Source organism: Alcanivorax jadensis T9 (genome assembly GCF_000756655.1).
Classification (GTDB): Bacteria; Pseudomonadota; Gammaproteobacteria; order Pseudomonadales; family Alcanivoracaceae; genus Alcanivorax; species Alcanivorax jadensis.
Window position 1 is genome coordinate 1 of the sequence record NZ_ARXU01000005.1, and the last position, 115343, is coordinate 115343.

Genomic DNA, 115343 nt, shown 5'->3' on the forward strand with positions numbered 1-115343 from the left:
GCGAATTCACGCCCGGGGCGGGTAACGGGGCCCTTCGCCTTGCGAGCAAGGCTCCAACGATCCGGCCCTCCCCATGCCGAGCGAATCACGAATCCGCCGTTGGAGCTTTGCTTGCAAAGCGAATTCACGCCCGGGGTGGGCAGCGGAGCCTTTCGCCTTGCGAGCAAGGCTCCAACGGTTTCGCGGTGGGGTGGCGCATCGTTTCCGATTAAGTCATGGCATCCTCCTTGCACCTCTGCTATCAAGAACATTCCAAGCCATAGCGCCAGGACGAGGTCACGGATGAAACAGACGCATTACCACACCTGCAATCTCTGCGAAGCCATGTGCGGTATCGAGATCGAGCACCGCGGTGACGAGATTCTGGCCATCCGTGGCGACAAGGACGACCCGTTCAGCAAAGGCCATATCTGCCCCAAGGCCGTGGCCCTGCAGGACCTGCACCACGACCCGGACCGCCTGCGCCACCCGGTGAAGCGTACCGCTGACGGCTGGGTGCCGATCAGCTGGGACGAAGCCTTGGACGAGACCGCCCGGCGCCTGCATAACATTCAGGAAGTCCACGGCAAAGACTCGGTCGCCCTCTATTTCGGCAACCCTACTGCCCACAACCACGGGGCGCTCTTTACCCTGTTGCCCTTCGTCAAAGCCCTGCGCAGCCGTCAGCGCTACAGCGCCACGTCTGCAGATCAGCTTCCCCATATGCTGGCTGCCTGGCAGCTGTTCGGCCACCAGGCCCTGTTTCCCATCCCGGATGTGGACCGCACCGACTACTTCCTGATCATCGGCGGCAATCCGCTCGCGTCCAACGGCTCCATCATGACCGTGCCGGATGTGAAAGGGCGCCTGAAAGCCATCCAGAAACGCGGCGGCAAGGTGGTGGTCATCGACCCGCGCCGTACCGAAACCGCCAAGATGGCCGACGAGCATCACTTCGTGCGCCCCGGCACTGACGTTTACCTGTTGCTGGCCATCGCCCAGGTATTGTTCGAAGAGCTACTGGTGGCGCCGGGCCGGCTGGACGACATCCTCGATGGCAAGAAGGACATGGCCCGCCTGGTCGCCAACTGGAAACCGGAGAAAGTGGCCGAGACCGTGGGCCTGCCCGCCGATGCCATCCGCAAGCTGGCCCGCGACATCGCCGCAGCACCCCGCGCTGCCATCTACTCCCGCGTGGGTGTCACCACCAGCGCGCACAGCACCCTCAGCGCCTGGCTGGTGTATGTGATCAACATCCTCACCGGTAACCTGGACCGGGAAGGCGGCGTCATGTTCACCAAGCCCGCCTTCGATATCGTGGCCCTCGGCGCCCTCAGCGGCGACACCGGCAGCTTCGACCGCTACCGCAGCCGGGTGCACGGCTACCCGGAATTCGGCGGCGAATTCCCGGTGACGACCCTGGCCGACGAAATGCTCACCCCGGGCAAGGGCCAGGTGAAAGCCTTTGTCTCCCATGCCGGCAACCCGGTGTTGTCCTGCCCGGATGGCCAGAAACTGGATCAGGCCCTGAACAACCTGGATTTCATGGTCAGCATCGACTTCTACATCAACGAAACCACCCGCCACGCGGACATCATCCTGCCGCCGACCGGGCAACTGGAGCACGCCCAGTTCGATCCCATCTTCCAGGCGGTGGCCGTGCGCAACGTGGTGAAATTCACCCCGGCCCTGGTCGCCAAGCCTGAAGGCGCGTTACACGATTGGGAGATTCTCAACGGCCTGACCACCCGGCTGAATCGCCTGCGCGCCCGGGACCGCAAAACCCGCCTGCAAATTGCCGCCACCGACCGTTTTGTCCGCAGACTGGGTGACCGCGGGCTAGTGGATCTGGGTCTGCGTCTGGGGCCCTACGGCACCGGCGGCAAGGTGCTGGACGACCTGCGCCGCAACGGATTGCACTCGCTGCCCAAAGTGGCCTGGAAGGTCCTCAGAGGGGAACGTAAGGGGCTGACCCTGAAAAAGCTGTTGGCAGAACCCCATGGCATAGACCTGGGCCCGCTGGAACCCATGCTCCCCGAGCGCCTGTTCACCCGGGATCAGCGCATCAACCTGGTGCCGGCCCTCTATTTCCGCGCCCTGCAAGGGCTGCCGGCGCCCAAACCGGTGGCGCCAGAGCAGATGCTGATGATTGGCCGTCGCCACATCCGCAGCAACAACTCCTGGATGCACAACAGCCAGCGGCTGGTAAAAGGGAAGGGCCGCTGTAACGCCATGATTCACCCGGACGATGCCAAACGGCTGGCCGTGGCAGAGGGTGATGATGTGGTCGTCAGCACCCCGTCCGGCACCATCACCCTGCCAGCCTGGCTTTGCGACGACATCATGCCCGGCGTCATCAGCGTCCCCCACGGCTGGGGCCATGATCGCGAAGGCGTGCAACTGGGTGTCGCCCGCAAGGTGGCAGGGCAGAGCGTCAACGACATCATCGGCAGCAGCCGGGTGGAAGCTGTCACCGCCATGGCCCAGCTCAACGGCATTCCGGTAACCGTGGAACCCGCAAAAGGTGCCAAAAGCCGGAAGAAGGCGGGGTAGTTAAAACGTTTCGCCATGGAAGCATAGTTCCCCCTGGCCGTTGGAGCTTTGCTTGCAAAGCGAAGGGGTTTGGTTTTGGCATGGTGCCAGCTTCTTGCCCTTCGCCTTGCGAGCAAAGCTCCAGCGGCCAGGGTCCGCTAGACCGGTCATCGGTTGGAACAAGCGAAGCGCAGTAACGCCTGAAAGGCGGCCCGAAGGGTGAGCGTAGCGAATAGCGTTGCTCGCAAAGCGAATGACCCCAGCCCCCGGCTCACCCCGTTAAGCAGCCCCCTCAAAAACGCATTCACCTCGCCTTGTCCCACCTTGCGGCAATCTACGCGTAAAGGAGAATCCCAATGCGCCGCATCCTCATCATTGTGAGTCTGATCATGCTGCAAGCCTGCCAAACCCACCCGCAAGACCCCATCCAGATCGCAGACAATCTGAACCTGGATCGTTTCATGGGCGATTGGTATGTGATCGCCAACATCCCCACCTTGCCTGAAAAGGGCGCCTACAATGCGATGGAGAACTACAAACGCATCGGGCCCAACAAGATCGCCACCACTTTCACCTTCCGTAAAGGTGGTTTCGACGGGGAGTTCAAGCGCATGACCCCCACCGGTTTTGTCAGCGATGTGGACCCGGCCATCTGGGGCATGCGTTTTATCTGGCCCTTCAAGGCAGACTTCCGCGTGCTGTATGTGGACGAGGACTACCAGACCACCATTATCGGCCGGGAAAAACGCGACTATCTCTGGATCATGGCCCGCCAGCCGCATCTCAGCGAAGCCACCTACAGCAAACTCAAGAACATCGCCCGCGATCGGGGCTACAAACTGGACGACCTGCAGGAAGTGCCCCAGCAGTGGGATGAATAACCTGCCGAGGTGATTTGCCCACTTCGCCTTTCAGGCCAGGCTCCAACGCCAGTACTGACCCCTCCCTCACCCGTTGGAGCTTTGCTCGCAAAGCGAATTGGCGGGTAACGGAGCCCAACGCTTGCCCTTCGGGCTGGCTTTCAGGCTTTACTGGGAACCGCTTGTTCCAACTGCTCCGTTATCCTCTCCCCCTTGAAATCCATCCCCAACCCTCCATCACTGAACTACCAGACAAGACAAGGAAGGAGCCCCCATGAAAGTCCTGATCGCCGGCGCCAATGGCAAAATCGGTCGCCGCCTGATTCCCCACCTGGTAGCTGACAATATTCAGGTGCGCGCCATGGTCCGTGACCTGAGCCAGAAGGCCGACCTGGAGATGCTGGGCGCCCATGAAGTGGTGAAAGCAGACCTGGAAGGGGATTGCAGCCAGGCCCTGGAAGGCCAGGATGCGGTCATCTTCACCGCCGGTTCGGGCCCCCACACTGGCCCTGAAAAAACCATCGACGTGGACCAGAACGGCGCCATCAGCCTGATCGACCAGGCCAAAGCGCAAGGAGTAGGGCGCTTTATCATGGTCAGCTCCATGCGTGCCGACGACCCGGAGTCCGGCCCGGAAAAAATGCGCCATTACTTCGCGGCCAAGGGCAAGGCTGACGACCACCTGCGCGCCAGTGGGCTCGATTACACTATCGTCCGCCCCGGCCGTCTTACCGAGGAGCCGCCCCTGGAAAAAGTGAAGGTTGCTGAGAAGTTGAAAGATTTTGGCGACATATCCCGGGAAGATGTCGCTAAAGTTCTTTCGGAAACGGTCCGCCGTGCGTTGCGCAAGAAGGAATTTGACGTCATTTCCGGTCCAACCCCAACCCGCGACGCCCTTGATGGGCTCTAAGCTAAAATTCCATCGGCCCCAATCGTAGGAGCTATGCTCGCATGGCGAACTGTTTCTAACCCTTTCGCCATGCGAGCATAGCTCCTACGGTTCCATATCCCGCCCCTGCCTAACGACCAAGCCCCCGTTGGAGCAAGCAAAGCGCAGTAACGCCTGAAAGGCGGGGCGGAGGTTGAGAGCAGCGAATAACGTTGCTCACAAAGCGAACGTCCTGCGGTACGGGGGCATAGCACTTCGCCTTTGCCAGCAAAGCTCCAACGGTTTGGTAAACCTGCCGGGTCGCTTAGCCTGAACCTCCTGCTTTGTCAGACAATGCTCCTGCCCCGGATCAGACACTAAGCTACTATTTGCCGCCTGGCATTAGCCGCAAAGCTCGAATTTCTTGAGCTAGCGTAGTAATCCCTTAGCATTACGGTAAACAAACTGTAAAATGCGGCCTTTTGTCATATAGCTGACAAGACTAAGCACGCATAATGCGCCACTTGTTGTACACCACCAGAAGGATAGGACGTCCTAGTGCGGTTATCTCCCTCCCTAACTCGATGGATCGGAGCCCTGTGTATCGGCTTCAGCGCATCCTCCCAGGCTGCTGCTCCTTGGGTGCAGGCTGGTGATCTGACGGCGCGCCATCATATTGAAGCCCTGCAAAGCCAGGGGTGCCTCAAGGGCATCACCCTGACCTGGCCAATCAGCTGGGCCGCGCTCATGAAAGGCTATCGCCTGGCCTTGGCGGGACAAACCCCCGACCAGGTCAGCGCCTGTAAAAACCAACACTCTGCCTATCTGCAGCAAGCCCTGGAGCAGACCCGCCAGGCTTCTAGCGGCGCGCAATTGACCATTGGCGGCGCAACTCAAGAGCCGCTCTACACCAGTTTCTCCTCCCAGGTAGAAGATGAAGCCACCAGCCAGATCGCCCTCTACAGCATGGGCGAGCACTGGGCGGCAAACCTGGCGGTGGGCTACGTGGATGGCGAGCGTGATGACACCCATCTGCGTTTCGACGACACCTACCTGGCCGGCATCGTCGGCAACTGGCAGCTTGGCGTCGGCGCCATCGACCGCTGGTGGGGCCCGGGCTGGCAGAGCTCCCTGGCCCTGTCCAACAACGCCCGCCCGGTTCCCGGGTTATGGGTTTCACGGCAGGTGCCGTTAGCACCGGAAAGCCCTTGGCTAAGCTGGATCGGGCCTTGGGACCTGCAGGTCATTGCCGGACAACTGGAAAATGACCGCGTTGTGCCGGAAGCTCGCTTGCTCGGCGCTCGTTTCGTCTTCAGCCCGATGGATTCCCTGCAGATTGGTCTGACCCGGCTTGCCCAGTGGGGGGGGGAAGGGCGTCCGCAAGATCTGGATGCTTTAACAAATGCGGTGATTGGCCGTGATAATGGCCAGACGTCAGGCCTTAAGAAAGGCGAGGATCCCAGCAATCAGATTGCCGGTTTTGACTTCCGGCTTTCTCTCACCCCTGGTGATGTGCCTACCGGATTTTATGGTCAGTTCATGGGTGAAGATGAAGCAGGGGGGTTGCCCTCGAAATTCTCCTCACTGGCAGGGCTGGATATGGTTACCGCCTTTGGGAATGGCTCCCAGCGTTTTTTCCTGGAAGCCACGGAAACGGTGGCGGGTAGCTGGCTCAGTGAGCGTCGGCTCAATACTGCACTGGAGCATAGCACTTACCGATCCGGCTTCCGTCACTACGGACGCACGATGACCTCCACCTGGGAGGGCGATGCCCGTGTCGCGACATTAGGCCTACAACAGTTTTTCCGCAACGGTGTCACCGTTGCGCTGAATGTGTCCCGCGCGACGCTGAATCAGAGCGGCATGATACGTGCAGTGGTAGCCGAGGATGGCGCTGCAACCTTGCAGTCTATCCAGGAGCAGGATATCTCTCTCGCTGAAATGCGCCTTCAACACCCTTTTGTAGGTGGAGAGCTGGATTGGCTGTTTTCGGCCTCTGACAAGGCACTTGTAACCACCCTTGAGAAGCAGGATAAATGGACTGTTGGTCTTAAATGGACAAGAAAATTCGAGTGGTAATTGGATAAACTATGAAGGCAAAAATGATTTCTTTGGGCCAACATTTAGCCCTTTTCACTGTTGTCCTATTAGCCGGATGTACCGTAGTACCCGGCTCATATCACTCGCCGACCCCTGGCTGGTTTATTGACGAAACAGAAACGCCTCAAGGAAAGCCGCTACCGGATGTAGTAAAGGTACATGCTATTGGAACGGCTATTCTGGATCAAAAAGCGCTACCTCCCCAGGAAAAACCGGTTCCACAGGAGCTGAACCTTTCCGATAAAGAATACGATTACACCGTGGGGCCGGGGGATGTGTTGCAGATCATCGTCTGGGATCACCCGGAACTGACAATACCCGCAGGGGCCGAACGCAGTTCTGCAGAATCCGGTAACTGGGTTCATAACGACGGGACTATTTTTTACCCCTATGTAGGAATTATAAAGGTTGCAGGCCTAAAGGTTACTGAAATCAGGGATATGGTCACTGACCGCCTTTCCAAGTATATCGAAGACCCGCAAGTGGACGTGTCGGTTGCCGCCTTCAGGCATAAAAAAATATACATCACCGGAGAGGTTGAAGAGCCAGGCCTTTATCCCGTTACCAACGTTCCAACCCGGCTCATTGATGCCATGGGTGAAGCCGGCGGGCTGACCTCCCAAGCCGACTGGAGCAGTGTTGTGCTTACTCGGGGTGGCAAGGACTATCGTCTCTCCCTCAGAGATATCTACCAATTTGGCAATACCGCCCAGAATGTCTTACTGCAGCCTAACGACGTGATCAATGTAAACCCGGTTACGGACGCCAAAGTGTTTGTACTGGGTGAGGTAGGACAAGCTTCCAGCCTGCAAATGGGGCGAAATGGCTTGACCCTTGCCGAAGCACTGGCCGAAAACGGTGGTTTAAACCAGCAGGAGTCCAATGCCTCAGGAGTCTTTGTCTTCCGCAAGGCTCTCCCAGAGTTGGATCATGGCATTGATGTTTACCAGCTAAATGCGAAAGATGCAGCGGCATTGGTGTTGGCAGACAGCTTTGAGCTCCAGGAGCGGGACATTGTCTATGTTACCGCCGCGCCACTCGTTAAATGGAACAGGGTACTTCGCTTGCTGCTACCTTCCATGACGACCTTGCTTCTCGGCGTCAGAGCCGAGGAATCATTGAGCGAATAATGCCCATGTTCGAACGTGTACTTGTGGTTTGCGACGGCAATATCTGTCGCAGCCCCACCGTAGAGGCAATGCTGAAGCGGGAAAAGCCAGGCTTGAAAGTCTCTTCCGCCGGTTTGTTAGGGCTGGAAGGGCATGACATGGAGCCCACCGCCAGAAAAGTGGCACAGCAACATGGGTTGCAATGTGAGCTGCACACGGCAAGAAAGCTGACCGGTGAACTATGTCGCGATAACGATCTTATCCTTGTCATGGAAAGCCACCAGAAAGATCGGTTGAGTCAGCGTTATCCTGAAGCAAGCGGAAAAGTGTTTCTGCTTACTCAGTGGAATGGGAAACATGACATTCCCGATCCTTACAGGCGTGGGCACGAGGCATTTGAAAGAATCTATCCAATGATGGAAGTGGCCACACGAGCCTGGGCTGAAAAGTTATAGAGCAACACCGCACGGCCAGGATGCAGCGTATAACCTGACTGCAAGCGATGGTTTTGTAGGAGCGTCGCTTGAGACGCGAACCCTCGAATGCGGGGCCCAAAGGGCTAGGTTTGAAAGGACAAAAAAACCATCGTCCCTCAAGCGGAACTCCTACAGAGAGCTCCTACGGTACATAAATAACGGATAACCAATGGCAGACAACAGCACCATGACACAGCGACAGCAGGTCAGCCCCGGCGGCGATGAGATCGATTTCGGCTATTTATTTGGCATTCTGCTGGACAACAAATGGTTGATCGTTATCACAGCTCTGTTGGCGCTCGGGTTGGGTGCCCTGTATGGCATGTTTGCGACCCCGATTTACAAGGGGGATACCCTTCTGCAACTGGAAAAGAAAAGCAGTGGCGTACCGGGGTTGTCTGAGCTCAATAACATATTTGCCGAAGAAGCCTCTGCCGCGGCAGAAATTGAAATCCTGCGTTCCCGCATGGTGCTGGGCGAAGTGATCGAACAGCTGAAGATGAACATCCGGGTGTTCCCGGATCGTCCTGCCTATATCGGCCGTTTCATGGGCCCTGACCCGGCCCCCGCGTTTGTGCCCAAACCCTTGTTCGCCGGCTACCGGGATAGTGAAACCTTTGTCACCGTGACCAACTTCATGGTGCCAGAGCGACTGGAAGGCCGAGCGTTTACTTTGCTGGAAGAGAATGGCAAGCCGGCGCTTTATATGGGCCATGATCTTGTTGCCACAGGTTCAGTAGGTGAAACGCTTAAAAGCCAAGATGGCAGCATCCAGCTGGTGTTGAATGAATGGCAATTCGGCAATGAACCACTGACGCTCGTCAAGCTAACTGAAGTGGCCGCCGTCAACGGTTTACGGGGCGCCCTCGCCATTCGCGAAGTGGGCAAGACCGGCTTGCTCAGCCTGACCATGACTGGCCCCAGCAAGGAACGTATCAAAGCCACCCTGGATGCCATTAGTGAAGCCTACTTGCTGCAGAATGTAGAGCGCCGCTCCGCCGAAGCCGAAAACAGCTTGGAGTTCCTCGGCGAGCAGCTGCCCAAGATCAAGGAAAAGCTCACCGAGTTTGAAGAGAAACTCAACGCCTACCGCCTTGAAAGCGAATCGGTGGACCTGAGCCTGGAAACCCAGTCGGTGCTGCAGCAAAGCGTGGATATCGAAGCCAAGATCAACGAGCTAAAGGCGAAAGAGGGGGAGTTGGCAACACGCTTTACCAAGGAGCACCCGGCCTATCAGAGCCTGCTTCGTCAAAAAGCCTCGCTCACCGAAGAGAAACGCTCGCTGGACAAGCAGATCAAATCCTTGCCGGAAACCCAACAGGAAATTCTGCGCCTGATGCGTGATGTGGAAGTTACCCAGCAGATTTATATTGGCCTGCTCAACAAGACTCAGGAGCTGCGCATCCTTAAGGCGGGAACCGTGGGCAGTGTGCGGATTATTGACAAGGCGCTGGTGCAGCCTGGCCCCATCAAGCCAAAGAAAGCCGTTATTGCACTGATTGCGGGTTTCCTTGGCGCCATTGGGTCGGCGGGTATTGTCCTCATGCTGGCCTTGCTGAAAAAAGGCATTGAGTCCCCCGAAAAGCTGGAAGAGCAGGGGGTCTCCGTTTATGCCACCATCCCGCTTTCTGAAAAACAGGTGAAGGCTAACCGGGCAACCGACATGAAGCAGCGGCGCAGCCGCAGGCTAAAGGAAGGCGCGACCCCTATCCCTCTGTTGGCCCAGGATGATCCTACCGATCTGGCCATTGAAGCACTGCGCAGCCTGCGCACCAGTCTGCATTTCGCCATGATGGATGCCGATAACAAGATTCTGATGATCACTGGACCTAGCCCCACAGTGGGTAAGTCGTTTGTGTCTGCGAACCTGGGCGCGGTGCTGGCCCAGACCGGCCAGCGGGTACTGCTGATCGATGCGGACATGCGCAAAGGCCACTTGCACCGCTACTTCCAGTCCGATAACAAAGTCGGGCTGTCCGCCTACCTTGCGGGCCAAAGCAGCAAAGACGACATCATACAGTCATCTGTTATTGCTAATCTGGACTTTATTCCCCGAGGCAAGGCGCCGCCGAACCCGTCCGAACTGCTGATGCACGAGCGTTTCAAATCCCTGATGGGTTCACTCAGTGATGAATACGACCTGATCCTGGTGGATACCCCACCGATTTTGGCGGTCACCGATGCGGCCATCGTCGGGCAATTGGCCGGCAGCAGCCTGCTGGTTACCCGTTTTGGTCTTAACTCGGTGAAAGAGGTGGATGCTGCATTAACACGATTCGCTCAGAACAAAGTGGAAATCAAAGGCGCCATTCTCAATTGCATGGAGCGCCGTGCCACCAACGAATACGGCTACTACGCCTACGAGTACGGCAAGAGTTCAGATTAGATTGAAACCGCTGTAGGAGCGCCGTTGGAGGGGCGAACCGCTGGACGGTGCAAAAGGACAACGGGTTACCCCAATTGAGGGGTGCGGCCTGAAAGTCTGCAGCATAAAATTCAATCGCCCAAAGGGCTGAGCGAAGAAGTGCTTTTACTGTAGGAGTTCCTCTCGAGGGACGAACCGCCGCAGGCGGAGCCCGAAGGGCCGTGTTTTGAATCCCAAGTAGGGCAAAGGCAAAACCCTTCGTCCGTAAAACGGGAGTCCTGCAAGGCTTCTATGTAGGAGCTTGCCTGCAAGCGAAAAAGTCAATTGCCTGCAGGCGGACTCCTACGGCAACAAACAACAGCACCACGGCCGAACACAAACTGGCAAAACACGCCGGAGTAGAGAAACCAAATGGAACTGGAACAGATCAAACTGGCCGTCATCGGCCTGGGCTACGTCGGCCTCCCGCTGGCTGTCGAATTCGGCAAACACCGCCCTGTGATGGGTTTCGACATAAACCAGCCCCGCATCGATGCCCTCAACGCTGGCCGCGATGCCACCTTGGAAGTAGACGATGCCGAACTGGCCAGCGCCACCCTGTTGACATTCAGTGCCGACCCTGAGGCCCTGAACGACTGCAACGTCTACATCGTCACTGTGCCCACGCCTATCGATGAGCACAAACGCCCAGACCTGACGCCGCTGATCAAGGCCTCCGAAACTATCGGCAAGACCCTGAAGAAAGGCGATATCGTTATCTACGAATCCACCGTCTACCCCGGTGCTACCGAGGAAGATTGTGTGCCTGTGCTGGAACAGGTGTCCGGCCTTGTCTACAACAAAGACTTCTTTGCAGGCTACAGCCCAGAGCGGATCAACCCGGGCGACAAAGAACATCGCGTTACCACTATTACCAAGGTCACATCAGGCTCCACCCCGGCCATCGCAGAAACCGTAGACAGTCTCTACCGATCCATCATCACTGCCGGCACCCACAAGACCTCCAGTATCCGCGTTGCGGAAGCCGCAAAGGTGATCGAAAACACCCAGCGTGACCTGAACATTGCGCTAGTAAACGAGCTTTCCATGATCTTCAGCCGCATGGGCATCGACACCGAAGCAGTCTTGCAAGCTGCCGGCACCAAATGGAACTTCCTGCCGTTCCGGCCCGGCCTGGTGGGAGGGCACTGCATCGGCGTAGACCCCTACTACCTTACCCACAAGGCCCAGGCCATCGGCTACCACCCGGAAATCATCCTCTCGGGCCGCCGCATCAACGACGGCATGGGCCGCCACGTGGCCAGCGAACTGGTAAAGGCCATGCTCAACCGCTGCATCCAGGTGAATGGGGCCCGGGTGCTGGTCATGGGCCTTACCTTCAAGGAAAACTGCCCGGACCTGCGTAACACCCGTGTGGTGGATGTGGTGAGAGAACTGCAGGAGTACAACATTAAAGTGGATGTCCACGACCCCTGGATCAATCCGGCAGAATCTGAACATGAATACGGCATCACCCCAGTAGCAAGACCAGAGCAGGGTGCCTACGACGCCATCCTCCTGGCCGTAGGTCACAACCAGTTCAAAGCCATGGGCGCACAGGATATCCGCGGCTACGGCAAACCCGAACACATCCTCTACGACCTGAAATACATCCTCCCCAAGGAAGAGGTGGACCTCAGGCTGTAGGAGCCGGTCTGCAGGCGGTGCTTTAGAAAGACCAGAGCAAAGCGAATAACGTCGCTTGAGACGCGAGACGCCGAAGGCGGAGGCCCGAAGGGGTATGCCTTCACCCGCAACAGCGGGAACGGCAAAACTTTTCGTCCCTCAAGCGGAACTCCTACAAAGGAAAAACACCGCAGCGATTTTGTAGGAGCACCTCTCGAGGTGCGAACAAACACGGACAACGGAATCACCATGACAACCCGCTACCAACAGATCCAGCAAGACCTAACAGCCAATCCCAAAACCTGGCTGATCACCGGCGTGGCCGGCTTCATCGGCTCCAACCTGCTGGAAACCCTGCTGGGCCTTAACCAGACTGTCATCGGCCTGGACAACTTCGCCACCGGCCACCAGCACAACCTGGACGAAGTTCAGCACACCGTCACCGCCGACCAATGGGCCAATTTTACCTTTATCGAAGGCGACATCCGCAACCTGGAAGACTGCAAGCAAGCCGTCAGAGGGGTGGACTACGTACTCCACCAGGCGGCCTTGGGCTCTGTACCCCGTTCCATCAATGACCCGATCACCACCAACCAGGCAAACATCGACGGTTTCCTGAATATGTTGGTGGCAGGCAAGGATGAAGGCGTCGCCAGCTTCACCTACGCCGCCTCAAGCTCTACCTACGGCGACCACCCGGGCCTGCCCAAAATCGAAGACCGCATCGGCAAGCCGTTGTCTCCTTATGCCGTCACCAAATACGTCAACGAACTCTACGCCGACGTCTTCGCCCGTACCTACGACTTCAAAACCATCGGCCTGCGCTATTTCAATGTCTTCGGCAAACGCCAAGATCCAGGCGGACCGTATGCTGCTGTTATACCCAAATGGTTGGCGTCGATGGTTGCCTCTGAGTCAGTGTTTATTAACGGTGATGGGAAAACAAGTCGAGATTTTTGTTATATAGATAATGCTGTCCAAGCTAATGTTTTGGCGGCTACAGCGTCAGACATTTCAGTAGGTGAAATTTATAATGTTGCTGTAGGTGACAGAACTGATTTGAACTCTCTTTTTGCTACACTGAAAGACACTATTAAAAATTACGGGATTAATTATGAGCTTGAAGTTGAATATCGAGATTTTCGGGACGGTGACGTAAGGCACTCGCAAGCATCGATTAATAAGGCGAAAACCCTGCTTGGCTATGACCCTGCTTTCAATATTGCTCAGGGGATTGAAGCAGTTGTTGATTGGTACTTCAGCTCTTTGATGCGATAAAGGTTGATGGTTTTTGGAGGTTTGGACTTTGTTTTTCAATATTAGATATTTATACAGTACGCTTGCTCCTAGGAGACGCTATCAGCTGATATTATTGCTTCTTCTTATGCTTATAGCATCTGCAGCTGAAGTGGTCACGTTAGGTTCTGTGGTGCCGTTTGTTACGATTTTTATCGGGGATGGACTTCCTGATAATCAGCTATTAAGGGGCATGGTTGGCATCGCTAGTGTTGTTGTTGATGGCGAGCTATTGGCTGTATGTGTGCTCTTTGTTTTCGCTGTTCTGTTTGCAGCTAGTATTCGAATTTTGATGCTTTATTGTTCGTCACGGATAAGCGCGGGTATAGGCCATGAACTAGGTTCTGAGGTTTATCGGCGCAGTTTGATGCAGCCTTATTTGGTACATGTTACACGTAATAGCACTGAAGTATCGGGCAGTTTGCCCAAAATTGATGCTATTACTGGCCTGATGATGCAGATGTTGGGGGTAGTGAGCTCGTTACTTCTCGCTATTAGCTTGGTCATTACATTGTTAGCGCTAACAGGATTGGCTTTTCTTTCTATTCTTGGTTTCCTAGGTGCAGCATATTTACTAGTATCTACATTAACCAAACGACGGCTAAATAATAATAGTCGGATTATTAGCGAAATGCTAAACACTCGGTTGCAAATGGTTATCGAGGGCATGGCTTCGATTCGGGATGTTCTTCTAGATAAGGTGCAACACATTTATTTGGTACGTTTTCAGTCAAAAGATCTTCCTTTACGAAAAGCTCAAGCAAACAATGCATTTCTTGACCACGCCCCAAAATTTGTGGTTGAAGCTTTGGGTATTATATTATTGGTTTGTGTGGCTTATTACTTAAACACTAGTCAATCTGAAGGTGAATCTGTACTTGCCAAAATGGCGACTTTAGCTGTAGGTGCGCAGCGGTTATTACCGCTAATGCAGCAAATTTATCTTGGGTGGTCCAAATTGTCCGGTAGCAGCCAAGTATTAGCTGATGTCGCTATTTTGCGCCGACAGAAAGTAAAAGAGGAAGATCATAGCAATATGTCGTTGAGTTTTGTTGACGAGCTTTGCTTTGAATCTGTGTCCTTTGCGTATCACCCAGACAGTGAAGAAGTTCTGCATGATGTGTCTTTCAGCATTCCAAAGGGTAGTTGTGTTGGTGTGATTGGGCGTACCGGTAGCGGCAAGAGCACGCTTGTTGATTTAATGATGGGGCTGCTTCCTGCCACAGCAGGAATGATTAAGGTTGACGGGCAGGAACTGACGATTAGATCTATGTCTGCTTGGCAGGATTTAATCGCGCATGTACCCCAAAATGTTTATCTGACAGATGCATCAATAGCAGAAAATATTGCTGTTGGCGTTGAGTTGGAAGATATCGACTTTCAGCGTGTCGAGCATGCCGCAAAACTAGCTCAAATAGCAGATTATATTACAGCCCTTCCAAATGGATATATGAGTGTTGTCGGTGAGGGTGGTGGTTATCTCTCTGGTGGTCAGCGTCAACGAATCGGTTTAGCCAGAGCTTTCTATCGAGATGCCCCTGTGATTATTCTGGATGAAGCAACTAGTGCTCTTGATGAGGAAACAGAGCAGGCTGTGATGGCATCAATTAATGGTGCGGCTGGTGATAAAACGATTGTGATTATTGCTCATCGCTTATCGACACTTGAGCGCTGCGATATTACTTTGCGTGTACATGATGGTTTTGTGGAGGATGTATGAATGACATGCAAAAATGATATGGTGACAGTATTTCACCATATACCTAAAACTGCTGGCACAACTTTGCTTGATATCGTACCTAAAATTTACGGCACTAATCGCTGTTATGTAATTGATGGAATCGAAACCGATTATGACGTAGCGCAGTTTCGTAAAATGTCGGATTTAGAAAAAAATAGATACCCTGTTATTATTGGTCATCAGGCTATTATGCTCTATAGAGACATTCCAGAAAAAAAGCGTGTTGTAACTTTTTTTCGTGATCCATATAAGCAATTCGTATCAAATTATTATTACTTGCGGAAGGCAAGGCATAACCTGAAACATCATCATCGAGTTAAAAATCTAAGCTTGGCAGATTTTCTAGATTATTGTATCGATAATAATTTAGATAACCCCCAGGCTAAGGTGCTCTTTTCAGCGCACTATGAAGATGTTACTGATATTGAAGAGATAAGGCGGGGCGGCTTGCAGGGGCTGGAAAAAATTGATTACCCATGTTTAACAGAGTATTTCGATCTTTCTTTAATGTTGCTGCGCCGTGAGTTAGGTTGGAAGTCTTGGCCACATTATCTTAGAAAAAATGAATCAGACAAAAGTGGATATTTCTTTAATCAAGATCTTTTTGATAAACATAGAGCTCATAATGAAATTGATTACTTGGTATACGAGAAAGCGGTCGAAAAATTTTGGAGCTTGGTGACCGAAGAAGATCGAATTTCATTAAATGCTTTTAATCGACGTAATGCTGTATACAAATATCTAAAGAAATTTCGTATAGCGTGAGCCTATGTCACTCTCTGATGATGAAAAAATTATTTGGACTTTGTGGTTTCAGGGCGAAGCAGCTGCACCTGAGATTGTGACTCGTTGTATAAATACCTGGCGTGAAAAGAACCCGGATTTCAAGCTGGTTTTCTTGAGTGAGGGTAATATTTTTGATTATATAGATCGCTCTGAATTTAACTGCATGAAGTTTGATGATTTGGCATATCCGCCTAGGTCAGATTTGCTTCGTCTATATTTGCTAAGCCGATTTGGTGGGGTTTGGGTGGATCCAACTAGTATATGTGTATTGCCACTTTCTAGTTGGCTTAACTTGGATGGAGCTAAATTTTTTGCTTTTGAAAATCCTGGCCATGATCGCCCTATTGCAAATTGGTTTATGGCTAGTAAAAAGGGTGGGTATATAGCAGTAGAATTTTACAAGGCATTTAAGAGCTATTGGTCCGGTAAGGAGTTGTATAGTTTGGTCAATGATGGGTCTTGGTTGAATCGCTATGGTAGTCATCCGGCACTGCAATGGATTTGGTTTTCATTGTTGGGGCGATTATTTCGTGTTTACCCATACTTCATTAACCACTACCACTTTGAACGTTTGCTAAAAAAGGATATGGTTTTTTCATCATATTGGAAGCAAAGAAAAAAAATTTCTGCAAAGCCTAGTAATACACCTGCCTCACAAGGAATGGCTGAACCAATTTCAGCTGCACTTAAAGCGATGATTCTCGCTGAATGTCCACCAGTATTAAAGATGTCTTGGAAAGGCGTTGATTCATCTGTTATTTCTGACAGTGAAACAGTTGCAGGGTATGTTTTGTCTAAGCTAGCAGGGGAGGCGGAATGAAACCGCCTGTTATTGTTTTGGGGATGCATCGATCTGGTACTTCTTTGTTTTCCCGGTGGCTATCATTCTCAGGTTTGCACTTAGGTGATCGCTTATATGGGGCGAGCTCATTTAACCCCTATGGGTATTATGAAGATTGCGATTTTATAGAACTGCATAAATCACTGCTCAAATCCAAGGGTGGATGCGAAAGCGGGCACGAGCAACCTTTGGGTTCATTGGCGCTTCGCGATAGTGATATTGAGCAGGTAAATATACTTATCAAGCGAAAAGAAAGTGATTTTTTGTGGGGTTGGAAGGAGCCAAGAACATGCCTTTTGCTGCCTTTATATAGAAGGCAATGCCCTGCAGCCAGGTATATCGTCGTCGTGCGCGAATATGAATCAATAATTGCATCCTTGGTGAAACGCGAGCGCGCCAAGCAGTCTCTTTTTTGGGGTTTGTTTTGTCGTCTTGGTATTGAAGATTTACTGGTTAAGTACTATCAATGGCGATTTAACAATTACTATGCGGGGATTGTGGATCATTATTTTTCTTGTCTTTTGTCGCATTGCGATAAAGTTAGAGAAAATACAATTATTATAAATCTTGATGATTTGTTGGTGTCTCCGCTTAATGTGAAGCGACGTTTGGCGGATTTCTTGCCGGGATTGAATTTAGTGGATTTTGAAGAGGTTTATGATGGTTCAGTCATGAGTAAACAAGAAAAAATTAATTTTCTCAGGCCGAATGTTAGAACTGGATTGGACGAAAAGTATAGGGCTTTAATTAAATTGAGTGTGTCGCATGGCTGAGATTGCTTTTGTCCTTGAATCTTTTCCGCAACTTTCTGAAACCTTTGTTTTAGATCAAATGCGATCTCTTGCTTCTGATGGGCATAAAGTTCATGTTGTTGCTGATCAATTAAATGATCTTAATGAGAATGTTTTCGGTGATTTATCTTTTATCACTAGTTTAAATAATCGATGGAAAATGCAGAACTTAATTTCTGGTTTACTTGGTCATTTTCCTTGGTTCATATCATCACGGTTAAAAGTTTTTTTTGATGTTATATCAGATGGTCAGCTACGAAAATACGATCTCCTTGTAGCTCATTTTGGCTTGAATGGAGCTCGTTTGGCAAAAAGTCGGTCATTTCGGAGATTTGGAGCTCCAATAATTTGTATATTTCATGGTTACGATGTAGGTATACCATTTTTCGAAGGTAAGCTTAATTTTTATAAGTGTCTGTTTAAAGAGGCAAGGCTTTTGCTCTGTGTGAATGAATGGTTTTGCGATGTTTTATCAGATGCAGGCGCGAGCTCGGTAAAGTTAAAGGTTCATCGAATGGGAGTGAATGTTGGAAGGATAGAGTATAGAGAAAGAGAGCAGAATCGGCTCGATATTCTCAGTGTTTGTAGGCTGGTAGAGAAGAAAGGTATAAGCGTTGCATTGAAAGCAGTGTCATTGCTTGTAGAGGACCGACCAGATATTTGCATAAGGTTTAGGATAGTAGGAGATGGCCCATTAAGGGACATGTTAAAGCAACAAGCTCATGAGCTTGGGATTGCCGCCTATGTGGAATTCCTTGGCGCTTTACCTCACGCCAAAGTTCAAAACCTCCTCTATGGATCAAATGTTTTTATACTGCCAAGCGTAACGGCAAGCAACGGCGATGTAGAAGGTGTTCCTGTATCGCTAATGGAGGCAATGGCCAGCGGTGCGGCGGTTGTTAGTAGTCGGCACTCAGGTATCCCTGAGCTGATCACCCATGGTGTTAGCGGTCTACTTGCTAATGAATTTGATGTCCAAGGTTTTGCCAGTGCTCTTGAGGAGTTGCACGACAAACCTGATCTGACATCAAGTTTAGCATTGCAAGGTCGAGCAAAGGTCGAAACAGACTTTAATGCTGAAAAGCTTCGACAGTCATTTTTAAATTATATCGGTAACTGTTTGAGTTGATTTGGGATTTATTGCAATGACTAAGCGTTATATCTTTTCTATAGCAAATAACGGTCACGATAGAGAAGACTGGGTTCATTTTAGCAACCGGTCCAAAATTATGGCGGCAGAGAAGTGGGGCGCAGAGTATATTTTGCATACCGATGTCTTGGGTCTTGTAAAGGCTCACTTAAAGTCCAAGAGCGGTTATTTTGAAAAGTTTGAAATGTTGCGGATGTGTGACGGAGACGTTTTTTTTACTGACACTGATGTGGTTATTTCGGCAAATTGCCCAAACCCATTTGAGACATTAGCCAATGACTGTCTTCATGCATCCTGGGAATCTGAAGTCTTGGTGAAATCCAGATACTATGAGGAACTTTGGCCACAAACTCTCGCGCGCTATCTCTCACTGAATAACAATTTCTGGCCAACAGTAGACGGAACAGACTGCCCAGTTTTTTTCAATTCCGGTGTTTTGTATATACCTGATAATGTGCGTCGGGTGATCCTTGCCAATTTAGATTCTATACAGAATTTTATTGATCGCCAGCGCGATAACGGTTTTTTACAGTTTGCTGATCAGGAAATTTTTAATGTATTTGCAAATAAATTTTCTGAGCAAGGGTTGTTTGGTTTGTCCCGTTTGGGTTCTGAGTGGAATGTACAGGTGTCTTTAGAGTGGAAAGCATTGCGGGGAAAGTACTTCTGGGAGCGCTTTAGGAAATTTAGGTATTGGCGAAATCAAGCTTACTGGTGTTCAGATGCACGGCTAAGTGAAGAGGCTTATTGTATTCATTATACAGGTAAGTCCCGTGGGCAGCTTATCCCGGAATGGCAAGCAGTTCATGAGCCTCGATGGGAAATGAAATAATCTAGGTTGCTTTTTGATGTCTAAGGCTAGGCGAATTAACTTTAACGTTCTTCTTATATCGGCTGAGTCTTGGTCGGGCCACTGGGTCAGTAAGCATCATTACGCCAAGGCATTGGTCGATGCTGGTATATCGGTTTACTTTCTTGAGCCACCCACCTTGGGTTCAAAAAAATTTACCGTCCAAGAAGCTAAAGATGTGCTTGGTGTTCATGTACTGTCTTGCAGGCGAGTGTTCCCAGCATTGCAATATATCCCGGGAATATTTAGGAGGTTGATTGAACGTCGATGGTTAAATAGTTTGGAGCGTTTTTTAGATATTAATTTTGATGTTGTGTGGCTTTTTGAGAATTCACGTTTCTTCGATATGCGCTTCGCGGCCCATCGGTTGAAAATTTATCATCAAGTCGACCTTAATCAAAACTTCCACCCTTTGACGGCTGCTAAGACGGCAGATATAGTGCTTTGTACTTCTGACGTAATCGCAAATAATCTTGCCAAGTCTGGGAAAAAAATTCACAAAATACATCATGGTGTGACTCTTCATCAGGGCAATCCCCAAACGCTATCCGAGTCATCAAAAATTAAAAATAGTGATATTAATGCAGCTTACGTTGGGAACTTGGATATAGACTACCTTGACTTGCCCCTGCTTGAAGAGGCAGTGAGTATGCATCCTGAGATAGTTTTTCACCTTGTTGGAGGCTATTGCTCTGAAGGTGAAACTTATTCCGCGCTTAAGAAATATCAGAACGTACGCTGGTGGGGACAAGTTAATCCTGCTGCTGTCGCCTCTATATTACACACGATTGATATTAGCCTGTTGATATACAAGGCGGAGACGTATCGAGATCAATTGTCAAGTCCGCACAAAGTGATGGAATATTTGGCCGCAGGGGCTGTTTGCGTTGCCACTTATACTGATGAATATAAAGACCGTCCTGAATTATTGCAGATGGCCGAGCGGCGTGAAGATTACCTTTTGCTTTTGGCTGAGGTAGTTAAGTCCCTTGAAGTTTATAACTCGCCTGATGCGGTAAAATGTAGGCAGGCTTTTGCTGGGTCTCATACTTACTCAAAACAGTTGCAACGTATAGTTGCAATCATTGAAAACGCAGGCTTCAAAATGCCTATTTTGCGAGCTAGAGATGAGTAAAAATGTACTTTTCGTTACATGGGATGGCCCCCAAGTAAATTACCTTGAAAGCCTTTTTGCCCCTATTTTCGAGAGGCTCGAGTCTTACGGCTACCAATTCCATGTGATTCAATTTACCTGGGCGGATTCATCGCAATTAAGTCGTAGTCGTAAAGCATGTGAAGACCGAGGGATTCCCTATCGTTCTGTTAGAATATTGCGCTGGCCTTCCATATCAATTGGTAGCGTGCTGAGCGTTTTATGTTCCAAAAATATAATTCTCAGATCGATCAAAGATTGGAACATCGATATTTTAATGCCTCGGGCAACGCTTCCAGCTTGGGCGGTCGAGCGTGCTAATCGAAATTTACGACTTCCGGTAGTGTTTGACTCAGATGGTTTGCCTGTTGATGAGAAAGTTGAATTTGAAGGTTTAAAAGTATCGGGCTTGGCTCATCGGATGCTTCGTGACATAGAGTTCCGTGCGCTGCATTATTCTCAGGCGATAATGGTTCGCTCCAGTGATGCTGCGAGCATCTTGAAAGAGAGGGCGGGAGCCTCGTTTGAGCCTACAAAATTTTTTGTTGTTGGAAACGGTCGAGATTCAACGCTTTTTGCTCCATGCAATGATGGCGGGGATGTCAATTTAAAAAAATCAATAGGTCTTGATGCGCATGCCCCAACTGTTGCCTATGTTGGTTCTTTAGGCGGGAAATACCGTTTTGATCAGGTTTTAGAATTCTTCAATCGTTTGCGTATTTTGCAGGCGGATTTGCAGTTGTTGGTTGTCACGCCCAGTCCTGATCTGGCAATCAAGGCTCTAAGTAATGCTTCACAAAATGATGCCGAGCGTTGCGTTGTGGTATCAGTTTTCGGCAATGAAGTTCCTCAATATTTATCTTTTGTGGATTTAGGCTTGATGTTTATTGAGCCATCCTACTCAATGAGAGCAGTTGCCCCTGTAAAGCTCGGCGAATATTTATTGTGCGGACTGCCAGTGGTGGCGACTGTAAAAAATATTGGTGATTCGGCTGATGTTTTAAGTCCTGATTTTGGTTTTCCGTTATTTGATGTGGGTGAGCAATCTCTTCAGGCGGCGTCAGAATGGTTCGTTTCTCTGCTCAGTTCTGGAAATTTGCCTGGCGCACGGAAGGAAGCCCGCAAGGCGGGAGTGAAATATTTTTCCATGGAAGCTGTTATTGATGGTTATGTGCGTTCTCTGGATTGCGTCTTGCCTCGAGGTATTGAATAGTGCATTTGAACATTCTGTTAGTTTCTATTGCTTGCCCTCCCAAAAAAGATTCCGAGTCTTTACAGGTGGCAAAATATTTAAAATATCTTACAAAAAATGATCGAGTTAAGCTAGATGTTATTACTTCAAGAAATCCTACTTTGTATATGCCGTATGATTCTAGTCTCGAACCCTACTTAAACGGTGTACGCCAAGTTGTCGAAGTGCCAATTCAAGAATGGCGTTATATTAATATATTTTTAAGAAAATTTTTCCCGTCAATAATGATGAAGCCTGACTCCAAGAAAAGCTTTTGTTGTGGAGAGGAGCGCGCAAGTAGGCAGTTGTCCCAACACCCAGATGTGATTTATTCACGATCATTTCCTTTGTCATCAACGTTGATGGCTTATCGCTTGCATCAGAAATTCAAATGCCCTTGGGTTTTGCATCTCAGTGATCCATGGACTATTAACCCTTTGAATTCGTTGGCTCCAGCCCAGGCATGGAATGAGGAAATGGAACAGCGGTGTTTTTCTGCTGCTACAGTTTTGAGCTTTACTTCTGATAAAACACTTCGTCGTTATGCGGAGATATACCCTGATTTCTCCCATAAGATGATGGTTTTCCCTAATGTCTTTGATTCAGATAATATTCATTCAAACCCCTGGAAGAAAAAGGAGACAATGAAGCTTGTTTATACCGGTGGTTTGGTTGGTGATCGTACCCCAAATATTTTGGTTGATGCACTTATGTTGTTGCATGAAATGAATAGAGAGGCATTTTCTAATATAGAGGTTGTCTTGGCGGGTGAGACTGATCGTCTAGTGAGGAAAACACTTAATAAAAAGCCTTTCGGAATTAATCATGTTGGAGTGTTGAATTTTGACGAGACAGTTGCCTTGCAGGCAGAGGCGGATGTGTTACTGCTGATAGATACACCGACGAAAAATAGTGATGACGCCATGTTTTTCCCTTCTAAATTATTAGATTATATGCTTGCTGGGCGAAGAGTCTTTGCTGTTACGGATAGTAAAAGTTCAACTTCAGAAGTTATTAGAAGAGGTTCGCTGGGTGATATTATCGATCATGGAGACCCGCATACTCTAATGAATTATTTGGTTGATGCAGTTGATAATTGGAAGCTATCTCGACTTGAGTATTTTTCTACTGGAAATGCTGATCAGAATTATAGTGCAAAACATCAGGCCGAGAGATTATCAACCCTTTTTGAAAGCTTGACGTGAATGAAAAAATTGACTGCTCTTTTTATGGAATCTGTTTAAAGTATGGAGAAAGCGTGAAGCGAGTCGCGATAGTGCTAGGTACGCGCCCAGAGGCTATTAAATTATTGCCTGTTTATAAAGCTATGCAGGAGTCTTCGGTATTAGAGCCGGTCCTTGTATCTACGGGTCAGCATCGTGAGATGTTATTGCCTTTGTTTGACGTGTTTGGCGTAGAGCCGGATTTTGATTTGCAAATAATGACAAAGAATCAAACTCTATCCAGTTTGACTGCCCGTTTATTTGAGACACTTGGCGCGCTTTTTGATCAGCAAGATTTCTTTTCGGTCCTCGTTCAAGGTGACACGACTACCGCACTTGTTGGTGCTGTCGTGGGGTACTATCACAAAATAAATATTTGCCATGTGGAAGCGGGTCTTCGAACTTCGAATAAATGGTCTCCCTTCCCAGAAGAGTGTAACCGTAAAATGATTGGCTCTGTGGCTGACTTTCATTTCACACCAACATCAACGGCAACAAATGCCCTTATAAAAGAAGGAATTGTTGATGGTGTTTTTGAAGTTGGCAATACTGTCATTGACAGCTTGCTGTATGTGCAATCCCAGCTTGGAGAAGTTGGCGATAATTATCAGAATAAATATCGGAAATTACTGGGTTCAGAGAAACGGATGATTTTGGTTACAGGTCACCGTCGAGAGAGTTTTGGTGACGGGCTTAAGAATATTTGCATTGCATTGAAAAAGCTGGTTGAGCTCTACGAAGATATTGTTCTAGTGTATCCGGTTCACTTAAATCCTAATGTAAGAAATATAGTTGCGGATGTTCTTGGTGGTGAATCTAGGATAAAGCTTATTGATCCGGTTCCGTATACAGAGATGGTCTATTTGATGGGACAATCCTGGTTGATCCTCACTGATTCGGGCGGGATTCAAGAAGAGGCTCCCAGTTTAGGTGTTCCTGTTCTGGTGATGCGCGATACAACTGAGCGTCAGGAGGGCGTTGATGCTGGCTGTGCGCTGCTACTTGGGACTTCAATCCAAGGCATCCTCGATGGTGTCGCCAGCGTGATAGATAGTCCCGAGCGCTATCAATCAATGGTTAACTCACAAAACCCCTATGGAGATGGCCTGAGTTCTGCTCGTATTGTTTCTGCTTTAGAGGAAAGGAGTCTAATGAGTGACGGATAAACGATATTGTGTAGTGGATGTTTGTGGAACCCTTTTTACTGAAGATACTACGCTTGGGTTAATTCGTACTCATGTCACTCGAACCGGTAATACTTTTCGTCGCATATTACTATGGCTTCTCACCGTAAGGTTTTCACCCTTCTATTTGGCTTTTGTACTGCTTGAAAGGGTTAGCAGAAAGCATATTTTTAAGCATGCGATTATTAGATTTTTAGGTGGTTCTACTGTGCAGGAATTGGAGTTCAGTGCTGAGCGCTATATTGATCATTTAATGGCCTGCGATAAGCAAGCAGAAGTATGGTCTCGTTTAAAGTTGTGTGAAGGAGAGGTTCTGGTGTTAGCTTCGGCCAGCTTGGAACCTTTGGTGGCAGCTCTGGCTTCTAGACTTGGTTGTTTATATGTTGCTAGTAAGCTGGAGTGCAATGCTGATAGGTACAGCGGCCGTTTATTGATGGATGTTACTGGAAAAAAAATCGACTTTTTGAGCGCTTGTATCAAAGGGTTCAGTCTTGGAGAGGTTTCTACTGTGGTGTCTGACAATCTTACCGATGAACCCTTATTGTCGTTGGCAGATAAACCGGTTGTAGTCCTAAATCGCAGCAAGGATCGGTTGCGCTGGAAAGGTCTTGAGGCTGAATACTTGGAAGTGTGGCGATGAATTTTTTTTATTTGGTGCCATTTAATTATTTTTATTTCACTCGCTTGAAACACGGGTCTTTTGTTTTTCATTTTCTCTTTGAGTGGGTTGCGGCATTCTGGTTAGTAGCGTGGGTTGGGATTGGTGGAGACCTTTTACAGAGCTCTCTTGCAATGCTCTTCAGCTATTTGGCTTTTATCAGCATTTACGAGCTTGGCTACATGGCAAATGATCTGCATGCGGCAAAGCAAGAAATCGATGGACGGCGCAGGGGCCCTCAGGAGGCAAGCCGTGCTTGGATCTTTCTTTGGGTAATCAGTAGGCTGTTTTCATTTTTAGTTTGTACTATTTTAATGAATAAGCTATTTGACCCTGCTTGGTGGTCATTTTTTGCCGCATTGATTTTTGTTTTTTTATTGCACAATATTTTGACCGACCGTGAGCAGAAAGTAGCTACTTTCTCTTTGTTGGCCTGGTTTAGGTTTATGGCGCCTGTTATTTTTGTGGTGAGTGATAATCAAATTATGGGTGTAGGTCTTGCTGCGGCAATAGGGTATGTTGCTTACCGTAATCTTGGTTATATGGATAGCAAGGGTTTACTTTTAATGCCTGGCAGAAAGCGAATGGCTTTTAGGTTGTTTTTCTTTCTTATGCCATTTGCTGGTATTGTCGCCTTATGGCCTTATGAGGATGCACGAGGATATTGTTTGCTTGTTACCTATTGGGGGATTGTATCTGCCACTGGCGCGGTGGCTACATATAAATCTTCATAATTGTTTGTGGAAATTTAAAATTAAAATTTTATGTGAGCTGACTTTTCAGCGAGATTTTTCTCGATCTAAGCTCTAGGCAAATAGTAAATAGGATTATTCCTAACATCCCGAATCACCTTCTGTTATTTTGGAATTTACTTGATGTGCGGCATAGTTGGTTTTTTTACTCTTGGCCCTTATGGAGGAGCGAATTCTTTATCAACCATAGTCGAGTCTATGTCGGATGAAATAGCATCACGTGGGCCGGATGGAGATGGTGTGTGGGTGGATAACCACTCTGGACTGTCGTTAGGTCATCGCCGGTTATCCATTATCGACACCAGTGTCGCTGGCCATCAGCCAATGATGTCTTCCTGTGGCCGTTATGTATTGGTTTTTAACGGTGAAATCTACAATCACAATCACTTGAGAGAGTGCCTTGAGGCTGCCACGAAAGACTCCTTTCCATGGCGTGGTCACTCCGATACTGAAACCCTGCTTATGGCTTTTTCCTTCTGGGGAATTCGGAAAACACTTTCGGAAGCCAGTGGTATGTTTGCCCTAGCGCTTTGGGATAGAGAGCAGCAAATCTTGACGCTTGCCCGTGACCGTTTTGGTGAAAAGCCCCTTTACTATGGTTGGGTGGCAGGCGGCTTTGCGTTTGCCTCTGAGCTAAAGGCGATGCACAAGGCCCCAGGCTGGCAGGATGAGCTTGATAGTGTCGTGATTGAAGGCTATTTACGTCATGGCTGTGTGGGTGGAGAGCGCAGCATTTACCGTGATGTTTTCAAGCTTGTTCCCGGGGCATTGTTAACGCTATCACGACAGCAGCTTGTATCAGGTATGCGCCCTGAAGCACAGCGCTGGTGGTCTGCTGTGGATGTGGCCAGTGAAGCCATGCATTCTCGTGATTCTAACGTGGTTTCATCTTCCCGATTAGAGGCGGTATTAAAAGGCGCCGTGGGACGAATGATGGAGGCGGATGTTCCGCTGGGAGCCTTTTTATCCGGGGGCGTGGACAGTTCTTTGATTGTCGCGTTGATGCAGGCCCAGGCGTCAAGGCCTGTGAGGACGTTTTCGGTTGGTTTTGATGATGCTCGTTACGATGAATCCCGCCATGCGGCGGCGGTAGCCGCTCATTTGGGCACAGAGCACACCACCTTGCGGGCGACTGCTGAGATGGCGTTAGATCTTGTGCCTCGCCTGCCGTACTTGTATGACGAACCTTTTGCCGATTCCTCCCAGTTGCCCACCTGCCTGGTTGCGTCTCTGACGCGTGAGCATGTAACAGTCGCGTTGAGTGGTGATGGTGGGGATGAACTCTTCGGTGGCTATAATCGCCATGTGTGGGCGCCTCGTGTCTGGTCGCGGATGGCACCTTTGCCATTGCCTGTAAGACAAGGGATTGCAGGCCTGGTGAGAACAATTCCCGCCTCTGGATATGATCAAATTATGGCGATCGCGGCTCGGGTAATGCCTTCACGCTTTCAGGTGCGGACCTTTGGTGAAAAGCTCTACAAGCTGGCCGATGTGATGGGCTGCGATTCACCCCGTGCACTATACGTCGATCTTGCTTCCATGAATCGTGATCCGGGTCTGCTGATGGATCCGGCGAGTCGAACCGGTTTTGAACTGGCTGAGCGTTATCCCTTGCTGGACAGTTTCAGCCAGACAGAGTGGATGTTGCTCATGGATACACTCACTTATATGGTCGACGATGTGCTGGTTAAAGTGGACCGGGCGAGTATGGCGTCCAGCCTTGAGGTGAGGTCGCCGTTTCTGGACCCGGAAGTTTTTCAGGCTGCCTGGTCGCTACCGTTACACCAACGTGTGGATCAGGGTGAGGGCAAGCGTGTGTTGCGTGAGATCCTTTATCAGCATGTGCCACGCGCCCTGATCGAACGCCCCAAGATGGGTTTTGCTGTCCCCTTGGACGATTGGTTGCGCGTTCCGCTGAGGGAATGGGCAGAAGATTTGTTGTCTATTAGGTCACTATCTGCGCTGCCCATGCTGAATGCAGGAGCCATTCGTCAGCTATGGCAACAGCATCTTAAGGGGCAGGGTCACTATGCCCAACAGTTGTGGGTGGTGCTGCAGTTACTGGCTTGGGCCAGGCACTGGAAGCCAGGAGTGAATGCATGTTCCTGATCTGTGCAGGGGGCGGCTGATGTTGCCTTATTGGTTGTTTTTTCTGCTGCCGTGTGTGGGTCTTTTTATAAATAGGCAGCTGAATCAGCGCTCTCAGGTTTGGTCATGGAGTGCCATCGGGTTGTTCTTTGCTCTCGCCATGGGCATGCGGTATCAGGTTGGTGGGGATTGGGGCGCCTATCTCCGTATGCTTGAGATGCAGTCAGGGAGGTCGCTGGGAGATGTTATTACGGGTGAAGACCCCGGCTTTTATCTACTTTGCTGGTTAGTGGAGCGTGCAGGAGGATCAATCTACTGGGTGAATACCCTGTGCGGTATGATTGTCATGGCTGGGGTGGTGCGTTTTTGTCGCAGTCTGCCGCTGCCATGGCTTGCATTGCTGGTTTCAGTACCATACCTGATTATCGTTGTGGGCATGGGCTATACTCGCCAAGCTGCGGCGCTTGGTTTCCTGATGCTTGGGCTGGTTTCACTCACTAACCAGAGTTTGCGCTGGTTTCTGTTCTGGACGTTGCTGGGGGCGACCTTTCACAAATCGGCGGTGTTGATGCTGCCGGTAGCCGCGCTGGCTTCGACTTCCAATCGCTTCTGGAGCCTGTTCTGGGGGGGGGTGATTTCTATTGCTGCGGGTTATCTGTTTTTGCTCGATTCTGCTGCATACCTCTGGACAAACTATGTGGAGGCTGACTATCAGTCTCAGGGTGGCATGATTCGTGTTTTGATGAATGCGGTACCCGCAGCCCTATTTCTTTCGTTGAATCGGCGTATGCGTTTGTCAGCGGGAGAGCAAAAACTCTGGTTCTGGATGTCTCTGTTCTCACTGGCGTGTATTCCGTTAGTGGTGCTGTCTTCGACGGCGACGGATCGAGTGGCGTTGTATCTCATTCCCATACAGTTGTTCGTGTTTTCGCACCTCCCTTTTCTTGCCAAAGAGCCCTCTTTGCGGGCGACTATTGCGCTTGCGGTGGTGTGTTACTACGCCTTTGTGCAGTTTGTATGGTTGGTTTTTGGCGCTCATTCTTATGCTTGGGTTCCGTACCAGGTATTCTGGTTGATCTAATTCTGGCGACTGTTGATGCAAACCGTATTTCTTACCTCCAACACCTCTTGGTATTTATACAACTTCCGAAATAGCACTATTCGTGCGTTGCAGGATAAAGGCTACAAAGTCGTTTGCCTATCACCCGAGGATGACTTCAGCCAACGGCTTGAGAATGAGCTCGGTGCTGAACATGAGGCCTTGCCCATGGTGGGCAAGAGCACCGGGCTGGTGCAGGAGCTACGCAGTTTGCTGTTTATCTGGCAGATCTTTCGGCGCTACAAACCGGTTTTTGTTTTCAACTTCACCATTAAGCTGAATTTGTATGGCGGGCTGGCTTGCACGGTGTTGCGGGTGCCGTTTGCGAATAATATTTCTGGTCTGGGTACGGCCTTTATTTACGATTCCTGGCTTTTCCGTCGGGTGCGACAAGTGTATGGCTGGGTGAATCGCCGGGCGCGCCATTTATTCTTCCAGAATGAGGAAGACCTGGCGGTGTTTCGGGATGCCGGTTTGCTTGGCGATAGGCCCATGACGTTGTTGCCGGGTTCGGGAGTCGATCTTGATCATTTTGCCTTTCAAGTACTGCCGGAAGATAAAGCAATTACCTTTGTCATGATTGCCCGCCTGTTGGGGGATAAGGGCGTACGTGAATATGCTGGTGCCTGCCGCTTGCTCAAGAAAAAGGGCGTTGCCAGCCGTTGTTTACTGGTGGGGCCATTGGGGGTGAGTAATCACAGTGCTGTCAGTGAAGCGGAAGTGGCTGGCTGGCAGAAAGAAGGGATTCTGGATTACCGGGGGGTTACCGATGATGTGCGCCCGGTGATTGCTGAATCCCATTTGCTGGTGCTGCCGTCCTACCGGGAGGGCATGCCGCGCACGGTGCTGGAGGCCGCTGCCATGGGTCGGCCGGCCATTGTGACGGACGTGCCGGGGTGCCGGCAGGCCGTTGAGGCGGGTAAGACCGGCTGGCTTTGTGAGGCGCGGAGCGATACCTCCCTGGCTGAGCAGATGCTGAATGTGATTGGCATGAGTGCTGCTGAGCGGCAAGGGGCAGGCAAGGCGGCCCGTGAGCGTATGGAGGCCTCGTTTAGCGAGGCCAGGGTGGTTCAGGCATATCTGGATTGTCTGGGCGGGTAGCGACCGCGAGAGTAGGCCGTCATGTATATCCTTTCCAAGTTTGCCATCTCCCTGATTTCTCCCCTGGGGGCGTCCCTGTTGCTGGGGCTTTTTGCCTTGCTGTTTGCCAGCTTTTCTCGCCGACGTATGGCGGTGCTGTCGGGTGTTATTGCTGTGGGGTGGTTGGGAATTTGGTCCTTGCCGGTGGCCAGTGACTGGCTGCGTGCTTCGCTGGAGGATCAGTTCCCGCCATTGGCTGTGGCGTCCGTTCCCCAGGCCGGGGCTTGTGGTGCTGGGAGGCGGTGTTACCCCGCCGGTAAGGGGGGACTTGGCTCCCAACCTGGAGTCTGGCGCGGATCGGGTCTGGTATGGTGCGCGGTTAATGCATGCGGGCAAGGCTCCGGTGGTGGTGTTGAGTGGCGGCGCTGATCTGTCATTCAGTGCCACAACCGAAGCGGAGGCCATGCGAGAACTTATGCTGGATCTTGGGATAGACCATGAGGCGATGCTTCTGGAAGCGCGCAGTCGAAATACGCTGGAAAACGCCGGATTATCAGCCAATATTCTTAAGAAGAGGGGTGTTGATACGATTATTTTGGTGACGTCGGCGTTACACATGCAAAGAGCCCTGGCCAAGTTCAAGGATAAGGGGATCGGTGTGATTCCTGCGGCGACGGATCATGAAGTGTTGCGTCGCCCTGGGTGGCAGAACTGGCTGCCGGATACCGCGGCGCTGGATGGCAGTGCCCGGGCTATGAAGGAGTGGGTAGGGTACTGGGTCGGGCGCTGAGGTTAGTGGCCATGGCTTGCATGACGGCAGAGGGCTGACGGTACCGGTGAAGAGGCAGGTTAGTAGTCCCCTCGTTGTTGAAACCCTGCTGCCGCCGTATGAAGAGGCTACTCCTTCGAGCATGAGAGTCGCCTGGGGCCAGTCGGGAACCGTGGTTTGTGTCTATTTCAGCTCTCTTCTAAATGCCCTTTTGATAGGCATTGCACCTGCTGTTGCGTTATTGCATCTTCGACGTTCTTGCGATGGGTGTTGGCACCTTCCCTGCAATGAGTTCCCAGGAGGCGGTCAGGGATGCTGGCGTGGGCTAATTCGTGCTTCGTTGATGTGCGTTGTGCATTGTGCTGGTGCGCATGTACTGCTTACCTCATATGGGGGATGCGAATGTACTTAAAGATTTATACATTTCGTATCGTAATTTTTTGGTCATTGAGTAGTGGTTCACTGACGTACCGCGTATAATCATTTTCGTTTTGGGGTCTGGAGTTTCAGGCGGGGACGGATGCCCCTTCCGAGTGACGCCAACTTTTTTAAAAGGCTTGGACATGGACGCTGCTGGTACTTCTCTCTTATCGGGTATTTTTGCCCTTATTTCCATGCGTATGCTAATGCCCTTTGCGGTGAAGATGCGCCTGGTTGACCGGCCTAATCAACGAAAGCTGCACAAAGGGGCTGTCCCTTTAGTAGGGGGGCTGAGTGCCTTTGCCGGGGTTTGTCTGGGGTGGCTTTTGGGTATGCCACTCTCTACGGGCTACGTCATTTTTCTTATCTGCGCTTCGCTTCTGGTTCTTTTGGGGGCGATGGATGACGCCCGTGATCTGCCCGCGAAATTTCGATTGGCCGCGCAAGTGGTGCTGGGGGCGGCGCTGGTTTACGGCTCGGGGGATTCTCTGGAGTCATTCGGGAACCTGTTTGGCCTGGGTGTGATTGAGCTGGGAGTACTGGGGCCCCTGGTATCCATCGCTGCCGTGATTGGGGCGACTAACGCCTTTAACATGATTGATGGTATTGATGGGCTGGCGGGCAGTCTATCTCTTACGGCACTGTTGTCACTGGCACTGCTTTTTGCGAGTGCGCCAGGGCATGATGCTGGTCTCGCATTGGCGATGGGCTTGTCTTGCGCCTTAATGCCCTACCTGATGGCTAACTTGCGCATTCCGCCGTTCAAACGCCGTATCTTTATGGGCGATGCCGGTTCCATGTTTATCGGCTTTGCCATTGTCTGGCTGATGATCCAGGGCGCGCCACTGGAAGGTGCTGCTTTCAGACCTGTCACGGCGCTCTGGATTATTGCCATCCCGCTGATTGATATGGTGGCCATCATGTTCCGCCGTGCCCGCAAGGGGCAGTCGGTAATGCGTCCTGATCGGGAGCATCTTCATCATATCTTTATGCGTTCCGGTTTCAGCGATCGTGAGACGCTGGTGCTGATTACTTTTGTCGCCATGCTGTTTGCCGGCTTCGGGCTGCTGGGAGAGTTTCTGCAGATTCCCGAGTGGGTGATGTTTGCGGCATTTGCAGTGTTGTTTGTGCTGTATGATTACGCCCTAAGCCGTGTGTGGCGCTTGCTGGCGTTGTTTCGTCGCAAGAATGCAGGCAAGACGCATCTGGCCAGATAGAAGCCTCTGCCTGTTACAAGCGAAGGCCAAGATCAGGGTCAAGTTTCACAAAACGGGCTTCTGCCCTGTGTCTTCGCCCTATTCGCCATGCAAGCATGGCTCCTGTAGTGAGGGGCTTGCCATGGCGACTGTTTACTTGCACTCTCTCGTCTATTCGGTTGTTGCATTCAAGCAATAACATCCTGGCTCTGCCCCCTGATTATTAGGCCTCTTGTGTCCGGTTCCTCTCTTTTTCGACGCCTGCAAAGCGACATCGGTTTATCGTTCCTACGCACTTTTGTGGCCCGTGGGGTTGCGGCTTTGGGCGCTGTGGCGCTGTTGTTGGTGGTCGGGCGTATTCTCGGGCCGGAAGGCGTGGGTGCGATGGCGCTGGCCCAGGCGGTGTTGATGGGCGCCTCGCTGATGGCGCGCGGTGGCATGGATAACGCCTTGATGCGCTTCGTGGGGCAGGATCATGGCTCCATGCATGTGTTTCTGTATTTGCGCTGGGCGATGCTGCAGGGGCTGGCGATCGGCTTGGTGGTCGCGGCCTTGCTGGTGGGGCTGCGTGGCTGGGTGGAAGGGCTGTTTTCGTCTGCTGGGTTGGCGGATATGCTGTTGGGCTTCGCGTTGGCGGTGCCTGCATCAGTGTTTGCCTTTCTGCTGGCGGGATTTTTCAAGGGGGTTCGCATGCCGGCTACGGCCAGCATGATGGAAAATGGCTCGGTCTCTCTGTTTACGGCGGTCTTTCTATTGATCTGGTTTAGTCTGGCCGGAGAGCTGGATTATGCGGCCATTGGCTGGGCGTATTTCGTGGCAGCCACTCTGGTGGCCGGGCAGGGTGCTGTTCAGCTTGGGCTGTGGCGGCGGCCCAAGCTAGTTAATGGCGTGGCGGAAGGTCCGGCGGTGTCACGTGGGCAGTTTCATATAACCTCACGGGCCTTTTTTGCATCGACGTTCGCCAACTTTATGCAGTCTGTGTTGGCAGTGATGATTGCCGGCTGGTTGCTGACGGATGCGGGGCTGGGCTTATTCAAGTCTGCTCAGCAGATCGGGATGCTGATCGCGTTTGTGCTGGTTGTCATTAACGCGATATTTCCGCCACGGTTTGCCGCCCTCTATCATCAAGGTAAGCACTCAGAACTAAATCGCCTCGCTCGGCAGGGGGCGCTGCTGGGCATCATCATTGCGATGCCGCTGCTGCTGATTTGTCTGATTTTTCCGGGCTGGGTGCTGCATTGGTTCGGTGAGGATTTCACCCAGGCGGCCGCTCTGCTACGGGTGATTGCCCTGGCCCAGCTGGTGAATGTGGCCAGCGGATCGGTGGGTTTTCTGCTCAACATGACCGGCCATGAAAAGCTGATGCGCAATATCGCGCTAATCTGTAATGCCCTGGGCCTGCTGGGCTTCTGGGTATTGATTCCTCCCTTCGGCCCCATGGGGGCGGCGCTGGCGCTGGCGTTTGTGCTGGTGTGTCAGAACCTGGTGGCACTGGTGTTTGTCTGGCGCATACTGGGCATCTGGACGTTGCCTTGCCCCAATGTGCTGGCGATGCTGGGGATGCGGACGCTGGCGAAGGATTAAAAGCAGCTTTGAGCTGCCAGCTTCGAGGAAAATTAAAGGCCAAGAGCTTCGCGATGCAAGCATAGCTCCCACATGGGGACGCCGGTATGCCGCTGTAATGTGGGAGCTATGCTTGCATGGCGAACCCCGTGAGGGTTTCTGTAGGATGTTCCCTTCCAGGGGACGAACCGCGTAGCGGGGGATGCCGTAGCAGGGGCAAGCTACAAGCCTCAAGCTGCAAGGAAGATCAAAGGCGGGGCTCACTCTGCCTTTGATTTTCCATGTAGCTAGCTGCTGTTTTTTTTGATCTTCCTCAAAGCTGACAGCTCACAGCTCAACGCTGCTTTTCAAAGGATTGAATATGGATTGTCGTGATGACCGCCAGGATGGCGTGTTTCCATATGTGGTGCACCATGGTGCGGTGCAGGGTGTGACAGGCTCGGCCCATGAGTGGGTGGTGAGTGAGTCGGCGTCGGTGCTGATCGACTGTGGCTTGTTTCAGGGCCGTGATACCGGCCCGGCTGGCGCGTCGGCGTCGGACCTTTCCATTGATTTTGATATTTCCCGGATACAGGCGGTGGTGCTGACCCATGTGCATATTGATCATGTGGGCCGGTTACCCTGGTTGTTTGCAGCAGGCTATGAAGGGCCCGTGTTTTGCAGTGAGCCTTCGGCCCGGTTGTTGCCAATTGTGCTGGAGGATGCCTTCAAGCTGGGGATTAGCCGGCAGCCGGATCAGGTAGAGGCATTTCTGACGCTGCTGGGGCAGCGGCTGGTGCCGGTGCCGTATGAACAATGGACGGCGTTGCCTCTGGTGGGGGCGTCGGCATTTATTCAGTTGTTGCCGGCGGGCCATATTCTGGGCTCGTCGTCGGTGTCTTGTCGGAACTCAAAGGGGCATGTGACGGTGTTTTCCGGGGATCTGGGGGCCCGCCTGGCGCCGATTCTCCGCCCGGCGCAGTCGCCGTACCGCGCTGATTGTCTGGTGATCGAAAGCACTTATGGGGACCGTATGCACGAGGGCAGGGCCACGCGTTCTGCCCGGCTGGAGCATGCGCTGGTCAGGGCCATGGAAGACAATGGAACGCTATTGATCCCGGCTTTCAGTATTGGTCGCAGCCAGGAGCTGTTGTATGAGCTGGAAGGCCTGATTCATCGACACCGCAGTTCGCCTGTGAATGACGGGTTGGACTGGGAGGCGCTGCCGATAGTGCTCGATTCGCCTCTGGCAAGCCGGTTTACCCGGGTGTACCGGGAACTGGATGATTTCTGGGATGCGGAGGCCCGTGAACGGCTTGACCAGGGGCGCAAGCCGTTAGGGTTTGAGCAGCTGCTGACGGTGGATGATCACGATGCCCACATGCGGATGGTGCGCTACCTGGCAGAGAGCGCACGGCCGGCGGTGGTGATTGCGGCCAGCGGCATGTGTGCGGGTGGGCGAATTATGAATTACCTGAAGGCCATGCTGGGCGATGCTCGGCATAACTTGCTGTTTGTGGGGTATCAGGCCCTGGGGACGCCAGGGAGAACGATTCAGCAGGAAGGGCAAGGCGGTGAGGTGGTGCTGGATGGCGAGCGTTATTCGATTTCCCTGCCGGTGACGTCTATCAGTGGTTATTCCGCCCACGGGGATCAGCAGGATTTACTGGATTTTGTGGCGAGGATGCAGGAGAAGCCGGATGAAGTGCGCGTGGTGCATGGCGATCCCGAAGCCAAGGAGGAGCTGAAGGCGGCTCTGGAAGTGTGTTACGACCGGTGGGCGTTGCCGGTAAGAGTGTTATGTCCCGGAGGGTAAAACCTGCTGTCACGGGTCTGCAGACGAGAGGAGACGTGTAAACACGGAGTTTGGCTGTAGTTTGGTTATCACTTGCAGGCTCGCTATTGCGGTGAAGGCCTTGTCTGCTCTGGGACTGCCGGGCCGAACCCAATCGTTCTTGTTGGCTGGAAAGAGGGGAGTGACGGTATTGGCGATAGGGCCGTGTTCCGGATGAGAGCTGGCCAACTGGCTGACTGTGGGGCGAAGGGTGGTGGATTTCGGTACGGCTGGTGAGCTGGTATTCTTGCTCTCTTGTCCTTTGGACTCTGGTGTTTCGTTCCAAGCCGACTGAAAAACGAGCAATTAATGAAGATTCTGGTTACCGGTGGCGCGGGTTTTATTGGTTCCGCCGTGATTCGTCACATCATCCATAACACCGGCGACAGCGTCGTCAATGTGGATAAACTCACCTATGCCGGCAACCTGGAAAGCCTGGCAAGTGTCAGCGATGACTCGCGCTATACCTTTGAAAAGGTTGATATTTGTGATCGCAAGGCTCTGGATGAGGTGCTTGAGCGTCATCAGCCCGATTCAGTTATGCATCTTGCTGCAGAGAGCCATGTGGACCGCTCCATTGATGGCCCGGCCGCCTTCATGGAAACCAACATCATCGGGACCTATACGCTGCTGGAAGCAGCACGCCAATACTGGAATACACTGGACGCGAATGGCAGGCAGGTTTTCCGCTTCCACCATGTCTCCACTGATGAAGTGTATGGTGATCTGGAGGGGCCGGAAGACTTGTTTACGGAATCCTCGCCCTATGCGCCCAGTTCACCATACTCTGCCAGTAAGGCCAGTTCGGACCATCTGGTGCGTGCATGGCTGCGAACCTATGATTTTCCGACGCTTATCTCCAACTGTTCCAACAATTACGGGCCTTATCACTTTCCGGAAAAGCTCATCCCGTTGATGATTCTTAACGCTCTGGAAGGTAAGCCCTTGCCAGTGTACGGGGAGGGTACCCAGGTGCGAGACTGGCTTTATGTGGAAGACCACGCTCGCGCCCTCTACAAGATAGTCACTGAAGGCAAAGTTGGTGAAACCTACAATATTGGTGGGCATAACGAGAAGCAGAATATCGAGGTGGTGCACGCGTTGTGCGATTTACTTGATGAATTGGTGCCTGAGAAGCCCGAGGGCATTAACCGGTATCGGGAGCTGGTTGTCCATGTACAAGATCGCCCCGGCCACGACCTGCGCTACGCCATTGACGCCAGCAAGATTCAGCGCGATCTCGGCTGGACCCCGGAAGAAACCTTTGAAACCGGTATTCGCAAGACAGTGCAGTGGTATCTGGAAAACAGTGAATGGTGTCAACGGGTGCAGGACGGTAGTTACCGGCGCGAACGGTTGGGAACAGGGGAGTCAATATGAAAGGCATTGTTCTGGCCGGAGGGTCTGGAACCCGGCTTTATCCCATCACGATGGGGGTTTCCAAGCAGCTGCTGCCGATTTATGACAAGCCGATGATTTACTACCCCTTGTCTGTACTGATGCTGGCAGGCATTCGGGAAATACTCATCATTACCACGCCGGAAGACCTGGATGGCTTTTATCGTCTGCTCGGCGATGGCCAGCAATTTGGCATCTCCCTTAGTTACAAGGTGCAGCCAAGCCCTGATGGTCTGGCGCAAGCCTTTATTCTTGGGGAGGAATTCATTGGTAACGATAGTGTCTGCCTTGTGCTGGGCGACAATATTTTTTATGGCCAGAATTTTAGTCCCAAACTGAAGACGGCTGCAGCAAAGGCTGGTGGTGCGACTGTTTTTGGTTATCAGGTGAAAGACCCGGAAAGATTCGGTGTTGTAGAGTTTGATGAGAATAAGCGGGCGATATCTCTTGAGGAGAAACCTGCCAGGCCGAAATCCAACTATGCTGTGACGGGGCTTTACTTTTATGACAACGACGTCATCGATATAGCCAAGTCCGTGGAGCCATCGGGTCGCGGTGAGCTGGAAATTACCTGTGTTAATCAGGCCTATCTGGATCGCGGTGATCTGACTGTCGAATTGCTCGGCAGGGGCTTCGCCTGGCTGGATACCGGTACCCATGAAAGCCTTCTGGAAGCTGCCCAATTCGTGGAAACCATTGAGAGCCGGCAAGGCTACAAAATTGCCTGCCTGGAAGAGATCGCCTGGCGCAATGGCTGGCTCACTACAGAACAGGTCGAAGCGACGGGGAATGCCCTGGCGAAAAATGGTTACGGGCAATACCTCCTGGATATCATCAGGGGGCCTCAGTGATTCCGGTTACCAAGCCTTATCTGCCTGACCGGCAGAAATTAGAGCAATACATTGATGGTATCTATGAGAGAGGCTGGCTTACCAATAATGGTCCTCTTGTTAAGGAGCTGACAGCCCGGCTTGAAGAGTACCTGGGCGTGGAAAATCTGCTGCTGGTAGCTAACGGTACCCTGGCGCTGCAGGTTGCTTATCGGACATTGGGAGTAAGCGGCCATCAATATGCCGAAAAGCCGGAAGCGATTACAACACCATTTACCTTTATCGCCACTGCCAGCTCTTTGGCTTGGGACGGCGTAAAACCCGTTTTTGTAGATATTGATGCAGATAGCTGGTGTTTGGATCCGAAAAATATTGTCAGCGCCATTACGGCCAACACTCGGGCTATTGTGCCGGTTCACGTTTTCGGCAACCCCTGTGATGTGGACTTCATTGGTGATGTTGCCAGACACCATAATCTGAAGGTTATCTATGATGCATCTCATGCCTTCGGTGTGAATTACAAGGGAGAAAGTCTCTTGGGTTACGGTGATGCCTCCACTCTCAGTTTTCATGCTACCAAGTTGTTTCATACTGTTGAGGGTGGGGCCATTGTGTTCCGCCGCAAGGAAGATCTGGAGCGAGCGAAAGCGATGATCAACTTCGGAATCACTGGCCCGGAAAGTATCCAGGAGCTTGGGATTAACGCGAAGATGAATGAATTGCAGGCAGCAGTAGGGCTATGTGTGCTGGATGAGATGCAGGAAAATATTGAAGGAAGAAGTCGGGTAAGCAATTTTTATAGAAGGCATTTGAGCAATTTGGTTTCGTTTCAGGCAAGCAATGATGAATCCAGCAGCAATGAGTCTTACGCTCCCGTATTGCTGGAGACTGAGAGTCAGGTTGAGAGTATCAAGCGTGAGTTGGAAGCCTCAGGTATTGGTGCTAGACGTTATTTTTACCCTTCTCTTGAGTCTTTTGATTTTCTGGGGGCGGGAGAGCGATTACCGGTGTCAACGGACGTGGCTGGTCGTATCCTGTGTCTGCCGCTGTATTGTGACCTTGATGCCGAGACTCAGAAGCGAATAGTCAAAATAATTGAAAATGAGGTTGGGTAATGGTTCTGGCAGTTATGCAGCCCTATCTCTTTCCTTATATTGGGTATTTTCAGCTTATTTTTGCAGCAGATATCTTTCTTGTTTATGACGATGTGTCTTTTATCAAGCAGGGCTATATAAACAGAAATACTATCCTCACCGAAAAAGGTGTTAAACGCTTTACGGTGCCTGTGCCTGGGGCGTCATCGAATAAAATGATATGCGATCTTGATTTCTCGAGAGATGTGAGAAAAATCAAGGAAATGGTTCGGCAAAGTTATTCTAAGGCGCCATATTTCGACCAGGTCTTTCCTCTGATCTGTAGCATTCTTGAGTATAGAGAAAGGTCAATTGCCGATTTGTGTATATATAGCTATCAATTGATTTTTGACTATCTTGGCATCGGAAAAGAAATGATAAAAACCAGCGACATTGATTACGATCGCAGTGTTAGTGCTAGAGATAAGTTGATTTCATTTTGTCGCACTTTTTCAGCTGATAGTTATATCAACGTTCCTGGGGGGCGGGCCCTATATTCAAGATCTGATTTTTCAGAACGAGGTATAAGCCTGAAGTTTATCGAACCCGTTGATGTTGTATATTTTCAAGGCGGTGATGAGTTTGTGCCGAATCTTTCAATTATTGATTTATTGATGAACTGTTCGGTCAGCAAGGTCCATGAATTGCTTAGAAGCTACCGCCTTGCATAATCTGAAAGTGACTAAATTTTGGATATGAGATGAAGAAAGTATTAGTGCTTGGAGCTTCTGGTAGTCTCGGTCGAGGCGTTGTTCGTTATCTGAAAGAGAAAAACCAGGTTACAGCAACTTATGCTAATCATCCTTTCGAGGAAGAGGGTGTTGATGTTAGGCAAGTTGATATAACTAATGCCTTAAGTATTGCGAATCTAGATAGAGACTATGACTCCATTGTGATGATTGCAGGTGCGATGCCGGCAACAATGTCTGGTTATTACCCACAACGTTATATTGATACCAATATAACGGGCATGCTTAACGTTCTCGAGTATTGTAGAAAGTGCGATATTAAAAAGGTTGTTTATGTTATGACCTTTTCAGATGTCTCTCATAAGTTTTATACCGGTGAGCCAATAAAGAGTGATGAACAGAGAGGGCTTACGTTTTCCGGGGATCACGCTGTATATGCGATTAGCAAAGTCGCTGCGTGTGATTTGCTGGAGCATTACCATCAAGAGTGGGGTTTGCAAAGTATCGTTCTTCGAATCCCGACGGTTTATTGTGACGATACAAACTTCAATTTTTATGTGGATGGTCGAGAGAGAGTTAAGGGCTATATACAAATCATCAGGTCTATCGTTTCCAAAGGAAGTGTTGAGCTGTGGGGTGATCCGCGAAATGCTAAGGATATGCCTTATATTAAAGACTTTTCCAGATTGGTGGGTTTGGCTGTTGCACATGAAACGGCTCAGGGTGTATTCAATGCAGGAACGGGGGACCCTGTTAGTCTTGAAGAGTGGATTGATATTTTGATAGACGTATTCTCCCCATCAAAGGAGGTGAAAAAAATCTATAGACCGGAGATGCCCTCTCAGCCGAATTTTACTTTTGATATGTCAAAGACATATGAAGTTTTTGGTTTTGAACCTGAGTGGGATGTCCGGAGTATGTTTGCCGACATTCTGGCAACTTTAGGTGGCAAGGCGCTTAAGTTATGAGTGCTGCCAGGCTGCTTATTCATTTGGGTTTGCCTAAAACGGCAACTACCTCTATTCAGCATAATGTTTTTGCCTCACTGCATGATAATGGAAAGATCAATTTTCTCGGGAAATTTCTTGATTACGACTACAAAACTGGGATGGTGACAACCAAAAATTACCGGGGAAAGTTTATTCGCGATGTTGCCGAAGGGAAAATGGCTATTGCGGAAGGCCGTTCCATGCTGGAAAAAAATTTGGACCAGAGCAGGCTTAATGTGTTCAGCGATGAGGGCATTATGATTGCTTATCCTGGCAGGGATAATCTCTCTCTTTTCGAGAAATTTAAAAATCTTGAGGCACTTTTTTCTGGCTATAGTGTTGAAGTGGTTGTGACTCTGCGTGAACCGGTGGATTATCTTTATTCACTGTACGTTCAGCTTTATCCTGATTTTTTCAGTAAAAAAAAGGCGTTGAATAGCGTTGATAAGTTTGCTGGCTTGTTGCTTGAATTTCCAGGTGATGTTCTTTTTGAGTCATTTCATTATAAAAAATGGCTGCCCAAACTCGACGCACTATTCCCAGTGACTATTGTTGAGTACGAGCAGATTAAAAATCCTGCGTCTTTATTTCATTTAAATTGGTCCAGATTGCTAGGGATGAGTGATGCTGATTTTTTCGATGCATTAAACAAGGAGAAAGTTAATGCTAAGAGAAAAACGGGAAAAGAGGTGGAAGTGGTTCGGGATTTCAAAGGAATAGAGTTATATTTCTACAATTTGTTGGCTAGTAAGGGTGTCGTTTTTTCTGCAGTAAGAGCTGTCTATAAATTCTCGGGAATAAAAAAAATACTGCATTATCGATTTGGTTCTTGGTCAACTCATAAATACCCGTCTGGCGAGCTCAATAAAAAGCTAAAAAAAGCATTAGAGTTTGGGAGCTATCGTTATGACGAGTGCAGTTGAAAAGTCAGATTTTTTGACCTTGAAGGCAGTTAGATTTGTGTACGCTTTTCTGCGCCGGCTCTGGATCAGAGCCAAGGTTGGATTGCGAAGAAAGCCCAAGGTTTTTGTGGTCGGTTTTAACAAGACTGGCACGACCACAATGAAGAGAGCGCTTGGCGAAATGGGCTATATGGTTGCAAGTGAAAGTGAAGCCAAGCCTCTTTTTCACGACTGGGTGAAGAGAGATTTTAAACCAATTGTAAGGTTTTGCAGGTTTGCCGAGGCCTTTCAGGATTCACCTTTTTCTTTCCCATACACTTTTATCGCTCTTGATCAGGCTTTTCCGGGAAGTAAGTTTATTCTTACCGTTAGGGCCGATGACCAGCAGTGGTATAACTCAATAACAAAATTCCACTCCAGGCTTTGGGGGAGTGGTGATGGTTGCCCTCCGACCAGGGAGCAACTGCAGACCGCTGTAAATTCCTATAAGGGGCGTCCTTGGGATGTCAATCGTGCTCTGTTTGGTTCCCCGGAAGATGATCCTTATAATGAGGGAGTCCTTAAGGATTTTTACAACAGGCATAACCTGACGATTATAGAGTACTTTCGTGACAGGCCGGATGATCTTCTGATCATTAATGTGGCAGAAGCTGGTGCTTATCAGAGGTTTGCAAATTTTCTTGGTATAAAATCCACTGCCCGGGAGTTTCCCTGGGAAAATAAAACCTGATGCGTGAGTTTGACTTTGAAGAATGTGTTGAAAAAAATGATTCGGCGCTTGCTTGAATTTTTCTTTGGTGGAGGCAGGCCAGACTTCATAATTGTTGGGGCGCAAAAAAGTGGCACTTCTTCACTGTTTAATTATTTGAACAAGTCTCCTGAAATGATTGGCTCAACCATAAAAGAGCTCCATTATTTTGACAGAGAGGATAATTTTAAAAAGGGAGACGTCTGGTATGAATCCCATTTCCTTAGAATGCCAGGCAAGAAAGGGTTGTTTTTTGAAGCGTCACCTTCATACCTTGCCAGAGAGTGCGTCCCACAAAGAATCGCCTCGTATAAATCTGATATCAAAATCATTGTCTTGTTACGCGAGCCAATAAGTCGCGCTTATTCTGCGTGGAACATGTACCGCTATTTGAGTGAGGAGGGAAAAATACCTGCCTCTACTCGAAAAGATCATATAGGACGCTCGGAAAGCCCGGTTTACTCGGTTTTTTTTAAAAATGGATGCCCGTCATTTTCCGACTATATTGATTATGAGCTGGACTTGATTAAACAAGGTGATGGTGACGAGGAGCCAAGTGTTCTGCGAAGAGGTATTTATAAACCTCAGCTTGAGCGCTATGCCAGGATCTTTGGTCGAGAGAATATGCTTGTCATTGGTTTTAATGAGCTCAAGGTTGACTCTGAGGCCGTTGTTAAGAAATGCCATGACTTTCTTGGCGTCCCTTATACTTCTTTGGGAAGTGGTCAGACAAGAAAAATTCAGAACAAAAAGCCTTATACTTCCAGCATCAATGATAGAGATATCCAGATTCTTGAAGATTTCTATGCGCGACCAAATTCTGAGCTTAAAGAGTGGCTCGGCTATGATATTGACTGGTGATCGAGACGACTTGTGTCTGCCTTAAATAAAAAGTTTGGTATAGGGGTTTTCTGGACTTTCCTCGAAGTCCTGCTTTCCAAAGGCGCACAGACGCTTTTTACCCTCCTTCTTGCCTCGATTCTTGCACCCGAAGCCTTCGGGCTAATAGCCATTGTTGCTGTTGTCTTTGAATTGTCGAATGCGATGGTGAACGCGGGTTTTACCCAGGCTCTTATTAGGGCAAAAAGTATCAGCGATAACGAGCTGAGTACTGCATTTTGGAGTAATCTTGGTATCTCCATAGTGCTTTATATTGTTGTTTTCATCTTCTCCGGTCATCTTGCTATTTTTTATGAGGAACCAGTCATTGAGCCTATGGTTCAAGTGATGGGTGTGGCAGTAATTATTAACGCTTTTAGGGTGGTTCAGACCGCCATCCTTAGCCGTGATATGAATTTTAAATCCCAAATGGTCTCTGCTACGACGGGAACTATTGTCTCGGGAGTGGTTGCCTTGATTCTGGCTTACCATGGGGCCGGGGTGTGGAGTCTCGTTGCCCAAATGTTGATAAGCCAGGCCGTTGCGACAGCATGCCTCTGGATTATGAGTGGCTGGTTGCCGAATTTCGTATTCCAGAGAGAGACGTTTAAGAAACTGTTTGATTTTGGCAAGTATCTTGTTGTTGCCAATATTTTCAACATCCTTTTTAAGAACTCTTATGCTCTGGTGATCGCAAAGCTTTTTAGCCCTGAAGCAACAGGCCTTTATTATATGGCCAACAAGATCACTAAGCTTCTCTCTCAGCAAATGACAAATGTTGTACAGCGTGTTTCATTTCCTGTGCTGTCAACTTTTCAGGGTGATAATAAGTTGTTGAGGGAAAAATATAGTCAGATCATGAAGCTTACAGTTTTTGTTATGGCTTTTGTGATGCTGGGATTGGGAGTCTTTGCGCAACCACTGTTTTCAGCTCTTCTCAGCGATAAATGGGCTGATTCTGTTGTATTTCTGCAAATCCTTTGTCTTTCCGGTCTGCTTTACCCTGCGCATGCACTTAATGTGAATATCCTCATGGTTAAGGGCCGTACAGATTTGAATCTACGCCTTAATCTTATCAAGAAGGCTATCCAGATTGTTGTTCTGTTGTTGTCTATTCCTTATGGCGTTATTGGAATTGTTACTGGCCAAGTTGTCACTTCAGTTTTATCTCTTTTGCCAAATACTTTCTATACTAGCCGTATTATCGGTTACACCGCTCGAAATCAGTTTTTTGATATTGCAAAACCTGTGATCTCGGCCTTTTTCGCTGTAATTATATTTTTCCTGTTTATGCAGATTGATGCGGATTTTCTGATTCTCAAACAGATTGCTGGTGGTGTATTAGCCTGTTTGGCTTATTTGTTTATGTCGATAGCAATTCGTGCTGAAGGAGCTGTTTTGATTTTGAAACGGCTCCGCAGCTTGCGGACAGGCTAATGTTTAAGTCGTTTTTACGTGTAGTGACTTGTGAGGGGTATGGTCTTGAACCTTTATGCTGAAGCCATTGGCACATATTATATTTTCCTTGGTGAGGCTGATGGTGAAATTCTTTCCGGCTATGATCGTGGTTTAGCAGAGTGAACGAAATGAAAATTGGTGCCGCTGCCCCGAAACCTTCTGAGGTAGTCCCAGAATCTGAAATTACCAGATTCTGGAGCGATGAATATCGAAAGCCTCTGGTTTCTATACTATGCCATTGTTACAACCATGGTGAATATCTGGAAGATTCCCTAAAGGGTTTTTTGATGCAGAAAACGGATTTTCCATGGGAGGTCATCATTCATGACGATGCCTCTACGGATAATTCGGCCGATGTGATTCGGCAGTATGCAGAAAAATATCCCTCTATTATCAGGCCGATACTTCAGAAGGAAAATCAGTTTAGTAAGGGTCTGACTCCTTCTTTTTTTACCACGAAGGCTGCACAGGGCGAGTATTTTGCTCCTTGTGATGCTGATGATTACTGGCTCGATGATAGTAAGTTGCAGAAACAGGCTGACTTCCTGCGCAATAACCCATCTTTTTCCGTGTGCGGGCATGATGCTTTTGTTGTTGAGTCCGGGAGAGTTATTCAGCTTTCAAAACTACATGCCGTTAACAAGGCTGATGCGTCACCCCAAAGACTATCTCGAGGCTGGTTTATCCTGACATTCACGGCCATGTTTCGACGAAATTATGACTGGTACCCGGAGGAGCATGGAAAGGTTGTAAATGGCGACACTTTTTTCTTTAGCCGCCTTGGTCGGGTCGGTGGTTACAAATACCTTGATGACCTGACGCCTGGTGCTTACCGAGCCCACCCTGGCGGCATCTGGTCTTCGATGGATCAAAGACAAAAAGATGCGACAAGTATTAATACTGCTTATTGGATGTCCCAATATTATATGCGCAAGGGCAATCATGAATTGAGTGTCTACTTCTCTCAGAAGCTTTCGCTAATATCCCTTGAGGCGCTTGATGGGATGACTTTTGCGCAGTTGGTCGCTTTTAATTACAAGCTGGTACGCCAACTGCTCCGTAAGAGGGTTGCATGGTTAAACGCTTTAATATTGAGATTGCGGAATAGAGATTAGTGAGGCTGAGCTCCTGAAAAGGAGTGCTGTGGCGGTATTGGCTAGTATATTGTTTATCCATCGGAATCACTAAAAAGATCAATATCGAACCTCTGCCCATGACCTTGCGCTTCAACGTGATTGTTGGTGTTCGCTTTCTTCAGTCATGCAGCCTTTAGTGCATGCCACGTCACTTGCATATAACCATTTCGAATTAATGTGCGCTTTCTATATATTTTTATCGCTGTAGAATGCATCTCCTGTGACCTGAACTGTTCTCCCTAAGGATTTGCTGAGTGAGCCTGGATATTCTGATAACGCTGCTGATCGTGGCCTCTGTGTTAGGGGCGCTGGCGACCAACCGTGTCCCGGCGGATCTGACGATGATGGCTGCGATGGTGCTGGTGCTGGTGGCCGGCATTATTACCCCGGCTCAGGCGTTATCAGGCTTTGCCAACCCAGGGCTGATGACTATTGCTGCCTTGTATGTGGTGGCGGCGGCTTTGCGTGATACCGGGGCGATCTACTGGGTAGCGCACCGGCTGCTCGGGCAACCCAAATCCGTGTTATCCAGCCAGTTCCGGCTTCTTGCTCCCGCCTCTATGCTCAGTGCCTTCCTGAATAACACCACGGTCGTGGCGATGATGATCCCCGCGGTGCAGGAGTGGGCCCAGCGTCTCAAGCTGTCGGCCTCCAAGTTACTGTTGCCCCTCAGCTATTCCGCCATTTTGGGGGGGACCTGTACCTTGATTGGCACCAGCACCAACCTGGTTGTGGATGGTTTGGTTCAGGAGAGAGGACTACCTGCCTTTGGAATTTTCGATGTGGCTTGGGTGGGGATTCCTGTGTTGTTAGGGGGCGGGCTATTTATGTTGCTGGTGAGCCGTTACCTGCTCCCTGAACGTGAAGGGATGGCGGAACAATGGGAGCATGCCCGCGAATATCATGTGGAGATGGTGGTCGCCAAGGGCAGTAACCTGGCTGGGCGCACTATTCAGGATGCCGGGCTGCGAAATTTGACCTATGGCTACCTCACCGAAATCCAGCGTGGAGAGAAGCTGTTCACTGCGGTTGGCCCTGAGATGACCCTTCAGGAAGGGGATTTGCTTGCGTTTGTGGGGGTGCCGGAGTGCGCCCGTGAGTTGCAGCGTATCAATGGTCTGCAGTCCGCCCATGGCGAGGTGCACAAGCTTGGATTGAACAATCACCAGCGCCATCTGGTCGAGGTGGTGCTGAGTCCGGAATTCCCGGGTATCGGCAAGTCGGTGAAAGAGACCGGATTCCGCACCCGTTACCAGGCGGCAATTCTCAGCATCAGCCGCAATGGCCAGCGCATGGCCGGCAAGGTTGGTGAGCAGGTGCTGCGGGTGGGTGACACATTGCTGCTCGAGACCAGTGAGCAGTTTGTTGAACAGTACCGCTTTCGGCGTGATTTTATGCTGGTGAGCCCGATGCAGGATTCAACACCGCCGGATTTTCGTCGAGCCCCTGTCGCAGTGGGTATCCTGGTGGCCATGGTGGTGGCCAATGTGGCGGGGATTGCCTCCACCCTTGAAGCAGCCATGGTGGCTGCCGGCATGATGCTGGCGTTGCGCTGTGTCACAGTTAACCGCTCGCGGATGAACGTGAGTGTGAACTTGCCAGTGCTGGTGGTGATCGGTGCGTCTTTTGCATTGGGAAAGGCCATGGAATCCAGCGGCGCGGCGGCCTGGATTGTGCAGGAGGCGTTTCCAGAGAGTGGCTTGTCGCCGTTTATGGCGCTGGTAATCGTTTACCTGCTGACCACGGCGTTTACCGAGATGATCACCAATAACGCGGCTGCCGTGCTGGTGTTTCCCATCGCTCTTGGTATAGCCGAACAGCTTGGCGTCAGCCCCATGCCCTTTATTGTCGCCGTGATGTTCGCCGCATCCGCGAGCTTCATGACGCCGCTGGGTTATCAAACCAACCTGATGGTTATGGGCCCGGGAGGGTATACATTCCGGGATTATGTTCGTATCGGTTTGCCAATGAGTGTGGTGGTGGCGGTGATCAGCCTTACCGTTATTCCGATGGTGTGGGGGTTTTAGCCGCCGCCTTCCCGGTCGGCTTTGAGTTTAAAGTTCAAAGTTGAAAGGGAAGGCAAAGACGCAAGTTTCAAGTTGAAAGTTGCAAGTGGAACAATGCGTGACTCAGGGACGAGTCACTTTGAAAGGAGCGAAGGATGCGCTTTGAAGAGTTGAGCATTTGGCAGCGATCGTCCGCACTGTGTGTGGAACTGTATCGCTATTTAAGCGAGTTGAGAGACTTTGGCTTCCGGGATCAAATCACTCGCTCAGCCCTGTCTGTCCCTAGCAATATCGCAGAGGGGTTTGAGCGAGATTCGAGCAAGGAAAGAGCAAGGTTTTGGAATTATGCCAAGGGTTCTGTGGGTGAATTACGAACCCAGATTCATATTGGCCAACAGATTGGTTATCTGGAATCTGATGTCGCATCGAGGTGGCTGAAGGAGTCAGAGGAACTATCAAGGATGCTGCATGCCATGATTCGTGGTGTGAGGCACGACTATACAAAGGGTTGATGGTTGTTTTTGCAACTTGAAACTTGCAACTTGAAACTAAGGAATTACGCATGTCTGATAAGTCTCCATACCAGGAAAAAGCTAACGAATCCAAAGCCCACGTGGTGTGGCATGAATCCAACATTTCCAAGGCGGATCGGGCCAAGGTGAAGGATCAGAAGCCGAAGTGCATCTGGCTGACCGGTCTGTCCGGTTCAGGTAAATCTACGCTGGCCAATGCGCTGGAAGTGGCGCTGACTGAGCAGGGCAAGCATACCTATCTGCTGGATGGGGATAATGTGCGTCATGGTCTGAACAAGAATCTGGGCATGAGTGATGAGGACCGTACCGAGAATATCCGTCGAGTGTCTGAGGTGGCCAAGCTGATGGTGGATGCGGGGCTGATTGTGGTGACGGCATTTATCAGTCCGTTTCGTGCGGACCGTGATGCGGCCCGTGAGCTGTTTGAGGACGGCGAGTTTGTGGAAGTGTTTGTGGATGCGCCGCTTGAAGAATGCGAAAAGCGTGATCCCAAGGGGCTATACCAGAAGGCTCGCCAGGGCATCATCAAAGAATTTACCGGCATTGACAGCCCCTACGAGGCACCGGAGAAGCCTGAGGTGGTGGTGAACACTGCCGAGAATGATATCGAAGGCTGCGTGAAGCAGCTGATTGCCGCCATTGTGTAATCGCTCTGCCTGCAAGCGAAAAGCGCCACATTGAACACCGCCGCTGGCAGGCAGGGCTCCCGCAGTACAGTATATAGGGCCGCGCCGAGGTTCGGGTGCGGCCTTTTTTATGGTTTTTAATAAAATCAAAAGGTTATGTATCCTGGTGCGGGTTTGGGGCGGGGTCTGTGCCGGTGTTTGTCGGGGCCATGCGAAGGTATACTGAGACACTTCCCTTGTCTGGCCCGGATGGCCGGATGGCCGGATTGCTGCGTTGCTGTTGAGGACGAAAATGAAAATTGCGGTTGCCGGAACCGGCTATGTAGGGCTTTCCAACGCCGTGTTGCTTGCCCAGCACAATAAGGTAGTAGCGCTGGATATTGATGCGGAGAAGGTAGAAAAAATCCAGAACCGGATATCGCCGATTGAAGACGAGATGATTGAGTCCTACTTGGCCGAGAAGCCGCTGGACTTGCAGGCTACCACCGACAAGTCGAAGGCCTTCGAGAGCGCGGACTTTGTCGTGGTGGCTACGCCCACGGATTACGACCCGGACACCAATTACTTTAATACCCGCTCTGTGGAGGGGGTGATCAGCGATGTGCTGGCGATCAATCCTTCTGCCACCATCATTATCAAGTCCACTGTGCCGGTGGGATACACGGCTGCTTTGCAGGAACAATACGGAGCGGACAATATCCTGTTCTCGCCGGAATTCCTGCGGGAGGGGAGGGCGCTGCATGACAACCTGTACCCGTCCCGGATTGTGGTGGGCGGCCACTCTGACGCAGCCCGTACTTTCGCGGGGCTACTGGCCGAGGGGGCCATCCGTGAGGATGTGCCGGTGCTGTTCACTGACTCCACGGAAGCCGAAGCTATCAAGCTGTTTGCCAATACCTATCTGGCCATGCGGGTAGCATATTTCAACGAACTCGACAGCTATGCTGCCTCTCATGGGCTGGATACCCGGCAGATCATCGACGGAGTATGCCTGGATCCGCGTATTGGGGCTCATTATAACAACCCCTCTTTTGGCTATGGAGGTTATTGCCTGCCAAAGGATACCAAGCAGCTGCTGGCCAATTACCGGGATGTCCCCAATAACATGATTCGGGCCATTGTGGATGCCAACCGTACCCGCAAGGACTTTGTGGCTGAGGATATCCTTCGTCGTAGCCCGAAGCGGGTGGGCGTCTACCGGCTGGTGATGAAGGCTGGATCGGATAATTTCCGAGCTTCCTCTATTCAGGGGGTGATGAAGCGCCTCAAGGCCAAGGGCGTTGAGGTGGTGGTGTATGAGCCGGCGTTGCTTGATGACACCTTTTTCAATTCCGTGGTGATGCGGGATTTCAATGAGTTTGTGGAATCCTGTGACGTGATTGTCTCCAACCGCATGGTTGAGGAGCTCGCTCCCTATGCCGAGAAAGTCTATACGCGAGACTTGTTCGGGAGTGATTGATTGCGACACGCACTGACAAGGCAAAAGCGGAGAGCGCTATCTGCGTTAATGGGGGTAACGGTGATGTTATTCCTGATTGGTGGGTTGCTGCCGGGGGGCGCCAAAGAGGCCATCAGGCAGTCATTGTCGGCGGGTAATCTGGATTCGTATGCTCACGTGGGATTTTGTGCTGTCGCGGGGTTCTTTGCCATTCTGTCAGGGTTTCGATGGTGGTTGGTGGTGTTGCTTATAATGGGGTTGGGAGCCTTCATTGAGGTAGCCCAAGTCTGGTTGCCCGGTCGTTCGCCTTCTTGGTCGGATATTGTGGACAATGGGCTGGGGCTGGGTTTCGGCATGCTCCTTGCCTGGCCATTTTGTAGGTGCAGGAAAAAGGATGAAAATGGTTAGAAAAGCTGTACTGCCTGTAGCGGGGTTTGGCTCGCGGATGCTCCCGGCCTCCAAGTCCATTCCCAAGGAAATGTTGCCTATTGTGGACCGGCCTGCCATTGAATATGTGGTGAAGGAGGCGGTAAGGGCAGGGATCAAGGAAATCATCCTGGTTACCCACTCCGCGAAGACGGCCATTGAAGATTACTTTGATACCCAGTTTGAGCTGGAAGAGCAGCTGGAAGCCAAGGGAAAGAACACGCTGCTGGCGCAAGTGCGTGATATTTTGCCGCACGATGTGAGCCTCATCAGCGTTCGTCAGCACCGGGCTCTGGGGCTTGGTCATGCGGTGGCTTGTGCCGCGCCGGTAGTGGGCGACGCACCGTTTGCGGTCCTTTTGCCTGATGTTTTGGTGGATTGCGACGGTCTGGATGAAGATCTGGGCATCATGGTGGAAAGATACCAGGCCAGTGGCGCCGCGCAGATTATGGTTGAAGAAGTGCCTGCCGAGCGTGTGGATCAGTATGGGATTGTGGCGCTGAAAGGGGGCGTTCCTGTACCCGGTGAATCTACCCCGATGACAGCAGTGGTTGAAAAACCGGCCGTGGGAGAGGCGCCGTCTCAGTTGTCTGTGGTAGGGCGATATGTGTTGCCGGGTGAGATCATGGGCATTCTGGCTGAAACGCCGCGGGGGGCAGGTAATGAGATTCAGCTCACCGATGCGATTGCCTCACTGATGGAGCGCGCGCCGGTTGAGGCCTATGCCATGCGTGGCCGCACATTCGATTGTGGCAACAAGGCCGGGTATCTGCAGGCGATCTTTCATTTCGCTGCCCGTCACCCGGAGCTGGGCGAGCAGGTACGTGAGATGATGGCGGCGGAGTTGGGCTGACAGCTATCAGCTATCAGCTGTGAGCTGTGAGCTGTGAGCTGTGAGCTGTGAGCTGTGAGCTGTGATCGGTTTGATAGGAAAACCCCAAATAGTTCCCATGGATGGTGACTTTTAATTAAGGAGCAAGGATGCGATTGGGAAATTTGGATATTTGGAAAAGGTCTGTTGATCTAAGTGTTGAGATTTACCAGCACTTTGCGAGCCATCGTGATTTTGGCTTCAGGGATCAGATAACCCGATCATCGCTCTCACTGCCTTCCAATATCGCAGAAGGTTTTGGGCGGGCCTCCGAGAAGGAAAAGGCTTTGTTTCTGAACTATGCGAGGGGATCGGCTGGGGAGCTGAAAACCCAGCTGATCATTGGCTATAGAATCGGCTACATACCTGAAGGTATGAGCAATAAGTGGGGCGAGGAAGTGGAGCAGCTTTCCAGAATACTCTTCGCCATCATGCGAAAGTTAAAGTGATTTTATGTTTCCAGGCCGCAGGTCTGGTTGTTTTTCTGACAGCTCATAGCTCATGGCTCACAGCTGAGGTTCTATGCAGATAACGGTTTATGGCGACACTTTGTGCGCCCAGGTGACAGCGACGGCCATGGCCCAGACGGGGCATCAGGTGCACTGGTGTGTGGTTGAACCGTTGTCTCGAGAACGGTTGGCTGAAGGCCGGCCTCTGTTCCAGGAACAGGGGCTGGATCGTCTCTGCCGTGAGCAGCTGGAGAGTGGACGACTGACCACAGGGTTCTGGGAAGATGTCCCATCGGGTATCCCTGATGCGGTTTTTCTGTCCCTGCAACCGGGTGAGGAAGGGGTGGCTGAGCGGTTGGTCAACATGCTGGCGTCGTCAACCGGGTGCGGACTGATTGTGAATCAGACGGTGGGCCCGGTGGGGGCGGCAGAACAGTTGCGTACTATCATCAAACAGGCCAATACCCGTTCTGCGCTGGTATCACTGCCGGATCTGATCCAGGAGGGGAATGCGTTCCGGACCTTTACTCGCCCGGACAGCATTTTGCTTGGCTGTGAGGATGGCGAGGGGGAAGCCCTGGTCCGGGAATTGCTGCGCCCCTTTAATCGCCGCAAGGATGTGATACAGGTAATGAGCCTTCGGGAGGCCGAGTTCTCCAAGCTGGCGATCAGCGGCATTCTGGCGACGCGAATCAGTTACATGAATGACATGGCCAGTCTGTCGGAGTCGCTAGGCGTTGATATTGATGTGGTTCGGGTAGCTATGGGCGCAGACCCTCGGATCGGCGACTCCTATCTCTACCCAGGATGCGGTTTTGGTGGGCCGGGGCTGAGTCGCAACGTGTTGGCATTGGTGGATGCACTCAACGCCAAGGCCTCGGAGCCGGGGCTGCTTGAGCAGGTTCTGCAGACCAATGAGCGCCAGAAGGAAGTGCTTTTCCGCAAATTCTGGCAGTTTAATCATGGCAATGTGGCAGGCAAAAAGGTGGCTCTGTGGGGCGTGGCCTTCAAGCCGGGCACCCATCGGGTGGATAACGCCCCTGCCCTGAAAGTCATTGAGGCTCTTTGGGCGCAGGGCGTAGAGGTCTCTGTCCATGACCCCAAGGCATTAGCGGATATTGAGTCCTGGGCCGAGGGGCGTGGTGAACTGATTTTGTGTGACGACCCCTATGAGGCCGCCGAGGGGGCTGACGCCCTGATGTTGATTACCGAGTGGAAGCCTTATTGGAGCCCGGATTGGCAGCGCTTGAAGCGCGCCATGCGTGAGCCACTGATTCTGGATGGTCGCAACATTTATGAGCCTGACTTTGTCAGAGAGCAGGGGCTGGTGTATAGAGGAATAGGGCGCTAACCATGGTACCTGAACAGGACGTTCTTACTATCAGTACGATTTGGTCTCAACTGGCACGTCGTGCCGAGCAGGAAAAAACGCTGCATCTGGCGGATTGGTTTGCGTCGGACCCGGATCGTTTTGCCCGATTCAGTCTTGAGGATGCCGGCTTGCTGGCGGATTTCAGCAAGCAGCGTATGTCGGATGAGATCCGGGATCTGCTGGTCAAGTTGGCGGATGAGCGTCAGTTGCGACACTGGACGGAGGCGTTGTTCGGTGGTGCCGAGGTGAATTGTACCGAGGGGCGACCTGCCAAGCACTGGTGCTTGCGAGAGCCTGCCGACAGGGCGCCCATGGTGCATGAGCAGCTGGATGCCATGGAAGACATGGTCAATCGTATCCTGAAGGGCCACTGGCGTGGGGTGATGGGGGATGCCATCACCGATGTGGTCAATGTGGGGGTTGGGGGCTCTGATCTGGGGCCCTTGATGGCGGCTTTTGCACTGCAATCCTGCCTTCCTCCTCAGGGACTGTCCCGACCACGACTGCATTTTGCCTCTTCCATGGATGGCAGCCAGGTGTCTCAGATACTGCAGGAGCTGAACCCGCGAACCACCCTGTTCCTGGTGTCTTCCAAGTCTTTCACTACGGTAGATACGCTGCACAATGCGACTACGGCCCGGCAGTGGCTGGGCCGTGGGCTGGGGCTGGATTGTGACGATGCGTCTTTGCTGCGTTGTCACTTTATTGGTATCTCGGCGAATCCGGAACGGATGTCAGAGTGGGGCATCATGCCGGATAACCAGCTGTTGTTCTGGGATTGGGTAGGCGGACGCTATTCCCTGTGGTCAGCAATTGGCATGCCGATCGCGTTGACGGTGGGTATGGACGGCTTTCGTGACATGCTGGCCGGCGCCCATGAGATGGATCATCACTGCCGGACCCGGCCCTGGGAGAATAATATCCCGGTGATGCTGGCCCTGGTGGATGTCTGGAATATCAACTTTCTGGGCATCAATGCCCGGGCGGTATTGCCTTACGACGGGCGGCTCAAGCACTTGCCCGCCTATCTGGAACAACTGGAAATGGAGTCCAACGGCAAGAGCGTGGCCCGCTCCGGTGAGCCGGTGGAGTATGGTACCTGCCCGGTGATCTGGGGGGAGGTAGGGCCCAATGCCCAGCATGCGTTCTTCCAGTTGCTGCATCAGGGCACCCAGCCGATAGCTTGTGAGTTCCTGATGACAGCGCGTCGTTACACCGAAGCGCAGCATTTCGACGCAGTTTGCGAGCTGGAAGCCCAGCATTCGCTGTCCAATGCCAATTGCCTGGCGCAATCCCGGTTGCTGGCCCTGGGAGAGCGGGCGCTGGACCCGGAAGTGGCTCTGCCGTCCTATAAGCGTTACCACGGTAACCAGCCTAGCACTACGCTGGTTCTGGAGGAGCTCTCCCCGCGGGTGCTGGGCGCGTTGCTGGCCATGTATGAGCACAAGGTGTTTGTCCAGGCGGTGATTTGGGGTATCAATCCTTTCGATCAGTGGGGCGTGGAGATGGGGAAGGTAATCGCAACGGGCATGCTGGAAGTACTGGCGGATCCGGAATCCGCGTCGGGTCTGGACGCGTCCTCTCTGGCTCTGGCACGCCACATTGCCAAGCGGCAGAAGTAACTGCGAACGACTTGGCATCGCGCCAGAACCGCTGGGCACCACAGGGTGTCAGCGCGCGACTTGAAGCGGTTTAATGGGTGATACCAAATAGCCAGGTGCTACCATGCAAGTCACAACCACCCGTATCACTGATGTTAAACTGATCCATCCCCGGATCTTTGAAGACTCCCGCGGTTTCTTCATGGAGAGCTGGAATGCACGGGCCATGGCCGAGGCCGGGATTGCCGCCACCTTTGTTCAAGATAATCACAGCCTTTCCATAATGGGAACGCTGCGGGGACTTCACTATCAGCTGGATAAACCGCAGGGCAAGCTGGTGCGTTGTACTGCGGGCTCGGTGTTTGATGTGGCGGTTGATTTGCGGCCAGAGTCGTCAACCTACAGACAATGGGCGGGTGAGACCCTTTCCAGCGATAACAAATTGCAGCTATGGATTCCGCCTGGGTTCGCCCATGGCTTTCTCGTGCTCAGCGATGAAGCCGAGGTGCAGTACAAATGCACCGAATACTATTCGCCGACCTCGGAACAATGTATTCACTGGGCGGACCCGTCACTGGCCATCGACTGGCCGTTGGTAGGGGAGCCGCTGCTGTCAGAAAAGGATGCCGAAGGGCTGGCTCTGGCGGATGCGCCCCCCATCGAGTAACCCGCAAGGGCGCTGGCATTCTCTGTGGGACCTGTCGTTCGACTGCGATTTTGGCGGTGGGGGTAGCGGAAACCCGTCGCGGCGGAACCGCCGCTCCTACGGTGGGTGGGGCGTTTGGGGCGCACTTCGGGCGTTCCTCCGTTGCACTCCGGTCCTACAGAGGGAGGAAGAGTACTGCTACTCCTGGAATGGCACAGTCGCCCTCTGTGGGAGCGGTGGTTCCACCGCGATCTTGTCCGGCCCTGCACCTGCGATTTCGCCGCATTTCACGTATGATTGCCCCCTTGAGCATTTGGCTGACTAACAGGATGAGCCCCCAGTGAGTAACCCGATTCCTGCCTCGATTTTCCGAGCCTACGATATCCGCGGTATTTATCAGGAAACCCTGACGGATGAATGGGCCTATCAGATCGGCCGCAGTATTGGCTCTGAAACCCTGGCTCACGGGCAGAACCGCATTGCAGTGGCCCGGGATGGCCGGCTTTCCGGCCCGGCGCTGGTGAAGGCATTGAGCGATGGTATACGCGCCACCGGCTGCGATGTGGTGGATGTGGGCATGGTGCCGACTCCGGCACTGTACTTTGCCACTTACCACCTGGACGGCCTCAATTCCGGGGTAATGCTCACCGGCAGCCATAACCCGGGCAATTACAACGGTTTCAAAATTGTGGTGGATGGCACCACTCTGTCAGGGGATCGCATCCTGGCCCTGTATCGGCGCATTGTGGAAGACAACCTGGTCTCTGCGGACACCGGGGATTACCAGGAATGCGACGTGCTGGAAGCGTATCAGGCGGCATTTCTGAAGACTCACTCCCTGGCCCGCCCCATGAAGGTGGTCGTGGACTGCGGTAATGGCATCACCGGGGTTCAGGCGCCCCAGGTCTTGGCAGCGCTGGGCTGCGAGGTGTTGCCCCTGTTCACCGAGGTGGACGGGACTTTCCCAAACCATCATCCGGATCCGGGTGATCTCAAGAATATGCAAGACCTGATTGCCACAGTGAAGGGAGAAAAGGCCGACCTGGGCCTGGCGTTCGATGGCGATGGAGACCGGGTGGGCATAGTCACGCCGGAGGGGGAGGTGGTCTATCCTGATATTCTGCTCATGGCTCTGGCTGAGGACATGGTGAGCCGCAATCCGGGTGCCAAGGTGATCTTCGATGTGAAGTGCACCGGGACTCTGTTTGATGTGATCCGCCAGGCTGGCGGCGAGCCGGAAATGTGGCAGACCGGCCATTCCCTGATCAAGGCGCGCATGAAAGAAACCGGAGCGTTGTTGGCCGGGGAAATGAGCGGCCATATCTTCTTTGCTGAGGACTGGTACGGCTTTGATGATGCGCTGGTGGCAGCGGCGCGGATTCTCGGCATCATTAGCCGCTCCGACGGCGACGCCGATGCCCTGTTTGGTCGTTTTCCGTCCCTGTGCACCACGCCGGAAATCAATATCGAGGTGACCGAAGAGAACAAGTTCGCCATTGTGGATTACCTGCAGAACCAGGCGGATTTTGGCGAGGGTGAGCGCCGTGTGATTGACGGGATCCGCATGGACTATGCGGATGGCTGGGGCCTGTGCCGGGCGTCCAACACCTCACCCAAGCTGGTGCTGCGCTATGAAGCCGATAATGACGTTGCCCTGGATCGCATTCGCTCTCTGTTTGAGGCGAATGTGGAAAAAGCCATGGCGGCAGTGAAATAACAATCGTGTAGGCGCCAGCTTGCTGGCGAGGCCCTGGCGGCAATGCTCGCCGGGACTGACTGTCGAGAGAGACTATGAATATCAAGAATTTGGTGGTGTTGGTAACCGGGGGCACAGGGTCCTTTGGCAAGACCATGGTCAACAAGCTGCTGGCGGACGGTTGCAGGGAAATTCGCATCATCAGCCGTGATGAAGCCAAGCAGGAAGACATGCGCATTGCCTACAGCCGTGAGGAACTGAAGTTCTACATTGGCGACGTGCGCGATCGCGCCGCGGTGGACAAGGCTATGCGCGGGGTGGATCTGGTCTTTCACGCGGCGGCGCTGAAGCAGGTGCCTTCCTGCGAATTCTTCCCTATGGAAGCCGTAAAGACCAACATCATTGGCAGCCAGAACGTGATCGACAGTGCGGTGGCTGCCGGGGCGAAAAGCCTGGTGTGCCTGAGCACCGACAAGGCAGTAATGCCGGTGAATGCCATGGGGATGTCCAAGGCCATGATGGAGAAGGTGGCCCAGGCTTCCAGCCGTCAGCTGGGTGAGAAGGAAACCGTGATCTCCTGTGTGCGTTACGGCAATGTGATGTGTTCTCGCGGGTCGGTGATTCCGCTGTTTATCAAGCAGATTCAGGAAGGCAAACCGCTGACCATTACCGAACCGACCATGACCCGCTTCATGTTGTCCCTGCAGGATGCCATCGAGCTGGTGAACTTCGCGTTCGAAAATGCGCACCAGGGTGACATCTTTATTCGCAAGGCACCGGCCTGCACGGTGCACCAGTTGGCCCGGGCATTGCTGGATATTTTCGAGGCGGATAACGAGATCAAGGTGATCGGCTGGCGTCATGGCGAGAAGTTGTACGAGACCCTGGCCAGCGCCGAAGAACTGCTGCGCTCCGAAGACATGGGCGATTATTTCCGGGTGAGCTATGACAACCGGGATCTCAACTACGCCAAGTTCTTTACGGAAGGAGATGTGGAAGAGGCGAGCACGGAAGACTACCACTCCCACAATACCCATCAGCTTTCCAGTGATGAGTTGAAGACGCTGCTGCTTTCCCTGCCTGAAGTGCACGCGGCGCTGAAAGCGTAAAGGGACGGTGGCGGTGACTAAACCGGTTGTTCTGGTATTCAACCCCTTCTATTTTCCGGGATTCAAGGCGGGCGGGCCGGTCAGGACCATCGTTAACATGGTGGACCGGCTGGGCGACGACTTTGATTTCCGGGTGCTCACCCAAGACCGGGACCTGGGTGAAATCACGCCCTATGACAACGTGGACCTGGAAGACTGGATGACTGTGGGCAAGGCCCGTGTGCGTTATCTGGCTCCGGAGGCATTTACCCTGGCCAATATTGCCCGGGTGGTACGTGAGGTAAAACCGGACGCCATTTACCTGAACAGTTTTTTTGATCCGGTGTTTACCCAGAAAGTGCTCTGGGCACGGCTGTTCCGCCAGTTTCCCCAAACGCCTGTGATTCTGGCGCCACGGGGCGAGTTCTCCGAGGGAGCGCTGGGTCTGAAGAGTACCAAGAAGAAAATTTACCTGTGGGTGGTCCGCCTGATCGGGTTGTACCGCAACATTACCTGGCAGGCGTCCAGTGATCTGGAGGTGCAGGATATCCGCAAGGCGTTTCTCGGTAATCAGGCAGCACGGATTCAGGTGGCTCTGAACCTGGCGCCGGCAGCTCCCACGGCTGACGCCGCCTCCCATCATCGAGCGCCCGGCGAGCCATTGCGCGTGTGCTTCATCTCTCGCATTTCCCCCAAGAAGAATCTCGACTATGCCCTGCGAGTGCTCCGCTCCGTGACAGCACCGGTGGTGTTCACGGTCTATGGACCACGCTCGGAGCCGGAATACTGGCAGGCCTGCGAGGCCCTCATTGCCGAGCTGCCTTCACATGTTCAGGTGGTCTGGGGCGGCGAGCTCAATCCGGTGGATGTGAATGCCCATCTGGTCGGGCATGACCTGTTTTTCTTTCCCACCCGGGGCGAGAACTACGGCCATGTCATCTATGAAGCGTTGGCTGCCGGGCTGCCGGTGCTGCTCAGTGATCAGACCCCCTGGAATGACGTGCAAGCCAGAGGCGTGGGCTGGTCGTTGCCGCTGGCGAACCCGGCGGCGTTCGCTGAAACCATTGAGCTGGTTGCGTTATGGTCCGGGGGAAAGCGTGACCAGGTTTGCGCCGCTGCCCGTGACCACGCTCGTCAGGTGGCCAAGGATGATGCGGTGCTTGAGGACAATCGTCGGCTGTTCATGGAGGCCATCAGGGAAGCCTGAGGCGCTTGAACAGGTTGCAGTCAGCAGGCTGCCGGTGAACCGGTAGCGGCTGTGTCGAACAGAAAAGAGGTCGGTTATGAAAACGGTGATTACCGGGGCAGCAGGACTGCTGGGTTGGCATTTGCGTTGCCATCTCAGCGCGCTTGAGGCGTGGAAAGGCGGTGTCGTGGCCCTGGATCGTGAAGCTTTCAATGATGACACCCGTCTGCAGAAAGCGCTGGACGGTGCTGATGTAGTAGTGCACTGCGCGGGTATTAACCGGGCCGAGGAAAAGGAACAGGAAACGGGCAACATTGCCCTGGCGGAACGGCTGGCCAGTGCACTGGATGCCAGCGGCGCCACGCCGCACCTGGTCTATTCCAACAGCACCCACAAGGCTATGGATAATGCCTATGGTCGGGGCAAGGCGGGTGCAGATGCGGTTTTTCGCAGCTGGGCCGATCGAGCAGCGGCGCGTTATACCGAGCTGGTGTTACCCCATGTGTTCGGGGAATGCGGCCGACCGTTTTATAATTCTGCGGTCTTCACCTTCTGCCACCAGATTGTCCAGGGCGAGCCGCTGAGTATTAATGGCAGCGGCAAGCTGGAACTGCTGCATACCCAGGATATCTGTGCTCGCATTGTGGAGGCGGTGGCGAAAGGGGAAACCGGCGAGTTGCGTCTCAAGGGCCGCCCCATTCCGGTGGCGGAGGTGGCGGGAAAGCTGATTGCCATGTACGACAGCTACACCGGCAATGTGATTCCGGACCTGCGTGACCGTTTCGAGCTGCAGCTTTTCAATACTCTGCGCTCTTTCATGTATCCGGATGCCTATCCCACAGAACTGCCCCTGCATACTGATAACCGGGGCTCGCTGTTCGAGGCGGTGAAAACCGACAACGGCGGTCAGGCGTTCCTGTCCACCACCAAACCAGGGATTACCCGGGGCAATCATTTCCATTTTGCCAAGGTGGAACGTTTCCTGGTGATTCGCGGAGAGGCGGATATTCGCCTGCGTCGCCTGTTTGATGATGAAGTGAAGGAATTCCGGGTATCCGGCGACAAACCGGTGTACGTCGACATGCCGCCGCTGCATACCCATAGCATTACCAATGTGGGTGACGATGAGCTGATGACCCTGTTCTGGAGCCACGAGATTTTTGATCCCGAGGCACCGGATACCTATTTTCTGCCAGTGCTGCCGGACCAGGAGAACTGATTGATGAAAGTGATGACGGTACTGGGCACGCGCCCGGAGATTATTCGACTGTCCCGTGTGATGGCGGCGCTGGACCAGGTGGTGGACCACAAGCTGGTGCATACCGGGCAGAACTATGATTACGAGCTCAACGATGTGTTCTTTGACGAGCTGGGAGTACGCAAGCCGGATCATTTTCTCAATGTGGATACCTCGACCCTGGGCCGGAGCTTGGGTGAGATCCTGATCAAGACCGAAGAGGTGCTGCTTCAGGAAAAGCCTGACGCGGTGCTGGTGCTGGGTGATACCAACAGTGCCATCGCCACGGTGATGGCCAAGCGCATGAAGATCCCCACGTATCACATGGAAGCGGGGAATCGCAGCTTCGATGCCAATGTGCCGGAAGAGATCAACCGCAAGATGGTGGATCACTTGGCGGACTTCAATCTGGTTTACACCGAGCATGCCCGCCGGCATTTGCTCAGCGAAGGCCTGTCCCACCGCTATATTTACCTGACCGGTTCCCCCATGCGCGAGGTGCTGGAGCATTGCCTGCCCAGCATTGAGCAGTCCGATGTGCTGGAGCGTCTGGAGCTGGAAGCAGGCAAGTTCTTTATTGTCAGCGTTCACCGGGAAGAAAACGTGGACAGCAAGGATAACCTGCGCAAGGTGGTCGAGGCCCTTCAGGCGCTACATGACACCTTTGGTTATCCGGTGGTGGTGTCCACGCACCCGCGTACCCGCAACCGTCTGGAGAAGCTTGGGCTGGCCGAGGCCAGCGGGGATATCCGCTTCCTCAAGCCGTTCGGGTTCTTTGACTACAACCGCCTGCAGATGACGGCTTTCTGCGCGGTGAGTGACAGCGGCACCATCAGTGAGGAATCCTCAGTGCTGGATTTCCCGGCGGTGACGCTGCGTCGATCCATCGAACGGCCGGAAGCGCTGGATACCGGTGCCATCGCGCTCACGGGACTGGACAAGGAAAGCCTGGTGGAAGGAGTGAGAATTGCCACCGCCAGTCGTGATGTGTTTTCCGGCACGGAGCGTGAGATCCCCGAAGCCTACATGGTGCGCAATACCTCGGAGCGGGTGGTCCGCCTGATTACCGGCACCGCCAGACTGGCTAACCGCTGGCGCAATATGGACGAATTCAGTCGCTATGACTGGTAAGGCGTGTTGATGGGCAAGGGCAGGGCGGATATCGCCATTATCAACCGCAGTTTCTGGCCGATTTATCCGGTGATCGGTGAGGCGCTGTTGCGCTTTGCGGAAGGTGCCGCAAGACAGTGCCGGGTCTGTGTGATCATGCAGGATCATGCCGACATTTGTGCCAAGTTGAAGGAGCATGACCGCGGCCAGGGAGTAGAGTTTCATCCCGGCAAGGCCTGGTCCTCTTCAGGCAGCAGTATTCTCGCGCGGATTCTGGATGCGGTGTTCTTCATGGTGTGGGTGGGGCTGTGTTTGCTGAAAACCCGGCCTCGGCATGTGTATGTGTCTACGGACCCCCCGGTGCTGGTGCCCTTCATCGTCATGCTTTATGCGCGTTTGTTCGGGGCGTCCTATACCTATCACCTGCAGGATATTCACCCCGAGGCCACCAATGTGGTGATGCCGGTGAATCGGGTGTTGTTCCGTATTTTGCGCTGGATGGATGGCGCGGTTATGCGTCGGGCCGCGCAATTGCTAACGCTGACCGAGGAGATGAAAGCGGAAATTCAGTCCCGTTCGGGGACCCGGGCTCCGATTCATCTACTGAGTAATCCGGCGGTGTCTTTTGATGATGTGAACACCTCCCATACGAAAACGCCGGGCTTTTCCTTCTGCGGCAATGCGGGCCGGCTTCAGCGTATCCCGCTGGTGATCGCTTCGATCGAACAGTATTTGCAGGGAGGAGGGACCTTGCCTTTTACCTTTGCCGGCGGGGGAGTGTTCAGTCCTGATCTGGAGGGGTTAGCTGCGCGCTTCCCGGATCAGGTGACCTATCACGGTCTGGTGTCCCCGGCGGCGGCGGCCCAGTTGAATGCGGACTATCAGTGGGCCTTGCTGCCCATTGAAGATGAGGTGACCCGTTTTGCTTTTCCCAGCAAGACGTCGTCCTATGTGTTTTCCGGTGCCCTGATTCTCGCCGTTTGTGGCGAGGCCACCAGCGTGGCCCAGTGGGTGCAGGATTATCGGCTGGGTTGTGTGGTAGCGCCAGATGCGGCTGCGCTGGCTGAGTTCTTCCGCCGCGTGGAGAACGCGGAGGTAGATGCCGCCGGGTTTGATATGGACCGCACGGCGTTGAAAGCCGCGTTGGGTTTTAATGTTTTTGTGGAGCACCTGAACGAAAGGGTGCTGAGCCGGGTGGTGTCATGACATTGCGTGTGGCAATTACCGGTGCCAGCGGGTTTGTGGGCCAGGCCCTGGCTTCCCGCTTGATGGCAGAGGGATGCCAGGTCACCGGCGTTGTGCGGCGGGAGCTTGATGCACCGTTTGCGCAGTGTGTGGTGTCCGGACTGGATGACCCGTGCCTGGAGCCGCTGCTGGCGGAGTGCGATGTGTTGGTCCATGCCGCGGCTCGTGCCCACGTCATGGACGAGGACGCCGCAGATCCGCTGGCGGCCTACCGGGCAGTGAATGTGGATGGCTCCCTGGCGATTGCCCGCCGGGCGGCGGCGCAGGGTGTGCGTCGCTTTGTCTTTATCAGTTCCATCAAGGTGAACGGTGAAGCCACGCCGCTGGGCCAGCCATTCCGTCACGATGCGAAACCGGCCCCGGAAGATGCCTACGGGATCTCCAAGCTGGAGGCTGAGCAGGGGCTCACCCAACTGGCCTCCGATACGGGCATGGAATTGGTGATCATCCGTCCTCCTCTGGTCTATGGTCCCGGCGTGAAGGGCAATTTTGCCGGCATGCTCAAGGTGGTAAGCAAGGGCTTGCCGCTGCCTCTGGGGCGGGTGGATAACCGCCGTTCCCTGGTGGGTCTGGATAATCTGGTGGACTTGATCAGGGTGTGCCTGGATCATCCCGCCGCCACCGGGCAGGTCTTTCTGGTCAGTGATGGTGAGGACCTGTCCACGGCGGATCTGTTGCGCCGGGCCGGGCAGGCCCTGGACAAACCGGCCCGCCTGTTGCCGGTGCCCATCGGGTTGTTGCGCCTGGGGGCGACCCTGTTGGGCAAGAAGGCGGTGGCCGACCGGCTACTTGGGTCGTTGCAGGTGGCGCTGGTGCCGACCTGTGAAAGACTCGGCTGGCAGCCGCCCATTACCGTGGATGAGGGGCTGCAGCGTTGCTGTGCGCCCACGAAGAGAGGGGAGTAGCGTGGTGATCAGACTTCTGGATCTCGTGTTTTCGCTGGTCGGGCTGGTGCTGGGGTTTCCGGTGTTTCTGGTCCTGCTGGTGTTGGGGTATTTCGATACCGGTTCCCCGCTGTTTCGTCAGGAACGGGTGGGCCGTCATCAGAAGCCGTTTACCCTGGTGAAGTTCCGTACCATGCGCCCGGATACCGCATCGGTGGCCTCTCATCTGGCGGATGCGTCGGCCATTACCTCGTTGGGCCATTTCATGCGCAAGACCAAGCTGGATGAGTTGCCCCAGCTGTGGAATGTGCTCAAGGGCGAGATGAGTCTGGTGGGGCCCCGGCCCGGGCTGTTCAATCAGGAAGAGTTGACAGCGGAGCGAAGCCGCCTGAATGTCTATGCGGCCAGGCCGGGGATTACCGGGCTGGCCCAGGTGACTGGTATTGATATGTCCACCCCGAAATTGCTGGCCGAAACTGACCGGAAGATGCTGGATAGCCTGACGGTGGTGGCTTATTTCAAGTACATTGTCATGACCGTGACTGGGTCGGGCAGCGGTGACGCGGCCAAGAAATCCTAAGGCATCGTTCGGGGATTATGCAGGCTGGCAATGTGGCGGATGCGCTATAACCCCGGCAGGTTGGGTGGGTCGACGTCTTTGGCGGTGACCGGCTCAGGACAACACTGAAAACAGGACACTGATGTCGAGAAAGCTGCTTTATCCCTCTGCTCACAGGCTTGTCACTCTCTCTCGTTTTGCTAAACGTTGCATAATGATCGGGATGGACATCCTGGCCATGCCAGTGCTGGTATGGGGGGCCTATGCCCTGAGGTATAGCGACTTTGCACCGCCGATCAAGGATCCATGGATTCTGCTGGCGGCGCCTGCCATTACCATTCCAATTCTGTTTGTCTCCGGATTCTACAAGTCCGTTGTCCGTTATTTAGGGGCGGAAGTGGCCTGGTCGGTGCTCTATGCCATTGGTGCCAGCATGTTGGCCTTGGCAGCCACCTCCTACATGGCTCAGGCCATCGAGGTGCCGCGGTCGGTATTTGTGATTTGGGGCGCGTTGGCGCTGCTGTATCTGGCCGGCAGTCGTTTCCTGGTGCGCCGTTTCCTGCTAAGCGTGCTGGGCAGTGCCTATGATCGCCAGCCTGTGGCGATTTTCGGCGCCGGTGATGCCGGGGCCCAGCTGGTTGCCGGGCTGCGTTCCAGTGCGGAATTTTTCCCTGCGCTGGTGGTAGACGACTCTCCCAGCAAGCAGGGTGCACTGATTGCCGGGGTGCCGGTGGTGGACCGGGCGGGCCTGGAGAAGGCGGCGCGACGGGAGCGTGTCTCGGCGGTGTTGCTGGCGGTTCCTTCCGTGAGTCGGGCGCGCAAGATGGAAATTGTCCGCTGGCTGGAAACCCTCAACGTTCGAGTGCAGACCGTGCCCACCTTCAACGACATGGCCAGTGGCCGGGCGCGGCTGGAGGAGTTGCGGGATGTTGCCATAGAGGACCTGCTGGGTCGGGATCCAGTCCCGCCACAGCAGGATATTTTGCATCGTTGTATCAGTGGCAAACAGGTGCTGGTAACGGGTGCTGGCGGTTCCATCGGCAGTGAGCTGTGTCGCCAGATTATGGCGCTGGAGCCCACCCGGCTGGTGTTGTTCGAGCAGAGCGAATTCAGCCTCTACGCGATTGAGCGGGAGTTGAAGGATGCTGCAGAGACCGAAGAGCTCCCGGTCCAGGTGGTGGCGGAGCTGGGCTCGGTCGTCAATCGCGATCACATTGAGCGTCTTTGTCGTCACTATGGCATCGATACGGTGTATCACGCTGCTGCCTACAAGCATGTGCCCATTGTGGAAGAAAATCCGGTGGCAGGGGTCAGGAACAATATCCTGGGGACGCTGGCAACGGCCCAGGGGGCTGAGGCCGCCGGGGTGCAGCATTTTATTCTGGTCTCCACAGACAAGGCAGTTCGCCCCACTAATATCATGGGAGCGACCAAGCGCTTCGCCGAATTGGTGCTCCAAGGCATGGCGGAGAAAAGCGAAAAGACCATCTTCACCATGGTGCGATTCGGCAATGTGCTGGGCTCTTCCGGTTCCGTGGTGCCGCTGTTCCGTGAGCAGATCCTAAAGGGTGGGCCGGTGACGGTGACCCACCCGGATGTGATCCGCTATTTCATGACAATTCCCGAAGCCTCCCAGCTGGTGATCCAGGCCGGCGCCATGGGCAAAGGCGGTGAAGTGTTCGTGCTGGACATGGGAGAGCCGGTGCGAATTCTTGATCTGGCCACCACCATGATCCATCTGATGGGACTCACCGTGCAGGATGACGGCAATCCCGATGGGGATATTGCCATTGCCTTTACCGGACTGCGCCCCGGCGAAAAGCTCTATGAAGAGCTGCTGATTGGCGAGTGCAGTGTCCATACGGAACACGAGATGATCATGCAGGCGTCTGAGGAATCCCTGGATTGGGACGAACTCCAGCAGGCGCTGACCCGTTTCCGAGAGGCGTTGGATGCCTGGGACGGGGATCTGATTCAGGAGCTGCTGTGCCTGTATGTCTCGGGGTTCCAGCCAGGCACTAGTGGTGACAAGGCACCGGAAACTCTGCAGACCCGGGTGTTACCCGGTATGGAGAAGAGCTAGTTGCCATCAATAATGTTATTCCATGTTTTGCGTAATCGGCTTCTCTAGCGCGTCTTGCTACCTGGGTGCTGCTGTCTTCATGCAGATCAGTAGCGAATACGCGATAATGCTGGCCAGGCTTACATGAAGCTGTGGTTCGTCAATTTCACACCTGCAAAGAGAGGACGAGGGTTTTGAAACATATTCTTGTCACGGGCGGTGCCGGCTATATCGGTTCCCATACCACCTTGTTGCTCCTGGAAGCGGGCTATGAGGTGTTGGTCCTCGATAACTTCAGTAACAGCAGCCGCGAATCGCTGCGTCGTGTCGAGGCGCTCACCGGTCGCAGCGTCACGTTGATTGAAGGGGATATTCGCGATGCCGCTTTGCTGGATCGGTTATTTGCCGAGTATCCGGTGAACGCGGTGATCCACTTTGCCGGCCTGAAAGCGGTGGGCGAGTCAGTGGCGCAGCCGTTGCGGTATTACGACTGTAATGTGTCGGGCAGCCTTTGTTTGCTGGAGGCAATGGACCGCGCCGGGGTGAAGACTCTGGTGTTCAGTTCTTCGGCTACGGTGTACGGAGATCCGGCCTCGGTGCCGATCCGTGAGGATTTTCCCCTATCTGCGACCAACCCCTACGGTGCCACCAAGCTGCACATCGAGGATATGCTGCGTGATCTTCACCGGTCCGATGAGAGTTGGAACCTCGCTATCCTGCGCTATTTCAACCCGGTTGGTGCCCATGGCAGCGGGCGAATTGGCGAAGACCCCAGCGGCATGCCCAGCAACCTGATGCCCTTTATCGCCCAAGTGGCCGTAGGCAAGCGCGACAAACTCAGTATCTTCGGCGGTGATTATCCGACGCCAGACGGCACCGGGGTACGGGACTATATTCACGTGATGGATTTGGCAGAGGGGCACCTGAAAGCGCTGGAGCATCTGGCGGCTAAGGGGGGCTTGATGACCACCAATCTGGGTACGGGCCGGGGCTACAGCGTTTTGGAAATGGTGAAGGCATTCGCTTCGGTTTCCGGTCGTGAGGTGCACTATGAGGTGGTCGAGCGACGTCCCGGTGATGTGGCAAGTTGTTATGCTGACCCCTCACATGCCCTTCAATTAATAGGATGGCAAGCCCGTCGAGGCATTGAAGAGATGTGTGAAGATCATTGGCGCTGGCAGGAACAGAACCCTGAAGGTTATGTGTGATGGCCTCTTATTGTTGGCTGGGACCGTGTTGCGAGACCTTCAGTTGTTAAAAAACCGTCCTACATTTTTTGCCCGGGGGGCATCGGGAATTAATTTTTGGGGTGCAAAGTGATTATCAAGGGTCGCCTGTATCATAAGGTCAGTTTCGCCTATTTTTGCGTGCACTCCATAGTGCGGTTTTATAACGCTATTCCGTCCTTGTTTTACACGCCGGTTGTTAATGAGGTGTCATTTTTCTTTGTCGTCGGTTGTGGTCATAGTGGTACCACGTTGATGGCGGCAAAGCTGGGCAATCATCCGGATGTGATGGGGCTTGGACGCGAAACCGGGGTCATGCTCCCGGGGAAGTATTCCCTGTTCGGGATGAGTGCCGTGGCCAATGAATGGCAGTATTTTGCAGAGTCACTGGGCTGCCAGTGTGTCCTGGAAAAGACCCCCAAGCATATTCACAGCTATGACGCAGTTCAAAAAGTGGTGCCCAATAACCGTTTTGTGGTCATGTTAAGGAACCCCCTGGACAATATAGCTTCCCTGCACAAGCGGTTTAACGACCTTGATTACGCGGTCACCCGCTGGATGATGGACAACGAAGAGGCCTTGCGAATCAATGCGCACGAAAATGTCATGCTGGTCCGCTATGAGGAATTAACGCGCACACCTGCCGAGGTTCTGCGCGAGGTCTCCGGTTTTCTGGGTATTGAATACAGTGATGGCATGCTTGAGGGCAGAGGTTCTATCTATGACCACGTACGACAGCCAGAAAATATGAAGGTCAGGCAGGAGCAGGTGGCTCAGCCGATTAGGCCCAATGATGGAGGCTGGAAAAAGGTTTTCAGCCGGGAGGAGGCTCGAAAAATTTTGCAGCGATTGGGAACGCTTCCCGAACAGCTTGGCTATGAGTCGGAAGAATTGCTAGGAGTTTAATATCAAGAGGCTGCTTGCCTAGACCTGTTCTCTTTTTTGTTCGCTCACTAGCGTCGTTCTTTCTCTCCGGTTGCTAGGATTTTAAAAGTGATCTTTATTTCCAGCAGCCATAGTGCACCGAGCATCCACAGTGTTGTCCACTTCTGTGGCAGGTTGGTTTTATGGGTCGTTGCTGCATACCAGGCACGAGAAATTGGCGGGACAAGCGTTTTGATGATGTAAGACCTTTTCTGCTTTCCTGTGCCGCAAAGCAGTTGCCCTCCCTTTACCCGTTTCATCTTGCACGTCAGAGCGTCCCAGCTGTCCCTGGCAGGATGATTGACGTTTGCCTCAGGGATGTAGACCAGCGGAATGCCTGCTTTTTTGCTTCTCAAGCAGAAATCCATGTCACCCCCGGAATAACGTTTTTCATCAAAGTTGCCCACGCGATCAAAGGCCAATCTGGGAATTGACAGATTCGCTGTGACGGCAAATCCACGCTGTGTATAGCGATCCTGTGGCAGCCCCATGGCGATGTCGTAGACTTCTACGGGATTTAGTTTTCCAGGCAAGAATTTTTTAACGGTAACGCCGCCAGCAATCAGGGCAGGCGATGATTGGCGTTGGTAGGTACTCCAGATCCGTTCCAGCCATTGCGGATCAGGTTGGCAGTCTGCGTCTGTGAAGACCAGTAATTCGCCTTTGGCATGTTTAAGCGCCTTGTTCCTGGCGGCATAGGAGCCCGGCGTATCGCATTCAAGCAGAGTTATGAAGCTCGGCAGACTGTCCTCTGAAGGCACGACGTCAGAACCGTTATCGACGATAAAGCACTCCCAGTGGCTCTTGGATTGGGTCTGCTGGTCCAGTGCCTTGAAGAGCCCCTCTGTCAGTTCCCAATGCTGAAAGATTGGAATGATGACGGAGATTTTCGGAGTGGTTGCATCCATACAGGTTTTCTTGTCCAGCATGTGGGGCTGGTGAGACGGTTCAGTATTGAGTCGTCGGCAGCCAGGAGAAGTCAGGATAGTTTAGCAGGGGCGAAATTGGCCTTCACCTGTTCTTCAGGGATAAATCCTCCTCTCCTTTGAAGTCGGAGACGACCTAACATGGATTCAGGTGACAAGGCGGCTGGTGGCGAGGCACTTTGGTAAGGCCGCCTGCTGGGCTCGAACTAGGCGAATTCAATTGAATTTGCCAATGATTAACTGTTGACCGCAGGGCAACCAATCATTGAACAAAGAAAAAGCCCGGAATCTTGCGATGCCGAGCTTCTCTTGTTTGGCTCCGCCTGCTGGGCTCGAACTAGGCGGATTCAACTGAATTTGCCAATGATTAACTGTCGACCGCAGGGCGACCAATCATTGGGCAAAGAAAAAGGGCCTACCCGATGGGTAGGCCCTTTCTATTTGGCTCCGCCTGCTGGGCTCGAACCAGCGACCCAATGATTAACAGTCATTTGCTCTACCAACTGAGCTAAGGCGGAATGTCTTGAGGCGCGTATATTAGTGACGCCTTCCGGGGTCGTCAACACCCCGGAGGCGCGTTTGTTGCTTATTTAGCCAATGCTTGCTCAATGCGACGCATGGCTTCTTTCAGCGTGTCCATACCAACGGCGAAGGACAGGCGCATGCAGCCGGGCGCGCCGAAGGCAGAACCCGGTACCAGCGCCACTTCCGCGGTTTCCAGCAGCAGGGCGGCCAGGTCGGTGTCGGATTCCACGCCGTCCAGGTTGGCAATTGCTTCGGAGAAGTCAGGGAAGGCATAGAAGGTGCCGTCACCCTGGGCGCATTTCACGCCGGGCAGGGCATCCAGTGCCGCGGTCAGGTAGTCGTGGCGTTCTTTGAACGCTTTGACCATCTCGTCCACGCAACCCTGGTCGCCGGCCAGCGCGGCTTCTGCCGCGGCCTGGCTGATGGAGGCCGGGTTGGAAGTGGACTGGGACTGGACCTTCTTCATGGCAGCGATCAGCTTCTGCGGGCCGCCGGCATAGCCGATGCGCCAGCCGGTCATGGAGTAGGCCTTGGAGACGCCGTTCATTACCACGGTGCGGTCGTACAGCTCCGGGCAGGCGTTGACGATGTTCACGAACGGCTTGCCGGTCCACAGGATGTGCTCGTACATGTCATCGGTGGCGATGATGATGTCCGGGTGCTTTTTCAGCACTTCACCCAGGGCCGCCAGCTCTTCCACGGAATACGCCATGCCGGAGGGGTTGGATGGGCTGTTGATCACGAACAGGCGGGTTTTCGGCGTGATCGCCGCTTCCAGCTGTTCCGGGGTGATCTTGAAGCGGCTGTTCACGTCGGTTTCGAGGACCTTGGGAACGCCGCCGGCAACCAGCACCATATCCGGGTAGCTGACCCAGTAGGGGGCGGGGATGATGGCTTCGTCGCCGTCGTTCAGCAGGGCCAGGGCCATGTTGAAGAAGGACTGCTTGCCGCCGCTGGATACCAGGATCTGGTTGGGCTCGTAGTCCAGGCTGTTGTCGCGCTTGAACTTGTCGATGATGGCCTTTTTCAGGCCGGGAGTGCCGTCTACCGGGGTATATTTGGTCTTGCCGGCGTTGATCGCTTCAATGGCGGCTTGTTTGATATGATCCGGGGTATCGAAATCCGGCTCACCAGCACCCAGCCCAATAATGTCTTTTCCCTGTGCACGAAGTTCACCGGCTTTCGCGGTGATGGCCAGGGTAGGAGACGGCTTGATGCGTTGTACGCGGTCGGAAAGGCTGATATCGGACATGCACTCCTCATTCGTCTAAAGAGTCGTATTGGCTGCGCTTTTGGCGCAGAAAGGGCCCGGAATTTTAGCGGATATGGACGGGAATGTCCCGTATTTCCTTGTGAGGCAGCAGGGGTGGGGCGCTCAACCAAAGCGCGCCTTGCTGGGCACGAGCTCTCTAACGAGCCGCTGTAGGAGTTCCCTTCCAGGGGACGAATCCGAGCTTTAGCGAGGAAAGGTCGGGTCAATACTGCCCCAACACTCTGCCATCATCCGCCACCTTCGCCCTATGGGTGTTTCGCGCTGCGCGCGGTTCGTCCCTCGAGAGGAATTATTCGCTACGCTCACCCTTGGGGCCGCACGGAACTACGTGCGTTACTCCGCTACGCTCCGTTCCTACAAGGTCTCGGCACCGATTCGTTCAGCAAGCTGAATCTCCCACGGGGAAATCCGGTGTTTCTGGCGTTGTTATTCCACCGCGCATTCACGCCGGCTCTGCTACACTATTTGCCGATTTTAAAACCATGATTTTGCTGCCTTCCTGGCTCGGGAGGGTAGTCACCAGGATATCTCCATGTCCGAAAGCCTTTTCAAGCTTCATTCCGATTACCAGCCCGCCGGTGACCAGCCAAAGGCCATCGCCCAGTTGATCGAAGGGATCGACGATGGCCTGGGCCACCAGACCCTGCTGGGGGTAACCGGGTCCGGCAAGACCTTCACCATGGCCAACGTGATCGAGCAGACCGGGCGGCCCACCATCATCATGGCGCCCAACAAGACGCTGGCGGCCCAGTTGTACGGGGAGTTCAAGGAGTTCTTCCCGGAGAACGCCGTGGAGTACTTCGTTTCCTACTACGACTACTACCAGCCGGAAGCCTATGTGCCGAGCTCCGACACCTTCATCGAGAAAGATGCCTCGGTGAATGAGCAGATCGAGCAGATGCGCCTGTCTGCCACCAAGGCCATTTTGGAGCGGCCGGACACCATCATCGTGGCCACGGTGTCCGCCATTTACGGCCTGGGTGACCCGGCCAGCTACCACGCCATGGTGTTGCACCTGGTGCGTGGTGATCGTATCGACCAACGCGAGCTGCTGCGCCGACTGGCGGAGCTGCAGTACACCCGCAACGAGATGGATTTCCGCCGTGCCACCTACCGGGTGCGGGGTGATGTGATCGATATTTTTCCGGCGGAAGAGGAAAAAGAGGCGGTTCGCATCGAGCTGTTCGATGACGAGGTGGAAACCATCAGCATCTTCGATCCGCTCACCGGCGAGGTGCTCAAGCGGGTAGGGCGTATCACCGTTTACCCCAAGAGCCATTACGTGACGCCCCGGGCGACCGTGCTGAAGGCCATCGAGATGATCAAGGAAGAGCTCACTGAACGGCTGGCGGAGCTCAAGGAACAGAACAAGCTGGTGGAAGCCCAGCGGCTGGAGCAGCGCACTCGCTTCGACATCGAGATGCTGCAGGAGTTGGGTTACTGCAACGGGGTGGAGAACTATTCCCGGCTGTTCTCCGGCCGGGCGCCGGGGGATGCGCCGCCCACCCTGTTCGATTACCTGCCGGAAAATGCCCTGCTGATCGCGGATGAGTCCCACGTGACCATTCCCCAGCTGGGTGCCATGTACAAGGGCGACCGTTCGCGCAAGGAAACCCTGGTGAGCTTCGGGTTCCGGTTGCCTTCGGCCATGGATAACCGCCCCCTCAAATTTGAAGAATGGGAGCGGTTGGCGCCGCAGATGGTGTTCGTGTCGGCCACGCCGGGCCCCTACGAGGCGAAATACGCGGGCCAGGTGGTGGAGCAGGTGGTGCGGCCCACCGGGCTGGTGGACCCGCAGATCGAAATCCGCCCGGCGATTACCCAGGTGGACGACTTGCTGGGCGAGGCCAAGGAGGCCATCGCCAAGGAACAGCGGGTGCTGGTTACCACGCTCACCAAGCGTATGGCCGAGGATCTGACCGAGTACCTGAACGAGCACGGCATCAAGGTGCGTTATCTGCACTCGGACATCGATACGGTGGAGCGGGTAGAGATTATCCGCGACCTGCGGCTGGGCAAATTCGACGTGCTGGTTGGCATCAACCTGCTGCGCGAGGGCCTGGATATGCCCGAGGTGGCACTGGTGGCCATTCTCGATGCGGATAAGGAGGGCTTCCTGCGCTCGGATCGCTCGCTTATTCAGACCATTGGCCGGGCGGCGCGAAACGTGGATGGCCGCGCCATTCTCTATGCCGACAAGATGACCGGTTCCATGGAACGGGCCATCGACGAGACCAATCGACGCCGCGAGAAGCAGGAAGCCTTCAATAAGGAGCACGGCATCACGCCGCAGAAGCTCAACAAGAAGGTTCGCGACATCATGGACGACAGCGGCGGCAGCCGTTTCGACCGCAAATACAAGGGTGACAAGGGCAAGAAGGTGGCCGAGTCACCGTCCAAATACGAAGCCATGTCCCCGGCGGAAGTGGCCCGCGAGATCAAGGCCCTGGAAAACAAGATGATGGAGCACGCCAAGAACCTGGAGTTCGAAGACGCGGCGGCCACACGGGACCGGATTCACCAGCTCCGCGAGCTGGGCTTTATGCGCTAACGTTTCTACAAGGCCGCTGTAGGAGCGCCGCTTGAGGCGCGAATCCGAGCCTAGGCGAGGAAAGATGGGGCTGGCGATTAGGTATATTCCTGATCGCCCTGCGGCCGATTTCCTTGCTACGCAAGGTTCGCACCTCAAGCGGTGCTCCTACGCGGTTTCGTTGTTGCCTTGCGGTGCCAATTCCTCCACCCAGATCAGCGTCCCCGCGATCACCGCCACCGGCATGATGAACAGGTTCACCAGCGGCAGCATGGTCAGGCCCATGACTACGGCGCCGAAGGTGAGTACCAGCCAGCGTTTGGTTTTCAGGCGCTCCAGCATCACCTCGAAGGGCACCTGGCGGTTATCGGCGCCGAAGTCGATGTACTGCATGGCCAGCAGCCAGCCGGACCACAGAAACCAGATTGCCGAGGCGAACACGTTCACTACCGGGATGAAGTAGACCACCAGCACCACAAACAGAATCAACACTGCCCGCCACAGCCAGTACCAGGTCTTGCGCAGTTCGCGCTTGAAAGTACGCAGGATCATGGCCGGGATGGATTCGTCCGGCATGGGGTGGCCGGTGGCCTGGATGTCTACCTTTTCCGCCAGAAAGCCCATGAAGGGAGCGGCGATCAACTGCACGCCGATGGAGAAGACGCTGGCAAACAGCGCCAGCAGCAGGACCCAGACCAGCAGAATGGCGGCGTCGACCAGGAAGTGCAGGGCCCCGTTGAGGAAGCTCAATGAGCCGGTTAGTGCCCAATCGGCCGTGGCCGCAGCGATCCAGCCGGCGATCCAGCTGCCGCTGAGCCAGTACAGGCCGCCGAAGACCAGGATGTTGAAGATCAGAGGAATGATCACATAGGTCCGCAGCTCCCGGCTTTTTGCCAGGGTGACACTGCGTTTGAGGTAGCTGATGGCATCGGCAACTTGAGACACGGCAAATCCTTGGCTGTGAGAAAGCAGCTACAAGCTACAAGCAGACAGCAAAAAGGGAAAGCCCCCCGTTGGCAAGCCCACCCCGCCCCTTGACCGTTGGAGCCTTGCTCGCAAGGCGAAGGGTTCCGAATCAAGGCGTCCGCCTAGTCAGCAAGGCTCCAACGGTGGCTTGGTGGAAAGGGCTGGCAGCCTGTGTGACTTGATGCGGGCTTTTGCAGTTGTTTTCAATTCGCGCTCGCCCCTGTAGGAGCCCATGCTTGCATGGCGAATCGCCCGCCGATGGGAATATTGCCGTGCACTCTGGCGCCCGGAGGGGCCCGGCATTCTTGGCCATATTGTAAACAGGGCGTTGCGGCTGATGAATTCAGCTCGGGTTGCCGCTAGACTTACCCACTTTAATGCCCACGGTGCACCGAAATCGCTTCAGGGGGCGGCGAAAATCCTTGTTTTCGCCCAATTTTTGGCCTGTTGGCCCGAGTTAAGCAGACACTATGCGACTGAAATCCATAAAACTGGCCGGGTTCAAATCCTTTGTGGACCCTACCACCACCAATTTCCCGGAGAATCTCACCGCCGTGGTGGGGCCCAACGGGTGTGGGAAGTCCAATATCATTGATGCGGTCCGCTGGGTGATGGGGGAGTCTTCCGCCAAACACCTGCGTGGTGAGTCCATGGCGGACGTGATCTTCAATGGCTCCAATGCCCGCAAGCCCGTGGCTCAGGCCTCCATTGAGCTGATCTTTGATAACTCCGATGCCACTGTCACTGGCGAATACGGCAAGTTCAACGAGATCTCGGTAAAGCGCCAGGTCACCCGCGACGGCCAGTCCAACTATTTCCTCAACGGCACCAAGTGCCGGCGCAAGGACATTTCCGACATCTTCCTGGGCACCGGCCTGGGCCCGCGCAGCTACGCGATTATCGAGCAGGGGATGATTTCCCGGCTGATCGAGGCGAAGCCGGAAGAGCTGCGGGTTTACATCGAAGAAGCGGCGGGGATTTCCAAGTACAAGGCGCGCCGCCGCGAGACCGAAAACCGCATCCGCCGCACCCGGGAAAACCTGGAGCGACTCACTGATATCCGTGACGAACTGGAACGTCAGCTGGAGCGCCTCAGTCGTCAGGCCAGCGCGGCGGAAAAGTACAAGCAGTACAAGGAAGAGGAGCGCCTCAAGGGTGCACAGCTCAAGGCCCTGCGCTGGAAGGGGCTGGATGGCCAAGTCAAGCAGCTCGATCACGTGATCGGCGAGCTGGATGTGTCCATGGAAGCCAAGATCGCCGAGCAACGCCATGTGGATGCGGAGGTAGAGCGCCTGCGCGACAAACACCACGAGGTGCAGGAACACTTCAACCAGGTGCAGCAGCACTTCTATGCCCTGGGCGCGGAAGTGGCCCGGCTGGAACAGAGCATCCAACACCAGCGTGAGCGCAAGCAGCAGCTTTATGAAGAGCTGGACCAGATCAAGGCGAGCTGGCAGGAATCCGATGAACACCTGCGGGTAGACAGCGAGAAAGTGGCGGAACTGGATGCCATTCTGGCCGAGCGTGAGCCGGAGCTGGAGCTGATCAGCGAGCAGCAGGAAGCGTCCGCCGAGGCGTTGGCCCTGGCCGAAGAGACCATGCAGAACTGGCAGCAGGAGTGGGAGGAATTCAACGGTCAGTCCGGGGAATCCCGCCGCCAGGCCGAGGTCGAGCAGTCCCGCATTCAGCATCTGGAAAAATCCCAGGATCGCCTGAAAGAGCGGATTGAGCGCCTCAAGAAAGAACAGGAATCCCTGGATTCCGGCCCGCTGGCCCAGGAAATGCGCCAGCTGGAAGAACAGGTGGAGCAGTATCGCGGCCAGTCGGAAGAAAACGAACTGCGCAGCGAATCCCTGCAGGAAGACATCAACCGCATGCGCCGGGAAAACGGCGAACGGGGCCGTCAGCTGGACGAGGCCCGCGAGAAGCTGCAGACCCTGAAGGGCCGTCGCACCTCTCTGGAAGCCTTGCAGAAAGCCGCCATGGGCGATGACGGGGCGGTGAGTGACTGGCTCAACCGTCACGAGCTGGATGCAGAGCCGCGCCTGGCCGATCAGGTACAGGTCGATGAAGGCTGGGAAAAGGCCCTGGAAGCAGTGCTGGGTGACAGCATCCAGGCGGTGGCGATCAGCGGCCTGGATCAGGTCAGCGACTGGCTGGGCGATTTGTCCCATGGCCGCCTGGCCCTGTTCAGCCCGGCCTCGGTGAAGGGCTCAGGTAGCAAGGGCAAACTGCTCCGAGATCATGTTCAGGGCCAGGTGCCGGAAGGTCTGCTGGCCGGCGTTTATGTGGCGGATGATCTGAATGCGGCCCTGGCCCTGCGTGGCCAACTGGACGCCTACGAATCAGTGGTCACCCGTGACGGTATCTGTCTGGGCCCGGACTGGCTGAAAGTGGCCAAAGAGGAAGATCAGGAAGCCGGTATTCTCGAGCGCCGTCGGGAGCTGGAGCAACTGGAGGGCGAGATCGAGACCCTTCAGGCCACCGTGGACGACCTGAAAGAACAACTGGACAGCACTCGGGAACAGATCGGCGAACTGGAAGAAGAGCGCGAAGACGTGCAGCGCCAGGCCAGCCGCATCAACCGGGAGCTGGGTGAGATCAATGCCCAGGTCAGCGCCCGCCAGGTGCGCCTGGAGCAGATCACCATGCGCCGTGAGCGTCTGGGCCGTGAATTGGAAGAAGCCAATGAGCAGCACGCCCAGGAACAGGAACAGATGAAAGAGGCTCGGGGTGTGCTGGCAGAAGCGCTGGACGCCATGGAGGCCGACAGCGGCCAGCGGGAAGCCTTGCTGTCCCGCCGCGATGAGCTGCGCCTGCGTCTGGATGAGGCGCGCCAGAAAGCCCGCCATGCCCGTGACCAGTCCCATCATCTGGCCATGGAAGTGCAGGGTGCCCGCACCCAGGCGGATTCCCTGCGCCAGAACCTGAGCCGTCTGGAATCCCAGGTGCAGGCCCTGGCCGAGCGCAAGGCGCTGCTGGAAGAGCAGACCAACGAGGGCGACGAGCCGGGCACCGAGCTGCAGATGCAGCTGGAAGAAAAACTGGAAGTGCGCCTGGAAGCAGAACACAAGCTCACCGAGGCCCGCCGTGAACTGGACGCGGTGGACCACGAGATGCGCAACCTGGAAGGCCAGCGCGGTCAGTTCGAGCGCCAGGCCCAGGAAATCCGCAGCACCATGGATCAGAAGCGGATGCAGTGGCAGGACCTGACCACCCGCCGTCAGACCGTGGCCGAGCAGCTGGGTGAGCACAACTTCGATCTGGACACTGTGCTGGAAAACCTGCCCGAGGAAGCCAACGAGCAGGAGTGGGCGCGGGAAATGGACATGATCGGCCAGCGTATTTCACGGCTGGGCCAGATCAACCTGGCGGCCATCGACGAATACCAACAGCAGTCCGAGCGCAAGAACTACCTGGACAGCCAGAACGCGGACCTGGAAGACGCGCTCAACACCCTGGAAAACGCCATCCGCAAGATCGACCGGGAAACCCGGGCGCGCTTCAAGGAATACTTCGACCGCATCAACCGTGGCCTGCAGGAACTGTTTCCCAAGGTGTTCGGCGGCGGTCATGCCTATCTGGAGCTTACCGGCGACGACCTGCTGGATACCGGTGTGACGATCATGGCGCGGCCCCCGGGCAAGCGGAACAGCACCATTCACCTGTTGTCAGGGGGGGAGAAGGCTCTGACCGCTCTGTCCCTGGTATTCAGTATCTTCCAGCTCAACCCGGCGCCGTTCTGTCTGCTCGATGAGGTAGATGCGCCGCTGGACGATGCGAACGTGGGGCGTTTCTGTAACCTGGTGTCGGAAATGTCCGCAAAAGTACAATTCATCTACATTACTCATAACAAGATTGCGATGGAGATGGCTGCTACCCTGATGGGGGTCACCATGCATGAGCCTGGTGTGTCCCGTCTGGTATCGGTCGATGTGGAAGAAGCTGCCGAAATGGCGGCTATGTAAGGCAATCCGGTGCTGTCCGTAATGGTGGCACTTCAGCGCAAGCAAGGAAGATGAGGCAATGGGCCTGAATCTGGAAACATTGATTGGCATTCTGGTTATTCTGATCCTGCTGATCCTGGCGGACGGTGTCCGTCGCATGATCAAGGAACGGCAGGGTCGGCTGCGTATGCGTATCGACCCGCGTTACCGGGATGCTCAGGAAGACGAACCCGAGAAAAGCGATTACAACCCGGAGTTGATCGGTACCGCCCGTGTGGTACGTCGGGCCATGGAAATGGACTCGCAGGAGCGGGCTGACGCGCCGCCCACCATGATGGAGCCGGACGAAGCCGTTACCGAGGAGATCCCCACTGCCGAACAGCAGAACCTGTTCGACGGTGACAGGGAGCCCGAGCCGGTGGACGAGCCCACAGCATACCGGGAACCGCCGAAACAACCGGAACCGCCCCGCGAGCCGCCGAAACCGGTAGTGGAGCAACGGGCTGCCGAGAAGAAACCGGCTGAGCGACAGCCGGAAAGAAAGACGGAACGCCACCGTGAACCCCAGCCGGTGCTGGAAGTGATCGTGGTGCACCTGATCGCCCAGCGTGGAGCGCCCTTTGCCGGTAACCATCTGCTGCGATTGCTGCTGGAATCCGGCCTACGTTACGGGCAGATGAACATCTTCCATCGGCATGTGGCTCTGGATGGGCGCGATGAGCTGCAGTTTTCCATGGCCAATGCGGTAGAGCCGGGCACCTTCGACCTAGACACCATGGAAGAAAAGACCTTTGCCGGTGTGACCTTCTTCCTGAAACTGCCGGGTGCCACGGACGCTCTGGGTGCGCTGGACAAGATGCTGTCCATCTGCCGCCGCCTGGCCAGTGAGCTGGATGGTGACCTGAAAGACGAACAGCACAGCGTGCTGACCCCGCAGACCATGGAGCATTTACGCCAGCGGGTGCAGGAATTCGAACGTCGTCAGCGAGTGCCTAGTGCGTAAAAAGCAGCGACTAGCTTCGAGCTGCTAGCTGCGAGGAAAAGCGGCACCGTTGGGGCTGGAGCGTAGGGTGTACTGAGCCTACGCGAACTGCACCGTTCCGGCCTTTGATTGGTGCAGTTCGCCTAGGCTCAGTGCACCCTACATCTATTTCGGCACCGTAGGAGCGCCGCTTGAGGCGCGAACCGGTGGAAAGAAGACAACACCGATACAGCGCCGGTTCGCGTCTCAAGCAGCCCCCTAAAGAAGATTAAGACACAGGAAATCCCCGTCCCGTGAGCCAGCCTTCCCAAGACATCATTCAGAAAGCCCAACACCTCCGCGACCAGCTTAACGACTGGTCCTATCGCTATTACGTTCTTGATGATCCGGCCGTGCCGGATGCGGAGTACGATCGTATTTATCGGGAATTGCAGGCCCTGGAGGCGGCGCATCCGTCGTTGGTGTCTGCGGATTCCCCCACCCAGCGGGTGGGGGATGTGCCGTTGGAGGCGTTCGATCAGGTGCAGCACGAAGTGCCCATGCTCAGCCTGGACAACGCCTTTGATGATGACGAGTTGCGTGCCTTCGACAAGCGAGTGCGTGAGCGACTGGATGTGTCGGACGCCGTGGATTATGTGGCCGAGCCCAAGCTGGACGGGCTGGCGATTTCCCTGTTGTACCTGGACGGCGAACTGGCTCGGGCGGCAACTCGTGGCGATGGCCAGACCGGCGAGAATATCACCGTTAATGCCCGCACCATCCGTTCTGTGCCTTTGACCCTACGGGGTGACAAGGTGCCGTCGCGGCTTGAGGTACGGGGCGAAGTCGTGATGCCCCATGAGGGCTTTGCGGCGTTGAATGCCCGTCAGGAGGAAGCGGAGCAGAAGGTCTTCGCCAACCCCCGCAATGCCGCTGCCGGCAGCCTGCGACAACTGGATTCGCGGATCACTGCCAGCCGGCCGCTGGAGTTCTACGCCTATTCCATGGCGCAACTGGAAGGCGTGCCCGAACCGGCTACCCATTCAGACATGCTCGATGCCCTGCGCAGCTGGAACCTGCGGGTCAATCCGGAAGTGCGTGTGTGTGCAGGGGTCGAGGCATTGCTGGATTTCTACCACGGTATTCTGGAAAAGCGTGACCGCCTCGGTTACGACATCGATGGGGTGGTCTACAAGGTCAATCGGTTCGACTGGCAGCGGGACCTGGGCTTTGTCAGCCGGGCGCCGCGCTGGGCCATCGCCCACAAGTTTCCTGCCCAGGAAGAGCTTACTGTACTCAACGGCGTGGACTGGCAGGTGGGGCGAACCGGTGCCCTGACCCCGGTGGCGCGGCTGGAGCCAGTGCAGGTGGGCGGGGTCACGGTGAGTAATGCCACCCTGCACAACATCGATGAAATCCAGCGGCTGGATATCCGCATCGGCGATACCGTGGTGGTGTACCGGGCCGGGGATGTGATTCCCAAGGTGGTGCGGGCGTTGCCGGAACGGCGCCCGGCGGAGGCACAGAATATTTCCCTGCCGCCGAGCTGCCCGGTGTGCGGCAGTGAGATTCTGCGTGGTGATGACCAGGTGGTGGCCCGTTGTACCGGTGGCCTGATCTGCGGTGCCCAGCAACGTGAGGCGATCAAGCATTTTGCCTCGCGCCGGGCCATGGATATCGATGGCCTGGGCGACAAGCTGGTGGATGCCCTGGTGGATCAGGAACTCATTTCCACCGTGGCCGATCTGTACCGGTTACAGTCGGAGCAGGTGGCGGGTCTTGAGCGCATGGGGGAAAAGTCCGCCGATAACCTGATCGCCGCGCTGGAGGATTCCAAGTCGGTGGCACTTGGGCGTTTCCTGTTTGCCCTCGGCATTTTGCAGATTGGTGAGGAAACGGCGAAAAGCCTGGCGGATTGTTTTGGCGACCTGGACACGATTCGTCGAGCCCCGCTGTTATTGCTGCTGGCGGTGCCGGATGTGGGCATGGAAGTGGCCAAGGCCATTGGTGCCTTCTTTGCCGAAGCCGATAACGAGGCGGTGATTGATGGGCTGCTGGCCGCCGGGGTGAACCCGCAGTCCAGTGGTGAACCGTCAGCGGCTTTTGTGAACAGCCTGACATTGGCGCAGTTACTGAAATCCGCCAAGCGGCTGGGCATGAACCTTGAGGGTATCGGTGACAAGTCACTGGAAACTCTGGGCAACCATTATCGCACCGTTGCAGAGCTGAGTGCGGGGGCCGCGGAAGGGGCCGGTGCAGAACCTAAAGGCGTGCGCTCCGGTGTGATGACGCAGCTGGCCAAGGCATTGGCGGATAACGGCTGGCTGGCCCGGTTGCAGGACGCCGAAGCCATGGTGGCCGAGCTTGCCGCCCGTGCACCGGCCCAGGCGGAAAGTCGCCCCCTGGAAGGGCAGACCTGGGTGCTTACCGGGACGCTGGAACAATTCACCCGTGACCAGGCAAAGCAGGGCTTGCAGCAGTTGGGAGCCAAAGTGTCCGGTTCGGTGTCGAAGAATACATCCATGGTAGTGGCCGGCGCTGCCGCTGGCTCCAAGCTTGCCAAGGCGGAGTCCCTGGGGGTTGAGGTCTGTGATGAGGCCGCGCTACTGTCCGTATTCGAACAACACGGCATTGATCCGGGAGCTTTATGAGAATTGGCCTGACCCTGCTGCTGGCGACACTTCTTCTGGGTGGCTGTGCTGGCACACCCACCCAGACAGACAATGTCTGCGCGGTGTTTGACCAGCGGGGTGGCTGGTTCAACAACTGGTACAAGTACGCCAAGAACACGGAAAAGGAATACGGCGTGCCGGTTCCTGTGTTGATGGCGACAATCTACAAGGAGTCCGGGTTTCAGGCCCGGGCCAAGCCGCCCCGCACCAAGCTGCTGGGGTTTATCCCCTGGAAGCGACCGTCCTCCGCCTATGGTTACCCTCAGGCTCTGGATTCCACCTGGCAGTGGTACCAGGATGACACTGGCCGTCACGGGGCCAAACGCAACAAGTTCAAGGACGCGGTGCGTTTTGTGGGCTGGTACCACTACCAGAGCCATAGAAAAAACGGCGTCGCCCGCAACGACACCTATAATCTATATCTCAACTATTATGCCGGCCACGGCGGCTATGCCCGTGGTACCTGGAAAAACAATAAATGGATGAAGGGCGCGGCACAGCGCACCGCCAATACAGCCAACCGCTATCAACAGCAGATGAACGGCTGCGGGCGGTAGGGAAAATGTGGATTACGCCTGCGGCTAATCATCCCCCTACGTTTCCTGCGGGGTGGCATGGTTTTTCATTTCAGGCGGTGGCCACCGTTGGAGCTTTGCTCGCAAAGCGAAACCGTCAGGTATACGGAGGTTCGCCTCTTCGCTTTGCGAGCAAAGCTCCAACGGTATACGTGGGACCTGGTGCAGGTTTTGGTGTCCTGTTGCGCACAAAATGGCGGGGTTTTGCTAAAGTGCCGCTAGCAATCATGCAGTAGGGGGCAGCTTGGATAACGAATCCATCGTTTACGGGTGTATCAAACATCTGCCGTTTGGCTCCATCCAGGAGCGCAAGGCGCACTGTTTTCATAACCGTAGGGCTGTCCGGCAACTTCCTCAGGCCGATGAATGGCCATTCCTGTGCCGGGAAATGTTCTCTGTGCCCGGTGATGACCTGATGGGCGGCACCTTCCAGACCCAGGTGATCCACTTTGGCATGTCCTACCGGGCGGTGGAGTACGAATGGGAGCACTGGATCGCCAAGTTCGAATCCCTGCTCAAGAACATGTACTGGGTGAATGCGGTGGTACACCTGGAAACCGAGCTGTCCGGCTTCCATACCTTCGTCTGGGACAGCGCGGAGGTGTGCCACGAACCTTCCGAGGCGCCCCTGAGAGTGCGCTGTGAGTGGGCGCGGGAAGGGGCGATTGCTTGAGGGCAGTTGATAATTGAGAATGGATAATTGATAACGTCGCGGAAAACGTGGAGTTTAAACTGAAAGGCAAGAGGCCGCGCCCATCACTTGAGCGCGGCCTCTTGCCTTTCAGTTACTCGCTAGCCTGCATCGCGCAGTTATCAATTATCCATTCTCAATTATCAATTACGTCTCTTGTTTGTTCCTTCCCCATCACCGACACGCTCTCCGTGACCTCATCGAATACCACAAACGCTTCCTGTTTCTTTAGCTGATTGCGGACCTGTTCCACCTTGGTGGCAGTGGGGATCTCCTGGTCGCCGTAATCGGTGCCGTCTCGGGTGACGAACTCTTCGATCAGGTTGGTGAGGGTGTCTGCGGGCAGGTCTTTCCAGGGGACGATGATGGGCATAAGACTCCAATGTGGCTGAGGCGTTTACTCTGTAGGAGCGGCGCTTGAGCCGCGAAGGCGTTGGGGTAAGATTCCCAAGGCCTTCGCGGCTCAAGCGCCGCTCCTACGGGAAAGGTCTTTAAATCACCAGAAGCTGAATCCCGACACCCAGGATTACCAGCCAGGAGGTGACTACGCCCAGCTGACGGGCCAGGTTGGCGCTGCTGCGGGGGATCAGCATGCCGTAGCTGTAGAGGACACGGCCGCCTACCAGCAGGGAGCCGTAGATGTGCAGAGCTGTGCTGCCGCCGCCGTTGATTTCCAGCAACGCCATCAGTATCAGTGCCAGGGGCAGGTATTCAATGGTGTTGCCGTGGGCGCGGATGGCGCGGCTTACGTCCTTGTGGCCGCCGTCGCCCAGGGAGACTTTCTTGCCCAGGCGAAGGCGCACCACGTTGGCGGCCAGGGCGATGATCAGGAAGCCGCTGAGGGCTGCGTAAAGGGCGGTAATCGGCAAGCTGACTAGGGTCATGGCATCCACTCGGGTTGTTTTTTGCGTTTGCGGAGGATAAACCGGGCCGGGGCCAGGGCGTCAATCATTTCCTGGTCCATCGGCAGCGGCTGGCCACAGATCATCTCGGCGATCAGCTCCGCACACAAGGGGGTGCCGGTAATGCCGCGGCTGCCGTGGGCCACATTCAGGTAGAGCCCTTGTGCTGGGCGATGAGGATTGTTCGTGGCCACGGGCAACGGGCCGCACAGGGGCAGGAAATCGATGCTCTGACAACGGAATGCGACACGCCGGTCAACGATCTGGATGTGCTCGCCCCCCAGCTCTTGCCAAAGGGCGGGGAGGTGATGCCTCAGCTGGGCCAGGTTTTCCTCATCGTCGCTGTCGGTGGCATGGGTGTGATCTTCGTGGAGCTTGAAGGTGGCGCCGACACAGTGCAGCTCGTTCAGGGCCGGGGTCAGGTAACCACCATGGCATTGGGCCTGTTGCCAGCGTCGGGATGCATCGGTGGCCTGACAGTAGCTCACCTGGCCGCGAATGTGTTTGAGTGGTAGCCAGCCCAGGCCGGGTAGGGACTGGCTTTGGCCGGCGGTACACAGGACCACGGCATCGGCGCTGAGTGTTTCCCCGTTCTCCAGGGTTACCCGGGCCGGAGCGCCTTCTTGCAGGGATACCACCCGGGCTGACACCTGGCTGATGGCAGGGTGGTTGAGCAGATGCTGGCACCAGCGGGCCGGCCTCAGATAGCCACCGCCGAGCAGTTGCACGGCATTATCGCCGTGGGGCTGAAGCAGCTCCTTTGGCCAGGCCCCGGTTGTCATGGCCTGCTCCAGCTTGTCTTGCTGGCGCTCATCCACGTAGTGCTGGATCACCCCGTTCAGGTTGCCGTCTTCCGGGTGTGCTGGATATCTGTGTCGTTGTAACCAGCGCAGGGCGTGGCCGTAGCTTTGCTGGTAGAAGCGATTCTGCGGGGTGAGGTGGGCACTGGGGGTGCTGTAGACCACCCCGGCCAGGTTGCCGGACGCATGGTTGGCGATGCCATCCGGGTCCAGCACCGTTACCTGGCAGCCCCGCTCGGCCAGGGCTCGGGCGGTGGTGGCCCCGGCGAGGCCAGCACCGACCACCAGGATGTGGCCCGTTGCCGATACGGGGTGGGCCTCCTGGCCTTCGATCTTGCCAACCAGCATATGCCGTTTGTGGCCGAAACCATCACGCTTGTGCATGGCAAAGCCGACCTCGGCCAGTCCACGGCGGACAACACCGGCGGCCGTAAAGGTGGCCAGGGTGGTGCCGGGGCGGCTCAGTCTGGCCAGCTGGGCGAACAGTTCCGGTTGCCACATGTCCGGGTTGCGGGCCGGGGCAAAGCCATCCAGGAACCAGGCATCCACCGGGTGGTGGAACTGTGGCCACAAAGCCAGGGCATCGCCATGGAGCAGCGTCAGCTGCACACGCGGGTGCAGCTGGAGACGGTGAAAGCCCGGTGCTGGTGCCGGATACTCTGCCAGCAACCTCTCCGCCAGCGAGCACAGGGCAGGCCAGTGGGCCAGGGCTCTGGCCAGATCTGCCTTGCGTAGCGGGTGTTTTTCCACGGAGACCAGGTGTAGCCGGGCGCTGTCCGGGGCGTGTTCCAGAAAATCCCGGGCGGCAAGCAGGCAATTCAGGCCGGTACCGAAGCCGGTTTCACCGATAACGAAAATACCGCCGGCGGCCATTGCCCGGAAGCGCTCCGGCAGCCGGTTGCCCTGCAGAAACACATGATCACTCTCTGCCATGCCGTCCTGACGGGAGAAATATGGGTCGTCAAAGTCCACCGCCACCGGGGTGGTTTCTTGCCAGTCAACGGTGGCCGGCTGGATGGGGGAGAAGGTTGGGATTGTCATCACGACCTGAGACGGATCTGCCGTTGGCGCCTGAAGGGATGGCAGGATACCTTGCGGAAATCACCATTAACAGATGGCACTAAAGGTAGTTGACAGTTGATAGTTGGCAGCGAAACCCGATCCGGAGCCGCTGTGCTATCCGGTGTTTCGCTGGCGACGTTCAACGCGATGGTGATAAGACCCGAAAATGCAGAGATATAAGTGCTGGGTTAAAGGTAGGGGGTAACAGTGTTGCGGTATGGCTCGTCAGGTTCTGAAAGGCAAGAGGTCGCGCCCAAAGCTCCGGTCGCGGCCTCTTGCCTTTCGGTGATGGATAAACCCGGCTCGCGAACTGTCAACTGCCCACTGTTTTCTGTGCTGCTTTGAACTCGGCCAGCGCCCGTTTGCCCTGCTGCAGCAGCCACCGGGAACTTTGCTGGTAGCTGGCATTGTTGATGCGGATGTAAAAACCATCGATCAGGGTTACCAGTAGGGACTGGTTCTGGATTGGCCTTCCCCTTTCAACCCAGCGCATTTGTGCCTGGGCGGAGGGCTGGCCTTCCAGATCCAGCAAGGTTTCGCTGAGGATCGTCAGGGCATTAGCGCTGTCTTGCAGGGCTTCGTTCACCCGTCTTTGTCGTGCCTCGCTGTAGTAACTGGCGACAGCACGCTCTGACGGCATGTTATCCCAGCCCGTCGGTAGCCCGCTAAGGGTCAGCGATAACTGCTCTTTTTTATCTTCGCTTCGATAATGCAGCGTGCGGCCCCGTTGGGTTCTGATTTCCCCGTCCAGTTTCAGACCGGCCAGGTGCTGGGGAACCTGAAAGTGCGACAGGTCCACGGCCTGGGCGGTTGGTGTCACCGGCCTGCGTTGCTCTTCGCTGGATTCGGTGCTGAGTGTTGGCAGCTTCAAGGCAGTAGGTGGCTGCTCAAGGTCGGGCTGTGTGCCGCAGGAAACCAGGCCCAGCAGGAGGATAAGCGGCAACAGATAGCAAACTTTTACATTCATTTTTGTCATCATGGGGCAAGGTGTTCCGGGTTTCCCTGATGTGGCGGCGATTTTCTGGTGGCACAATACAAGATACCCGATGAGGATACCCTTTACAGGGAAAGACGGATGGAAAAACCATCACATAACGGTATGCGCACTGGCGTTGCAATGGCATTGCTGTTTGCCATTATCACCGTCCCCTTTGCGATTGCGTCTTTCCTGATGGTTCAACACCGCCTGGATCTGCTGTCGGGTTACAAGACTATGCAAGGCGATCTCAGGCTGTTCGAAAGTGGCCTGGCTGCCTTTTCGCCCCTTGACGACATGCGTGACCTGGCTCCGGTGATGATCCATACCCAGCATCAGGAGATCGTGTCATGCTTCGAACTGAGCGCGGCGAGAGCGGACAGCCGCCTACAGGCCTTTCTGCAGCAGGTGCGTGAACGGGATATACCCGGCCTGAATGATCAGGCAGGCCTGCTCAGCGAAACCTGGTCTGGCCTGACGGTGAAAACCGGGATTCCCCTGGAAGACGTGGCGGGCCCCTACGATAACGTCAATCGCATTGCCCAGCGTCTGGGCAATGCCCTTTCCTCAGTACTGATCGCTTCGGATATGTCAGTGGGGGAGGGGTTGGAGCCCAATGAAGTGTTGTCCCTGACGCTGGGCTCGTTTCGTCAGGCGCAGAATGACATCGGGTTGATTCGTGCCCTGGCGCTTTATGTCAGCCAGCGCGGTGGGTACCTGGGGGATAACGACGCCCGTCGTCTGGAAAATGCCTGGCAGCGACTGCAGCAGCAGCTTTCGATTATCGACAGCGAGATCAAGGCGCTGTCCGCCAGGACTGGCGTCATGGAGCTGCATCAGCAGTGGCGACTGGTGAAGGACGAACTGCAACGGTTTCTATTGTGGTCTGAACAAGAGCTGATTCTGGCGCCCCGGGTCCAGGTAAGCTGGGAACAGGCCTACGATCGCAGCCGCCACGCCATGCAGTCCCTGGATGGCTTGTCTGACAGTCTGGTAGAGCTGTCAGTACAGCTGGTAGAGCACACTCGTCAGGAGAAATTGCGAAGCAGCATTTTTCTGATGCTGGCGGTGCTGTTGCTGTATGCCCTGGTGTTGGGGTTGGCTCTGCTGGTTTACCGCTCCAATTCCCGGGCCATCAGTGCTCGTGCGGAAAGTCTGGCCAAGGGGCAGTTCCTTGCCCGCATGAGCCACGAAATTCGGACTCCCCTCAATGGGGTGATCGGCCTTGCAGAGTTGTTACGTGAAACCGACCCCACGCCCCGGCAGCAGGAATATATCAGTCTGATCGACAGTGCCGGGCGCACCCTCACCGCGCTGATCAACGATGTGCTCGATTTCGCCAAGATAGAGGCCGGCAAATTGCAGCTGGTGGAAGAAGAGTTTGACCTGCCTTTGCTGATGGCCGAGTGCGCCCAGATGTTCAATCTGCCCGCCAGTGATAACGGCTCCCTGGTGTTGCTCGATATCGACAGCAGCACCCCTTCCCGGGTGGTGGGTGATCCGACCCGGCTGCGTCAGGTGTTGATCAACCTGCTGGGCAATGCCGTCAAATTTACCCGTAACGGCAGAGTGGTATTGTCTCTGGCCTATCGCCAGGTGAGCCAGGAACAACCCTTGTTCAGCTTTGCAGTGACCGATACCGGCATTGGCCTCAGTCAGGAAGAGCAGGCCCGGCTGTTTCAGAATTTTGCCCAGGCCTCTGCGGATACGGCGAAACGCTTTGGTGGCACTGGGTTGGGATTGTCCATCAGCCGCGAACTGGTGGCGCTGATGGGCGGAGACATTCATGTGGAAAGTGCTCCCGGTAAGGGGGCCCGTTTCAGTTTCAGCGTTCAGATGCCGGCGGACAAAGGGGACGTGCCGACGATGGAGCAGGAGGCGCCACCGGCCTGGTTGTGGGATGTGCAGGGTAACCTGGCTGACTGGATGCTGGAGGACCGGCGGTTTAAGGCGGTGCACCGGGTCAGTAACAGCTCGCAACTGGCGGAGCTGGGGTCACTGGAAGGGGCTCGGGTTCTTTTGATCAACGGTATGCCTGACCGGGATCTGCTGGAGGAAACCCTGCAGCTGGTGCGTCTCAGTCAGGTGTCTCTGCAGATTCTGCTGCTTACCGGGATGCGCTCTCAGGCTCCGGACTGGCTGCCCCCACAGGTGCAATTGCTCCGACGTTCGGTGCTCACGGTCAATGAACTCAAACAGTTACTGGGTCGGCAGATGCCCAGTAGTATTCCGATTATTTCACAGGTGGAAGGGGAAGAAGCCGTTGCCGCACTGCGGGTGCTGGTGGTGGAGGACAACCCGGTGAACCAGATGGTGACAAAGGGCTATCTGGAGCGGCTGGGTATCAGCCTGATTCATATTGCCGAGGATGGCGCCCGTGCGCTGGACAAGTTCCAGGAAGCCGCTGGTGCTTATGATCTGGTACTGATGGACCTGGACATGCCGGTGATGGACGGCTTCACCAGTGCCGGGCGTATGCGCGATTGTGAAGAACGCGAACACTGGCCCCCTTGTCAGATCCTGGCCCTGAGCGCCCATGCTGTATCCGAGCTGGGAGGTCGGGTACAGCGATCAGGGATGAACGGCCAGTTGATCAAACCGCTTTCTCTGACCGCTATGCGCGATGCCATTTCCCGCTATCTGGAGATCAAGGCGTGAGGTATTCGAGAAAATCCTGAAAGGGGAGTGGCATCAAGGGTGCCAGTGTCACCAGTAATCCCAGTATCACCAGTATGAGGAACTCCAGGCGCCAGGCCCGATGACGCCGCCATCCATGCAAGCACAGGGCTACGGCTGTCAAAACCACCCCGGCATGAAAACTGGCCATGCTCACCAGCAGCCACTGCACATCCTGTAAAGCCAGCATCGCCCCACAGAACATCAGGAGCAGTGCTCCGCAGGTCAGGACATTGGCGGAGTCATGCTTGCGAAAAGTGGGCATACCGGTGTCTCCCGTGGAGTGAATGGTCTTGTATGGAAGCCTAAGCAATATTTAGGCCTGTTTCGATTAGGGACTCTAGGAAGGATTAATGACTGCCGTATGAAGCCGGAACATTGCATTTCGTCACTTTTTTGCCATCTTTATGTGTGAGAGTGGTTAACTTATGTAGTGTTTAATTCGTATAATCCGCTCCGACGATTGTGTCTTTCGGGTTTTGGGATAGAGGGTTCCTACATGCGTTATTTGTCTTTTGTCCTGTTTGCTGTGTTGGCCCTGCCGGCCCATGCACAAATCAGTAGCGGCATGAGCGAGCGGCTGTGTCTGGCGGCGAGCCAGGAGAGCGCTTTCGGCGCCTTGGTCGATGATCTGATTGAAAGCGATGAGCTGGCGCTGACCTCTGGTGAGCAAGTGCTCTCTTTATCCTGCCAGGATGGCAGCAGCGTGCTGGAAAAGATGGTGCTGGCCCGCCAGGCAGAGAACCTGGAATACGCAGTGATTGACCTGGGCCTGAATCTGACCGCCTCCCGGGTAGCGCTCCATGGGCAGACCTTGCCCCTGAAAGAGGCCCTTCAGCGCCTTGGCGAGCAGGGTGACAGCGACGTGCAGGATTTTGTGCAAAGTTATCTGAGCGACTTGTCTGACGAAGACTTCAACCCCAACCTGCGGGTCAGCCTGAACTAAGCGAAACGCTGAATGTTCGGCGTCGGACAAGAGAAACGGATGACGTGAACGCCATGCCTTTCGCTGATTAGCGTCAGGCATTCCTACCTACCGGTATCACCCGCTATAATTCGCCCCGCATTGTGATACCGGAACCCCTATGTCTGATCAGCAGGACCGTATTTACGCCACAGCGCACCAGCAGGTGACCCGTTTTTCGTTCGATGACACCGTGGTGCGTGTCTTCCCGGACATGATTCGCCGTTCGGTGCCCGGCTATCCCACCATCATTGATATGATCGGGGTTCTTGCCGCCCGTTACGCCCAGCCGGATACCTGTCTCTATGATCTGGGCTGCTCCCTGGGGGCCGCGACCACGGCCATGGCAACATTGACCGCAGATCAGGGCAACCGGCTGATCGCCGTGGATAATTCTGCGGCCATGATTCGTCAGGCCGGCACACTGATTGCGGAAACCGGGCAAAGCGAACGGGTCAGTCTGCTGGAGGGAGATGTAGCCAGCATGGATTTCGAACCGTGTTCCATGGCGGTGCTCAATTTCACCTTGCAGTTCATCGCCCCGGACAAGCGCGACGCCCTGATTCAACGTCTTGCCGACGCCACCTTGCCTGGCGGGATTCTGGTGCTGTCGGAGAAGATCCGCTTTGCGGACGATGCGGAGAACGCCCTGCAGACCGAGTTGCACCATGCCTTCAAGCGTAACAATGGCTATTCAGATCTGGAGATCAGCCAGAAGCGCACCGCGCTGGAGAACGTGCTGATACCCGAAACCCTGGCTGATCACGAAGCACGCCTGCGTCAGGCCGGTTACCGGGAGATCCATGTGTGGTTCCGCTGCTTCAATTTTATCTCTCTGCTGGCGGTGCGTTGATGCTGAAAGATTATCTGCAGCAGTGCGACACCGCGCTTCGGGAACTCTATGCCCAGCCCCAGCGGGACACGCTGATGGGCCTGTGTCGGGAGCGCCTGCTGGACAAACCCCATGGTGATTTGCCCCGTTGGCTGGCGGCGCTGAACGCGCTGCCTGAGGGGCCGGCGGGCTGTGATTTTGCGGCGGATGCCCTGCGCATCGGCAAGCCCGGTGACGTTGATCCGGGGGACGTGAAGGCAGCTCTGGAGGGGCTGATTCCCTGGCGCAAGGGGCCCTTTGATTTCTTCGGTGTGCAGATCGACACCGAGTGGCATTCTGACTGGAAGTGGCAGCGGGTGGCGCCGCATTTGTCACCCCTGACCGGACGGCGGGTGCTGGATGTGGGCTGTGGCAGCGGCTACCACTGCTGGCGAATGGCGGCGGCCGGAGCAGAGCAGGTGGTGGGAATCGACCCGACCATCCTGTTTCTGGTGCAGTACCTGGCGGTGCGCCGCTTTGCGCCTTCCTCTCCGGTCTGGTTTCTGCCGTTGCGTATGGAAGAGCTGCCGACGCAGACGGAGAATTTCGATACGGTGTTTTCCATGGGCGTGCTCTACCATCGCCGTTCCCCGCTGGACCACTTGCTAGAACTGAAAGCAGTGTTGAGCGAAGGGGGGGAGCTGGTACTGGAGACCCTGGTGGTGGAAGGCGATGCACAGACCGTGCTGATGCCCGAGGACCGTTACGCGGCGATGCGTAATGTGTTTTTCCTGCCTTCCGTGGCCATGCTCGAACGCTGGCTACAACGCTGTGGTTTTGTGGATATCCGCTGTGTGGATGAGAGCAATACTACCGTTGAGGAGCAGCGGGCCACTGACTGGATGCGGTTCCAGTCGTTACCGGATTTTCTGGACGCGGACGACCCAGCTCTGACCCGGGAAGGGTATCCCGCGCCGCGCCGGGCTGTGTTCATTGCCCGCAAACCCTGAGGTGGGGCAGGCTCGTAGGAGCACTCTTTGAGGAATGACTGGGGCAGGTGGCGGTCTTTGCAGGGGGGCGCTGAACGCAGCGGAACCATTGCCTCCTTTGCTTATATCGCCTTCGCTTGGGTGGAAGCCTCCAGTAACTGATCTACCAGCTGTAGTCTCAGACCTTCATCCAGAACGGATAGGGCAGGAGACAGCACTTTCATGAGCGAGGCCTGGTCGGCGCCATTGGCCAGCTCAAGCAGTTGCCTGGACAGTTGGTCAGTTGCCTCCGGTGCGGATTGCAGGGCGTCCAGTTGTTTGCCTGCTGACTCACTCAATGCAATGTGATCTGTGTCCGACGTCTTTTCCAGGGTATTGAATGCCCGATTAAGCAATTGCACCACACCTTCCTCTTCCTCCTGGCTGGCACAGTGAACGCTGATGCGTGTTGGCAGGGAAATACAGAACTCATCCAGCTCGAATTCCTGGCTACTGAACCATTGTTGTAGTCGCTGCGCCATTGCCACGGCACCGTCCACGGCGGTGGCCGGCAAGACCACGAACAGGGATTGCCCTGACTGACTGCTCACCAGCCCGTCCTCACAACGTTTAGTGGTATGCATTTGGTGCAGGACCTTCGCAAGCAAGCGCTGAATTCGCTCGGAGCCGATATCCGCCTTGATGGATGCCAGCTCCTGAAATCGGATAGCGAGGATGCTGAGGGGCTGCTGATGTCGCCGACAGAGAGACATCGCCTGGTGAATCATCTGCTGGATATGGCTGCTTTCGCGGCTGCTGGTTGTCACGGCAGTCATTGGGTACCTCGGGGCCACACATTAAGATGACGTTCCTTTCGTGGGAGCGTGTACAGGCTCTTAACAGTGGGTATCCTTTCCCTTGGTTTTCACTCTAATGAATTCCCTTTGGGCAGGCATTGCGCGCATACTTTATTTAACAACATTGTCTTGCTCTGTTACCAAAACCGGTTGTTTATCAGCCAATTAGAGCGGATAGAGAAAAGGAGTGAGGGCATGTCGATAATCTGGGTAATCGCCACGGCGGTGTTGAGCTCGGCAATGACACTGGCAGTGGTAGCGCTGTGGGGGCATTTCTACTTTCAGCCGCGGTTGCGTGACAGCATGCAGAAAGAGCTGGATGAGCAGGTGGAAAACGCTGCTCAGGTGCTGTCTTCGCGGGTGGAAGAGGGGGTGCGCCGCGGCCTGGTGGATGGCGTCCGCAATTTGGACACCCGGGATGTGCTGGAAGGGGCCAGTCGCAGCCTGGCCCGCTCCAGCGCGGAGCTGGTCGGCGAACGCCTGGGGCAAATTTTTGGCGCGCCGAAGAAGAATCGATAATACGAGCTAGTCTGATTGCATAGGGCAAGTTCCGAGATATCTACGAAGCTGCTGTAGGAGCGGCGCTTGAACCGCGAACCTTGCGCAGCAAGGATATCGCCCGCAGGGCGATCAGGAATCTCAGCGCTCCACAGGTTTCAGAAAGAACGATAGGCCTTGGCCTTTGTCTCCTCGCTGCGCTCGGTTCGCATGTCGCAGATCCCCTGGGTGGGCAAGCATAGCTCCTACGGGGAGCGTTGCTGGCGCGCTCGAAACTTGCTGGCTGGTCGTTTTGGCCTAACCTGCGTCGCAGCTTATCGCTCGGCGGCTACAGCCTGCCCCTGGCGGGGAGTAGTCGAGCCAGCAGGAAGGCAATGCCAAGGCTGAGCATGGCCAGGGACAACACATCCTGCTGCAATGCATGCAAGGTGGTTTCCCACAGGGAGGACGCCTTGAGTAGCGACAGCAGAATCAGCAGGGTGCCGGTGAGGCTGAAGAACTGGTCCAGCTTGCGGGCTCGTCGCAATTCTCCGCGCAGGTGACGCAGTTCCTCGAGGATGTCTTCCTGAATCAATTGCTGACGAGCTACCTGTTCTGCCAGTTCTCCGACCTGCTGAGGCAGGGTGGCCAGCTTCTCCAGCCAAACCGGGTCTTCACGGCGCAGCAGGTCGAGCAGCTCCTTGAGCCGGACATGGTCGTCGAGCCAGTTGCGAACCAGTGGCCACAGGCTGAAATTCTCGATCAGGTTGGCTAGTTCGGCAATTTGCCTGTCGCTGCCGGTGACGCGCAGGGATTCGTGATCGGTCAGTGGCTCGCTGGCAAACAACCAGTGGACCATGGCTCCCAGAGGACCCCGGACACGGATATCCACGTTGCCTTCGTAGTCGGTTAGCAGTTCCACGCCATCTTCATAGATCAGCACATAGAGCACCCAGAGCGGGCGCTCAGTACGAATCCGCACGACAGTGCCGTGCAGGGCGGCTAATCTGTCGCGGCCGGGCTGGTTGCCGGTGAGCGCCTGATTGAGTGCGCTCTCCAAACCACCAAGCACAATCAGCTGGGGGAAACTACCGGTCTGAGGCATAAGTGAGGGAAAATCCTGTCCTGAAATGGGATCTCGTTGTCGCTTCGGGTCCCGATTTGTTGCCAAAAATTACGTTATCTTGCTTATATTTAGAGTGCCAGCTACCTATACTAGGCACTTTTATAATAAAGGGCACCTCCCATGATAGGTTGCTGCCTTAAAACGACATTGGCTTTTTAGACCGGGATTGGCGAAAGCGGGATATGTTTGTCTTGGCACTGTCGCGTTACAGTGCACAAGCCCTTGGAGGGGAGTTGTTTTTCAATGCTGGAATCATTGCTTTCGTACCCGGACTTCTGGAAGTACGTCAGTATACCTTTCATCGCCGGTGCCGTAGGGTGGATAACCAACTGGATGGCCGTCAAAATGACGTTCTATCCACTGGAATTCATTGGTATTCGGCCAATCTTCGGCTGGCAGGGGATCATTCCCTCCAAGGTCGAGAAGATGGCAGGTATAGTCGTGGACAAGGCCCTTTCCAAACTGGGCAGTCTGGACGAGTTTTTTCGCGAGATGGAGCCGGAAAAGATATCCGCCCACCTCACCCGCACCATCCAGCTACGTATTGAAGAGTACACCGATGAGGTGATGACCGAGCGCAATGCCGTGCTCTGGGAGAATTTGCCTCTGTTGGTGCGCAAGCGTGTCTACGCCCGCGCACGCCGGGCAATTCCAGCGGTCATGGACAATGTGGTTGATGACATCAGCCGCAATCTGGACAGCTTGGTGGACATGAAGCACATGGTCATCACCCAGATGAGCGAAGACAAGGCGCTCATGGTGCAGATGTTCCAGGAAGTGGGTGATCCTGAATTTCGTTTCATTACCAATTCCGGTTTCTACTTCGGTTTCCTGTTCGGCCTGATCCAGGTGCCGGTATTCATCTTTGTGCCTGAAAACTGGGTGTTACCGTTCTTTGGCTTTATCGTCGGTATTGCCACCAACTGGCTGGCTCTGAACCTGATTTTTCGACCGCTCAATCCCGTTAAAATCGGCCCTTTCCGCATTCAGGGACTGTTCCTGAAGCGGCAGAAGGATGTGGCTGAATCCTTTGCTCGCCTTGCTACGGATGAGGTGATCACCTTGCGCAACATCATGTACCAGGTGGTTAACGGTCCCCGTGGAGATCGCACCAAGGCCCTGATCAAACGCCATCTCAAACCACTGCTCAATGGTGGCGTGGTGCGTACGGCTGCCCAGTTGACGGTGGGCCCGGAGGGTTATGCGGATCTCAAGAAGGCGGTGGAAGACAAAGCAGTCGATCTTGCCGTGGAGCCTTTTGAAGATCAGGGCTTCAACAAAGAGCGGGGCCTGATTGTCGAGAAGCTCATGGCTGAACGGATGCAGGCGCTCAGCTCGGAAGAATTCCAGGACTTGCTGCGACCCGCCTTCCAGGAAGATGAGTGGATTCTGATCGTGGTAGGCGGCTTCCTGGGGGCCATGGCCGGGGTCGGGCAACTGCTGTTCATGTTCGGAGCGGCCTGATGGAAACGCTGCAGATAGATATAGCCACTCTGGGGTGGCTGCTGTTTGCAGCGGCGGGAGCGTCTTCTCTGCTGACCCTGACCCTGATGGGGTTAATTGGTCATTTTTATCTGGGGCCCAAAATTGAACGCAAGGTGGATCGCCGTCTTGAAGAGGGCGCCAATCAGCTGGAAGAGCGCCTGAGGAAGCGGATTGTCGATTTGCTTACCGGCCGCTCTCGGGAAGTGATCCGCAACAGCGCCCGGGATCTGGCTCGGGGCATGGGCCTGATTGGCAATCGGCGGCCGGATGATAATGATGATCTGGATGGGCAATAGCCTGATCTGATGAGAAATTGATCACATAAACGATCATTGAGCAATTGTCAGACAAACTCGTGCAAACCTGCTCTGCTACCCCCCTATAATTTACCCCATCGCGTCGATGCCGTTGCTTGTTGCTGCGCTGCATCTGCTCGTGGAATTACCTTCGGAGTCTGGATCATGTCCGACGATAAGCAGAATGAAAAAGAAGAGCGGAATCCTAGCCCGCTGAAGGCCCTTAGCGGGGCTTCACGAGACATTCGCAAGTATACCCACCAGATCTGGCTTGCCGGTCTGGGAGCGTTCGCACGGGCCGAGGAAGAGGGTAGTGGCTTTTTTGATGCCCTGGTCGAAGCTGGCCGAGAAGTGGAACGTCACACCAAGGACAAAACCGAGTCCCGGGTGGAAGAGATCAAGGAACGGGTTCGCCATCATACCGGCGAGACCATGGACAAGATGGAGAAGGCCTTCGACGATCGCCTGAACAAGGCGCTGTCCCGGTTGGGGCTCCCCAACAAGCGGGAAGTCGAAGAGCTGGAGAAACGGGTTCATGAGCTTACCAGTGCTCTGAGTAAAGCCGAGGAAGATGTACATACTTCCTCTGAATCCGAGACTCCAAAACGCCGCAGCCGCAAGAAGAGCTGAGGCGTCCAAACAGTGTTGTAGCGCACACCGCTAACCCCTTAGTGGTGTCTTTTGACGGGTACCCCCTTGGTACCCGTTTTTTTTAGTTCGAAATAAGCCCCTCACAGAGGGTATGGCCAGATTACTCGGAACGACTGTGCCACGCTGTCACCCTTGGTAACGTCTTCATGCCCCAATTTTGTTCACAGGTTTCTGTCAATGGGCTTTTTCTGCAATAAAATATGACAAACCCGTGAATGGTCCATAATAAACAGCGCAACCAATTGAAATATAATGAATTTATTGATTGGTCAAAAAATAGGCATGTCGTCAATAGCCGTGAAAAACCGGTGAGATAGAGCGGTTGTGTACCGGCTATGCACAGGGTTATCCACAGCTTCTGTGGAAAAGAATTTAGAGGGTATGATTGTACCGATGCGTGGTAGAGATCGGTTACCTGAACGGCCTGTATATGACAAGGAAGTGGCGTTTTTGCACAAGGCTGCTATTGAGCTCATGCGATTGGCTGTCATCCGGTTGTCATCTGGCGTGGCCAAAAAAGCACCGCTAAGTTGCTGAGAATAATAAGGTTTGCTGTCTGTGTAATTATCCATCATTGAGAGGGAAAGGCCTTTTGCCGGGGGTTACAGACGGTTCTTCTCAGCTTTTCCACAATTCTATCCACAGGTTTTGTGAGTAACCCCCCGCTAAATGTGCTGATGCGCTCTGCAAGTTGTGGAAAGTGTCAATCCCTGTCCTGGTGGAAAATCATGCAAACAGCTGAAAGGTATCCTATACGGGGGCTGTAGAGTGTTTTCCTGAGGTCCTGCACAGAGTTGTCCACAGACCATGGGGATAGTTGTTGGGGTGTGGAAGAATAATGTCTGTGGCGCGCTGATCGGGCAAGCAGCCTGAAGTGGCTTGTGTGGTGTTTGATTTGGGGGGTGTTTGGCCTCATTAAGTCGGCTTTTCCCGTACTCAGGGCAAAGAAAGGGGCTTGCCCGGAGCAGGGTCAGCAGAGCTGTGGCTTCAGGGGTGTGCTGTGAATATATCGGTATGATTGGCAAATAAAAAAGGGTGCCCGAAGGCACCCTTTTTTTGGTCAGCAACGGAAAGATCAGAAACGGTGCTCGCCGTTGTCGATGCTTTCCTGGCTTTCCTTGTCCAGCTGCTGGTAGCAATCAGCCTTGGGAAGCAATACGTAGACTGCATTGTCTTGCTGGCCAAGGTCGTACTTCTGTTCTTTCAGCTTGTTCTTCTGGTGCTTGAAGGTACCGGTGGTTTCCATGGCCTGCTCGTTGATACGCAGGAACACGGGAATGGCGTAGTGTGGCAGTTCACGCTTCAGGTAGGCGCACAGCCCCTTGAAGTCGAATTCACTGTGGTGGCAGGTCAGACGAACCTGTGCCATGCCGGCCCGGCCATTGGTGTTGGGAATTTCCACACCGTAAACCACAGATTCCTGAATGCCATCAAAACCGTCCAGAATCTGTTCCACTTCGGTGGTGGACACGTTTTCGCCTTTCCAGCGGAAGGTATCGCCCAGACGATCCACGAACTGCGCATGGCGGAAGCCGATATCGCGCATCATGTCGCCGGTGTTGAACCAGGCGTCGCCCTTCTTGAAAACGTCACGGAAGATGGATTTTTCGGTCTTCTCCGGGTCGGTGTAGCCGTCAAATGGGGTCTTGTCGGTGATCTCGCCGAGCATCAGGCCGGATTCGCCCTTACCCACCTTGATCATGTTACCGCTGCTGTCGCGTACCGGCTCGTCCCGTTCCTTGTCGTATTTGACGATGGCATAGCTGACAGGAGAGAAACCCACGGTGTTGTCGAAGTTGAACACATTGGTAAAAGCTACATTGCCTTCTGAGGAGGCATACAGCTCTACCACGCGGTCAATGCCGAAACGATCCTTGAACTCTTTCCAGATGCTCGGGCGCAGGCCGTTGCCAACAATGGTGTGAACCTTATTGTCCTGGTCATTGGGCTTTTCCGGTTGCTCGTGCAGATAGCGACACAATTCGCCTACATAACCAAACGCAGTACAGCCGTGACGGCGGATATCTTCCCAGAAGCCGCTGGCGGAGAACTTGCGCGCCAGTACCAGGGTGCCTGCAGGGGCCAGCACTGATGCCCAGCAGATGACCATGCCAGTGGCGTGGTAGAAGGGCAGGGTGGTGTAAAGGCGATCGTCAGCATTGAGGCGTACCGCCGAATAGCCAAACCCACCGTAAGCCTTTTCCCACCGACCGTGGTTGAACACCACGGCTTTGGGCAGGCCCGTGGTACCGGACGTATAAATGTAGAACAGCGGATCACGGAGGAAAGTCTGCTTGCTGGAAGCCGGGTTCTCGCTGGAGCAGTCCTTGATTTCGCTGGCCAGGTTCTTGTAGCCGGCGGGAGCGTCACCCGGGTTTTCCAGGGTGTCCTGGTCGGCGAAGAAAAAGAAATTATCCTTAAGATCCAGGTCGCCGCGAATCTCTTCCACGGCTTCTACCAGCTCCTCACCAATAATGGCGGCCTTGGGTTTCACCAGATTGAAAGAATGGACCAGTACTTTGCCACGCTGGGAGGTATTGATCAGCGCAGCGCAAACGCCCATTTTGGCACAGGCGGCTACGGTGACTAGCAGTTCCGGGCGGTTTTCGATGTTGACGGCGATAGTGTCGCCTTTTTTCAGACCGATGGAGGCCAGGTAATCTGCCAATCGGTTAGCCCAGGCATTGAACTGCTTATAGGTAAGCTCGGTGTCTTCGTAGATCAGGGCGGCGCCGTTGGGGTTCATGCCGGTGGCTCGCTCGATGGCCATGCCCAGCCCCAAAGGCTTGGTCGTGTCAGTGATCTTGGCCATCCGCGAGCCCTTGATCAGGCCTGGCAGATTGCTGACCACCTCGGGAACCTTGGACAGAAGCTTGGGCAACGTGATGATGTCGGCGCTGCTCATAGGATCTCCATTAGTCTGTGTTCTTGGAAGGCCCAGGCACAAAACACCACGGGATCAATCGATACAGGCCAGTCTTTCGATCACGGCATGTAAACGGTTATCCGCAGGCTGTTCAGCCGGGAACCCAGTATTGGCAAGCGGGCGCTTACCTTAACCGTAGCACCATGGCAGGGCAAGAGCCCTGCCCGGGAGCTGTGCCGGAGCAGATTGTAGCGGTCCGTTTTGGCCTTATCTGCCCGATGCAAATTGAAGCACAGTGGAGTGTCCCTCTCCGTTTGCAAAATGTCACTGACGGATTATGACTCTGAGTCGTCCGCCTTGATATTGACCAGTAGTTGCTGGCGTTTCACCTGACCGCCAACCGTCAGATCCACGGTTTCCACGGTGCCATCACAATCCGCCTTGAGGCTGTGTTCCATCTTCATGGCTTCCATGATCACCAGCACCTGACCCCGTTTTACGACATCACCGGCCTTCGCGCATACCTCAATCACTGCCCCATCCATGGGCGCGCGAATCTGGCCGGAACCGGCCTGATCACTGCTGCCCGCTGCGCTGTGGGTAGCATCCTCGAAACAGACGCTGTGGCCTTGGCATTGCAGCCAGCTTTGTTTGCCATCCTGGTACATCCGGTAGCTCTGGCGAATCCCATCCATGCTCGCCAGGCCTGGGCCCAGTGGCTCGATGCGGTGGTTGTCCTCGCCGACGATCAGTTCGGCATGGTTGCCCTGATAGCGGATGTACACGGTCTGCTCGTGTTCGCCACAGCGGAGCTGGACCGGTTGGGCCCCCAGGGTGCTGGAGTGCCAGCCGCGTAGCTCGGTTGTTGGCGTCTCCACTTCACAGCGGAGCAGGGCGGCCAGGGCCCACAATTGGCTTGGCGGGATGTCGCCGGCCATGCTGGCGTCGTCGGCAAAGTCCTGGCCGATAAACGCCGTGGTGGCTTCGCCCCGGGCAAACACCGGGTGACGCAGAATGGCGGCCAGGAAGGTCCGGTTATCCCGGACTCCCATCAGTACCGTGTCCTCCACGGCGCGTATCAGGCGTCGTCGGGCGTCTTCGCGGCTGTCGCCTACGGCAATAATCTTGGCCAGCATGGGATCGTAGTGACTGCCCACCTCATAGCCTTCGGTCAGGCCGTGATCGATGCGCACGCCGTCGCCGCTGGCCGGTTGCCAGCGCAGTACCGGGCCGGTTTGTGGCATGTAGTTTTGGGCCGGGTCTTCCGCGTACAGGCGGACTTCCATGGCATGGCCGGTGAGGGTGACCTGCTCCTGGCTCAGTGGTAGCGGTTCGCCCCGGGCGACCTTGATTTGCCAGGCCACCAGATCCAGACCGGTGACCAGTTCGGTGACCGGGTGCTCCACCTGCAGGCGGGTGTTCATTTCCAGGAAGAAGAAATCGCCTTCCGGCGCCAGCAGAAATTCTACGGTGCCAGCCCCCACATAGTTGCAGGCCTTGGCGGCATTGACCGCCGCCTCACCCATCTGTTGACGCAGGGTCTCGTCCACAGCCGGAGAGGGGGCCTCTTCCACCACTTTCTGGTGGCGGCGCTGCACCGAACAATCGCGCTCACCGAGATGAATCACATTGCCGTGGCGGTCACCGAACACCTGGATTTCCACATGCCGTGGCTGCATTACGGCACGCTCCAGGATCAGCTCGTCACTGCCGAAGGCACTGTTTGCTTCCTGGCGGGCACTCTTTAGCTGGGCGGTAATGTCGTTGGCGTCGGTGACCACCCGCATGCCGCGGCCGCCGCCGCCGGCGCTGGCCTTGATCATCAGCGGCAGGCCGATGCGTTCGGCTTCCTTCAGCAGGATGGCGTCGCTCTGGTCTTCACCTTCGTAACCCGGAATGCAGGGCACACCAGCCTCGATCATGGCGATCTTGGACAGGCGCTTGGAGCCCATCAAGTGGATGGCTTCTTCATCAGGGCCGATAAAGGTGATGCTGGCGTCCTTGCAGGCTTTGGAGAAACCGGCATTTTCCGAGAGGAAACCATAGCCTGGGTGCACCGCGTCGGCGCCGGTCTTGCGACAGGCATCCAGCAGGGCTTCCACATTCAGGTAGGAGGCGCTGGCCAGGGCCGGGCCTACACAGACGGCTTCGTCAGCCAGTTGCACATGACGGGCACCCGCATCCGGCTCGGAATAGACCGCCACGGTCCGGTAGCCCAGTGACTGGGCAGTGGCGATAACCCGGCAGGCAATCTCGCCACGGTTGGCAATCAGGATTTTTTCAAAGCTCATTGTGGTTCCTTACCGGTTAACCGGTTGAAAATGCTCCCCTGTAGGAGCTTGCTTGCAAGCGAACCATTGGTGATGGGTGTGCCACATCGGTTCGCCTACAAGCAGCCTCCTACGGTGTATCGATTCAACTCTTTTATTGATTCCAGGACGCCGAACGTTTTTGTACGAACGCCATGGTGCCCTCCTGGCCTTCTTCGCTGCTCACGGCGGCGGCGAAATCCTTCGCTGCCTGGTCCAGCAATGCCTCCATGGGCTCATGGTCCACGTCCAGTACCAGCGCTTTGGTCACCCGGTTGGCATGGGGCGCGCATTTGCGAACCGCTTTTAGGGTGTCTTCCAGCAGGGCATCCAGACCGTCAGCGTCGGCGGCCACTTCGTGGACGATACCCAGGCGCCGGGCTTCTTCGCCCTGGAAGCGGATACCGGTGAGGGCCAGTCGGCGGGCCTGGGTCAGGCCGATGCGCTCCACCACAAAAGGAGCGATCTGGGCGGGAATAACCCCGAGGCCGGTTTCCGGCAGGCCGAAGGTGGCGCCGTTGTGGGCGATGGCCACATCGGAGATGCAGGCCAGACCAAAACCGCCCCCTAGCACCGCGCCTTCCAGCACCGTAATCACGACCTGGGGCTGCTGGTTGGCGGCGGTGATCATTTCTCCGAAGCGACGATTCAGCTTCTGAAAAGCATCGCTGTCGCCTCTGGCAGCCTGCTGGCGGGCGCCTGCCATATCCTTGATATCGCCGCCGGCACAGAAGTGACCGCCTGCGCCACGCAGCACAATGGCACGCACGTCGGTGTCATCCTTAATTGCCTCGAACACCGCCATCAGCTCGTTGACCATGGTCAGGCTCATGGCGTTACGGCTGTCGGGACGGTTCAGGGTGACATGCAGAACCGGGCCATCCTGGTTGAGCTGCAAAGTGTCTGTTTTCGGTAGCGTCATCATGCGCTCCTCTCAACATGTCTACAGGGGCCGCTGTAGGAGCGCCGCTTGAGGCGCGAACAGAATATGAGTTGCGAGGCGCGAGTTACGAGGTCCGAAAACCTGAAACACGGTGGTTCGGTTGTGCATTTCGCTTCTCGTAACTCGCTTCTCGCTCCTGGGGTTTCGCGGCTAAAGCGCCGCTCCTACAGCGGGCAGTATTCCGGGGCCGGGTGTCCTGTTATTTCTTCTTCCCCGGCAGGATGTCCATGGTCTTGCAGATAATGCCCAGCATGATTTCGTCGGCGCCGCCGCCGATGGAGCCCAGACGGCCGTCGCGGTAAAGCTGGCCGGCGGGGTTCTCCCACATGAAGCCGTTGCCGCCCCAGTACTGCAGGCAGCCATCGGCTACTTCACGGCTCAGACGACCGACTTTCAGTTTGGCCATAGACGCCAGCTGCAAGACGTCCTTACCGTTGATGTACATCTCGCAGGCCCGGTAGGTGAGGGCGCGCAGGGATTCCACTTCGGTCTGCAGTTCGGCCAGGCGGAAGTGCACGGTCTGGTTGTCGATCAGCGGCATGCCGAACACCTGACGGTCCTTGGCGTAGGCGATGGTTTCGTCAATCACGTGCTGCATGCCCATCAGGCTGTTGGCGGCAGCGAACAGACGCTCTTCCTGGAACTGCATCATCTGCATCATGAAGCCCATGCCTTCCTGGCCGACCAGGTTGCGCTGGGGCACTCGCACGTTGTCGAAGAACACCTGGGCGGTTTCCGAGGAGCGCATGCCCAGCTTGTGCAGGGGTTTGTCCACGGTGATGCCAGCGGCGTCTTTCGGCACGATGATCAAAGACTTGTTCATGTGCGGCTTGCCGTCTGAGGTCTGCGCAAGCAGGCAGAACCAATCAGCGCTGGGGGAGTTGGTGATCCACATCTTGGTGCCGTTGATCACGTAGTCGTCGCCGTCCTTGGTGGCAGTGGTCTTGATAGCGGCCACATCGGAACCCGCATGCGGTTCGGACACGGCGATGGAGGCCACCATGTCACCGGCAATGGCCGGTGCAAGATAATTCTGACGCAGTTCGTCGGAACCGAAACGGGCCAGGGCCGGGGTGGCCATGTCGGTCTGTACCCCGGTGGAAAGCGGAACACCACCACAGTGAGTGCGGCCCATCTCTTCGGCCATCACCATGCCATAGGAGTAATCCAGCCCCATGCCACCGAACTCGACCGGCTTGGTCACACCGAGCAGACCCAGATCGCCCATTTTCTTGAACACCTCATGAATAGGAAAGCGCCCGGCTTCTTCCCATTCCTTGACGTGGGGGTTCAGTTCTTTCTCGACAAAGTTGCGTACTGTGCGGCGCAGTTCTTCGTGTTCTTGAGTGAAAAGCATGATTTCGGTTCCTGTTGTGTTCGTTACGCAATGCGTGCTGTTGAATGCTTACGGCTACTGAAAATTCCGAGGAAGAATTGATAATTGAAAATGGATAATTGATAACGAAAAACAGGGTGCGCGGAGGATGACTTGCAAGTTAATTCATGCCTTGTTCGCGCCGTTATCAATCATCAATTCTCCATTATCAATTGCTTCACAGCCTTGCCACCCCGAACGCATTCGGGTGTAGCTCGCGATGTTGGGCGTCGGCGCAGATGTCCAGGGCATAGGCGACCACGCGGCGGGTGTCGCGGGGGTCGATGATGCCGTCGTCCCATAGCCGGGCCGTGCCGTAGAGCGCGGTGGACTGGCTGTCGAGTTTCTGGGCGGTGGTCTGCTGGAGCATGTCGAGCACCTTCTCGTCCGGCTCAATGCCGTTGGCGCGCTGTTTGGCTTCGGCCACGATGCGCAGCACCATGCCGGCCTGCTGGCCACCCATGACGGCAACTTTGGAGTTGGGCCAGGCAAAGATGAAGCGCGGATCGAGACCGCGGCCGCACATGGCGTAGTTGCCTGCGCCGTAGGAGCCACCGACGACGATGGAGATCTTCGGCACCCGGGCGTTGGCCACGGCCTGCAGCATTTTCGAACCGTGCTTGATGACGCCGTTCTGTTCCGCGTCGGTGCCCACCATGAAGCCGGTGGTGTTGTGAAGGAACAGTAATGGTCGACGGGTCTGGTCGCAGAGCTGGATGAACTGGGCGGCCTTGGCAGCGCCTCGCGGGGTGATCGGGCCATTGTTGCCGATGATGCCCACGGGCTTGCCTTCGATGGTGCTCCAGCCGCACACGGTGGCGCTGTCCCAGTCGTTCTTGAAATCCAGGAAATCGGAGCTGTCGGCGATGCGGGCAATGATCTCGCGCACGTCGTAGGGTTTCTTGGCGTCGGCGGGTACCACACCGAGCAATTCCTCGGCATCGTAGCGGGGCGGTTCGATCTCGTCGCTAGCCGGTGCTGCCCGGCGCCAGCCCAGCAGCTTGACCAGATCCCGGGCCTGACGAATGCCGTCCGCATCGTTTTCCGCCAGGTATTCGGCGGTGCCGGCGGTGCCGGCGTGCATTTCGGCGCCACCCAGTTCTTCATCGGTGGCGATTTCGCCGGTGGCGGCTTTCAGCAGCGGAGGGCCGGCCAGGAACATCTTGGCGCGCTCGCGGACCACTACCACGTAGTCAGACAGGCCTGGCTGATAGGCGCCACCGGCGGTGGCGTTGCCGTGTACCACGGTGATCTGCGGAATGCCGGCAGCGGACAGCCGTGCCTGGTTGGCAAAAGTGCGGGCGCCGTCCACGAACACTTCTGCCGCATAGTTCAGATTGGCGCCGCCGGATTCCACCAGGCTCACCACCGGCAGCTTGTTTTCCATGGCGATGCGCTGCAGGCGCAGGGTTTTATGCAGGCCAGAGGGCGAAATGGTGCCGCCCTTGATGGCGGAATTGGAGGCAGTAACCAGGCAACGAACGCCGGACACATAGCCGATGCCGGCAATGGTGCCGCCGCCGGCTTCGGTACCGTCCTTGTCATCGTGCATCTTGTAACCGGCCAGGTTCATCAGGCTCAGGAATGGCGAACCGGTGTCCAGCAGGCGGGAGATACGCTCATGGGGCAGTAGCTGGCCACGTTTCTCGAACTTGGCGCGCTTGCCTTCGGCGGTATCCACCACGGCCTGCTCGATGGCGCGGAATTCTTCCACTGCCGCCAGCAGGGCGTCGCGGTTCTGCCGGTATTCCTCGCTGTTCGGGTCCAGTGCGGATTCAATGACTGACATTACAGGTCCTTGAAGACATCGGGGGTGGTGGCACGGTGGAAGCCGTCAAACGGCTTGCTCTTGTCGTGGTCGGGCAGCGGGAAGATCGCCACGTTGCCCTGGCTGGCGGCGCCATCGATGCGCAGGGTGTCGCCGCTGATGAAGGCGGCGGCGTCGCTGAGCAGGAAGCAGATGGCACCGGACACTTCCGATTCGTTACCCATGCGCTTGAGTGGCACCGCCGCACGCAGGGTTTTCAGTGTCTGCTTGAAACCCTCGGGGTAGGTATCCATGCCACTGGACATGATCCAGCCCGGGGCGACGGCATTGACGCGCACGCCGCAGCTGCCCCACTCGTAGGAAGCGGTCTGGGTGAAGTTGACCATGCCGGCACGGGCGGCGCCGGAGTGGCCCATGCCGGGCATACCGGCCCACATGTCGGCGACGATGTTGACGATGGCTCCGCCGTTGCGGTTCATGCCCTGGGTGAAGACTTCCCGGGCCATCAGGAAGCCGCCGGTGAGGTTGGTGCGCACCACGGTTTCCCAGCCTTTCTGGCTGATCAGCGCCAGTGGTGAAGGGAATTGGCCGCCGGCGTTGTTGACCAGGCCGTGAACGACTTCGACGGCCTTGTAGATATCGGCGACGGTGCTTTTGACCACATCTTCGTCTCGAATGTCGCAGGCGAAGCCGATGGCCTGGCCGCCGTCTTCCTCGATTTCCGCGGCTACGGCATCCAGTTTATCCTGCTTGCGACCGACCAATACGACGCGGGCCCCAAGGGAAGCCAGTTCATGGGCGGTGCAGCGACCGATGCCGGAGCCACCGCCGGTGACGATGATGTTCTGGCCGGCAAACAGGTCGGGTTTGAATACGGAACGGTATGACATTGTTGAGTCCTTGAAGTCCTAATAGCGCTTGCATGCCTCACGCGACACGCAGCACGCTAAAATCAATATTGCTTGCCCACTTCATCAGCGATGGTCTGGCTGACGGGGATGGGCATATCCAGTAACTGCTGGGCAAACGCCTTGCCCTGCGGGTCAATACGCAGGGAGGCGATGCCGCCGCCGCCCAGGGCATTCTTCAGCAGGAAGTTGTAGGCATTCATGCCCGGCAGTGACCAACGGCTGACGCTGCCGGTGTCCGGGTCGAGCACGTGCTGCATATAATCGGCCACGGCGTCTTCCGTGAGGGCCGCATTGATATAGGGCAGGTACTCCGGCTGACGGGCGATGACGCCGATGTTGGCGTGGTTGCCCTTGTCGCCACTGCGGGCCCAGGCCAGTTTGATCAGTGGCACAGCCACTTCGCCGGTAGCGATGTCGCCTCGGCTGTCATCAGGCAGGATGTTGGCATCAAACGCGCTTCCGGCAGGAATGTTCACCGGTATGGTGTTGCCGTCCAGGTCCACAGTCACCGGAATCGACTTCTTGCTGACCAGGGTGGAGAACAGGCGAATGCGCGGGAACGGCTTGGGGCGTCCGCCAACCAGGCCGGACAGGCCCGGTGCCATGCCGGTGGCGGCCTGGGCAATTTCCCGGGCAAACAGACCCAGGGCTTTCTTGTCATCGTGCAACGCGCCGATCTTGACCACTACTTCGCGGGTGTCGCCACGACGGGCCTGAGCGCCATAGGTGGTTTCGCTGCCAAGGATTTCCACGCTGGTCTCGCGCATGGGCGCCATGCCCAGCTGTTTGAACAGGCCGTCCACCTTTTTCAGGATGGCGTCGGCCACCACCTGGCCTTTTTGCGGGGCGTCGATACCGCCCATCAGGAAGGAGGCAGTGATACGGTTACCATCCGGGTAGGTGGCGGAGACCTTATAACTGTCGGTGGGCGGCAGGCCCCGGGCGCCGCTGACACTCACCCGGTTGTCGCCCACCTGTTCCAGTTGTACCTGGGTAAAGTCGCAGACCACGTCGGGCAGCATATAGGCACGAGGATCGCCAATTTCATAGACGATCTGTTCGCCTACGGTGGCGGTGTTGACCAGGCCACCGGTGTTGTCCGGCTTGGTAATGACGAAGTGACCGTCCGCAAAACACTCGGCAATGGGAAAGCCCATGTTGTGGAAGTCAGGAACATCGCGCCAGTCGGTGAAGTTGCCGCCGGTGCACTGGGCGCCGCATTCGATCACATGGCCGGCCAGTGAGCCCTGGGCCAGTTTGTCGTAGTCGTCTTCAGCCCAGCCGAATTCGTGCATCAGGGGGCCCAGTACCACGGCGGAATCAGCGATGCGGCCAGTGAGCACGATATCGGCGCCGGCATCCAGAGCTGCCTTGATGGGCAGGGCGCCCAGGTAGGCATTCATTGTGACTGTCATGGGGGGCAGGGGAGCGCCGGTGTCCATTTCCGTCACATCGGCAAAGTCGTTGCGGCGCGGGTTCAGGTCATCGCCTTCCACCAGGGCAATCTTCATGGTTACCCCGGCGGCCTCGAACACTTTCTCCAGGGCTTCACGGCAAGCGCGAGGGTTTACCCCGCCGGCATTGCTGACCACCTTGATGTTCTTTGCTTTGATGTCCTTGGCCAGCGGCGCCATGACATTATTAACGAAGTCGTGGGCGTAACCGGCGCTGGGATCCTTCATGCGGACCCCGGCCATGATGGACAGGGTCACCTCGGCCAGATAGTCGAACACCAGATAATCGATCTCGGCCTGCTTGACCAACTGGAAAGCGGCGCTGTTGGTATCGCCCCAGAATCCGGCGGCACAGCCGATGCGAACGGGTTCGGTCATGGTGGCTCCATTTGCGTGTAAAAGCGTGGTCTCGTAAGCTACCAAGCAAGCGCTTGGTTTGTAAAGTGTGAGATGTCTTGCTGAGCATTTATCCGAAGCCGCTGTAGGAGCGGAGCAACGCACGTAGTTCAGTGCGACCCGAAGCGAATACAGCCGCTTGAGGCGCGAATTCGAGCCTTGGGCGAGGAATTGATCTGTCATCTGCACCGATCCTTCGCTGGGCTCTGGTTCGCGCCTCAAGCGGCGCTCCTACTGTTTAATCCGGCGCATGGTGATTGTGTTTGCAGCTTGCAGCTTGCAGCCAGGAATCGGGATAATGCGGGGATACAAAAAAGAGGATACCAATGGCTGAGTCACTGGCAATTAATGGAATCGATGATTCTCCCCGCGGGCGTTTGCTCAGTGCGGCGGCTCACCTGTTTCGGGACAAGGGCTTTGATCGCACTACAGTCAGGGATATTGCGGCTTCCGTGGGCATCCAGAGCGGCTCCATCTTTCATCATTTCAAGAGTAAGGAGGATATCCTCTTTGCGGTAATGGAAGAGGTGATCCAGTTCAATACGGATCGTCTGCGCCGGGCTATTGCGGCTGAGAGCTCACCGAAAGGGCAGCTGCGGGCACTGATCCGTGCGGAGCTGCAGTCCATTGTCGGGGATACTGCTGAAGCCATGACCGTGCTGGTGACAGAGTGGCGCTGTCTCAGTGAGGACAAACAGCGCAAGGCGCTGGAGTTGCGCGCCATTTATGAGCAACTGTGGCTGGATGCACTCAATGCGCTGCATGCGCAGGGGGCGTTCCGGGATGATCCCTTTATCATTCGTCGCCTGCTCACCGGCATGACAGGCTGGGCGCCCAACTGGTTTGACCGGGACGGTTCCCTGACCCTGGATGACCTGGCGGACATTATTCTGGCCCGTGTGGTGGGGGAAGCATGATCGGTAATGCCATCAGCTGGGGGCAGAGTGGGTACTCCATTATCGAGGAAGGCGAGCTGAACCGGCAGACCTGGGCGCTGGATGTGCATCACTACCTGATTGCCAAACCGAGCGGGCAGCCGGTGCCGGGGCGATTCACTCTGGAGCAGGCAAAGGCGAAGATTGAGGCGCTGGAGTCGGAAGAGAGCTGAAGCGGTAAGCTACGTAGCCGCTTGTAGGAGCCCATGCTTGCCCCCACGGGGGATCTGCACATGCGAACCTCGCGCTAGCGAGGAAATCGCCCGGAGGGCGATCAGGCCTGTCTGGCTTCGACAGCTTCTTCTTTGAGATCGGGAGCAACGGCACCGCCGGCTCGGTTCGCCATGCAAGCATGGGCTCCTACAGTGGCCATTCTGTGCAACTTTTGCCCGTTCCGCCCATTTTCTAGGCAAACGGACTTTTTTCTGCAAAAAGCCGTTGACACCCCCGGCCCAATCCCTAAAATGGCGCCCACTTCGCAGCGCGATGCGGGTGGTTAGCTCAGCTGGGAGAGCATCTGCCTTACAAGCAGAGGGTCGGCGGTTCGATCCCGTCACCACCCACCATATTTTGAAAGTAAAGAGTTCCGAAAGGAAAAGTGGAGCGGTAGTTCAGTTGGTTAGAATACCGGCCTGTCACGCCGGGGGTCGCGGGTTCGAGTCCCGTCCGCTCCGCCACTATTCAGCATTAAAGGCTCCCATTTACGGGGGCCTTTTTTGTTTCAAGGGGGCTGCCCACGCTCCATGCAGCGCGTCATGCCTCCGTTGCTCCTGGTTTTGCCTTGCTGTTTTTATTTGTTCGTGTTGTCTGCTGCGTGATGCGTGCAGCGTCTCCTGTAATGAACTTGTCACCTAAACCCTGTCTAATTTCAGGTTCACAACACTGAAAAAGATAAAGGAGGACAAGCAAATGGAAGACTATCTGGAAGAGCGGCTGGAAGAGAAGCAGCTGATGGAATGCCTGGAAGAGTGGCAGGAAGAAGACAGCTGGGTAGACGATGGAGAGGAACTCTGATTCCTCTCCGATTTTCCAGCCCCACTCCTATCCGTTAACCACCTCCCCCCCCTCTCCCCACACATATTATTCTGGCAACGTGATGTCGTTATTGGTCTTTGCTGGCTGCTTTGCGGCATAGTGATGAGCGGGTTTTCGTATGCTTTTTTTTTACTGCCATTCAGGTCACACTCTTTTATGAGGGGCTGACTATAATTGGCAGCACCCTGACTTTGCCGTCACTACTGGGTTTTCTGGATATTGCAGGGAGTGACGTTGTGGCGAGTCAGTGGCCAACTACAATAATTCTCAAGGGAAGGAAGGACACATGCCTCTATCCTCCGTGACGTCCGAAGCAATTCTGTTTTTTGATCATCGGGGCATTACCAAAAGCATGCTGTATGCGGATTTTGAGGCGATCCTGGATGGCATGGTGGGGGTCCCTGAGTTTGCTGATAAGGAAGTTCGTGGTGCCTACTGTTTGGTGAATGGTCAGTTACGGGTACGTTCACTGGTCCTTTTTACCATCGATTTTGATGAAGATGGCATGGCCGACACCACCTGGAATGTGCCGCTGCGCCATCTTGCAGAGCATGCAGGGCAAGGGCCGGATATGGGGGCCGGACCGATCCGTCTGGCCTGCCGTAGCCAGTGTCCGGTGGCTTGGCACCAGGATCAGATGTGGGATCCGGGTATGAAGCCGGGAGCCAATGACTTTATCGCCATTCGAGACACCATTCGTGAGCGCGGTCCGAAATTGGGTCTGGAGATCGATGACGAGCTGGATTCGACTCCTGCCGCCGCGCCACCAGTCATTGGTGCCGAAACGAAGGCGCCCACCATCGCGCCGGACGATAGCGAGAGCAAGAAAGAGGCCGATGAAGAAAGGGTTCGGCTGGCTCGCATTATCAAGGAGCTGCGCTTGCGGGTGCAGACTCTGGAAAACTCCCAATCCGAAGAAGTGGGCAAACTACGCTACGCGGCTCAGCAAAAAGAGGAAATCCTTAATGCTCAGCTGGAAAAGGTTCTGGGACAGTTCAAGACGCTCAAATCCCAGAATGGAGCGTTGCGTGAACAGAATGATTCTCTGAAGGCTCAGGTGTTATCGCTAACCCAGAGCCTGGAGGAGCAGAGCCATCAAAGCCAGACCCAGGGCAGCGAACTGGAAGTGCTCACCGAACAGTACAAGCTGGCACTTGAGCAGCGCATCGAGGAGGAGCGGGCGAAACTGTCCGAGCAGATCCATGCCAAGGAAATGGATGTGCTGACCCGCGATGATCTGATCAGCCAGCTCAAGGAGGAGCTGGGCGAGCTCAAACGAAATCGGGTGAAAGAAGCCAGCACTGGTGCCCAGAAGGTGCTGGAAAAACTGGAAAATCTCGGTCTCAGCTTTATCGCCTTCCACCCCGGTGCCGGGCATATTTCCATTTCCGCTGATCAGATCGGCAGTTACATGGAAAATCCAGTGGCTTTCGCTGCGCGTAAATGTCTGGTCACTGAAGATCACTATCGGGCCTGGTTGGCTCATTATGAAAACCCGGTGTGCCAGGTCTCGGTGGGCTCGGATCAACAGGCCTGTGGCAAGCGAGTGATCCGGGTGGAGGTGCCCAACCAGTTCAAGCCCGGCGTCTCCGACTGCAATGCCAATCGTTGTCCGAACTGTCGCAACGACTCGGCGATCGATAACGTGCTGCGCTTTCGCTGATAAACAGATGTGACCCAGTGCCACTTCACTGAAAAATGGTAGGTTTTTTGCATTATCTACGCTGAAAGCATGATGTTGTTGACACAATAAGAGCACGGGGAGCGGCAGGTATGGCACAGGAATCCATTGATAAAAGCCTTTTACAGACCTTTGTGCCAGTGAATGCGCTGTCTGGGGACCAGCTGGACTGGCTTCTGGATCAGCAGGAAGTGTGCCGTTATTCGTCAGGAGATGCCCTTTTTTCGCTTGGCGACAAGGACAACACCACCATCTATCTGCTTAGCGGCAAGGTAGAGCTTACCGATGACGCAGGTAAAACCCGTACCGTCAGTGCCGGCGATACCGCATCCTGGCATCCGCTGGAGCATGCCCAGCCCCGGCGGAGCACGGCTCGGGCTCTGACCGAGGTCAGTGTGGTTCGGTTTGACAGCTTCCGCCTGGATACCATTCTTTCCTGGGACCAGTCCGCCGGCTACGTGATTCTCGATATCAACGCCAACTCCGCTTACCAGAATGATCGCGAGTGGATGATTCGGCTGCTTAAATCCAAGCTGTTTCATCGGGTGCCGCCCAGTAATATCTTGGAAATCTTCCGGCGCCTGAAGGCTCATCGTCACAAGCAGGGGGATGTCATCATCCGTCAGGGCGAGGCGGCAGACTGTTGCTACATTCTCAAGGAAGGTGTCTGCGAGGTGGCCATCAGTATGGGCGATAATGCCCCAACCCCTGTGGCCATGCTGGAAGAGGGGCAGTGGTTTGGCGAAGAGGCGCTGCTTTCCGGCAAACCTCGTAACGCCACGGTGACCATGGCCACCGATGGGGTATTGATGAAGCTGGAACGCCAGGACTTTGATGCTCTGCTGCGCGAGCCGATCATCAACACCATGCCCGCTGGGGATGTACTGGGCGCGGCAGAAAAGGGCGCCTGGTGGCTGGATGTGCGCACCAGCGATGAATTCGACCAGGAGCACCTGGTGGGAGCCACCAATATGCCGCTGAACGTATTGCGGCTGAAATCCCGTCTTTTAGACCCCAGCAAGACCTATATTGCTTACTGTGACACCGGTCGACGTAGCGCCACAGCCGCTTTTCTGTTAAAAAACGCCGGCTTGGACGTAATCGTTCTGGATGGTGGCCTGAATGCCAATGCTGCTAACCTGAACGAGTACCTGACACAGGTCTGAATCCGCGGCTGCCACGCTGCAATCACGGATTCTGGCCAGGGTGGTCGCTCACCGGATGGAGGGCGAGCCCTTCACCGGATGCAGCCCCGGCTGCCCAGGATTCGTGTGGCGCAAGAGACTTTTAGCAACAAATTCCGCAATATCGGCTTGATTGCCCGTTCCGAAAGTGAACAGGCGCTGTATTCACTGCGTCAGTTGATTCACTTCCTCAACGGGCGTGACTGTACCGTTATCCTCGACAAGAACATTGCCGGCAGTCTGCCGGAAATGGGCCTGCAGGCTGCCTCTGCCACGCAGATGGGGGAAGCCTGTGATCTGGTCATTGTCGTCGGTGGCGATGGCAGCCTGCTGGGCGCCGCCCGCACCCTGGCCCGTTTTGACGTGCCGGTGCTGGGCGTCAAC

The 115343-nt window shown here is 54.9% G+C and carries 95 protein-coding genes and 3 tRNA genes (1 of these 98 running past the window's edge); 80 read left to right on the forward strand and 18 right to left on the reverse strand.

From position 1 onward, the window contains the following. Nucleotides 1-282: 282 nt before the first annotated feature. The 59 genes from T9A_RS08175 to T9A_RS08450 all read left to right on the forward strand — a co-directional run bounded on the left by T9A_RS08175 (nucleotide 283) and on the right by T9A_RS08450 (nucleotide 68967). Entirely contained in the window at nucleotides 283-2532 is a 2250-nt protein-coding gene (locus T9A_RS08175) for a molybdopterin-dependent oxidoreductase (protein ID WP_035246935.1), read from the forward strand. 335 nt (nucleotides 2533-2867) lie between these two features. Further along, nucleotides 2868-3392: a lipocalin family protein gene (locus T9A_RS08180; protein ID WP_035246937.1), complete on the forward strand. Its 525-nt coding sequence runs from the start codon at nucleotides 2868-2870 to the stop codon at nucleotides 3390-3392. A gap of 253 nt (nucleotides 3393-3645) precedes the next feature. Next, on the forward strand, nucleotides 3646-4281 hold the full coding sequence (locus tag T9A_RS08185; protein ID WP_035246939.1) for an SDR family oxidoreductase: 636 nt from the start codon (nucleotides 3646-3648) through the stop codon (nucleotides 4279-4281). A 516-nt stretch (nucleotides 4282-4797) separates the two neighbouring features. Then, a complete protein-coding gene (locus T9A_RS08190; protein WP_232222045.1) occupies nucleotides 4798-6318 on the forward strand; it encodes a capsule assembly Wzi family protein in 1521 nt (506 codons plus the stop codon). An 11-nt stretch (nucleotides 6319-6329) separates the two neighbouring features. After that, nucleotides 6330-7469, forward strand: a complete 1140-nt coding sequence (locus tag T9A_RS08195) for a polysaccharide export protein (protein WP_232222046.1) — start codon at nucleotides 6330-6332, stop codon at nucleotides 7467-7469. 5 nt (nucleotides 7470-7474) lie between these two features. Further along, complete coding sequence (locus T9A_RS08200) at nucleotides 7475-7903, forward strand: low molecular weight protein-tyrosine-phosphatase (RefSeq protein WP_035247397.1); 429 nt, start codon at nucleotides 7475-7477, stop codon at nucleotides 7901-7903. 190 nt (nucleotides 7904-8093) lie between these two features. Further along, nucleotides 8094-10310: a polysaccharide biosynthesis tyrosine autokinase gene (locus tag T9A_RS08205; protein ID WP_052042657.1), complete on the forward strand. Its 2217-nt coding sequence runs from the start codon at nucleotides 8094-8096 to the stop codon at nucleotides 10308-10310. A gap of 390 nt (nucleotides 10311-10700) precedes the next feature. Beyond that, on the forward strand, nucleotides 10701-11975 hold the full coding sequence (gene tviB, locus T9A_RS08210; protein ID WP_035246941.1) for a Vi polysaccharide biosynthesis UDP-N-acetylglucosamine C-6 dehydrogenase TviB: 1275 nt from the start codon (nucleotides 10701-10703) through the stop codon (nucleotides 11973-11975). 228 nt (nucleotides 11976-12203) lie between these two features. Continuing rightward, entirely contained in the window at nucleotides 12204-13232 is a 1029-nt protein-coding gene (locus tag T9A_RS08215) for an NAD-dependent epimerase/dehydratase family protein (RefSeq protein ID WP_035246944.1), read from the forward strand. Nucleotides 13233-13260: 28 nt separating this feature from the next. Further along, nucleotides 13261-14970, forward strand: coding sequence for an ABC transporter ATP-binding protein (locus T9A_RS08220; RefSeq protein ID WP_035247404.1), 1710 nt, complete (start codon nucleotides 13261-13263; stop codon nucleotides 14968-14970). Further along, nucleotides 14971-15756: a sulfotransferase family protein gene (locus T9A_RS08225; protein WP_035246946.1), complete on the forward strand. Its 786-nt coding sequence runs from the start codon at nucleotides 14971-14973 to the stop codon at nucleotides 15754-15756. Nucleotides 15757-15760: 4 nt separating this feature from the next. Further along, nucleotides 15761-16597, forward strand: a complete 837-nt coding sequence (locus T9A_RS16845; RefSeq protein ID WP_084573440.1) for a capsular polysaccharide synthesis protein — start codon at nucleotides 15761-15763, stop codon at nucleotides 16595-16597. Further along, nucleotides 16594-17391, forward strand: coding sequence for a sulfotransferase family protein (locus tag T9A_RS17070; RefSeq protein ID WP_156964867.1), 798 nt, complete (start codon nucleotides 16594-16596; stop codon nucleotides 17389-17391). The genes T9A_RS16845 and T9A_RS17070 overlap by 4 nt, the downstream gene beginning before the upstream one ends. Continuing rightward, nucleotides 17384-18538, forward strand: coding sequence for a glycosyltransferase (locus tag T9A_RS16850; RefSeq protein ID WP_084573441.1), 1155 nt, complete (start codon nucleotides 17384-17386; stop codon nucleotides 18536-18538). The genes T9A_RS17070 and T9A_RS16850 overlap by 8 nt, the downstream gene beginning before the upstream one ends. Before the next feature lie 16 nt (nucleotides 18539-18554). Continuing rightward, nucleotides 18555-19391, forward strand: a complete 837-nt coding sequence (locus T9A_RS08235; RefSeq protein WP_035246949.1) for a glycosyltransferase family protein — start codon at nucleotides 18555-18557, stop codon at nucleotides 19389-19391. 16 nt (nucleotides 19392-19407) lie between these two features. Beyond that, nucleotides 19408-20544, forward strand: a complete 1137-nt coding sequence (locus T9A_RS08240; RefSeq protein WP_035246952.1) for a glycosyltransferase — start codon at nucleotides 19408-19410, stop codon at nucleotides 20542-20544. Then, nucleotides 20537-21775, forward strand: a complete 1239-nt coding sequence (locus tag T9A_RS17075) for a glycosyltransferase (RefSeq protein WP_156964868.1) — start codon at nucleotides 20537-20539, stop codon at nucleotides 21773-21775. The genes T9A_RS08240 and T9A_RS17075 overlap by 8 nt, the downstream gene beginning before the upstream one ends. Continuing rightward, nucleotides 21775-22998, forward strand: a complete 1224-nt coding sequence (locus tag T9A_RS17080) for a glycosyltransferase family protein (protein WP_156964869.1) — start codon at nucleotides 21775-21777, stop codon at nucleotides 22996-22998. The genes T9A_RS17075 and T9A_RS17080 overlap by 1 nt, the downstream gene beginning before the upstream one ends. Beyond that, nucleotides 22995-24182, forward strand: coding sequence for a non-hydrolyzing UDP-N-acetylglucosamine 2-epimerase (gene wecB / locus T9A_RS08250; RefSeq protein WP_198030640.1), 1188 nt, complete (start codon nucleotides 22995-22997; stop codon nucleotides 24180-24182). Before T9A_RS17080 ends, wecB (T9A_RS08250) begins: the two co-directional genes overlap by 4 nt. Beyond that, nucleotides 24172-24840, forward strand: coding sequence for a haloacid dehalogenase-like hydrolase (locus tag T9A_RS17085; protein WP_156964870.1), 669 nt, complete (start codon nucleotides 24172-24174; stop codon nucleotides 24838-24840). The genes wecB (T9A_RS08250) and T9A_RS17085 overlap by 11 nt, the downstream gene beginning before the upstream one ends. After that, nucleotides 24837-25592: a hypothetical protein gene (locus T9A_RS08260; protein ID WP_035246961.1), complete on the forward strand. Its 756-nt coding sequence runs from the start codon at nucleotides 24837-24839 to the stop codon at nucleotides 25590-25592. The genes T9A_RS17085 and T9A_RS08260 overlap by 4 nt, the downstream gene beginning before the upstream one ends. A 141-nt stretch (nucleotides 25593-25733) precedes the next feature. After that, nucleotides 25734-27719 (forward strand): asparagine synthase (glutamine-hydrolyzing), encoded by a 1986-nt coding sequence (gene asnB, locus T9A_RS08265; protein WP_035246964.1) that lies wholly within the window; start codon nucleotides 25734-25736, stop codon nucleotides 27717-27719. Beyond that, nucleotides 27706-28779 carry an EpsG family protein gene (locus T9A_RS08270; RefSeq protein WP_198030641.1) on the forward strand — a complete coding sequence of 358 codons (1074 nt, stop codon included), beginning with the start codon at nucleotides 27706-27708 and terminating at the stop codon, nucleotides 28777-28779. Before asnB ends, T9A_RS08270 begins: the two co-directional genes overlap by 14 nt. Nucleotides 28780-28794: 15 nt before the next feature. Next, on the forward strand, nucleotides 28795-29898 hold the full coding sequence (locus T9A_RS08275) for a glycosyltransferase family 4 protein (RefSeq protein WP_035246967.1): 1104 nt from the start codon (nucleotides 28795-28797) through the stop codon (nucleotides 29896-29898). A gap of 268 nt (nucleotides 29899-30166) precedes the next feature. Then, entirely contained in the window at nucleotides 30167-30667 is a 501-nt protein-coding gene (locus T9A_RS08280; RefSeq protein ID WP_052042668.1) for a YdcF family protein, read from the forward strand. Nucleotides 30668-31209: 542 nt separating this feature from the next. Further along, entirely contained in the window at nucleotides 31210-32283 is a 1074-nt protein-coding gene (gene wecA, locus T9A_RS08285; RefSeq protein WP_052042671.1) for a UDP-N-acetylglucosamine--undecaprenyl-phosphate N-acetylglucosaminephosphotransferase, read from the forward strand. Between the two features lie 309 nt (nucleotides 32284-32592). Beyond that, on the forward strand, nucleotides 32593-33846 hold the full coding sequence (locus T9A_RS16600) for an oligosaccharide flippase family protein (protein WP_232222053.1): 1254 nt from the start codon (nucleotides 32593-32595) through the stop codon (nucleotides 33844-33846). A gap of 340 nt (nucleotides 33847-34186) precedes the next feature. Next, nucleotides 34187-35620: an MBL fold metallo-hydrolase RNA specificity domain-containing protein gene (locus tag T9A_RS08295; RefSeq protein WP_052042676.1), complete on the forward strand. Its 1434-nt coding sequence runs from the start codon at nucleotides 34187-34189 to the stop codon at nucleotides 35618-35620. Between the two features lie 327 nt (nucleotides 35621-35947). Continuing rightward, complete coding sequence (gene rfbB / locus T9A_RS08300; protein ID WP_035246969.1) at nucleotides 35948-37018, forward strand: dTDP-glucose 4,6-dehydratase; 1071 nt, start codon at nucleotides 35948-35950, stop codon at nucleotides 37016-37018. Further along, nucleotides 37015-37887: a glucose-1-phosphate thymidylyltransferase RfbA gene (gene rfbA / locus T9A_RS08305; protein WP_035246972.1), complete on the forward strand. Its 873-nt coding sequence runs from the start codon at nucleotides 37015-37017 to the stop codon at nucleotides 37885-37887. The genes rfbB and rfbA overlap by 4 nt, the downstream gene beginning before the upstream one ends. Next, on the forward strand, nucleotides 37884-38981 hold the full coding sequence (locus T9A_RS08310) for a DegT/DnrJ/EryC1/StrS family aminotransferase (protein WP_035246974.1): 1098 nt from the start codon (nucleotides 37884-37886) through the stop codon (nucleotides 38979-38981). Before rfbA ends, T9A_RS08310 begins: the two co-directional genes overlap by 4 nt. Then, on the forward strand, nucleotides 38981-39670 hold the full coding sequence (locus T9A_RS08315; protein ID WP_035246978.1) for a WbqC family protein: 690 nt from the start codon (nucleotides 38981-38983) through the stop codon (nucleotides 39668-39670). Before T9A_RS08310 ends, T9A_RS08315 begins: the two co-directional genes overlap by 1 nt. 29 nt (nucleotides 39671-39699) lie before the next feature. After that, complete coding sequence (locus tag T9A_RS08320; RefSeq protein ID WP_035246980.1) at nucleotides 39700-40656, forward strand: NAD-dependent epimerase/dehydratase family protein; 957 nt, start codon at nucleotides 39700-39702, stop codon at nucleotides 40654-40656. Continuing rightward, nucleotides 40653-41600 carry a hypothetical protein gene (locus tag T9A_RS08325; protein WP_035246983.1) on the forward strand — a complete coding sequence of 316 codons (948 nt, stop codon included), beginning with the start codon at nucleotides 40653-40655 and terminating at the stop codon, nucleotides 41598-41600. Before T9A_RS08320 ends, T9A_RS08325 begins: the two co-directional genes overlap by 4 nt. Next, complete coding sequence (locus tag T9A_RS08330; RefSeq protein ID WP_052042679.1) at nucleotides 41584-42309, forward strand: sulfotransferase; 726 nt, start codon at nucleotides 41584-41586, stop codon at nucleotides 42307-42309. The genes T9A_RS08325 and T9A_RS08330 overlap by 17 nt, the downstream gene beginning before the upstream one ends. A gap of 36 nt (nucleotides 42310-42345) precedes the next feature. Further along, entirely contained in the window at nucleotides 42346-43188 is an 843-nt protein-coding gene (locus T9A_RS08335; protein ID WP_232222054.1) for a sulfotransferase domain-containing protein, read from the forward strand. Between the two features lie 12 nt (nucleotides 43189-43200). Then, entirely contained in the window at nucleotides 43201-44643 is a 1443-nt protein-coding gene (locus T9A_RS08340) for a lipopolysaccharide biosynthesis protein (protein WP_035246988.1), read from the forward strand. A gap of 149 nt (nucleotides 44644-44792) precedes the next feature. Continuing rightward, nucleotides 44793-45779: a glycosyltransferase family 2 protein gene (locus T9A_RS08345; RefSeq protein WP_084573443.1), complete on the forward strand. Its 987-nt coding sequence runs from the start codon at nucleotides 44793-44795 to the stop codon at nucleotides 45777-45779. A 275-nt stretch (nucleotides 45780-46054) separates the two neighbouring features. Beyond that, nucleotides 46055-47827, forward strand: a complete 1773-nt coding sequence (locus T9A_RS08350) for an SLC13 family permease (RefSeq protein ID WP_035246991.1) — start codon at nucleotides 46055-46057, stop codon at nucleotides 47825-47827. 134 nt (nucleotides 47828-47961) lie between these two features. Then, a complete protein-coding gene (locus tag T9A_RS08355; RefSeq protein ID WP_035246994.1) occupies nucleotides 47962-48318 on the forward strand; it encodes a four helix bundle protein in 357 nt (118 codons plus the stop codon). Between the two features lie 50 nt (nucleotides 48319-48368). Further along, complete coding sequence (cysC, locus tag T9A_RS08360; protein ID WP_035246997.1) at nucleotides 48369-48986, forward strand: adenylyl-sulfate kinase; 618 nt, start codon at nucleotides 48369-48371, stop codon at nucleotides 48984-48986. 271 nt (nucleotides 48987-49257) lie between these two features. Further along, the gene (locus T9A_RS08365; protein ID WP_035247001.1) at nucleotides 49258-50424 is read left to right on the forward strand and encodes a nucleotide sugar dehydrogenase; all 1167 of its coding nucleotides are present in this window, start codon (nucleotides 49258-49260) and stop codon (nucleotides 50422-50424) included. 63 nt (nucleotides 50425-50487) lie between these two features. Continuing rightward, nucleotides 50488-50811: a VanZ family protein gene (locus tag T9A_RS17425; protein WP_198030645.1), complete on the forward strand. Its 324-nt coding sequence runs from the start codon at nucleotides 50488-50490 to the stop codon at nucleotides 50809-50811. Further along, a complete protein-coding gene (locus T9A_RS08375; RefSeq protein WP_035247429.1) occupies nucleotides 50804-51682 on the forward strand; it encodes a UTP--glucose-1-phosphate uridylyltransferase in 879 nt (292 codons plus the stop codon). Before T9A_RS17425 ends, T9A_RS08375 begins: the two co-directional genes overlap by 8 nt. Before the next feature lie 128 nt (nucleotides 51683-51810). Further along, nucleotides 51811-52149 carry a four helix bundle protein gene (locus T9A_RS08380; RefSeq protein ID WP_035247004.1) on the forward strand — a complete coding sequence of 113 codons (339 nt, stop codon included), beginning with the start codon at nucleotides 51811-51813 and terminating at the stop codon, nucleotides 52147-52149. A gap of 73 nt (nucleotides 52150-52222) precedes the next feature. Further along, on the forward strand, nucleotides 52223-53500 hold the full coding sequence (locus T9A_RS08385; protein ID WP_035247005.1) for a UDP-glucose dehydrogenase family protein: 1278 nt from the start codon (nucleotides 52223-52225) through the stop codon (nucleotides 53498-53500). Nucleotides 53501-53502: 2 nt separating this feature from the next. Further along, nucleotides 53503-55143: a glucose-6-phosphate isomerase gene (gene pgi / locus T9A_RS08390; protein ID WP_035247008.1), complete on the forward strand. Its 1641-nt coding sequence runs from the start codon at nucleotides 53503-53505 to the stop codon at nucleotides 55141-55143. A gap of 103 nt (nucleotides 55144-55246) precedes the next feature. Next, on the forward strand, nucleotides 55247-55789 hold the full coding sequence (gene rfbC / locus T9A_RS08395; protein ID WP_035247011.1) for a dTDP-4-dehydrorhamnose 3,5-epimerase: 543 nt from the start codon (nucleotides 55247-55249) through the stop codon (nucleotides 55787-55789). Nucleotides 55790-56108: 319 nt separating this feature from the next. Then, complete coding sequence (locus tag T9A_RS08400) at nucleotides 56109-57485, forward strand: phosphomannomutase/phosphoglucomutase (protein ID WP_035247014.1); 1377 nt, start codon at nucleotides 56109-56111, stop codon at nucleotides 57483-57485. Nucleotides 57486-57559: 74 nt separating this feature from the next. Next, nucleotides 57560-58573 (forward strand): SDR family NAD(P)-dependent oxidoreductase, encoded by a 1014-nt coding sequence (locus T9A_RS08405; protein ID WP_035247016.1) that lies wholly within the window; start codon nucleotides 57560-57562, stop codon nucleotides 58571-58573. Between the two features lie 13 nt (nucleotides 58574-58586). Next, nucleotides 58587-59759 carry a glycosyltransferase family 4 protein gene (locus tag T9A_RS08410; protein ID WP_156964873.1) on the forward strand — a complete coding sequence of 391 codons (1173 nt, stop codon included), beginning with the start codon at nucleotides 58587-58589 and terminating at the stop codon, nucleotides 59757-59759. Between the two features lie 76 nt (nucleotides 59760-59835). Then, entirely contained in the window at nucleotides 59836-60957 is a 1122-nt protein-coding gene (locus tag T9A_RS08415) for a polysaccharide biosynthesis C-terminal domain-containing protein (protein WP_035247022.1), read from the forward strand. A 3-nt stretch (nucleotides 60958-60960) separates the two neighbouring features. After that, nucleotides 60961-62106: a non-hydrolyzing UDP-N-acetylglucosamine 2-epimerase gene (wecB, locus tag T9A_RS08420; protein ID WP_198030646.1), complete on the forward strand. Its 1146-nt coding sequence runs from the start codon at nucleotides 60961-60963 to the stop codon at nucleotides 62104-62106. Nucleotides 62107-62115: 9 nt separating this feature from the next. Beyond that, on the forward strand, nucleotides 62116-63291 hold the full coding sequence (locus T9A_RS08425) for a glycosyltransferase (protein ID WP_035247028.1): 1176 nt from the start codon (nucleotides 62116-62118) through the stop codon (nucleotides 63289-63291). After that, nucleotides 63288-64235 (forward strand): UDP-glucose 4-epimerase family protein, encoded by a 948-nt coding sequence (locus tag T9A_RS08430; protein ID WP_035247030.1) that lies wholly within the window; start codon nucleotides 63288-63290, stop codon nucleotides 64233-64235. The genes T9A_RS08425 and T9A_RS08430 overlap by 4 nt, the downstream gene beginning before the upstream one ends. 1 nt (nucleotide 64236) lies before the next feature. Then, nucleotides 64237-64794, forward strand: a complete 558-nt coding sequence (locus tag T9A_RS08435; protein WP_332248863.1) for a sugar transferase — start codon at nucleotides 64237-64239, stop codon at nucleotides 64792-64794. A gap of 217 nt (nucleotides 64795-65011) precedes the next feature. Continuing rightward, nucleotides 65012-66856 (forward strand): polysaccharide biosynthesis protein, encoded by a 1845-nt coding sequence (locus T9A_RS08440; RefSeq protein WP_232222047.1) that lies wholly within the window; start codon nucleotides 65012-65014, stop codon nucleotides 66854-66856. Between the two features lie 173 nt (nucleotides 66857-67029). Continuing rightward, the gene (gene galE / locus T9A_RS08445; protein ID WP_035247035.1) at nucleotides 67030-68043 is read left to right on the forward strand and encodes a UDP-glucose 4-epimerase GalE; all 1014 of its coding nucleotides are present in this window, start codon (nucleotides 67030-67032) and stop codon (nucleotides 68041-68043) included. A gap of 108 nt (nucleotides 68044-68151) precedes the next feature. Beyond that, nucleotides 68152-68967, forward strand: coding sequence for a sulfotransferase family protein (locus tag T9A_RS08450; protein WP_156964874.1), 816 nt, complete (start codon nucleotides 68152-68154; stop codon nucleotides 68965-68967). Between the two features lie 47 nt (nucleotides 68968-69014). Here the strand turns inward: T9A_RS08450 and T9A_RS08455 are convergent, their stop codons facing one another. The 3 genes from T9A_RS08455 to T9A_RS08465 form a co-directional block, all read right to left on the reverse strand. After that, complete coding sequence (locus tag T9A_RS08455) at nucleotides 69015-69914, reverse strand: glycosyltransferase family 2 protein (RefSeq protein ID WP_084573444.1); 900 nt, start codon at nucleotides 69912-69914, stop codon at nucleotides 69015-69017. Nucleotides 69915-70353: 439 nt separating this feature from the next. Next, a tRNA-Asn gene (locus tag T9A_RS08460) sits at nucleotides 70354-70429 on the reverse strand. A 68-nt stretch (nucleotides 70430-70497) separates the two neighbouring features. After that, the gene (locus T9A_RS08465) at nucleotides 70498-71688 is read right to left on the reverse strand and encodes a pyridoxal phosphate-dependent aminotransferase (RefSeq protein WP_035247044.1); all 1191 of its coding nucleotides are present in this window, start codon (nucleotides 71686-71688) and stop codon (nucleotides 70498-70500) included. 553 nt (nucleotides 71689-72241) lie between these two features. Here T9A_RS08465 and uvrB point away from each other — a divergent pair. After that, complete coding sequence (gene uvrB / locus T9A_RS08470) at nucleotides 72242-74260, forward strand: excinuclease ABC subunit UvrB (RefSeq protein WP_035247047.1); 2019 nt, start codon at nucleotides 72242-72244, stop codon at nucleotides 74258-74260. A 147-nt stretch (nucleotides 74261-74407) separates the two neighbouring features. Here the strand turns inward: uvrB and cysZ are convergent, their stop codons facing one another. Then, nucleotides 74408-75184 carry a sulfate transporter CysZ gene (cysZ, locus tag T9A_RS08475; protein WP_035247050.1) on the reverse strand — a complete coding sequence of 259 codons (777 nt, stop codon included), beginning with the start codon at nucleotides 75182-75184 and terminating at the stop codon, nucleotides 74408-74410. Nucleotides 75185-75675: 491 nt separating this feature from the next. Here cysZ and smc point away from each other — a divergent pair, with 491 nt between their 5' ends. The 5 genes from smc to T9A_RS08500 all read left to right on the forward strand — a co-directional run bounded on the left by smc (nucleotide 75676) and on the right by T9A_RS08500 (nucleotide 84033). Further along, on the forward strand, nucleotides 75676-79173 hold the full coding sequence (gene smc, locus T9A_RS08480; RefSeq protein ID WP_035247053.1) for a chromosome segregation protein SMC: 3498 nt from the start codon (nucleotides 75676-75678) through the stop codon (nucleotides 79171-79173). 58 nt (nucleotides 79174-79231) lie between these two features. Then, complete coding sequence (gene zipA / locus T9A_RS08485; RefSeq protein ID WP_035247055.1) at nucleotides 79232-80155, forward strand: cell division protein ZipA; 924 nt, start codon at nucleotides 79232-79234, stop codon at nucleotides 80153-80155. Between the two features lie 272 nt (nucleotides 80156-80427). Next, nucleotides 80428-82764: an NAD-dependent DNA ligase LigA gene (gene ligA, locus T9A_RS08490; RefSeq protein WP_052042686.1), complete on the forward strand. Its 2337-nt coding sequence runs from the start codon at nucleotides 80428-80430 to the stop codon at nucleotides 82762-82764. Continuing rightward, nucleotides 82761-83342, forward strand: a complete 582-nt coding sequence (locus T9A_RS08495; protein ID WP_035247058.1) for a transglycosylase SLT domain-containing protein — start codon at nucleotides 82761-82763, stop codon at nucleotides 83340-83342. The genes ligA and T9A_RS08495 overlap by 4 nt, the downstream gene beginning before the upstream one ends. A 262-nt stretch (nucleotides 83343-83604) precedes the next feature. Next, nucleotides 83605-84033, forward strand: a complete 429-nt coding sequence (locus T9A_RS08500; protein WP_035247061.1) for a hypothetical protein — start codon at nucleotides 83605-83607, stop codon at nucleotides 84031-84033. Nucleotides 84034-84187: 154 nt separating this feature from the next. Here T9A_RS08500 and T9A_RS08505 read toward each other — a convergent pair whose 3' ends face one another. The 4 genes from T9A_RS08505 to T9A_RS08520 form a co-directional block, all read right to left on the reverse strand. Next, the gene (locus tag T9A_RS08505) at nucleotides 84188-84424 is read right to left on the reverse strand and encodes a YheU family protein (protein ID WP_035247064.1); all 237 of its coding nucleotides are present in this window, start codon (nucleotides 84422-84424) and stop codon (nucleotides 84188-84190) included. A gap of 118 nt (nucleotides 84425-84542) precedes the next feature. After that, nucleotides 84543-84935 (reverse strand): MAPEG family protein, encoded by a 393-nt coding sequence (locus T9A_RS08510; protein WP_035247067.1) that lies wholly within the window; start codon nucleotides 84933-84935, stop codon nucleotides 84543-84545. Further along, entirely contained in the window at nucleotides 84932-86794 is a 1863-nt protein-coding gene (gene mnmC / locus T9A_RS08515; protein ID WP_035247070.1) for a bifunctional tRNA (5-methylaminomethyl-2-thiouridine)(34)-methyltransferase MnmC2/FAD-dependent 5-carboxymethylaminomethyl-2-thiouridine(34) oxidoreductase MnmC1, read from the reverse strand. Before mnmC ends, T9A_RS08510 begins: the two co-directional genes overlap by 4 nt. A gap of 334 nt (nucleotides 86795-87128) precedes the next feature. After that, nucleotides 87129-87782, reverse strand: coding sequence for a hypothetical protein (locus T9A_RS08520; protein WP_232222048.1), 654 nt, complete (start codon nucleotides 87780-87782; stop codon nucleotides 87129-87131). 108 nt (nucleotides 87783-87890) lie between these two features. Between T9A_RS08520 and T9A_RS08525 the strand changes: the two genes are divergently transcribed. After that, nucleotides 87891-90449, forward strand: a complete 2559-nt coding sequence (locus tag T9A_RS08525) for a hybrid sensor histidine kinase/response regulator (RefSeq protein ID WP_052042689.1) — start codon at nucleotides 87891-87893, stop codon at nucleotides 90447-90449. Here the strand turns inward: T9A_RS08525 and T9A_RS08530 are convergent. Further along, nucleotides 90439-90732 (reverse strand): hypothetical protein, encoded by a 294-nt coding sequence (locus tag T9A_RS08530; RefSeq protein WP_035247076.1) that lies wholly within the window; start codon nucleotides 90730-90732, stop codon nucleotides 90439-90441. The two genes, T9A_RS08525 and T9A_RS08530, sit on opposite strands and share 11 nt — an antisense overlap. Before the next feature lie 234 nt (nucleotides 90733-90966). Between T9A_RS08530 and T9A_RS08535 the strand changes: the two genes are divergently transcribed. The 3 genes from T9A_RS08535 (at nucleotide 90967) to cmoB (ending at nucleotide 93252) form a co-directional block, all read left to right on the forward strand. Next, the gene (locus T9A_RS08535) at nucleotides 90967-91413 is read left to right on the forward strand and encodes a hypothetical protein (protein ID WP_035247079.1); all 447 of its coding nucleotides are present in this window, start codon (nucleotides 90967-90969) and stop codon (nucleotides 91411-91413) included. A 139-nt stretch (nucleotides 91414-91552) separates the two neighbouring features. After that, nucleotides 91553-92284, forward strand: a complete 732-nt coding sequence (gene cmoA, locus T9A_RS08540; RefSeq protein ID WP_035247082.1) for a carboxy-S-adenosyl-L-methionine synthase CmoA — start codon at nucleotides 91553-91555, stop codon at nucleotides 92282-92284. Then, nucleotides 92284-93252: a tRNA 5-methoxyuridine(34)/uridine 5-oxyacetic acid(34) synthase CmoB gene (gene cmoB, locus T9A_RS08545; RefSeq protein ID WP_035247085.1), complete on the forward strand. Its 969-nt coding sequence runs from the start codon at nucleotides 92284-92286 to the stop codon at nucleotides 93250-93252. Before cmoA ends, cmoB begins: the two co-directional genes overlap by 1 nt. A 101-nt stretch (nucleotides 93253-93353) precedes the next feature. Here cmoB and T9A_RS08550 read toward each other — a convergent pair whose 3' ends face one another. Next, nucleotides 93354-94046 carry a diguanylate cyclase gene (locus T9A_RS08550; protein WP_035247087.1) on the reverse strand — a complete coding sequence of 231 codons (693 nt, stop codon included), beginning with the start codon at nucleotides 94044-94046 and terminating at the stop codon, nucleotides 93354-93356. A gap of 216 nt (nucleotides 94047-94262) precedes the next feature. Here T9A_RS08550 and T9A_RS08555 point away from each other — a divergent pair, with 216 nt between their 5' ends. Then, nucleotides 94263-94586 carry a hypothetical protein gene (locus T9A_RS08555; RefSeq protein WP_035247090.1) on the forward strand — a complete coding sequence of 108 codons (324 nt, stop codon included), beginning with the start codon at nucleotides 94263-94265 and terminating at the stop codon, nucleotides 94584-94586. Nucleotides 94587-94893: 307 nt separating this feature from the next. On the opposite strand, the gene T9A_RS08560 is transcribed toward T9A_RS08555, so the two are convergent. Next, nucleotides 94894-95649, reverse strand: coding sequence for a hypothetical protein (locus T9A_RS08560; RefSeq protein WP_035247093.1), 756 nt, complete (start codon nucleotides 95647-95649; stop codon nucleotides 94894-94896). Between the two features lie 264 nt (nucleotides 95650-95913). Between T9A_RS08560 and T9A_RS08565 the strand changes: the two genes are divergently transcribed. The 3 genes from T9A_RS08565 to T9A_RS08575 all read left to right on the forward strand — a co-directional run bounded on the left by T9A_RS08565 (nucleotide 95914) and on the right by T9A_RS08575 (nucleotide 98081). Beyond that, nucleotides 95914-97134, forward strand: coding sequence for a DUF445 domain-containing protein (locus T9A_RS08565; protein WP_035247094.1), 1221 nt, complete (start codon nucleotides 95914-95916; stop codon nucleotides 97132-97134). After that, entirely contained in the window at nucleotides 97134-97451 is a 318-nt protein-coding gene (locus T9A_RS08570) for a hypothetical protein (RefSeq protein ID WP_035247097.1), read from the forward strand. The genes T9A_RS08565 and T9A_RS08570 overlap by 1 nt, the downstream gene beginning before the upstream one ends. A gap of 165 nt (nucleotides 97452-97616) precedes the next feature. Next, nucleotides 97617-98081 carry a phasin family protein gene (locus tag T9A_RS08575; RefSeq protein ID WP_035247100.1) on the forward strand — a complete coding sequence of 155 codons (465 nt, stop codon included), beginning with the start codon at nucleotides 97617-97619 and terminating at the stop codon, nucleotides 98079-98081. A 1096-nt stretch (nucleotides 98082-99177) separates the two neighbouring features. Here the strand turns inward: T9A_RS08575 and T9A_RS08580 are convergent. The 7 genes from T9A_RS08580 to T9A_RS08610 all read right to left on the reverse strand — a co-directional run bounded on the left by T9A_RS08580 (nucleotide 99178) and on the right by T9A_RS08610 (nucleotide 110106). After that, complete coding sequence (locus T9A_RS08580; protein WP_035247103.1) at nucleotides 99178-101007, reverse strand: long-chain-acyl-CoA synthetase; 1830 nt, start codon at nucleotides 101005-101007, stop codon at nucleotides 99178-99180. Nucleotides 101008-101303: 296 nt separating this feature from the next. Continuing rightward, nucleotides 101304-103259, reverse strand: a complete 1956-nt coding sequence (locus tag T9A_RS08585) for an acetyl/propionyl/methylcrotonyl-CoA carboxylase subunit alpha (protein WP_035247106.1) — start codon at nucleotides 103257-103259, stop codon at nucleotides 101304-101306. Between the two features lie 133 nt (nucleotides 103260-103392). After that, nucleotides 103393-104199, reverse strand: coding sequence for an enoyl-CoA hydratase/isomerase family protein (locus T9A_RS08590; RefSeq protein ID WP_198030653.1), 807 nt, complete (start codon nucleotides 104197-104199; stop codon nucleotides 103393-103395). A 220-nt stretch (nucleotides 104200-104419) separates the two neighbouring features. Beyond that, on the reverse strand, nucleotides 104420-105577 hold the full coding sequence (locus tag T9A_RS08595) for an acyl-CoA dehydrogenase family protein (protein ID WP_035247112.1): 1158 nt from the start codon (nucleotides 105575-105577) through the stop codon (nucleotides 104420-104422). Between the two features lie 196 nt (nucleotides 105578-105773). Then, nucleotides 105774-107384, reverse strand: coding sequence for an acyl-CoA carboxylase subunit beta (locus tag T9A_RS08600; protein WP_035247115.1), 1611 nt, complete (start codon nucleotides 107382-107384; stop codon nucleotides 105774-105776). Beyond that, nucleotides 107384-108253: an SDR family oxidoreductase gene (locus T9A_RS08605; RefSeq protein ID WP_035247119.1), complete on the reverse strand. Its 870-nt coding sequence runs from the start codon at nucleotides 108251-108253 to the stop codon at nucleotides 107384-107386. The genes T9A_RS08600 and T9A_RS08605 overlap by 1 nt, the downstream gene beginning before the upstream one ends. Before the next feature lie 62 nt (nucleotides 108254-108315). Continuing rightward, nucleotides 108316-110106, reverse strand: coding sequence for an acyclic terpene utilization AtuA family protein (locus T9A_RS08610; protein WP_035247120.1), 1791 nt, complete (start codon nucleotides 110104-110106; stop codon nucleotides 108316-108318). A 344-nt stretch (nucleotides 110107-110450) separates the two neighbouring features. On the opposite strand from T9A_RS08610, the gene T9A_RS08615 reads away from it, so the two are divergent. From T9A_RS08615 to T9A_RS08645, 7 genes are all read left to right on the forward strand, one after another. Beyond that, nucleotides 110451-111041, forward strand: coding sequence for a TetR/AcrR family transcriptional regulator (locus T9A_RS08615; protein ID WP_035247123.1), 591 nt, complete (start codon nucleotides 110451-110453; stop codon nucleotides 111039-111041). After that, nucleotides 111038-111232: a hypothetical protein gene (locus T9A_RS08620; protein WP_035247126.1), complete on the forward strand. Its 195-nt coding sequence runs from the start codon at nucleotides 111038-111040 to the stop codon at nucleotides 111230-111232. The genes T9A_RS08615 and T9A_RS08620 overlap by 4 nt, the downstream gene beginning before the upstream one ends. 317 nt (nucleotides 111233-111549) lie before the next feature. After that, nucleotides 111550-111625, forward strand: a tRNA-Val gene (locus T9A_RS08625). Nucleotides 111626-111659: 34 nt separating this feature from the next. Continuing rightward, nucleotides 111660-111736 (forward strand) — tRNA-Asp (locus T9A_RS08630). 644 nt (nucleotides 111737-112380) lie between these two features. Then, on the forward strand, nucleotides 112381-113757 hold the full coding sequence (locus tag T9A_RS08635) for a hypothetical protein (RefSeq protein ID WP_035247129.1): 1377 nt from the start codon (nucleotides 112381-112383) through the stop codon (nucleotides 113755-113757). Between the two features lie 110 nt (nucleotides 113758-113867). Beyond that, a complete protein-coding gene (locus T9A_RS08640; protein WP_035247130.1) occupies nucleotides 113868-114941 on the forward strand; it encodes a cyclic nucleotide-binding domain-containing protein in 1074 nt (357 codons plus the stop codon). 78 nt (nucleotides 114942-115019) lie between these two features. Continuing rightward, nucleotides 115020-115343, forward strand: the beginning of a protein-coding gene (locus tag T9A_RS08645) for an NAD(+) kinase (protein ID WP_052042692.1). It continues 606 nt past the right edge of the window; the window shows 324 of its 930 coding nt (coding positions 1-324); it begins with the start codon at nucleotides 115020-115022; the stop codon falls past the right edge of the window.

Excerpts from the sequence above, each read along its gene's own strand:
- wecB (WP_198030646.1), top strand. The coding sequence starts at position 60,961 with ATGAAAGTGATGACGGTACTGGGCACGCGCCCGGAGATTATTCGACTG.
- T9A_RS08605 (WP_035247119.1), bottom strand. The coding sequence starts at position 108,253 with ATGTCATACCGTTCCGTATTCAAACCCGACCTGTTTGCCGGCCAGAAC.
- T9A_RS08185 (WP_035246939.1), top strand. The coding sequence starts at position 3,646 with ATGAAAGTCCTGATCGCCGGCGCCAATGGCAAAATCGGTCGCCGCCTG.
- smc (WP_035247053.1), top strand. The coding sequence starts at position 75,676 with ATGCGACTGAAATCCATAAAACTGGCCGGGTTCAAATCCTTTGTGGAC.
- T9A_RS08530 (WP_035247076.1), bottom strand. The coding sequence starts at position 90,732 with ATGCCCACTTTTCGCAAGCATGACTCCGCCAATGTCCTGACCTGCGGA.
- T9A_RS08525 (WP_052042689.1), top strand. The coding sequence starts at position 87,891 with ATGGAAAAACCATCACATAACGGTATGCGCACTGGCGTTGCAATGGCA.
- T9A_RS08425 (WP_035247028.1), top strand. The coding sequence starts at position 62,116 with ATGGGCAAGGGCAGGGCGGATATCGCCATTATCAACCGCAGTTTCTGG.
- T9A_RS17070 (WP_156964867.1), top strand. The coding sequence starts at position 16,594 with ATGAAACCGCCTGTTATTGTTTTGGGGATGCATCGATCTGGTACTTCT.
- T9A_RS08440 (WP_232222047.1), top strand. The coding sequence starts at position 65,012 with ATGCCAGTGCTGGTATGGGGGGCCTATGCCCTGAGGTATAGCGACTTT.
- T9A_RS08580 (WP_035247103.1), bottom strand. The coding sequence starts at position 101,007 with ATGAGCAGCGCCGACATCATCACGTTGCCCAAGCTTCTGTCCAAGGTT.
- T9A_RS08355 (WP_035246994.1), top strand. The coding sequence starts at position 47,962 with ATGCGCTTTGAAGAGTTGAGCATTTGGCAGCGATCGTCCGCACTGTGT.
- T9A_RS08550 (WP_035247087.1), bottom strand. The coding sequence starts at position 94,046 with ATGACTGCCGTGACAACCAGCAGCCGCGAAAGCAGCCATATCCAGCAG.
- T9A_RS08200 (WP_035247397.1), top strand. The coding sequence starts at position 7,475 with ATGTTCGAACGTGTACTTGTGGTTTGCGACGGCAATATCTGTCGCAGC.
- T9A_RS08375 (WP_035247429.1), top strand. The coding sequence starts at position 50,804 with ATGGTTAGAAAAGCTGTACTGCCTGTAGCGGGGTTTGGCTCGCGGATG.
- T9A_RS08455 (WP_084573444.1), bottom strand. The coding sequence starts at position 69,914 with ATGCTGGACAAGAAAACCTGTATGGATGCAACCACTCCGAAAATCTCC.
- mnmC (WP_035247070.1), bottom strand. The coding sequence starts at position 86,794 with ATGACAATCCCAACCTTCTCCCCCATCCAGCCGGCCACCGTTGACTGG.
- rfbA (WP_035246972.1), top strand. The coding sequence starts at position 37,015 with ATGAAAGGCATTGTTCTGGCCGGAGGGTCTGGAACCCGGCTTTATCCC.
- T9A_RS08225 (WP_035246946.1), top strand. The coding sequence starts at position 14,971 with ATGACATGCAAAAATGATATGGTGACAGTATTTCACCATATACCTAAA.
- T9A_RS08365 (WP_035247001.1), top strand. The coding sequence starts at position 49,258 with ATGAAAATTGCGGTTGCCGGAACCGGCTATGTAGGGCTTTCCAACGCC.
- T9A_RS08595 (WP_035247112.1), bottom strand. The coding sequence starts at position 105,577 with ATGCTTTTCACTCAAGAACACGAAGAACTGCGCCGCACAGTACGCAAC.
- T9A_RS08610 (WP_035247120.1), bottom strand. The coding sequence starts at position 110,106 with ATGACCGAACCCGTTCGCATCGGCTGTGCCGCCGGATTCTGGGGCGAT.
- T9A_RS08195 (WP_232222046.1), top strand. The coding sequence starts at position 6,330 with ATGAAGGCAAAAATGATTTCTTTGGGCCAACATTTAGCCCTTTTCACT.
- T9A_RS08275 (WP_035246967.1), top strand. The coding sequence starts at position 28,795 with ATGCAAACCGTATTTCTTACCTCCAACACCTCTTGGTATTTATACAAC.
- T9A_RS08335 (WP_232222054.1), top strand. The coding sequence starts at position 42,346 with ATGATTCGGCGCTTGCTTGAATTTTTCTTTGGTGGAGGCAGGCCAGAC.
- T9A_RS08295 (WP_052042676.1), top strand. The coding sequence starts at position 34,187 with ATGGATTGTCGTGATGACCGCCAGGATGGCGTGTTTCCATATGTGGTG.
- T9A_RS08575 (WP_035247100.1), top strand. The coding sequence starts at position 97,617 with ATGTCCGACGATAAGCAGAATGAAAAAGAAGAGCGGAATCCTAGCCCG.
- cmoA (WP_035247082.1), top strand. The coding sequence starts at position 91,553 with ATGTCTGATCAGCAGGACCGTATTTACGCCACAGCGCACCAGCAGGTG.
- T9A_RS08565 (WP_035247094.1), top strand. The coding sequence starts at position 95,914 with ATGCTGGAATCATTGCTTTCGTACCCGGACTTCTGGAAGTACGTCAGT.
- T9A_RS08635 (WP_035247129.1), top strand. The coding sequence starts at position 112,381 with ATGCCTCTATCCTCCGTGACGTCCGAAGCAATTCTGTTTTTTGATCAT.
- cmoB (WP_035247085.1), top strand. The coding sequence starts at position 92,284 with ATGCTGAAAGATTATCTGCAGCAGTGCGACACCGCGCTTCGGGAACTC.
- T9A_RS16845 (WP_084573440.1), top strand. The coding sequence starts at position 15,761 with ATGTCACTCTCTGATGATGAAAAAATTATTTGGACTTTGTGGTTTCAG.
- T9A_RS08180 (WP_035246937.1), top strand. The coding sequence starts at position 2,868 with ATGCGCCGCATCCTCATCATTGTGAGTCTGATCATGCTGCAAGCCTGC.
- T9A_RS08640 (WP_035247130.1), top strand. The coding sequence starts at position 113,868 with ATGGCACAGGAATCCATTGATAAAAGCCTTTTACAGACCTTTGTGCCA.
- rfbB (WP_035246969.1), top strand. The coding sequence starts at position 35,948 with ATGAAGATTCTGGTTACCGGTGGCGCGGGTTTTATTGGTTCCGCCGTG.
- T9A_RS08175 (WP_035246935.1), top strand. The coding sequence starts at position 283 with ATGAAACAGACGCATTACCACACCTGCAATCTCTGCGAAGCCATGTGC.
- uvrB (WP_035247047.1), top strand. The coding sequence starts at position 72,242 with ATGTCCGAAAGCCTTTTCAAGCTTCATTCCGATTACCAGCCCGCCGGT.
- T9A_RS08615 (WP_035247123.1), top strand. The coding sequence starts at position 110,451 with ATGGCTGAGTCACTGGCAATTAATGGAATCGATGATTCTCCCCGCGGG.
- T9A_RS08240 (WP_035246952.1), top strand. The coding sequence starts at position 19,408 with ATGTCTAAGGCTAGGCGAATTAACTTTAACGTTCTTCTTATATCGGCT.
- T9A_RS17075 (WP_156964868.1), top strand. The coding sequence starts at position 20,537 with ATGAGTAAAAATGTACTTTTCGTTACATGGGATGGCCCCCAAGTAAAT.
- pgi (WP_035247008.1), top strand. The coding sequence starts at position 53,503 with ATGGTACCTGAACAGGACGTTCTTACTATCAGTACGATTTGGTCTCAA.
- T9A_RS17425 (WP_198030645.1), top strand. The coding sequence starts at position 50,488 with ATGTTATTCCTGATTGGTGGGTTGCTGCCGGGGGGCGCCAAAGAGGCC.
- T9A_RS08465 (WP_035247044.1), bottom strand. The coding sequence starts at position 71,688 with ATGTCCGATATCAGCCTTTCCGACCGCGTACAACGCATCAAGCCGTCT.
- asnB (WP_035246964.1), top strand. The coding sequence starts at position 25,734 with ATGTGCGGCATAGTTGGTTTTTTTACTCTTGGCCCTTATGGAGGAGCG.
- T9A_RS08385 (WP_035247005.1), top strand. The coding sequence starts at position 52,223 with ATGCAGATAACGGTTTATGGCGACACTTTGTGCGCCCAGGTGACAGCG.
- T9A_RS08205 (WP_052042657.1), top strand. The coding sequence starts at position 8,094 with ATGGCAGACAACAGCACCATGACACAGCGACAGCAGGTCAGCCCCGGC.
- T9A_RS08600 (WP_035247115.1), bottom strand. The coding sequence starts at position 107,384 with ATGTCAGTCATTGAATCCGCACTGGACCCGAACAGCGAGGAATACCGG.
- T9A_RS08590 (WP_198030653.1), bottom strand. The coding sequence starts at position 104,199 with ATGACGCTACCGAAAACAGACACTTTGCAGCTCAACCAGGATGGCCCG.
- T9A_RS08510 (WP_035247067.1), bottom strand. The coding sequence starts at position 84,935 with ATGACCCTAGTCAGCTTGCCGATTACCGCCCTTTACGCAGCCCTCAGC.
- T9A_RS08620 (WP_035247126.1), top strand. The coding sequence starts at position 111,038 with ATGATCGGTAATGCCATCAGCTGGGGGCAGAGTGGGTACTCCATTATC.
- T9A_RS16850 (WP_084573441.1), top strand. The coding sequence starts at position 17,384 with ATGGCTGAGATTGCTTTTGTCCTTGAATCTTTTCCGCAACTTTCTGAA.
- T9A_RS08520 (WP_232222048.1), bottom strand. The coding sequence starts at position 87,782 with ATGAATGTAAAAGTTTGCTATCTGTTGCCGCTTATCCTCCTGCTGGGC.
- T9A_RS08505 (WP_035247064.1), bottom strand. The coding sequence starts at position 84,424 with ATGCCCATCATCGTCCCCTGGAAAGACCTGCCCGCAGACACCCTCACC.
- T9A_RS08270 (WP_198030641.1), top strand. The coding sequence starts at position 27,706 with ATGCATGTTCCTGATCTGTGCAGGGGGCGGCTGATGTTGCCTTATTGG.
- T9A_RS08585 (WP_035247106.1), bottom strand. The coding sequence starts at position 103,259 with ATGAGCTTTGAAAAAATCCTGATTGCCAACCGTGGCGAGATTGCCTGC.
- zipA (WP_035247055.1), top strand. The coding sequence starts at position 79,232 with ATGGGCCTGAATCTGGAAACATTGATTGGCATTCTGGTTATTCTGATC.
- T9A_RS08315 (WP_035246978.1), top strand. The coding sequence starts at position 38,981 with ATGGTTCTGGCAGTTATGCAGCCCTATCTCTTTCCTTATATTGGGTAT.
- cysC (WP_035246997.1), top strand. The coding sequence starts at position 48,369 with ATGTCTGATAAGTCTCCATACCAGGAAAAAGCTAACGAATCCAAAGCC.
- T9A_RS08415 (WP_035247022.1), top strand. The coding sequence starts at position 59,836 with ATGAAAACGGTGATTACCGGGGCAGCAGGACTGCTGGGTTGGCATTTG.
- rfbC (WP_035247011.1), top strand. The coding sequence starts at position 55,247 with ATGCAAGTCACAACCACCCGTATCACTGATGTTAAACTGATCCATCCC.
- T9A_RS08215 (WP_035246944.1), top strand. The coding sequence starts at position 12,204 with ATGACAACCCGCTACCAACAGATCCAGCAAGACCTAACAGCCAATCCC.
- T9A_RS08260 (WP_035246961.1), top strand. The coding sequence starts at position 24,837 with ATGAATTTTTTTTATTTGGTGCCATTTAATTATTTTTATTTCACTCGC.
- T9A_RS08535 (WP_035247079.1), top strand. The coding sequence starts at position 90,967 with ATGCGTTATTTGTCTTTTGTCCTGTTTGCTGTGTTGGCCCTGCCGGCC.
- T9A_RS08495 (WP_035247058.1), top strand. The coding sequence starts at position 82,761 with ATGAGAATTGGCCTGACCCTGCTGCTGGCGACACTTCTTCTGGGTGGC.
- T9A_RS08430 (WP_035247030.1), top strand. The coding sequence starts at position 63,288 with ATGACATTGCGTGTGGCAATTACCGGTGCCAGCGGGTTTGTGGGCCAG.
- wecA (WP_052042671.1), top strand. The coding sequence starts at position 31,210 with ATGGACGCTGCTGGTACTTCTCTCTTATCGGGTATTTTTGCCCTTATT.
- T9A_RS08555 (WP_035247090.1), top strand. The coding sequence starts at position 94,263 with ATGTCGATAATCTGGGTAATCGCCACGGCGGTGTTGAGCTCGGCAATG.
- T9A_RS08325 (WP_035246983.1), top strand. The coding sequence starts at position 40,653 with ATGAGTGCTGCCAGGCTGCTTATTCATTTGGGTTTGCCTAAAACGGCA.
- T9A_RS08560 (WP_035247093.1), bottom strand. The coding sequence starts at position 95,649 with ATGCCTCAGACCGGTAGTTTCCCCCAGCTGATTGTGCTTGGTGGTTTG.
- T9A_RS08380 (WP_035247004.1), top strand. The coding sequence starts at position 51,811 with ATGCGATTGGGAAATTTGGATATTTGGAAAAGGTCTGTTGATCTAAGT.
- tviB (WP_035246941.1), top strand. The coding sequence starts at position 10,701 with ATGGAACTGGAACAGATCAAACTGGCCGTCATCGGCCTGGGCTACGTC.
- T9A_RS08235 (WP_035246949.1), top strand. The coding sequence starts at position 18,555 with ATGACTAAGCGTTATATCTTTTCTATAGCAAATAACGGTCACGATAGA.
- T9A_RS08570 (WP_035247097.1), top strand. The coding sequence starts at position 97,134 with ATGGAAACGCTGCAGATAGATATAGCCACTCTGGGGTGGCTGCTGTTT.
- T9A_RS08320 (WP_035246980.1), top strand. The coding sequence starts at position 39,700 with ATGAAGAAAGTATTAGTGCTTGGAGCTTCTGGTAGTCTCGGTCGAGGC.
- T9A_RS08345 (WP_084573443.1), top strand. The coding sequence starts at position 44,793 with ATGAAAATTGGTGCCGCTGCCCCGAAACCTTCTGAGGTAGTCCCAGAA.
- T9A_RS08405 (WP_035247016.1), top strand. The coding sequence starts at position 57,560 with ATGAATATCAAGAATTTGGTGGTGTTGGTAACCGGGGGCACAGGGTCC.
- T9A_RS08330 (WP_052042679.1), top strand. The coding sequence starts at position 41,584 with ATGACGAGTGCAGTTGAAAAGTCAGATTTTTTGACCTTGAAGGCAGTT.